The organism is Pseudomonas sp. NFX224 (assembly GCF_048565165.1).
Classification (GTDB): domain Bacteria; phylum Pseudomonadota; class Gammaproteobacteria; order Pseudomonadales; family Pseudomonadaceae; genus Aquipseudomonas.
Window position 1 is genome coordinate 5,479,122 of sequence record NZ_CP183416.1, and the last position, 115,343, is coordinate 5,594,464.

Annotated in this window: 92 protein-coding genes and 9 pseudogenes (2 of these 101 cut by a window edge); 61 read left to right on the plus strand and 40 right to left on the minus strand. The window is 55.8% G+C overall.

The features are described from left to right. From ACNYC6_RS25025 to ACNYC6_RS25070, 10 genes and pseudogenes are all read left to right on the plus strand, one after another. Positions 1-318: the end of a DUF1302 domain-containing protein gene (locus ACNYC6_RS25025; RefSeq protein ID WP_419709617.1), read on the plus strand. 1,347 nt of this gene lie to the left of the window's left edge; only the last 318 of its 1,665 coding nucleotides appear in the window; its start codon lies off the left edge, out of view; the stop codon is at positions 316-318. 31 nt (positions 319-349) lie between these two features. After that, complete coding sequence (locus tag ACNYC6_RS25030) at positions 350-1,729, plus strand: DUF1329 domain-containing protein (RefSeq protein WP_419709618.1); 1,380 nt, start codon at positions 350-352, stop codon at positions 1,727-1,729. A 56-nt stretch (positions 1,730-1,785) separates the two neighbouring features. Continuing rightward, positions 1,786-2,886 (plus strand): WD40/YVTN/BNR-like repeat-containing protein, encoded by a 1,101-nt coding sequence (locus ACNYC6_RS25035; RefSeq protein ID WP_419709619.1) that lies wholly within the window; start codon positions 1,786-1,788, stop codon positions 2,884-2,886. 45 nt (positions 2,887-2,931) lie between these two features. Next, the gene (locus tag ACNYC6_RS25040) at positions 2,932-5,379 is read left to right on the plus strand and encodes an efflux RND transporter permease subunit (protein WP_419713008.1); all 2,448 of its coding nucleotides are present in this window, start codon (positions 2,932-2,934) and stop codon (positions 5,377-5,379) included. 14 nt (positions 5,380-5,393) lie between these two features. Then, positions 5,394-6,824, plus strand: coding sequence for an MFS transporter (locus ACNYC6_RS25045; RefSeq protein WP_419709620.1), 1,431 nt, complete (start codon positions 5,394-5,396; stop codon positions 6,822-6,824). Positions 6,825-6,910: 86 nt separating this feature from the next. Next, positions 6,911-7,105 (plus strand): annotated as a pseudogene (locus ACNYC6_RS25050) (transposase domain-containing protein); the annotation flags it as partial. 147 nt (positions 7,106-7,252) lie between these two features. Next, a pseudogene (locus ACNYC6_RS25055) lies at positions 7,253-7,393 on the plus strand (IS5/IS1182 family transposase); the annotation flags it as partial. A 287-nt stretch (positions 7,394-7,680) separates the two neighbouring features. Beyond that, a pseudogene (locus ACNYC6_RS25060) lies at positions 7,681-8,156 on the plus strand (5-methyltetrahydropteroyltriglutamate--homocysteine S-methyltransferase); the annotation flags it as partial. Beyond that, complete coding sequence (locus ACNYC6_RS25065; RefSeq protein WP_419713058.1) at positions 8,051-8,287, plus strand: hypothetical protein; 237 nt, start codon at positions 8,051-8,053, stop codon at positions 8,285-8,287. The pseudogene ACNYC6_RS25060 and the gene ACNYC6_RS25065, both read left to right, overlap by 106 nt. A 164-nt stretch (positions 8,288-8,451) precedes the next feature. Then, entirely contained in the window at positions 8,452-8,889 is a 438-nt protein-coding gene (locus tag ACNYC6_RS25070; protein WP_419709621.1) for a hypothetical protein, read from the plus strand. A gap of 311 nt (positions 8,890-9,200) precedes the next feature. Here the strand turns inward: ACNYC6_RS25070 and ACNYC6_RS25075 are convergent, their stop codons facing one another. From ACNYC6_RS25075 to ACNYC6_RS25085, 3 genes are all read right to left on the minus strand, one after another. Further along, positions 9,201-10,052 (minus strand): 3-hydroxybutyryl-CoA dehydrogenase, encoded by an 852-nt coding sequence (locus ACNYC6_RS25075; RefSeq protein WP_419709622.1) that lies wholly within the window; start codon positions 10,050-10,052, stop codon positions 9,201-9,203. A gap of 838 nt (positions 10,053-10,890) precedes the next feature. Beyond that, a complete protein-coding gene (locus ACNYC6_RS25080; protein WP_419709623.1) occupies positions 10,891-11,676 on the minus strand; it encodes an enoyl-CoA hydratase/isomerase family protein in 786 nt (261 codons plus the stop codon). A 118-nt stretch (positions 11,677-11,794) separates the two neighbouring features. Beyond that, entirely contained in the window at positions 11,795-13,069 is a 1,275-nt protein-coding gene (locus ACNYC6_RS25085; RefSeq protein ID WP_419709624.1) for an FAS1-like dehydratase domain-containing protein, read from the minus strand. A 214-nt stretch (positions 13,070-13,283) separates the two neighbouring features. On the opposite strand from ACNYC6_RS25085, the gene ACNYC6_RS25090 reads away from it, so the two are divergent. The 15 genes from ACNYC6_RS25090 (at position 13,284) to ACNYC6_RS25160 (ending at position 29,951) form a co-directional block, all read left to right on the plus strand. After that, complete coding sequence (locus ACNYC6_RS25090) at positions 13,284-14,159, plus strand: SDR family oxidoreductase (RefSeq protein ID WP_419709625.1); 876 nt, start codon at positions 13,284-13,286, stop codon at positions 14,157-14,159. Continuing rightward, positions 14,156-14,956, plus strand: a complete 801-nt coding sequence (locus tag ACNYC6_RS25095) for an enoyl-CoA hydratase/isomerase family protein (protein WP_419709626.1) — start codon at positions 14,156-14,158, stop codon at positions 14,954-14,956. Before ACNYC6_RS25090 ends, ACNYC6_RS25095 begins: the two co-directional genes overlap by 4 nt. Before the next feature lie 29 nt (positions 14,957-14,985). Then, the gene (locus tag ACNYC6_RS25100; RefSeq protein WP_419709627.1) at positions 14,986-15,876 is read left to right on the plus strand and encodes an alpha/beta fold hydrolase; all 891 of its coding nucleotides are present in this window, start codon (positions 14,986-14,988) and stop codon (positions 15,874-15,876) included. 286 nt (positions 15,877-16,162) lie between these two features. Further along, positions 16,163-16,852, plus strand: coding sequence for a TetR/AcrR family transcriptional regulator (locus ACNYC6_RS25105; protein WP_419709628.1), 690 nt, complete (start codon positions 16,163-16,165; stop codon positions 16,850-16,852). 230 nt (positions 16,853-17,082) lie between these two features. Then, a complete protein-coding gene (locus ACNYC6_RS25110) occupies positions 17,083-17,976 on the plus strand; it encodes an enoyl-CoA hydratase/isomerase family protein (protein ID WP_419709629.1) in 894 nt (297 codons plus the stop codon). A gap of 47 nt (positions 17,977-18,023) precedes the next feature. Next, the gene (locus ACNYC6_RS25115) at positions 18,024-18,992 is read left to right on the plus strand and encodes an acyl-CoA dehydrogenase family protein (RefSeq protein ID WP_419709630.1); all 969 of its coding nucleotides are present in this window, start codon (positions 18,024-18,026) and stop codon (positions 18,990-18,992) included. A gap of 41 nt (positions 18,993-19,033) precedes the next feature. After that, entirely contained in the window at positions 19,034-20,215 is a 1,182-nt protein-coding gene (locus ACNYC6_RS25120; RefSeq protein ID WP_419709631.1) for an acyl-CoA dehydrogenase family protein, read from the plus strand. Positions 20,216-20,892: 677 nt separating this feature from the next. Further along, positions 20,893-22,140 carry an NAD(P)/FAD-dependent oxidoreductase gene (locus ACNYC6_RS25125; protein WP_419709632.1) on the plus strand — a complete coding sequence of 416 codons (1,248 nt, stop codon included), beginning with the start codon at positions 20,893-20,895 and terminating at the stop codon, positions 22,138-22,140. A 48-nt stretch (positions 22,141-22,188) separates the two neighbouring features. After that, positions 22,189-23,193: a thiamine pyrophosphate-dependent dehydrogenase E1 component subunit alpha gene (locus ACNYC6_RS25130; protein ID WP_419709633.1), complete on the plus strand. Its 1,005-nt coding sequence runs from the start codon at positions 22,189-22,191 to the stop codon at positions 23,191-23,193. Continuing rightward, entirely contained in the window at positions 23,180-24,181 is a 1,002-nt protein-coding gene (locus tag ACNYC6_RS25135) for an alpha-ketoacid dehydrogenase subunit beta (RefSeq protein ID WP_419709634.1), read from the plus strand. Before ACNYC6_RS25130 ends, ACNYC6_RS25135 begins: the two co-directional genes overlap by 14 nt. A 2-nt stretch (positions 24,182-24,183) precedes the next feature. Beyond that, the gene (locus ACNYC6_RS25140) at positions 24,184-24,414 is read left to right on the plus strand and encodes a biotin/lipoyl-containing protein (RefSeq protein WP_419709635.1); all 231 of its coding nucleotides are present in this window, start codon (positions 24,184-24,186) and stop codon (positions 24,412-24,414) included. A 34-nt stretch (positions 24,415-24,448) separates the two neighbouring features. Beyond that, positions 24,449-25,243 (plus strand): 2-oxo acid dehydrogenase subunit E2, encoded by a 795-nt coding sequence (locus ACNYC6_RS25145; protein ID WP_419709636.1) that lies wholly within the window; start codon positions 24,449-24,451, stop codon positions 25,241-25,243. A gap of 121 nt (positions 25,244-25,364) precedes the next feature. Next, entirely contained in the window at positions 25,365-26,678 is a 1,314-nt protein-coding gene (locus ACNYC6_RS25150; RefSeq protein ID WP_419709637.1) for an aromatic ring-hydroxylating oxygenase subunit alpha, read from the plus strand. Further along, complete coding sequence (locus ACNYC6_RS25155; protein WP_419709638.1) at positions 26,678-28,399, plus strand: AMP-binding protein; 1,722 nt, start codon at positions 26,678-26,680, stop codon at positions 28,397-28,399. The genes ACNYC6_RS25150 and ACNYC6_RS25155 overlap by 1 nt, the downstream gene beginning before the upstream one ends. A gap of 49 nt (positions 28,400-28,448) precedes the next feature. Further along, positions 28,449-29,951, plus strand: coding sequence for a class I adenylate-forming enzyme family protein (locus ACNYC6_RS25160; RefSeq protein ID WP_419709639.1), 1,503 nt, complete (start codon positions 28,449-28,451; stop codon positions 29,949-29,951). Positions 29,952-30,002: 51 nt separating this feature from the next. Here ACNYC6_RS25160 and ACNYC6_RS25165 read toward each other — a convergent pair whose 3' ends face one another. Then, on the minus strand, positions 30,003-30,749 hold the full coding sequence (locus ACNYC6_RS25165; protein WP_419709640.1) for a FadR/GntR family transcriptional regulator: 747 nt from the start codon (positions 30,747-30,749) through the stop codon (positions 30,003-30,005). Between the two features lie 316 nt (positions 30,750-31,065). On the opposite strand from ACNYC6_RS25165, the gene ACNYC6_RS25170 reads away from it, so the two are divergent. From ACNYC6_RS25170 to ACNYC6_RS25190, 5 genes and pseudogenes are all read left to right on the plus strand, one after another. Beyond that, a complete protein-coding gene (locus tag ACNYC6_RS25170) occupies positions 31,066-32,256 on the plus strand; it encodes an acyl-CoA dehydrogenase family protein (protein WP_419709641.1) in 1,191 nt (396 codons plus the stop codon). Between the two features lie 3 nt (positions 32,257-32,259). Further along, on the plus strand, positions 32,260-33,393 hold the full coding sequence (locus ACNYC6_RS25175) for an acyl-CoA dehydrogenase family protein (RefSeq protein ID WP_419709642.1): 1,134 nt from the start codon (positions 32,260-32,262) through the stop codon (positions 33,391-33,393). A 90-nt stretch (positions 33,394-33,483) separates the two neighbouring features. Beyond that, positions 33,484-33,774, plus strand: a pseudogene (locus ACNYC6_RS25180) (hydroxymethylglutaryl-CoA lyase); the annotation flags it as partial. Between the two features lie 104 nt (positions 33,775-33,878). Next, complete coding sequence (locus ACNYC6_RS25185; protein WP_419709643.1) at positions 33,879-34,475, plus strand: TetR/AcrR family transcriptional regulator; 597 nt, start codon at positions 33,879-33,881, stop codon at positions 34,473-34,475. Between the two features lie 215 nt (positions 34,476-34,690). Then, on the plus strand, positions 34,691-34,924 hold the full coding sequence (locus ACNYC6_RS25190) for a hypothetical protein (RefSeq protein ID WP_419709644.1): 234 nt from the start codon (positions 34,691-34,693) through the stop codon (positions 34,922-34,924). Positions 34,925-35,194: 270 nt separating this feature from the next. Here ACNYC6_RS25190 and ACNYC6_RS25195 read toward each other — a convergent pair whose 3' ends face one another. After that, positions 35,195-35,905 carry a CerR family C-terminal domain-containing protein gene (locus ACNYC6_RS25195; RefSeq protein ID WP_419709645.1) on the minus strand — a complete coding sequence of 237 codons (711 nt, stop codon included), beginning with the start codon at positions 35,903-35,905 and terminating at the stop codon, positions 35,195-35,197. 101 nt (positions 35,906-36,006) lie between these two features. Between ACNYC6_RS25195 and ACNYC6_RS25200 the strand changes: the two genes are divergently transcribed. The 7 genes from ACNYC6_RS25200 to ACNYC6_RS25230 all read left to right on the plus strand — a co-directional run bounded on the left by ACNYC6_RS25200 (position 36,007) and on the right by ACNYC6_RS25230 (position 49,173). Next, positions 36,007-37,131, plus strand: coding sequence for an HlyD family secretion protein (locus ACNYC6_RS25200; RefSeq protein WP_419709646.1), 1,125 nt, complete (start codon positions 36,007-36,009; stop codon positions 37,129-37,131). Then, on the plus strand, positions 37,124-38,704 hold the full coding sequence (locus ACNYC6_RS25205; RefSeq protein ID WP_419709647.1) for a DHA2 family efflux MFS transporter permease subunit: 1,581 nt from the start codon (positions 37,124-37,126) through the stop codon (positions 38,702-38,704). The genes ACNYC6_RS25200 and ACNYC6_RS25205 overlap by 8 nt, the downstream gene beginning before the upstream one ends. After that, the gene (locus ACNYC6_RS25210) at positions 38,701-40,128 is read left to right on the plus strand and encodes an efflux transporter outer membrane subunit (protein ID WP_419709648.1); all 1,428 of its coding nucleotides are present in this window, start codon (positions 38,701-38,703) and stop codon (positions 40,126-40,128) included. The genes ACNYC6_RS25205 and ACNYC6_RS25210 overlap by 4 nt, the downstream gene beginning before the upstream one ends. 711 nt (positions 40,129-40,839) lie before the next feature. After that, positions 40,840-43,200, plus strand: coding sequence for an acetyl-CoA acetyltransferase (locus ACNYC6_RS25215; RefSeq protein ID WP_419709649.1), 2,361 nt, complete (start codon positions 40,840-40,842; stop codon positions 43,198-43,200). A gap of 125 nt (positions 43,201-43,325) precedes the next feature. Further along, on the plus strand, positions 43,326-45,707 hold the full coding sequence (locus ACNYC6_RS25220; RefSeq protein ID WP_419709650.1) for a CaiB/BaiF CoA transferase family protein: 2,382 nt from the start codon (positions 43,326-43,328) through the stop codon (positions 45,705-45,707). A 362-nt stretch (positions 45,708-46,069) separates the two neighbouring features. Beyond that, positions 46,070-47,530 carry an aldehyde dehydrogenase gene (locus ACNYC6_RS25225; RefSeq protein WP_419709651.1) on the plus strand — a complete coding sequence of 487 codons (1,461 nt, stop codon included), beginning with the start codon at positions 46,070-46,072 and terminating at the stop codon, positions 47,528-47,530. Beyond that, complete coding sequence (locus ACNYC6_RS25230) at positions 47,527-49,173, plus strand: GMC family oxidoreductase (RefSeq protein ID WP_419709652.1); 1,647 nt, start codon at positions 47,527-47,529, stop codon at positions 49,171-49,173. Before ACNYC6_RS25225 ends, ACNYC6_RS25230 begins: the two co-directional genes overlap by 4 nt. A 160-nt stretch (positions 49,174-49,333) precedes the next feature. Here ACNYC6_RS25230 and ACNYC6_RS25235 read toward each other — a convergent pair whose 3' ends face one another. Further along, positions 49,334-49,570 (minus strand): hypothetical protein, encoded by a 237-nt coding sequence (locus tag ACNYC6_RS25235; RefSeq protein WP_419709653.1) that lies wholly within the window; start codon positions 49,568-49,570, stop codon positions 49,334-49,336. Positions 49,571-49,812: 242 nt separating this feature from the next. Between ACNYC6_RS25235 and ACNYC6_RS25240 the strand changes: the two genes are divergently transcribed. After that, positions 49,813-50,442, plus strand: coding sequence for a TetR/AcrR family transcriptional regulator (locus ACNYC6_RS25240; protein ID WP_419709654.1), 630 nt, complete (start codon positions 49,813-49,815; stop codon positions 50,440-50,442). Between the two features lie 154 nt (positions 50,443-50,596). Here the strand turns inward: ACNYC6_RS25240 and ACNYC6_RS25245 are convergent, their stop codons facing one another. The 8 genes from ACNYC6_RS25245 to ACNYC6_RS25280 form a co-directional block, all read right to left on the minus strand. Beyond that, complete coding sequence (locus ACNYC6_RS25245) at positions 50,597-52,276, minus strand: flavin-containing monooxygenase (RefSeq protein WP_419709655.1); 1,680 nt, start codon at positions 52,274-52,276, stop codon at positions 50,597-50,599. Positions 52,277-52,347: 71 nt separating this feature from the next. Beyond that, on the minus strand, positions 52,348-53,340 hold the full coding sequence (locus ACNYC6_RS25250; RefSeq protein ID WP_419709656.1) for an alpha/beta hydrolase: 993 nt from the start codon (positions 53,338-53,340) through the stop codon (positions 52,348-52,350). Between the two features lie 744 nt (positions 53,341-54,084). Beyond that, positions 54,085-54,192, minus strand: coding sequence for an NAD(P)-binding protein (locus tag ACNYC6_RS25255; protein WP_419709657.1), 108 nt, complete (start codon positions 54,190-54,192; stop codon positions 54,085-54,087). Between the two features lie 442 nt (positions 54,193-54,634). Beyond that, positions 54,635-55,732 carry an IS630 family transposase gene (locus tag ACNYC6_RS25260; protein ID WP_419709546.1) on the minus strand — a complete coding sequence of 366 codons (1,098 nt, stop codon included), beginning with the start codon at positions 55,730-55,732 and terminating at the stop codon, positions 54,635-54,637. An 87-nt stretch (positions 55,733-55,819) separates the two neighbouring features. Further along, complete coding sequence (locus ACNYC6_RS25265; RefSeq protein WP_419709658.1) at positions 55,820-56,623, minus strand: alpha/beta hydrolase; 804 nt, start codon at positions 56,621-56,623, stop codon at positions 55,820-55,822. A 48-nt stretch (positions 56,624-56,671) separates the two neighbouring features. Beyond that, a complete protein-coding gene (locus ACNYC6_RS25270) occupies positions 56,672-57,028 on the minus strand; it encodes a hypothetical protein (protein ID WP_419709659.1) in 357 nt (118 codons plus the stop codon). A gap of 311 nt (positions 57,029-57,339) precedes the next feature. Next, positions 57,340-58,071, minus strand: coding sequence for a hypothetical protein (locus tag ACNYC6_RS25275; protein WP_419709660.1), 732 nt, complete (start codon positions 58,069-58,071; stop codon positions 57,340-57,342). A 558-nt stretch (positions 58,072-58,629) separates the two neighbouring features. Further along, a complete protein-coding gene (locus ACNYC6_RS25280; protein ID WP_419709661.1) occupies positions 58,630-58,845 on the minus strand; it encodes a hypothetical protein in 216 nt (71 codons plus the stop codon). Positions 58,846-59,676: 831 nt separating this feature from the next. Here ACNYC6_RS25280 and ACNYC6_RS25285 point away from each other — a divergent pair. After that, positions 59,677-60,471 carry an SDR family NAD(P)-dependent oxidoreductase gene (locus ACNYC6_RS25285; RefSeq protein ID WP_419709662.1) on the plus strand — a complete coding sequence of 265 codons (795 nt, stop codon included), beginning with the start codon at positions 59,677-59,679 and terminating at the stop codon, positions 60,469-60,471. Between the two features lie 458 nt (positions 60,472-60,929). Here the strand turns inward: ACNYC6_RS25285 and ACNYC6_RS25290 are convergent, their stop codons facing one another. From ACNYC6_RS25290 to ACNYC6_RS25335, 10 genes are all read right to left on the minus strand, one after another. Beyond that, on the minus strand, positions 60,930-61,634 hold the full coding sequence (locus ACNYC6_RS25290; protein WP_419709663.1) for a GntR family transcriptional regulator: 705 nt from the start codon (positions 61,632-61,634) through the stop codon (positions 60,930-60,932). A gap of 318 nt (positions 61,635-61,952) precedes the next feature. Beyond that, positions 61,953-62,981, minus strand: a complete 1,029-nt coding sequence (locus ACNYC6_RS25295) for a proline racemase family protein (RefSeq protein ID WP_419709664.1) — start codon at positions 62,979-62,981, stop codon at positions 61,953-61,955. 10 nt (positions 62,982-62,991) lie between these two features. Next, positions 62,992-64,473 (minus strand): aldehyde dehydrogenase family protein, encoded by a 1,482-nt coding sequence (locus ACNYC6_RS25300; RefSeq protein ID WP_419709665.1) that lies wholly within the window; start codon positions 64,471-64,473, stop codon positions 62,992-62,994. Continuing rightward, the gene (locus ACNYC6_RS25305) at positions 64,470-65,750 is read right to left on the minus strand and encodes an NAD(P)/FAD-dependent oxidoreductase (protein WP_419709666.1); all 1,281 of its coding nucleotides are present in this window, start codon (positions 65,748-65,750) and stop codon (positions 64,470-64,472) included. The genes ACNYC6_RS25300 and ACNYC6_RS25305 overlap by 4 nt, the downstream gene beginning before the upstream one ends. Before the next feature lie 107 nt (positions 65,751-65,857). Beyond that, positions 65,858-66,733: a 4-hydroxy-tetrahydrodipicolinate synthase gene (gene dapA, locus ACNYC6_RS25310; RefSeq protein ID WP_419709667.1), complete on the minus strand. Its 876-nt coding sequence runs from the start codon at positions 66,731-66,733 to the stop codon at positions 65,858-65,860. A 35-nt stretch (positions 66,734-66,768) separates the two neighbouring features. After that, a complete protein-coding gene (locus ACNYC6_RS25315) occupies positions 66,769-67,434 on the minus strand; it encodes an amino acid ABC transporter permease (protein WP_419709668.1) in 666 nt (221 codons plus the stop codon). Between the two features lie 10 nt (positions 67,435-67,444). After that, the gene (locus ACNYC6_RS25320; RefSeq protein WP_419709669.1) at positions 67,445-68,116 is read right to left on the minus strand and encodes an amino acid ABC transporter permease; all 672 of its coding nucleotides are present in this window, start codon (positions 68,114-68,116) and stop codon (positions 67,445-67,447) included. Between the two features lie 10 nt (positions 68,117-68,126). After that, on the minus strand, positions 68,127-68,948 hold the full coding sequence (locus tag ACNYC6_RS25325) for an amino acid ABC transporter ATP-binding protein (protein WP_419709670.1): 822 nt from the start codon (positions 68,946-68,948) through the stop codon (positions 68,127-68,129). 55 nt (positions 68,949-69,003) lie between these two features. Continuing rightward, entirely contained in the window at positions 69,004-69,840 is an 837-nt protein-coding gene (locus tag ACNYC6_RS25330) for a transporter substrate-binding domain-containing protein (protein ID WP_419709671.1), read from the minus strand. A gap of 252 nt (positions 69,841-70,092) precedes the next feature. Beyond that, complete coding sequence (locus ACNYC6_RS25335) at positions 70,093-71,013, minus strand: LysR family transcriptional regulator (RefSeq protein WP_419709672.1); 921 nt, start codon at positions 71,011-71,013, stop codon at positions 70,093-70,095. A gap of 101 nt (positions 71,014-71,114) precedes the next feature. On the opposite strand from ACNYC6_RS25335, the gene ACNYC6_RS25340 reads away from it, so the two are divergent. From ACNYC6_RS25340 to ACNYC6_RS25360, 5 genes and pseudogenes are all read left to right on the plus strand, one after another. Next, positions 71,115-72,461, plus strand: a complete 1,347-nt coding sequence (locus ACNYC6_RS25340) for an aspartate aminotransferase family protein (RefSeq protein WP_419709673.1) — start codon at positions 71,115-71,117, stop codon at positions 72,459-72,461. 78 nt (positions 72,462-72,539) lie between these two features. After that, positions 72,540-74,036, plus strand: coding sequence for a CoA-acylating methylmalonate-semialdehyde dehydrogenase (locus ACNYC6_RS25345; protein WP_419709674.1), 1,497 nt, complete (start codon positions 72,540-72,542; stop codon positions 74,034-74,036). A 286-nt stretch (positions 74,037-74,322) separates the two neighbouring features. Next, positions 74,323-75,627 carry an aspartate aminotransferase family protein gene (locus ACNYC6_RS25350; protein WP_419709675.1) on the plus strand — a complete coding sequence of 435 codons (1,305 nt, stop codon included), beginning with the start codon at positions 74,323-74,325 and terminating at the stop codon, positions 75,625-75,627. Between the two features lie 523 nt (positions 75,628-76,150). Further along, positions 76,151-77,083, plus strand: a pseudogene (locus ACNYC6_RS25355) (cache domain-containing protein); the annotation flags it as partial. A 261-nt stretch (positions 77,084-77,344) separates the two neighbouring features. After that, a pseudogene (locus ACNYC6_RS25360) lies at positions 77,345-77,941 on the plus strand (methyl-accepting chemotaxis protein); the annotation flags it as partial. A 59-nt stretch (positions 77,942-78,000) separates the two neighbouring features. On the opposite strand, the gene ppsA reads toward ACNYC6_RS25360, so the two are convergent. The 4 genes from ppsA to ACNYC6_RS25380 form a co-directional block, all read right to left on the minus strand. Then, the gene (gene ppsA / locus ACNYC6_RS25365; RefSeq protein ID WP_419709676.1) at positions 78,001-80,400 is read right to left on the minus strand and encodes a phosphoenolpyruvate synthase; all 2,400 of its coding nucleotides are present in this window, start codon (positions 80,398-80,400) and stop codon (positions 78,001-78,003) included. A 41-nt stretch (positions 80,401-80,441) separates the two neighbouring features. Then, positions 80,442-81,854 (minus strand): GABA permease, encoded by a 1,413-nt coding sequence (gabP, locus tag ACNYC6_RS25370; RefSeq protein ID WP_419709677.1) that lies wholly within the window; start codon positions 81,852-81,854, stop codon positions 80,442-80,444. 179 nt (positions 81,855-82,033) lie between these two features. Then, positions 82,034-82,495 (minus strand): heme-degrading domain-containing protein, encoded by a 462-nt coding sequence (locus tag ACNYC6_RS25375; protein ID WP_419709678.1) that lies wholly within the window; start codon positions 82,493-82,495, stop codon positions 82,034-82,036. A gap of 23 nt (positions 82,496-82,518) precedes the next feature. Continuing rightward, a complete protein-coding gene (locus tag ACNYC6_RS25380; RefSeq protein WP_419709546.1) occupies positions 82,519-83,616 on the minus strand; it encodes an IS630 family transposase in 1,098 nt (365 codons plus the stop codon). Between the two features lie 487 nt (positions 83,617-84,103). Here ACNYC6_RS25380 and ACNYC6_RS25385 point away from each other — a divergent pair, with 487 nt between their 5' ends. Both ACNYC6_RS25385 and ACNYC6_RS25390 read left to right on the plus strand, forming a co-directional pair. Continuing rightward, positions 84,104-84,874 carry a transporter substrate-binding domain-containing protein gene (locus ACNYC6_RS25385; protein ID WP_419709679.1) on the plus strand — a complete coding sequence of 257 codons (771 nt, stop codon included), beginning with the start codon at positions 84,104-84,106 and terminating at the stop codon, positions 84,872-84,874. Between the two features lie 78 nt (positions 84,875-84,952). Continuing rightward, positions 84,953-85,723: an SDR family NAD(P)-dependent oxidoreductase gene (locus tag ACNYC6_RS25390; protein ID WP_419709680.1), complete on the plus strand. Its 771-nt coding sequence runs from the start codon at positions 84,953-84,955 to the stop codon at positions 85,721-85,723. A gap of 419 nt (positions 85,724-86,142) precedes the next feature. Here ACNYC6_RS25390 and ACNYC6_RS25395 read toward each other — a convergent pair whose 3' ends face one another. Continuing rightward, positions 86,143-86,469, minus strand: coding sequence for an AzlD domain-containing protein (locus ACNYC6_RS25395; RefSeq protein ID WP_419709681.1), 327 nt, complete (start codon positions 86,467-86,469; stop codon positions 86,143-86,145). Then, a pseudogene (locus ACNYC6_RS25400) lies at positions 86,466-87,203 on the minus strand (AzlC family ABC transporter permease). The gene ACNYC6_RS25395 and the pseudogene ACNYC6_RS25400 overlap by 4 nt, the downstream one beginning before the upstream one ends. A 366-nt stretch (positions 87,204-87,569) precedes the next feature. Here ACNYC6_RS25400 and ACNYC6_RS25405 point away from each other — a divergent pair. Continuing rightward, positions 87,570-88,229 (plus strand): LysR substrate-binding domain-containing protein, encoded by a 660-nt coding sequence (locus ACNYC6_RS25405; RefSeq protein WP_419713009.1) that lies wholly within the window; start codon positions 87,570-87,572, stop codon positions 88,227-88,229. Between the two features lie 65 nt (positions 88,230-88,294). On the opposite strand, the gene ACNYC6_RS25410 is transcribed toward ACNYC6_RS25405, so the two are convergent. The 3 genes and pseudogenes from ACNYC6_RS25410 to ACNYC6_RS25420 form a co-directional block, all read right to left on the minus strand. After that, positions 88,295-88,645, minus strand: a complete 351-nt coding sequence (locus ACNYC6_RS25410) for a hypothetical protein (protein WP_419709682.1) — start codon at positions 88,643-88,645, stop codon at positions 88,295-88,297. Between the two features lie 39 nt (positions 88,646-88,684). Beyond that, positions 88,685-88,816, minus strand: a pseudogene (locus ACNYC6_RS25415) (cation transporter); the annotation flags it as partial. Positions 88,817-88,825: 9 nt separating this feature from the next. After that, positions 88,826-89,704 carry a LysR family transcriptional regulator gene (locus ACNYC6_RS25420; RefSeq protein ID WP_419709683.1) on the minus strand — a complete coding sequence of 293 codons (879 nt, stop codon included), beginning with the start codon at positions 89,702-89,704 and terminating at the stop codon, positions 88,826-88,828. A gap of 97 nt (positions 89,705-89,801) precedes the next feature. Between ACNYC6_RS25420 and ACNYC6_RS25425 the strand changes: the two genes are divergently transcribed. Together ACNYC6_RS25425 and ACNYC6_RS25430 are read left to right on the plus strand one after the other, a co-directional pair. Then, a complete protein-coding gene (locus ACNYC6_RS25425; protein ID WP_419709684.1) occupies positions 89,802-90,479 on the plus strand; it encodes a nitroreductase in 678 nt (225 codons plus the stop codon). 46 nt (positions 90,480-90,525) lie between these two features. After that, on the plus strand, positions 90,526-91,506 hold the full coding sequence (locus ACNYC6_RS25430; protein WP_419709685.1) for an NADPH:quinone oxidoreductase family protein: 981 nt from the start codon (positions 90,526-90,528) through the stop codon (positions 91,504-91,506). 152 nt (positions 91,507-91,658) lie between these two features. Here ACNYC6_RS25430 and ACNYC6_RS25435 read toward each other — a convergent pair whose 3' ends face one another. The 6 genes from ACNYC6_RS25435 to ACNYC6_RS25460 all read right to left on the minus strand — a co-directional run bounded on the left by ACNYC6_RS25435 (position 91,659) and on the right by ACNYC6_RS25460 (position 100,142). Further along, positions 91,659-92,747 carry a CaiB/BaiF CoA transferase family protein gene (locus ACNYC6_RS25435; protein ID WP_419709686.1) on the minus strand — a complete coding sequence of 363 codons (1,089 nt, stop codon included), beginning with the start codon at positions 92,745-92,747 and terminating at the stop codon, positions 91,659-91,661. A 25-nt stretch (positions 92,748-92,772) separates the two neighbouring features. Beyond that, positions 92,773-93,912: an acyl-CoA dehydrogenase family protein gene (locus ACNYC6_RS25440; RefSeq protein WP_419709687.1), complete on the minus strand. Its 1,140-nt coding sequence runs from the start codon at positions 93,910-93,912 to the stop codon at positions 92,773-92,775. Positions 93,913-93,960: 48 nt separating this feature from the next. Next, on the minus strand, positions 93,961-95,235 hold the full coding sequence (locus ACNYC6_RS25445) for an OprD family porin (protein ID WP_419709688.1): 1,275 nt from the start codon (positions 95,233-95,235) through the stop codon (positions 93,961-93,963). A 68-nt stretch (positions 95,236-95,303) separates the two neighbouring features. After that, positions 95,304-96,629 (minus strand): MFS transporter, encoded by a 1,326-nt coding sequence (locus ACNYC6_RS25450; protein WP_419709689.1) that lies wholly within the window; start codon positions 96,627-96,629, stop codon positions 95,304-95,306. A 189-nt stretch (positions 96,630-96,818) separates the two neighbouring features. Continuing rightward, positions 96,819-99,308 (minus strand): LuxR C-terminal-related transcriptional regulator, encoded by a 2,490-nt coding sequence (locus tag ACNYC6_RS25455; RefSeq protein ID WP_419709690.1) that lies wholly within the window; start codon positions 99,306-99,308, stop codon positions 96,819-96,821. Between the two features lie 219 nt (positions 99,309-99,527). Next, positions 99,528-100,142: a TetR/AcrR family transcriptional regulator gene (locus ACNYC6_RS25460; RefSeq protein ID WP_419709691.1), complete on the minus strand. Its 615-nt coding sequence runs from the start codon at positions 100,140-100,142 to the stop codon at positions 99,528-99,530. A 250-nt stretch (positions 100,143-100,392) separates the two neighbouring features. Between ACNYC6_RS25460 and ACNYC6_RS25465 the strand changes: the two genes are divergently transcribed. The 9 genes and pseudogenes from ACNYC6_RS25465 to ACNYC6_RS25505 all read left to right on the plus strand — a co-directional run bounded on the left by ACNYC6_RS25465 (position 100,393) and on the right by ACNYC6_RS25505 (position 111,336). Beyond that, the gene (locus ACNYC6_RS25465; RefSeq protein WP_419709692.1) at positions 100,393-101,154 is read left to right on the plus strand and encodes an SDR family NAD(P)-dependent oxidoreductase; all 762 of its coding nucleotides are present in this window, start codon (positions 100,393-100,395) and stop codon (positions 101,152-101,154) included. Next, the gene (locus tag ACNYC6_RS25470) at positions 101,151-102,326 is read left to right on the plus strand and encodes an acyl-CoA dehydrogenase family protein (protein WP_419709693.1); all 1,176 of its coding nucleotides are present in this window, start codon (positions 101,151-101,153) and stop codon (positions 102,324-102,326) included. Before ACNYC6_RS25465 ends, ACNYC6_RS25470 begins: the two co-directional genes overlap by 4 nt. Beyond that, the gene (locus ACNYC6_RS25475) at positions 102,323-103,390 is read left to right on the plus strand and encodes a phosphotransferase (protein WP_419709694.1); all 1,068 of its coding nucleotides are present in this window, start codon (positions 102,323-102,325) and stop codon (positions 103,388-103,390) included. The genes ACNYC6_RS25470 and ACNYC6_RS25475 overlap by 4 nt, the downstream gene beginning before the upstream one ends. Next, positions 103,387-104,184: an enoyl-CoA hydratase/isomerase family protein gene (locus ACNYC6_RS25480; RefSeq protein WP_419709695.1), complete on the plus strand. Its 798-nt coding sequence runs from the start codon at positions 103,387-103,389 to the stop codon at positions 104,182-104,184. Before ACNYC6_RS25475 ends, ACNYC6_RS25480 begins: the two co-directional genes overlap by 4 nt. Then, complete coding sequence (locus tag ACNYC6_RS25485) at positions 104,177-105,337, plus strand: acetyl-CoA C-acetyltransferase (protein ID WP_419709696.1); 1,161 nt, start codon at positions 104,177-104,179, stop codon at positions 105,335-105,337. Before ACNYC6_RS25480 ends, ACNYC6_RS25485 begins: the two co-directional genes overlap by 8 nt. Position 105,338: 1 nt before the next feature. Then, the gene (locus tag ACNYC6_RS25490; RefSeq protein WP_419709697.1) at positions 105,339-106,334 is read left to right on the plus strand and encodes an NAD(P)H-dependent flavin oxidoreductase; all 996 of its coding nucleotides are present in this window, start codon (positions 105,339-105,341) and stop codon (positions 106,332-106,334) included. After that, positions 106,334-107,110 carry an enoyl-CoA hydratase-related protein gene (locus ACNYC6_RS25495; RefSeq protein WP_419709698.1) on the plus strand — a complete coding sequence of 259 codons (777 nt, stop codon included), beginning with the start codon at positions 106,334-106,336 and terminating at the stop codon, positions 107,108-107,110. Before ACNYC6_RS25490 ends, ACNYC6_RS25495 begins: the two co-directional genes overlap by 1 nt. 45 nt (positions 107,111-107,155) lie before the next feature. Beyond that, positions 107,156-108,691: an acyl-CoA synthetase gene (locus ACNYC6_RS25500; protein WP_419709699.1), complete on the plus strand. Its 1,536-nt coding sequence runs from the start codon at positions 107,156-107,158 to the stop codon at positions 108,689-108,691. A 512-nt stretch (positions 108,692-109,203) separates the two neighbouring features. Then, positions 109,204-111,336: pseudogene (locus ACNYC6_RS25505) on the plus strand (TonB-dependent siderophore receptor). Positions 111,337-111,537: 201 nt separating this feature from the next. Here the strand turns inward: ACNYC6_RS25505 and ACNYC6_RS25510 are convergent. Continuing rightward, positions 111,538-112,002: an Lrp/AsnC family transcriptional regulator gene (locus ACNYC6_RS25510; RefSeq protein ID WP_419709700.1), complete on the minus strand. Its 465-nt coding sequence runs from the start codon at positions 112,000-112,002 to the stop codon at positions 111,538-111,540. Between the two features lie 166 nt (positions 112,003-112,168). Between ACNYC6_RS25510 and ACNYC6_RS25515 the strand changes: the two genes are divergently transcribed. The 3 genes from ACNYC6_RS25515 to ACNYC6_RS25525 form a co-directional block, all read left to right on the plus strand. Then, a complete protein-coding gene (locus tag ACNYC6_RS25515; protein WP_419709701.1) occupies positions 112,169-113,419 on the plus strand; it encodes a Zn-dependent hydrolase in 1,251 nt (416 codons plus the stop codon). Between the two features lie 77 nt (positions 113,420-113,496). Beyond that, on the plus strand, positions 113,497-114,720 hold the full coding sequence (locus ACNYC6_RS25520) for a diaminopropionate ammonia-lyase (RefSeq protein ID WP_419709702.1): 1,224 nt from the start codon (positions 113,497-113,499) through the stop codon (positions 114,718-114,720). Positions 114,721-114,797: 77 nt separating this feature from the next. Continuing rightward, positions 114,798-115,343 carry the beginning of an APC family permease gene (locus ACNYC6_RS25525; RefSeq protein ID WP_419709703.1) on the plus strand. It continues 1,092 nt past the right edge of the window, so the window shows 546 of its 1,638 coding nt (coding positions 1-546); the start codon lies at positions 114,798-114,800; its stop codon lies beyond the right edge, outside the window.

A 115,343-nucleotide genomic window follows, 5' to 3' on the forward strand; every position in this document is an offset into this window, starting at 1 on the left:
GAGGTCTGGTTGGCATCTACCCGTTTCACACCCCAGTGGTACGGCGTCTGGGATGGGTCAGTTGATGTGTCAATTCCCATGGCAATTACTGAAGGGCTCAAAGGCAACGGTGCCACTATGAGCGGCGGCAATCAGGGGACGACCAGTTACTCAATCGGGGTGGAGGGTGTGTTCTTGAAGCAATACATCGCATCCCTTGCTTACACGGGTTCATACGCTCATTACCAAAATAACGAAAACGTCGTGACCGGTGGTAATGGAGCGTGGGCATTGAACGACCGTGACCGAATAACGTTAACCCTTAAAACTACATTCTAAGAATTCCCAGCAGATTTTGAGGAGTAGTAAGATGCTCAATAGAGACTCAGTCGCCCTCGCGTTTGTAGTGTTGCTTGGCATTGGGCCAGTCAACGCTGCGGTAAGCCCTGAAAAAGCAAAAGAACTAGGTAATACGCTGACTCCGTTCGGGGCCATCGCTGCCGGTAACAAAGAAGGCACGATTCCGGCCTACGATGCAAATGCCTTTAACGGCGTGCGTGTTACAAACGGGGAGCTTGGCAAGCCAACAACCTTGACCAGTCCGTTCAAGGATGAACGTCCGATTTTGCGTATTGACGCAAAGAATATGCAGCAGTACGAGGACAAGTTGAGCGAAGGACAGCGGCAATTGCTAACCACGCGCGCTGGCTATTTTTTAAATGTATATCCAACACATCGAACTGCCAGCTACCCTGACGAAATACTTCATAAGACCGTAGCCAATGCAACGACGTGTAAAACCTTGCAGGAGGGTGACGCGCTTGATCAAAGTTGCCGCGGTGGATTGCCGTTCCCTGTGCCCACAACGGGCAAAGAAGTCATGTGGAACAAGATTGCAACCTGGATGGGGCCTGCGCTGTCGTTCGACAGCTACAACTTTACGATGACCCCCTCAGGTAGAGCGATACTCGGTTCGATGGTCTGGCAATACCGTGACTTTGTTTATTACGCAAAGGAAACGGCGAATCCGGGCGCAATGATTACTGTGATCGGTGATGTGAAAGAGCCTAAACGAAACGCTGGAGCTCGTAACTTGCTCCAGGAGTATTTGAATTCCGAGACGAGTGGAGCGGCACGCGGAGTGTGGGTCTACACGCCTGGTCAGCGACGTGTCCGACGCGAACCCAACTCTGGCTATGACACCCCAAACTCGACTTCCGGCGGATTGTTTCTCGACGATGAGATTTACCTCTTCTCCGGAAAGATGGACCGCTGGGATATGAAGCTGGTGGGGAAAAAGGAGATGTATATCCCCTATAACGGTTTCGGTCTTCTCGGCGAACGTTGCAATACGGATGAGTTGCTGAAACCGGACACCGTTAATCCTGAGTGCGAGCGCTGGGAACTGCATCGTGTGTGGGTAGTGGAGGCAACGCTCAAGCCTGGCGCGCGACACGTTCACAGTAAACGCATCTACTACTTTGACGAAGACTCTTACTTGAGTGGTTTCTATGAGGCTTGGGATCAGGCAGGCAAGATCACTCGCGCCGCGTACGCATCATCGTTCCCCGTCCCCGAAAACAAACTGAGTGTTCAGTCGCCGCTTGCCTACTATGACTTCAACAAGCCTGGATACTCAGTCACCAGTTATATCGGTAACAAAGCTGGACTGACTCTGTACAGCAGTGATCAGAAGATGCCAGAGCGGGAATTGAGTCCAGATGCACTCCAAGGGTCCGGTATTCGCTAATCATGCAACCAGGTTGCGGGCATTCCCCGCAACCTGATGAATCTGGGATGCAGAACATGACACGTTCAGATTTTCGATCGAGAATCAGAAATGGAATTCTTTCGGTCTTTTTTTTACCCATGTTGGGCGCCCCCGATGCTTACTGCACAACGGAAGTACACGAAAACGCATATCGTGATCCGTTGAACGTTCCCGCCGTGCTTAGCGCCCGGGCGATGAAAACGCCTCTGCTGGACGTCACGATTGCAGGTAAACGGTTAGTTGCAGTAGGGCAGCAAGGTCGGATTGTTGTTTCTGATGACAAGGGTGTTACGTGGCGACAAGTTGCGGTGCCCGTCAGCACCGATCTGACAGCCGTTACTTTCGCCACTGGTCAAGACGGTTGGGCTGTTGGCCATGACGGCGTGATCCTCCATACCAAGGACGGTGGCCTGACGTGGGAAAAACAGTTGGATGGCTGGCAGGCTAGCCGTCTCATAGAGGACTTTTATCAAGCGCATGCAAGCGATGATGAGTCGGTTCAGGCGGCAATCAAAGAGTCTAAAGGTATTGCAAGTACCGCTCCCAGCATGTCGTTTCTTGATGTTTGGTTCAAGAACCGTCAAGAGGGGTTTGTGGTCGGTGCGTTTAACTTGATTCTCAAAACCAATGACGGCGGCGTTACCTGGGAGCCTTGGTACCATCGAACCGATAATCCGGACTATTACCATTTGAGCGCCATCACAGGGATAGGCGACGAAGTCTATATCGCGGGCGAACGCGGTCTCGTCATGAAACTCGATCCTGCGCAGCAAAAATTTGTGGCGATGTCAGTCCCTTATAAAGGCAGCTTCTTTGGCGTAACGATGAGTAGGGCGGTTGTTGTCGTGTATGGATTGCGGGGCACAGCTTTTGTCAGTCATGACCACGGTGCCAGCTGGCAACCGTCCGAGACAGGTGTGCAGCAAGCGCTCACAGGCGGTGTCGTCACGGACAAAGGTGAAGTGGTACTGACCAGTCTTCGCGGCGATCTACTTCGCAGTGATGATCAGGGAGCAACATTTTCATCGGTTAACACTGGCCGATATCGCACACTGTATGGAATCGTTGTGACGGGTGAGAGTCTGGTTCTTACGGGCCAGGACGGCGTTCAGGTAGACGTGGTTAAACCAAAATAATAGGTCCCAACCGTGAACAATAAATCAGATTATGCGGCCCAGGGCATGCCGGTCGTCTTCCGACTCGAGGACTTCAATCCGAGTTCTGGCAGCCTCCTCGAACGGCTGGTTTTCAACTATCGACTTTTGTTTTTGGTCGGTTGCCTCCTGATTAGCGGCCTGTTTGCTTATCACTCCACGCAACTTCATCTGAATGCAAGTTTCCAAAAAGTCATTCCTGAAGCCCACCCCTACATTAAAAATTACTTGAAATACAAGAACGATCTTCCCCAGCTCGGAAACATCGTTCGAATCGTTGTGGAGAACACGAGCGGGGATATCTTCGATCCGACCTACCTTGAGGCCCTGCGTAAGATCAACGATGCTGTCTATCTGATCCCCGGTGTGGACAGGGGCTGGATCAAGTCGCTGTGGATGGCAGGTGTTCGCTATACAGAGGTGACGGAGGAAGGCTACAACGCGGGGGCGGTCATGCCAGCGACCTATGACGGGTCGCCTGCGAGCATCACTGAGTTGCGCAACAATATCAACAAGGCCAATTTGGCCGGCAGCCTGGTGGCGAACAATTTCCAGTCCAGCATGATCGTGGTGCCGCTTCTGGAAGTTGACCCACGCACAGGTCAGCCACTTGATTATCGTCAATTTTCTAGTGAGTTGGAGCGGCAGGTTCGCGCTCAGGAAAACGATAAGATAAAAGTCCACATCATTGGCTTCGCCAAGCTGACTGGGGATTTGATCGACGGGGTTTCCGAGGTCATGAACTACTTTGCCTTTTCGGCCCTCGTCGCAGCATTGCTGATCTTCTTGTACAACCGTTGCATTCGCAGCACGCTGGCGGCAATGACGTGCTCATTGCTTGCGGTGACCTGGCAATTGGGGTTGATCAGCCTGCTGGGGTACGAGTTAGACCCTTACTCCGTTTTGGTACCGTTTTTGGTATTTGCCATTGGCGTCAGTCATGCGGCCCAGAAGATGAACGGCATCATGCAAGACATTGGCCGGGGCACTCACAAATACGTTGCCGCACGCTATACGTTTAGGCGCTTGTTTGTGGCGGGACTCACCGCGCTGCTAGCCGACGCGGTGGGTTTTGCAGTTTTGATCACTATCGATATCCCGGTGATCAAAGACTTGGCAGTCACGTCCAGTGTCGGCGTGGGTGTGTTGATCTTCACTAATTTGCTTCTACTGCCTGTATTACTGTCCTACATCGGTGTGAGCCCGGCAGCCGCTAAACGCAGCCTGGCTTCTAGCAACAACACCGGAACAGGGATGTCCCGGATCGGCGAGTTGCTGGAGCATTTCACTGGACGGCGCTGGGCCTTGCGCGCGCTCCTGGTCGCAGCGGCCCTGGGTGTCGTTGGCGTACTCGGAAGCTTACATCTCCAGATCGGTGACTTGGAAGCAGGCGCGCCTGAGCTACGCCCCAACTCTCGCTACAACCTGGATAACGCATACATTGCCAAGAACTATGGACTGTCGAGCGATCAGTTTGCAGTCATCGTCAAGACCGATGCGGATGGGTGCTCCCTTTATGAGAATCTTGTCGAGATGGATCGGCTTGAATCGGAGTTGAAGAGCGTTCCCGGCGTGCAGGCTGTAAGTTCATTATCAAGTAGTGTGCGCATGGGGATGAGCGGAGACTTCGAAGGCAACCCCAAGTGGCAGACCATTCTGCGTGACCCGGCAATTACATCACCGACGTCTTTTAAATTAACGAGTACTCAGCCGGGCCTCAGCAACCAGGACTGCTCTATCACTCCACTGATTGCCTACCTCAGTGATCACCGGGCCGATACGGTGAATCGCGTGTTGACGGTAGTGGAGCAGTTCGCTGCCTCGCATGATCGTAAAGGTCTGGAATTTCTGCCTGTCGCAGGGTCAGCGGGAATAGAGGCAGTCACCAATATTGTAGTGCGTCAATCATGGTGGGAAATGCAGCTGCTGGTGTATGCAGCGGTGATGCTGTTGGCTTACATCACCTTCCGTAGCGGTCGTGCAGTGATTGTCGCAGTAGTTCCTCTCGTGCTGACTACCTTTCTTGTTGAGGCCCTGATGGTCGCGTTGGGGATGGGCGTCAAAGTGGCCACGCTTCCTGTTATTGCACTCGGGGTGGGTATAGGCATCGATTACGCATTGTACCTGTTGAGTGTTCAGCTGACGGCTCAACGTGCGGGACACTCGCTAAAAGAGGCGTATCACATCGCCCTTCGCTTTACCGGCAAGGTCGTTGCGCTGGTGGGCGTCACCCTGGCGGCGGGCGTTGTTATCTGGGCTTGGTCACCCATCAAGTTTCAGGCTGACATGGGAATACTGCTGACCTTCATGTTTGTGTGGAACATGTTAGGCGCGTTAATCCTGATACCTGCGCTCTCTCATTTCCTGTTGAGCGATGTATCCCCCAAGCCGGACTTTCTCACCGCAGTGCAGCCAGAAAAATCACATCACGGTGAAGTAAACCGCGAAAAAAGCAGCCTGCTGGTTAAATACTGAGGGCTCGGAAGAAGATGCGCATTCCCCAAAGATCTTTGAAGTTGATTTTGCTGGCGATTGCAGTGGCCGAACTAACCAGTGCCTTCGAGTCGAGCATGATCTATTCTGCGCTCGCAACGCTCTATCGGCTCTACGGTGATCCGGCAACAGTCGGTTGGCTGGTCACTGGCTTTCTGCTTGTGTCGGCGGGCGCCGCGGCGGTATGTGGCCGGCTGGGGGACCTTTTCGGTCGCAAACGCCTGCTGATCATCGTTTTAGCTGCGGCGATAATAGGGTCGTTGATCAGCGCGTTGTCCACGGACTTGATATGGGTGATATTCGGGCGGTGCATCCAGGGATTAACGGCCGCAATCCTGCCGCTGGGTTATGGCATCATCCGCGAAGCGGCGCCCTCGGAAAAAATGCCTCTGTACGTAGGTTTGGTGTCTGGAACCTACTTGGTAGGCGCAGCAGTCGGCTATCTCTTTGGCGGCGTCATTGTTGATTATTTCCACTGGAAGGTTCTGTTCTACTGCAGCAGCGGGCTGGCAGTAGTGGCGCTCCTCCTCGTGACACTGTTTCTTCCCCCGGCTGCGGCTTCGTTGCAACAGCCCTCAGACGACCATGACATTCTTGGTGGCGTTCTGTTTGTGCCCGCCGTAGGCGGTATCATGCTCGCCATTACCAAAGGGCCAGTGTGGGGCTGGCTTGACTCTCGACTGCTTGGACTGCTGAGCTTAAGCTTGATCCTGTTCGTATTTTGGGTTTTGCGCGAAGCACGGCATCATAATCCGTTGATCGATGTGAAGTTGTTCAAGAACCGGCAGATCGCGCTCGCGAACATGGCCCTTGGCGTCATCGCATTCGGAGCGATGCCCTTGCATATGATTGTTCTACCTTTGATGCAGCAGCCCACTTCAACCGCCATTGGGCTTGGCGTAAGCGCCTCAGTGGCGGGCTCGCTGAAGTCATTAGCGAACCTGATAGGGTCTTGTGGCGGCCCCACGAGTGGTTACATTGCCAGCCGGCACGGCGCGCGGAACTCCTTGATCGTTGGTGCAATCCTTACATTGGTTCCTGTTACTGCGTTGGCGTTCTGCCACTCTTCAATTGGGTTGGTGGCAGCGCTCGTCTGTGCGGCTGTCGTGGGAATGTCGATCATTTTCTCGGCCGTGCCAAACCTAATCTTGGAGGTTGCTCCGCGTGATAGGTCCAGTGAAGCGACAGGTCTAAGCATTGTAACTCGGTCGATTATGCTTGCTATTGGGTCTCAAGCTATTGCCAGTATTTTAGCGTCGCACACTGTCATCGACCCAGTCAGTGCAAGTAAATTTCCGTCGGCAACGGCGTACTCCATGGCGTTTGGCCTGGTCGTGATTGCCACCGGCTGTTGCTTGATTACGGCACTTGCATTGCCGGCTACTAAAAACCAGCGGGACGATGCAAACAAGGTACGCGCTGTCTAGCATTGACGATCAGGCTGTAAGGCCATTGATCACAACGGGTAATGTCCTTAGTGAGTGGCTACAGAGTGATGAGCGTCCGGCCAAGCCACAGCCAAGTGGAGAACCTGATGCGGCCATGGTCGCTTGGCCGCTCACACTGGTTGTTCGTTGGGGCGCTGCACATTGGCAAGAGGGCTGCAGCGATAATGAGTTTGATCCAGTTTGCGCGGCTGAATAACCATGATCCGTACGCGTAACTGAAGGATGTTTTCGCGCGCCTGCCAACGCACCGGGCGAGTTAGGTTTCAGAGTTGCTACTGCATATATGGACGCCAAGATAGTCAACCAATCCAGTTCGCTAAGGAGCCGCTGCAAAATAGGCAACCGTCCCTACCCTTGATACAACGCCCATTCCAGCCAGCCCCCGCTCCGTAAGCCTTGTTACGCACGTGAGGAAATCCTTCTCCGAACTCGAATACACCGGCAAGATAAAGCAGCAGACTCGTCGCGATCGTTTCTTGGCTGACCTTGAACAACAGCTGCGCTGGGTGCAACTGGAGGCGCAAGTGGTTCCGTTCTATAGCCACACTGGGGATTCCACGCCATCCGGGCAACAGTTCCCCGTCAACGGCTTGTTTTCGGACACTGCACCTCCTTCAGAACAGAACTGTTTGCGCCAGTTGGGCAAAGACAATTCGCTGACCCCTTCGCACCTGGAAACCTCGCCCATTGTCAGGTTCAGCGGGAGGAAGCAGCATCTTGAGTAATGCGGCTCTACGTTCAGGTGAATAGTACGGGACCACCGTTCTCTTTCCGCCCCCAATATGCTTTTTTAGGAAAAACCGGAGAGGCGACAACTATTCTGACACCGGAGGGCCGTGGTGCCCGCGTGGCTTGCAGCGGCGAGGACTCCAGGGCGCAATACGCCCAGGAACTCACCAAGTGATTCGACACCAACTACCACTAGCTCGTACCTGAGTTCAGAGCCGAACAGCGTTCCTGCTGAGCTGGGACCAGTTGTTCAATGAAGTTGATGAAGCCATTGAGCTGGGTCAAAAGGTCAAGCCCGTGCTGATCGGCCCGCTGACGTTCCTGTGGCTGGGTAAAGCCATCGGCGATGAATTCAACAATCTGAACCTGCTTGAACGCCTGCTGCCAGTCTATGGCGAAATCCTCAGTCGCTTCTCGTGAAAGGCGTAGAGTGGTTCTATTGATCAGCCGATTCTCACCCTGGACTTCCCGCAGAAATGGAAAAGCGCCTTCGAGCGCGCTTACCACAACTTGCAGTACTCGCCACTGAAGAAGTTGGTCGCCAGCAGGTCTATGAACAGGGCATTGATGGCGAGCTTGCCGTACTGGCGCTATCGACGTGGGGCATGCCAAGTGGCGTAAGCAGTACGCTTGCCATCATCGGCCCACCCGAAACCACGCGAACGCGCTATCGTCCGACTGATGCCCTACTGAAGTTTCTGGAAAGTCTCTGAAATTATGCAAAGTCGGCAGTGGTGGGCAACCAAGCGCGCTGCCACCGCCGCCGCAAACCCGACATAATTTCCGACCAATCATCCGAAGAAAAACCTGCTTGGGCAAGAGCGCTAAAATTAATTGGGGGATATCTTCCATTCGTCCTGCATTAAGGAGTTCTACGATGAAAATCGTACCTTCGTTGGCGCTGATGGCTTCATTTGTATCGATATCAGGTTGCTCTACAGCGCCTGAGAATCAATTTCTCGATGTCCCTATGGTCGCAACCCACTACAACACAGGGAGACTTGCCAGTGCCATCTTGGCGCCGAAAGGCAATGAGACGAGCATTTGGATCTACGTCAGAGGTGTGCCGAATAACACGGCAATTCCAGCTCATCTTTACACCCACCTCTACTCAGGTACATGCGGAAATCTAAGTGAAAGCCCAGCCTATTCGATGAATAACACCGTATATGAAGACTTGCTGGAACCCACCATTAAACTCTCGAAAATTGCTCCGCTGCCCCTCGATAGCTTACGTACTGGCCGCTACGCATTAGTAGTGCGTGCGAGTCCGGCAGACGGCAATAACGACCTGTTCTGCGGTAATATTCTCTAATTCCTAGAACGACTTAATGCCCGCACGGAGGGCGGGCGTTAACCAAACACCTTGCCGTTAAATGTTTTCCACAAGCTATGATTTACAGATAAAACGGCTCAAACAAGCCCAGTCCATTGAAAGCTGTGGCATTTTCCAAACCGTTACTTCAGAGTAGCCAAGGCAACTTCGTAGTTTGGCTCGTCAGCGATTTCTTTGACCAGCGTAGCGCAACACCATCGCTCTACGATTACGTCCTCATTGGGGGTTCAAAGGGGGAATCCTCGAGCACCTTCTAGAGAGCGAATAATGTGAAGGAATGGCATGAGTGATCATTCGTAGGAGAAGAAGCCACGCCCACTTTTACGACCGAGATATCCTGCAGCAACCATTTCCTTGAGGAGCTGTGCTGGGCGATATTTAGGGTCATCGAAGCCTTCGTGCAGGCTTTTCAGCGCCGCCAGAAAAGTATCCAGACCTATCAAGTCGGCCAGCGCCAGCGGGCCAATGGGATGATTACAGCCCAATTGCATCCCAATATCAATATCTCTGGCACTGGCGAGATTTTCCTGCAACACGAATATTGCTTCGTTGATCATGGGGCAAAGAATTCGATTAACCACGAAACCAGGACGATTGCGCGCGGCCACGGCGATCTTGCCGATCTGGTCGGACAGTGCAAGCGCTGCCGTGTAGGTGGCCTCACAAGTCTGCAAGCCGCGTATGACTTCAAGCAGGCCCATCATCGGTACCGGGTTGAAGAAGTGCAAGCCGATGACGTGGCCGGGACGACTGACCACTGCCGCTAGTTCGGTGATAGACAAAGATGAGGTGTTGGTGGCGATAATGCAGTCGCGGCCTGTCAGTTTATCGATTTCCTTGAGAATGCGTTTTTTCAGCTCGAGATCTTCGGTAGCTGCTTCGATCACCAAATCGGCCTGGCCCAACACACCATAGTCGGTAGTCAACGTGATACGCCCAAGTGCGGCTTGCCTATCGGCGGGCGAGATGGCCTCTTTGCGTACCTGACGCTCTAAATTGGATGTCAGGGCGGCGAAGCCTTTTTCCAGTGCCTCGTCAGAAATGTCGATCAATACCACGTTGATGCCTACCAATGCGCAGACTTGGGCAATACCGTTGCCCATGATCCCAGCACCGATCACCGCGATGTGTTGGATACTCATGCAAGACTCCTCAGACCCGTTTGAAAAAGACAGCGATACCCTGACCACCACCGATGCACTTGGTCGCCAGTGCATAGCGTCCACCCGTGCGGTGCAACTTGCGCCAGTACAACGCTAGGTCGTTAAACCCAGTAAGTCACTATGGCCAGATTGAAGAAGCTAGTACCGATTGAAACGCTGTGAGCTAATGAGATACCTCAATAGATATATTACACCCAGGCGCTCCCGTATTGCCATGGGGTCAACGCACCGAGTGCTGGAGATAAAGTAATTGGCAACCCTTAAGGTAGAGGGTGCCGTCAGCTACAGAGTGGCCGGCATGGGGTAGTTCCGTTCGTGGCGACTATCGTTGCGCTACAAGATGATTATCTCGAAATCGTCGATATGGCGCCTCTGAAAGGGTGTTGAGGGCAACAAGGGAGGTGCGTCCGCACGTTACCAATGCACAAGCACTACGCTAATATCCATTGCAAGGTTCACAGCAAGCTGAGTGCTCTTGCGGGGATTCCGCAAACATACTCAGTCTTGCTGTGAGGCAGCACCACCGGCAATTCAGATACTTGAATACTTCTGAGTTCCTTTTAAATGAAGGAGGGCGTGTAGTGGAGATGTGTTCGGCTTCAGCGTCGCGAGATTAGGCATGTGCGGTGCGCGCGGTACAAATCGAGATCAGGAGAAGGGAAACCGGCATCGATTCCTGTCTGTGCGTGGCAGATAAGATCGATGCCGGGCAAGGAGCACTTAGCAATATCTGCTGAGCGCACTGCTTTGCAGAGGCGAGCAACTGCTCACCCCCAATGAACTCGTAGAAGAGGGAAGAGTGGGCGTGCCTTCTGTGTTAGGCGCCGGTAAAGGCCGGTGAACGTTTGTTGAAAAATGCGTCAATGCCTTCGTCGAAATCGTGCGTTTGAGCGCAGGCGCAAAAGCTGTCCAGCTCAGCGCTCAGTTGCTCTGGCAGTGATCGGTGACTCGCGTCTCGGATCAGTTTTTTCGTTTGAGCCAGTGCGAAAGAGGGCGCGTCAACAAGTCTGCCTGTCAAGGCAACGCAGGCGGCGGATAGCGTTTCGGCACTGTGAATCGCGTACACGATACCCAGTTGCATGGCCTCTTCTGCGCCCATTGCTTCACTGAGCATCAGCATGGCCAGGCTCCTGTGCAGACCTACCTGGCGCGGCAAGTGCCAGGTTGCCGACGCATCCGGGCTTGTGCCCACGCGGGTATAGGCGAAATTGAAGGTAGTGGCCTCTGCGGCAACCACGAAGTCACAGGCTAGGGCAAGGCTGACACCTGCGCCGGCCAGGGTGCCATGAACGCACGCAATGACCGGGATAGGCAGACGGCTGAGGGTGTCGATCGCTTCGTGCATGAGTGTGATGAGTGTACGAATCTCGTCAGTCGATGCGCCGCTGAAATACCGGAGGTCCCCCCCTGCACAAAATGCCCGACCCTCACCCTTTATCAGCAATACCCGAAGCCTGCTGTCGGCTTTGACGTGTTTTATAGCCTGCGATAAACCTCTCACCATCTCCAGGGAAAGGGCGTTCAAAGTCGACGGGCTGTTCAACGAAATGACGGCCACTTGACCCGATATCTCAAGTGTTATGCAGGGGTGTATCTCACTCATGGTTGGTTCCTGTGGTGTGACCATGTTCGGCACGTGAATCGCGAGTTGTCAGAAGCGCCGCCGACGAACCACCTGCACAAGGCGGGTGCTTCGTCGGGATGCGCCCAAGGTCTGCTGATTACTCATGCGTCCGGCGGTATGAGGTGACGGGTGGAGCGTTCGGAAGCACCACGGGGCCATGCACGCGGGAACTGACCAGAATGGTCGCTTGCGCCGTGATGTTCTGCTGGCCTCGTTGATTGGTACCCACAATTTCCAACTCGATTAGCGGCCCCAGCGTTTCATCGACGCGCGCAGCGGTCACCGTGGCCGTTATCCACGTGGTGTCCCCGACGTAGTTGAAGTTGCGCAACTCGTAACGGATGCGATGCACCCAACTGTCATCGCCGGCGTAGTTACTGACGTAGTTGCACACCATGACAAAGCGCATCGGACCGATATCGTAGGTGTGTTGCACGCCTACCTGCTGGGCCAACCCCAAATCCCAGTGCACGCGCTGAACGGTGTCCCACGCACCGAATTCATTCTTGGAGTAGAAACCCCGCAGGCGCTTGCGATTTTCATAAGCTAGGCGGTAGGGCGGATTCCCGTAAGTCAGCCAGCCGCCACCCATGTGCAGGTTAATCATGTCGGTAATCGTCAGCGGGCCCTTGACCATCGTGGGAAGCTGCTGGCCGACGTCAATGTCTTCCAGATACAACGTATCCGCACCGCGGATGTATTCCGAATCGTAGGCTTCTTCGATGGCCGTCAGCTGTTCCGGGGTATAGGAGGCCAGAGGATCCTTGGGTTTTTTCTTCGCCGATTCCCCGTCTTGTGGGACGGCTTTGCGTTCGGCGTGCACGAACCAGCGGGAGCTGTTGATATAAGTGACGTCGTTCTCGTCCCACCAGCTGGTTGCGTTATTGACGATCACACTGCGGGTGGCAAAGCGGCTTTGTTTCTCTTCAACGTCGCCCACGCATTCGGATTTATAAAGCCGAACGCCGACAGTGATGGGTCGATAATAAATGTACTCCGCGCCCGAATGGAAAAGCTGAACACCGCGCAGGGCATGTCGGGTTTCCTGAAACATGTCCGGGGAGACCACAGGGTTACGGTCTATCCCCATTGACCATTCAAAACCGGGAGGGGCGATAGTGCCACCCCAGCGGGTACTGGAAGCGTAGCCCTCGTCGTTATAAAGCGGATTCATGTCGCCAACCGATTCCGCCCAACGCCGTATGGCGTCCCCGTGGGCATAAGTGTTCCAGGGTTTGGTGATGACCCCTTTTCGCAACGTCGGGTTCGGATAGCCAATGCGCCGACGCATCATTTCTACGTCAGCGTCGGTGATCTTACCCATGACCAGACCGTCGTTAACGGCCTTTGGAGCTTTGGTCGCATTGTCCATTCATATGTGTCCTGTCGTCATGAAACACTCGTGTTTTCCCGGCAGGTCGGTCTAGTCGAAACCCTTAATGAGGTATCTCTATGTCCGATGATGAGCGGGATCATTTCCGAATTTTGCGATTATACGCGGTGTGTTTGCAACACCTTTCGTTTATTGAACTATATCTATTGCTCAATTATGATCGTTGCTCAAGTCACGATAAGCAGGCAGACGTATGGACCACAATCTTTCAGGCAAAACGCTCTTCATCACCGGCGGAAGCCGCGGCATCGGTCGCGCGATTGCGCTGCGGGCCGCCCGGGACGGCGCCAATATCGTTATCGCGGCGAAAACCCAAACTGCCCACCAGCACCTGCCAGGCACCATTTTCAGTGTCGCAGAGGAGGTCGAAGCTGCAGGTGGCCGCGCCCTGCCGCTGGTGGTGGATGTGCGCGATGAGGCGTCTATTGCCAACGCAGTCGAACTGGCGGTGGAGCACTTTGGCGGTATTGATGCATGCATCAACAACGCCAGCGCGATATCGCCCACCGGAACACTGGAAACGCCGGCAAAGCGTTACGACTTGATGCATCAGATCAACGTACGAGGGGCGTTTCTGGTGACCCAGCATTGCTTGCCTCACCTGCTGAAGGCGGCCAATCCTCATGTCATCAATCTTTCGCCACCGATCAACCTTGATCCTGCATGGCTTGGCCCGCATGTCGCCTACACCACCTCTAAGTACATGATGAGCCTGTGGGTGCTGGGTATGGCCAAGGAGTTTGCCGGGAAGGTTGGATTCAACGCCCTATGGCCCATCAGCACCATCGATACTTCGGCGGTGCGTTTTGTGCTGGGCGGTGAGGGGATGGCTCGCCACAGCCGTACCGCAGACATCATGGCCGACGCAGCCTATGAAATTCTCGTGCGTGATAGCCAGCGATTCAGTGGGAATCTGCTGATAGATGAACTCGTTTTGCGTGATGCCGGCGTCACCGATTTTGAGCAGTACGCGGTAGTGCCTGGCGAGCCGCTGTATCCGGACATGTTTGTCGCGCCGAATGTGCTGGCGCAGAGCTCTGCTGTTTTTCTGGAGGAGCCATCCGCATGAGCCAGTCACAGGTGGCAGACGAGCAGGATGTGCAATATGAGCGCCAGGGTGATCTCGCGATCATCCGTATCAACCGACCGCACGTTGGAAACTCTGTGGGTCCGAGCACGATGATGCGGCTTTGTCAGGCGCTTGATAGGGCCATGGGTGATGACAGTCGCGCTATCGTATTGACGCACACGGGCAGGCACTTCATCAGCGGCGCGGACTTTGCGTTTCTGGAAGATATCGCCAACGGACAGAGCACCCTGGATGTGCACAAGGATATTTACGAATACTTCCTTGGCGCATCAAAACGCCTTCATTTGTGCCCCAAGCCTACCATCGCCGCGATAAGCGGGGCAGCCATCACAGTCGGATGCGAATTGGCAATTGCCTGCGATTTCAGGATCGTGACGCCGTCCGCGCGGTTCCAGGAGAGTTGGATTCGACTGGGATTGATCGCGCCACTGGGAGGGCTCAAGGTTTTGCCGGGATTGGTCGGCATGGGTTTGGCGAAAGACATGATGCTCCGCGCTCGTGCGGTGGGCGGCGAAGAAGCGCTCCTGGTCGGGCTGGCGCATGAGTGCGTTGGCGAGGATCAGCTGCTGTCGTCTGCGCTGAAACTCGCTCAAGAGCTGGCCAGTACGCCGATTTTTGCCTATCGGGCTGCGAAGGAAGGTCTTCGCCGTGGGCAAGAGGTCGGTTTGGGCGAGGTCTGGGACCACGGCGTTCTGGCGCAAAGCGTCTTGCTGGGATCACCGGATTTTCAGCTCAGGCTTCGCGAAGCAAGCGCGGCTCTCAAGTCAAAACGCTGAACGCTCGCAGCCACCAGGAACATTGACGTATGCCATCTGACGAAACACCCGAGTCACCGCCTGTAACGGCCTGGTTTGACCAGGCCATTGCACGGCCTCCCGAGATACAGCGGGTAGATGCGGCAGGCGCTGAAGTTGAAATACTGACTTGGGGGCCCATAGGGGCCCCGGGTTTGCTATTTGTGCATGGGATGGTGGCCCATGCCTGGTGGTGGAGTTACATTGCGCCTTACTTTGCAACTGAGTATCGGTGCGCTGCGCTGTCCTTTTCCGGCATGGGCCACTCTGGTTGGCGTGAGCGCTACACGATGCGCGACTTCACTCGTGAAATCACTGCAGCCATCAAGGGCGGCGGTCTTGATCGGGCTGCTCAAAAACCAATTGTTGTGGCGCACTCCTTCGGGGCTTTTGTGGCACGCCGGTTTGCCGAATGGAACGGGGGCGATCTGGCGGGTTTGGTGATGATCGACAGCAGGGTGTGTCCAGGGAGTGACCCGGCCCCACCGTTGCGTTCGTACGTCACGAGGTCATTTGCATCGCAGCGTGAGGCCGTGGCGCGTTTCCGCCTGACGCCACCACAGACGTGTGCCATTGACTATCTGGTAGATTGGGTCGCCCGAAAAGGATTGCGCGAAAGCGAGGAAGGTTGGTGTTGGAGCTTCGATCCAGACCTTTCAGCCAAATTTTTCCAGGATGGCAGCTACCATCCGGGCTTGGGGCCTACAGCGTGCCCCGTGGCATTTGTATGGGGGGCGGACTCCCATCTGGTGTCACCTCGTATACGCAATTATTGTCGCGATGCCTTTCCACGCTCACCCCGGATAGAGATTCCACAGGCCGGGCATCACATCATGATGGAACAACCCATTGCGCTCATCTGCGCATTGCGGGGTCTTTTTGCGAGCTGGCCTGCAGGTTGAGGCCATCGTGCGCGTAACCAACACGGGTAACCTGTCCTGTAAGGGGAGACGTTGCTGACCCTGGTCGCTTCCGCGTGGCGACGGGGTGGAGGTGCTGCAGGTCAGGGTGCCTCAGGCTGGGGTCCTTTATCTACACCGATGAAGACTGGCATGATGATGCGCCGGCCTCTCGATCTTCTTCAAAATAGCCAGTTTGCACTAGAGATATCAGAGACATGAAATCATCCGTTCTCACCCGTTTACTGCTGTTTTTTACCCCGCTGGCCTTGACGGCGGGTCATTCGGTTTGACTCTTTCCGGAAGTAAACAGGAAGGGCAATCCGCTGCCGCAGCGTCTTCGGCGGCCAAAGCGCCGGCGAGGGGGCGCCCCACGGCCGAGGTCTCAAATGAGCAATTGGCGAGGCTGATCCATATCGCCTTTCGCCACTTTCTTGAGTTCGGGCCCGACCGTGCCAGCGTGCAAGCGATCGCTGCGGAGGCCGGGCTCACACGGCAGTCCATCTACGCCCGCTTCGGGTCCAAAGCAGGCTTTGTAGCGTCGGTTGTCGGCAGTCGGGGGGCAGAGTTTTTTGGGCAGTTTTCCATTGAGCTTGAGCGAGACGAGCGTGCGCCAGCCGTCGTGCTGACAGAGTATGCGATCGCAGTGGTTGATCAGCTGCTATTGGAAGAACGGATCACAATGGCCAGGGCGCTGTTCGCTGGATTGCATCGTTACCCCGAATTGCGCAAAGCTGAGCGAGCGACCTATCTGGCAACATTTGCCATGCTGGCGACCTACTTTGAACGGGTGGCAGCGAGGGAAGGATTGGCGCTTGCGGACAGTCTGTTCGTGGCGCGCAATTTCACCGCACAGTTGACCGGGTTCCAGCTTCCCCTGGTGCTGGGAACCGGTACGCTCCCCTCGCCAACCAAGCGTGCGCAACAGATACGTCGCATCGTTTCGATGACGTTGAGAGGCATCGGCCTCAAAGATTAAGCTCTTCTGGACTCCCGATGAGTCCTTCCTCCTTAACGTCAGCACGCGCCTTGTCCACTCTCGTCAACGGTGCAGTGGCGTTGTGCTCGTCGAGCACCGCCTGAGCAACGCTCTCCTGTCATCGCGTCCGCGTCTTCGGATCTCGCGAAGATTCCTCACGCTTGCCAGATCTGTCTGTATTCCCGGTTTGTCGCTTTACAGACTGATCACTCAGGCCGCTGTCATGCCAGATGACCTTCTTGATGATTGTATTAAATTTACATCTGTGTATATTTAATGCGGGCGGATGGGCAGGCTATCCGGGTTTACAAGAGGTGACCATGCAGCTTTATCCAACTGAAATGCTTGCAGACGGTCTGATCACGCTCGAACGCGATGATGCCGTGCTGGTGATAACGCTCAATCGGCCTGAAAAACTCAATGCGTTGACCTCGACAATGCTCGCCGCCCTGGGTGAGGTGTTCACAGCGGCGCAGGAAGACGCCAGCGTTCGGGTGGTGGTCCTGACTGGCGCAGGTCGCGCATTTTGTGCGGGCGCCGATGCAGGTGGACTAAAAAAATCGGCGGAGCGCTCGCTGGATGAACGTCTGGCTTACAAACCGACGTTTACACCGCGCCACTGCGGCTTGTTCAAACCGACCATTTGCGCAGTCAACGGTATTTGCGCCGGGGCGGGACTTCACTTCGTGGGTGACTGCGACATCATTATCGCCGGTGAGTCGGCAAGCTTCACCGACACACACGTCAACATTGGGCAGGTCACGGCGCTGGAACCCATCGGGCTCGCACGGCGTATTCCTCTGGGCGCAGTACTGCGCATGGTGATCCTGGGCAAGTCTGAACGGCTCGACGCCGCGGCGGCGTTGTCGGTTCATTTGGTCAGTGAAGTCTTGCCGGATAACCAGTTGCGCGAGCGGGCGATGGCCCTGGCGCAGATTGCCGCCCAGGTATCGCCTGCGGCTGTTCAGGCCTCCTTACGCGCGGTGTGGGGCTCCTTCGAGCCGGCGCTCAGCGACGCTTACACAGCAGGTCTTGAGGCGGTGATGCGGCATCGGGACCACCCCGACGCAGTTGAGGGGCCTCTGGCCTTTCTCGAGAAACGTGCGCCGCGCTGGCAGCCTTGACCGAACGTCACGTCCGACTTTCATAACGACAATAATGAGGATGTCCGATGGACCTGCTTCCTGATGATGAGGAACGAGGCGTCATAGACGCCACTTACAACTACCTATCCGGCGATCTCCCGGCGCAAAGGCTGCACGCCGCCGACGGCGGCATGTGGGATCGCGCGTTGCGTATTCGATTGGCCGAATTAGGCTGGTTTGGTATTGCACTTGCGCAAGAGCAGGGCGGCGTTGGCATGACCCTGGTTGATGAGGTCCTGGTCATGCGTGAGGCTGGGCGCTTCCTGGCGCCTGCTGAGGTCATTGCAGTGAACCTGGCCGCCAAGCTGGCGGCGGCAGCGGGCAAGTCGGATCTGGTTCAGCAACTTGTTGCAGGCGAAGTGGGGGTGGCCTTAGGCGTCGCTACTACGGAGGACGCTCTGCTGCGGGTGTTTGGATGGCATGACGCACATCTGCTGCTGGATATCACCGGCGCAAATTGGCGATTGTTGTCGATCGCTCCCGAAGACGTTGCGGGTCGACCTTGCTTGGATAAATCCATTTCGCTGGGCGTTGTATCGACTCAAGCCTTGTCCGTTGTGGTAACCGGCAGCCCGTTGATGCGCGAGGCCCGACTGCTCTGCGCGGCCATGCAGGTGGGCTGTGCCGAGGCGGTCACGCATATGATCGTCGACTACGCGAAAGATCGCACGACCTTTGGCCGCCCCATTGGTGCTTATCAGGCTGTACGTCATCCCTGCGCAGAAATGGCGGTTCGAAATCATGCGGCGAGCGCACAGCTTTTCCTCGCGGCGGTGGCTGCGCGCGATGATCGTGACGACGCCGATCTGCAAGCCAACGCTGCCAAGTTGCTGGCGGATGAGGCGGCCAGGACGAACACCGATGCCAATATCCAGCTGCACGGCGGGATAGGCACGACGGATGAGCATGACGCGCATCTCTTTATGAAACGGGCGCAAGTCCTGAGTCACTGGTTTGGCCGCCAAACGCTGCAGCGCGAGCTTGTGGGGGCGTAGCCAGCGATATAACAACAATACCGAATCGAGGAGTTTCGACAGTGAACCTGGACTACAGCGACGACGACCGTCAATTTCGGGAGCGAGCCAGGACTTGGCTCTCAGAGAACGTACCGCGCGAGGCAAGGCCGCCAGAATCACAGGGTCAAGCTGCTGCCGCGTTCGACCAGGCGTGGCAGCGATGCCTGTATGAAGGTGGATTCGCAGGGATCAACTGGCCCAAGGACTTCGGCGGCCTCGGCTTGACGGGTATTCAACAAATCATCTGGTTCGAAGAAGTGGCTCGGGCAAAGGCCCCTCATCCAGGTGCGATGAGTATCGCGCTCAACCATGCAGGGCCGACGCTCATCGTGCGCGGTAATACGCAGCAAAAATCCGAATACTTGCTCCCTATATTGCGTGGGGAGACCATCTGGTGTCAGGGTTTCTCGGAGCCTGGCGCGGGCTCAGACCTTGCTGCGCTGTCAACACGGGGCGAGATTGACGGCGACCATCTTGTTGTCAACGGTCAGAAAATGTGGACATCCAATGCCCATCACGCCCGTTACCAGGAACTGCTGATCCGGACCGACCCTACGAGCAAGCGTCATCATGGGTTGACGTGGGTCATCTGCGACATGCAAACGCCGGGAATCCAGATTCACCCCATCAAAAACATGATGGGTGAGCGCCACGTGAATACGCTGTTCTATGACGACGTTCGAATCCCCCTTGAGAACGTGGTGGGGGGGGTCGGTGAGGGTTGGTCGGTTGCCATGTCGACATTATCATTCGAGCGCGGCACCTACTTTGTGCCTGAGCAGATCTCGCTCTTGGACAAGATCGAACAGCTCACGGCGATGGCCTGCAAAGTGCGTCTTGAGCATGGCAAGTTGGCCATCGAGGATGACCATATCATCGCGCGCCTTGCCCAGCTCAAGGCGCAAGCCCTGGCCTTACAGGCAATGACGATCACAACGGTCGGCAGTCTGGCGCGTCAGGCACAGCCTGGTCCGGAAGGCTCGATTGTCAAACTCTTCGTAACCACTACATATAAGGCCATCGCACAGTTGGCGGCCGACATCATCGGTTGGGATTTTCTTGAATATGGGGATGATCGGACGTCCAACCGGTGGACCTATGAGTTCATGTGGAGTTGGGTGCTGACCATTGCTGGCGGCAGTTCAGAGATTCAGCGTGAAATCATCGCCGACCGAATTCTCGGCCTTCCCAGAGCGCGCTGAAGCCGTGATGAAAGGGCGTTTGCGTGACATAAGCGCAACATTGGTTTGATCGCGGACTCACTGCTTGAGCACGGCTAGGCGTCACCCGCTGCTCTCAGCGATGGCGTCGTGGCGGATCGACCAAGCTGATCGAGTGACGAGCACGATGGGTGGGGGATGTTTGGTGAGTGGCAGCCCACTCGCCAAACAGGCCAAGTCAGGAATCTGACCAGACTAGATGTCTTTCTGTTTAACATCGTTCGCGATACCGTTATCTCTATGCATGAGCCTGGACAGACTACCGGTAAGAATCTCAATGGGCGCCTTATTTTTCCCTTATGACATGAGAGATTCCTTGCAATAGAGTGATCTAAATGTCTTTGCCTGACCGAAAGCATGGGTTGTGTTTCGCGGCAATCGGTATGAGGCACAGTGTGCGAGGCCACATCTCTCGGGTTCCGATTGCACAGATGCTTGGCATTGAAGCTTGGAACGGCGGAGAGGCGCAGAGTTGGCGCTAAAAGCTAGGTGGATAGAGATATCTTATTTAAGGTGCATAGCCTTAATTATGCATACCGATTGCGCCATCATTTTTTATTGAGTAATCTCTATAGCTGATGCTATGAGATCTTCATGTTCCAGATGCCTGGATTTCGGCTGGATTAGGCTGGCGCGTACCGAGCTACGGGGAAAACGCAATGCAAACGAATAATAAGGGTGTGGTCATCGTAGGTGCCGGACTGGCGGGTGCGACCTGTGCGCAAACGCTTCGCCAGCAGGGTTACGCAGGGTCCGTTACGCTGCTGGGCGATGAGTCGGTGCCCCCTTACAATCGACCACCGTTGTCCAAGGCGTATCTCAAGGGCGAGATCGAGCTGGACAGGCTCATGCTCAAGGCAGATGAGTTTTACACGCAACATCAGATCACCCTGCACATGGATTGCCATGTCACTGAAATAGACACGCAACGGCAGGTCGTCGTCTCGTCTGCGGGAGACATCCCCTACAGCTCGCTCGTCATTGCAACCGGGTGCCTGCCTCGTAGCCTGCCAGTGCCAGGGGCAGAGCTGGGCAATGTCATGCATTTACGTACCGTCGCAGATGCTGACCGCCTGAAAAGTCTTTATCACGCCGGCGCCGGCCACGTCGCTATTGCGGGTGGCGGGTTCATCGGGCTGGAGGTTGCGGCCTCGTTGCGACACAGCGGGGTGGCGGTGACGGTTATTGAACGTGAGTCGCGGCTGTTGGCACGAGTGGCCAGCCCGGAATTGTCGAAGTTTTTTGGCGACTACCACCGCCTCAATGGCGTGGAGCTTCTCCTTGATTCGGCCATTACCGAGCTGCGCGGGTTGCCTGGAGGAAACGTTCAGGAGGTTGTGCTCGCCGATGGCCGAGTGCTGCCCGTCAATGCCGTGGTTGTCGGGATTGGCGCTGTTCCGAACAGCTCAATCGCGCAGGCGGCCGGCATTCTTTGCGATGGCGGAATCATTGTCGACGAAGACTGCCACACCTCAGTGCCAGACATTTTTGCAATCGGCGACGTCACGCGCCGGCCCATGGAATTTTATGAAAAATCCATGATGCGGCTTGAGAGCGTACCAAGCGCGCTTGAGCAGGCAAGGCGCGTCGCCTTCGGCTTGGTTGGCAAGCCGCTTCCAGCCGCCGGAGTGCCTTGGTTCTGGAGCGATCAATATGACGTCAAGCTCCAGATCGGGGGGTTGGCGCATTGGGGCGACCGGACAATCACGCGCCAATTTGAAGCACCCAATCAGTTTGCCGTATTCCATTTAAGGGCTGACCGCCTGGTCGCCGTCGAAGCGGTAAATGCGCCCCAGGCGTTTGTCGCCGGGCAGCGAATGATTGCGGCAGGCACGCCTATCGACGCTGCTCGTCTGGCTGATCCTGCCGTATCAATGAAGGATTTGATCTCGACCACAGTGGCGTAACTCACGCCACAGGCATGCCTTGCAATTACTGCGTTAAGGGAGCATTCAATGACTGACCAAAACAAAAGCCCGGGATGTACACCGGAGGTTCTGCTCGACATCTATCGTCGAGCCACGCTCATCAAGCAAAACGATATGCGCATGCGGGCGTCCATCCGCTCCGGGAAACTGGTGTCGACCTACTACTCGCCGCGCGGCCAGGAAATCATTCCGTCTGCCGTCTCCGCGTGTCTGGAAACGACTGACTACATCGTTACCATTTACCGCGGCATCCACGATCAGATTGCTAAAGGGATTCCTTTGGATCTGCTTTGGGCCGAATACGCGGGTCGCATCACGGGCGCATGCAAAGGTAAAGGCGGGGCGATGCATATCACGCATCCTGCCAGCGGCATCATGGTAACAACGGGCATCGTGGGTGCGAGCATGCCCATTGCCAACGGCCTGGCGTTGGCCTCGCAACTCAAGGGCGATGGACGGGTCAGTGTGGCGTATTTTGGCGACGGCGCCTCCAACATCGGCGCCTTCCACGAATCTCTGAACATGGCTTCTGTCTGGAAGCTTCCCGTGATTTTCGTCTGTCAAAACAACCTTTACGGTGAGCACACGCCTTACTCGATGGCGACCTCTGTGAAGCAGGTTGCGCACAGGGCTGCGTCTTATTCCATGCCAAGCGTAACCGTCAACGGTAACGATGCCGAGCAAACCTGGAGCGCGGCACGCGAAGCGATCGCCCGGGCCCGCGCCGGGGAGGGGCCAACACTGATTGAAGCCATGACCTTCCGTTTCGAGGGGCACAACATGGGTGATGACAACCATTACATCCCTGCCGATGTTCTCGCTGCCGCACGGGCGGATGATCCAGTCGTCAAACTTCGCAGCCAGGTGCTGGAAGTAGGTGCGGCCAGCGCTCAACAACTGGACGACCTGGAAGCGGACATCGAACGACAGATCGATGCTGCAATTGAATTCGCAATGTCGAGCCCCCTTCCGGGCATCGAGGAACTGCGTCGCGACGTATACGCCGAGGAGTTGGCACATGAGTACCTCTGAACAAATGACCATTGTCCAGGCGGTCAACGCTGCCCTCGATGACGCGATGGCATTAGACCCCACCGTGTTTCTTCTGGGTGAGGACATTGCAGACGGCCAGGGTGGCGGTGCGGTCAAGTGCACCAAAGGATTGTCGACCAAGTATGGGGTGTCGCGGGTGCGTTCGACCCCTATTGCCGAGGAGGCAATCGTGGGTGCGGCGGTCGGTGCGGCGATTGTGGGTATGCGTCCTGTAGCGGAAATCATGTTGATGAATTTCGCAACGGTGGCCATGGATCAGATCACCAACCATGCGGCCAAACTGCGCTTCATGTCCGGCGGCCAAACGCACGTGCCGTTGACCCTGCGGATGATGACCGGGGCCGGCTTCGGTACCGGTGGCCAGCATGCTGACATGCTCGAAGCCTGGTTCGCTCACACCGCAGGATTAAAAGTGGTGGCCCCCTCGACACCGGCAGATGCATACGGCCTGTTGTTGTCCAGTATTTTCGATGATGACCCTGTGATCTTTATCGAGAACCTGCCGCTGTACTTCAAGCCAGGTCCTGCGCCGGTGCGCGGTACTCGTATTCCGCTGGGTAAAGCCAATATCACCCGTACCGGCAAGGACGTGACTGTTATCGCTTACTCACGGGCGGCAGTGGATGCGTTAGCGGCCGCTCAAGCGCTGGCGCTGGAAGGCATAGACGTGGAAGTCATCGACTTGCGCACCGTCTCACCCATTGATTTCGACACCGTTCTCAATTCGGTCGCCAAGACAGGTCGCGCCGTCGTGGTTCACGAGGCCGTTCGTTACTGTGGGATCGGGGCAGAAGTGTCCGCAAGAATCAGCGAAGCATTATTCGGCAAGCTGCGCAGCCCAGTCGAGCGAGTGGGTGGTTATCACTGTCCAGTCCCGTTTGCCAAGGTCCTCGAGAATGAATTCGTCCCGAATCCCGCTCGCATCCAGGCAGCCATCAAAAAAACAGTCAAAGGTCAGGAACTATAAACATGACAACTGAAGTACGCGTGCCGAAGTTAGGGTTCTCTGTAGATGAGGTGGAGCTGACGGAGTGGTTGGTTCAGGACGGCGATGTAGTGACCACTGGCCAGACGTTGTACCTGATGGAGAGTCAGAAATCGAGCGAGGAAGTCGAATCGCCCGGCTCAGGAACAGTGAAAATCATTGAGTCAGCTGGGCAGACACTGGCGGTTGGTACGCTGATCGCAACGATTGAATGAGCGTCACACCCAACGTCATGGCAGGGAATTAAGCATGAGTTCGATTGAAAGTTTGTTCACGAACGTCGCTGCGCCTCAACGTGTCGACCACGGCACGTTCGGCGACATCCACACAGTACCGCTTTCGAAAATCCAGCGGTTCACCGGCGCCGTCATGGCGCGCAACTGGCTGACCGTCCCGCACGTCACTCACTTCTTCGAAGCCGACGTGACCGACCTGGAGAAGTGGCGCACAGAGGAAGCTGCCCAGGGCAGGCGAGCGCCGAGCGTACTTTCCTTCATCGTCCGTGCTGCAGTTTCGGCATTGCAGAGGTATCCCCACTTCAATGCTTCGCTGTCAGAAGATGGGCAGGAGCTGATACTCAAGCGCTATTACCATGTTGGGATCGCGACTAACACTCCGCAAGGGTTGCTGGTTCCGGTCATTCGAGACTGTGACAAGAAAGATTTGGCGTCCATTACTGCTGAAATTTCAGCCGTGGCGGAGCAAGCCCGCAGCAAAGGACTGCCTCTATCCAAGATGGCTGGGGGCTCTTTCACCGTCAGTTCCTTGGGCGCATTGGGAGGAACAGGCTTTACCCCGATCATCAATGCACCGGAAGTGGCCATTTTGGGCGTAAGCCAGACCCGGTGGTTAGCGCAGCCTGAAGAAAGCGGCACGGGCGTCGCCTGGCGTCGCCGTCTGCCACTGGCGCTCAGCTACGACCATCGCGTAATCAACGGTGTCGATGCTGGGCAATTCGCTGCTCATTTGTCAGAGCAGTTGTCGCAATCTATCCCTGTACTTTCCGAGCAGCCAGGCCGGCTGGGAGAGCGCGAGGCAGTCTGACGAGTTGAGTCACTCCGAGCAGTGACCCGATCAGGAGGGCCCGCGGCGCAGACCCGTCAAAGATGAGAAAGACAGGTGATAATCGTCAGAGTTCTTTTACAAAAACAATAGGATTTTCATGATGACCACATCCAGCAATGGCGACTACATCCCTATCAATGTTGAAGGGTATCACCGACGCGATATCATCGACCGGGAAAACGCGGTGCTGTGGCCCAAAGTGTGGCTGATTGCTTGCCGGGTCGAGGAGCTTGAAAAACCAGGAGACTTCGTCACCTTTGATGTAGGCAATGAGTCGTTCCTTTTGGTCAGCACTCAAGAAGGCATAAAGGTTTACTTCAACGTCTGTCAGCATCGTGGCCGGCGCCTTAAAGGTGGATGCGGAAACACCGGTAAACATATCCGCTGCCCGTTCCACGGTTGGCGCTGGGATCTGGATGGCCGCATCGCGCATGTGACCGATGAGGATGACTGGCAGGGCAGTGCCAATTGCGAGAAAGAAAATCTGGCACTTCAAGAAGTCCGTTTCCAATTGTGGGGAGGGTGGGTCTGGATCACGATGGATCCTGACATCGAGCCTCTGCTGGAGTATCTGGGTCCCATTCCCGATATTTTCAAACACCACGAGCTGGACAAGTGTCGCCGTACATGGCACCAGACAGTCGTGTTTCCTGCCAACTGGAAGCTTGCTCTGGATGCCTTCAATGAGGGCTACCACGTGGAGGCGACCCATAGCCAAATCGCGCGTTATGGTCGTCCTAAATCGTTATCCAAAGCCTTCGGCAAGCATGGCTGGTTCGGTTATCCGGGCTACATGCAAAAAGCGACTACCCAAGGTGACATCCGCATCGACTATCGCAAGTTGTTGATCCAGCGTGAGCACGAGCGTGATGAATGGCTGCACGCCTTGGTGTCCGAATACGCGCTGCGTGCAGTAGACCGTCTGCTGGATGAGGTGCCAGAGTGGGCGCCGTATTCCGAGGTAGTGGCTGCGTATGCCCGGATGCACCGAGAGGAAGCCATCAAAGCAGGTGCGCCTTGGCCGATGCAGCTGACGGGCGAAGACATGGAGCGGGCTGGGACTTGCTGGCACGTGTTCCCGAACACGATTTTCCTGCCAAGCGTTGACGGCGCATTGTGGTATCGCGCCCGACCTAACGGTGATGACCCGGACACTTGCCTCTACGATATCTGGTGGCTTCAGCGCTATGCGCCTGGGGAAGAACCCACTGTCACCAACGAGTTTTACCCCACGGTTGAATCCTTCAAGGGTAAGAACCCATTCCTGGAACAGGACTTCTCAAACCTGGCCGCGGTTCAGCAGGGCGTCAAGTCGCGTGGTTTCAAAGGCGCTCGAACCAGTCCCGTTCAAGAGGTGGCAATCAGCAACTTCCACCAAACACTCGCTACTTACCTGGATTCGGGGACCCTTTGATGGCATTTGATAGCTCGCACCTTGGCCGCTCGCCGGACATCGTGCACACGCCCGGCGGCGACATGCCGCAATGGTTTACACCTCGTTTGCCCAGTGCAGAGGAGTGCTCCCTGGGATTGTTGTTGAAGCAACGTGCCCAGGCTGCGCCTGACAGGATCTTTGTAAAGTTCGACGATTGCACTGTCTGGACGCAGGCTCAGGCCTACAGCCAGGCGTTGCTCGCCGCTGGTCGCTTAAGACATCTGGGCGTCGGTTCTGGCGATCATTTGCTCATATGGCTACCGAACGGTCCCGACATGCTTCGCTATATGTTGGGTGCCTGGCTGATCGGAGCCACCGTCGTACCTGTCAATATTTCCTTCAAGGGCTCCATTCTGGAGCACGTCGTCCAAAAATCCGAAGCTGCTGTAATGGTGGCTCATCCGGAACTGGTCGCCAAACTGACAGGGCTTGATACCGGTTCACTTCGCACAGTGCTGGTGCCCGGTCACGAAGCCATCGAACCGGGCGCGGTCACGATTGGCCCTTGGACTCGGGTGGATGAAGCGTTGATTGCCGCTGACGCAGATGGTTGCGAATGCTCGGTGATTGTCAATGAAGCGTGGCATATCGGCGCTATCATTTTCACCTCCGGAACAACGGGTAAGTCAAAAGCGGTAAAAGTGCCGTTGGGTCAACTGTGGACCCTGGGTCAAACGTTTTACGGTTACATGACGCCAAACGATCGAATGCTGCTCGTGTTGCCGCTCTTTCACATCGCTGCGTTGGGCGCGTTGTTTGGTGCAATGTGCGCTGGGAGTTCATTCGCACTCACCGAGTCGTTCAAGGCCTCAACATTCTGGAAGACTGTGTCCTCTACCGAGGCGACAACGTTGCCTGGGCTAGGCCCCACGCTGATCGAAATGTTGATGAAGGCCGACCCCGCGGCGTCTGACACCACACACACGCTTCGCACTTGCATCGTGCAGTCTGCTTCGCAAACGGCGCTCGCGTTTTCGTCACGCTTTGGGTGCGATCTTGTCTGCTGTTACAACATGAGTGAAGCGTCTTGTATCGCGATGTCGGAGCCAGGCAAGCACCGGGACGGCAGTCTGGGCAAGCCTCGCCGAGGCATCGAGGTCCGCATCGTTGACGGCCATGATGTAGAGGTCAAGCGCGGCGAGGTGGGGGAGGTCGTGCTGCGCTCCGCGTTGCCATGGACGCTCAATGCCGGTTACCACAACGATTTTGAGGAAACCGTTAAGGCGTGGAACAACGGTTGGTTCCACACCGGAGATCTGGTGCGCCAGGACGAAGAGGGATATCTGTACTTCGTTGACAGGATGAAAGACATCATCCGCCGGCGCAGCGAGAACATCTCTTCCCATGAGCTGGAGCTGGAGATGAGGAAGCATCCCGCCATCCGAGATGCGGCGGCCGTGGGCGTTCTGACTGCGCAAGGCGATGAAGTCCTTATGGCGATAACGTTGATAGATGACGCCGTCGTTGGCCCTGCAGATCTGATTGAGTTTCTCATCGAGCGGTTGCCACACTTTATGGTACCCAGGTTTCTGCGCATTCTTCCTGAGTTACCGAAGACACAAGGTACGAATCGGGTGAAAAAGGCCGTGCTTCGTGCTGAAGGGGTCAGCATTGACTGTTGGGACCGAGAGGCGGCGGGATACCGTATCAGGCGTGAACAGCTGACCTCATCGGGTCGGGCACCTGAGTCATCAACATGAGTTACGTAGATCAAGTTACGTACATTAGTTTCGTACATTGGAGCCTGATGTGAGCATCGACCTACTGCAACGTCTGGAAGCTGTTTTTTCGCTGGATCCCAATGCTGTCGCCATCGAGCAGGATGGCCGGGAATATACTTATGGGCAGGTCGCGAGCCTGGTGTCGGCACTTGACCGTACGTTGGAACAAGCCGAGATTCCTGCGGGTACGCCTGTAGGGCTTTTGTTGCGCAACCGCCCTGGATGCCTGGCCGTGGCGTTAGGGCTGATCTGGAAGAACCGTTGCCTCGTAACGGTCAATCCCATGTTGCCGCCCGAGCCTTTGCGGCGCGACCTCGAAGCCCTGAATGTACCCGTTCTGGTAGCAGAAGCGGTGGATTGGGAAGACCCGGTGTTCTCAACGAGCGCTCGGCAATCAAAGGCGCTGGGCCTCAAGATCGTCTATAACCCGGATGGCTTTGCACTGGAGATCGTACAGCATGCCGGTTTTGACGACACAAGCCGCGACAGGCTCCCGGACATCGCCATCGAAATGCTCACCAGTGGCACCACCGGCGCGCCGAAACGCATAAAACTGCGACGCGAGAGCCTTTCGAAATCACTGTGGGCCGGGGCTCGTTATGAGTCGGGGGGAGGGGAGCTCAGCCTGCACAAAACCCCCGCTTTGCTATGGATGCCGTTGGTACACATTGGCGGATTGTGGAACGCCATTTACCAGTGGTACAACGGGCGTCGAATCTTGCTTATCGAGAAGTTCAGCCTTGACGCATGGCATCACGCGGTAAGTGAGCACCGTCTGCGGTTCGCATCACTTCCTCCCAGCGCACTGGGAGATTTGCTGGAGCGCAATTGGCCTCGCGAAGATTTCAGCAGTCTGCTGGCCATTCGTTGCGGTGCCGCTCCGCTCAATCATGATCTGGCAGAGCAATTCGAGGACCGCTACGGCGTGCCGGTGCTGGAAGCCTATGGCGCCACCGAGTTTGCAGGCGGTGTCGCTGGGTGGACGATCAAGGATTATCGAGCATTTGGGCGTGCGAAACGTCGAAGCGTTGGCAGGGCTAATCCTGGTGTAAAACTCAGGGTCGTGGATGCCCAGACCTTTGAGCCTGTAGCGGCCAATCAAGAGGGGCTGCTTGAGGTATGCAGTCCTCAATCAGAAGACGCAACTGCATGGGTACGCACAACGGATCGTGCAAAACTCGACGAAGACGGTTTCCTCTACATCCTCGGTCGTGCAGATAACGCGATTAATCGGGGCGGCTTCAAAATCATGCCTGAACACGTCGAAAGTGTACTCAGAGACCACCCCGCGGTAGTGGAAGCTTGTGTGGTCGGGGTCGTCGATGAACGGTTGGGTCAGATACCTGTAGCCGCATGCCAGCAGCGCAGTGGCGTACCCGCGCCGGAGTACACGGAATTGAAGGCGTGGCTGAGCGTCAGGCTGAAATCGTATGAAATTCCGGTGCACGTCCGCTGGATGCCGGAATTACCCCGCACACCCTCCTTGAAAGTCAGTCAGCTCAGCATTCGGGAACTATTCCGGACTCCCTGATGGACTTGTCAACGCTCGCACAGCATTTGCGAGCGTTGGCTCCTCATCGGCTTATGTGGTTTCGCGTTTACCCGGGGGTTCGCTGCGGCGGTTCAAATCTTCCTTGAGCCATCCTGAGGACATCTTGGCGCACCGGTTGGCATACAGTAAGGCAAGCTCTTCATCATTAGCCAGCACGGCCGCGCCCAGATGATTCAATTCGCCGTTCAGCATCGCCATGCGTTCTGGACGGTGGCGATAAAGATCATCACTGCGACTGGTTCGCGCGGCGACATCCAGCAGGATGCTTAGGAAAAGCTGCAAGGTTTTGTTCCCGCTCATTTTACCCAATAGCTCGTAGAACCGACGCTCCCGAAGCAGGAAGTCGACAAAGTTAGGCTCAGCTGACGCACTGGTCTGGGTTTCAGCGAACAGTTTCCTGAGTTCATCGCGCAACTCCTCGTCTTGGCAGCTCGCTGCCAGACGTGCGAGCTCAACTCGGATAGGTGCGAATGTCGCGACAACTTCTGAGATGGGGGCGTTATGTGCCTTCAGGTAGAGAGCGGCGATACTGCTGACCGCCTTCGCTTCAGGTCTGCGTGCGAAATATCCTCCTCCGACCCCTCTACGTACCATCAGCAGTTGCTCTTGTGCCAGAACCCCTGCCGCCTGGCGCAACGTTGGCCGACTTACCTGATAGCGTGCTACCAGGCTGTCTTCGGAACCTAGAAGATCCCCTTCAGCGCATTGGAGCGCCTCTTTACGCATGGCTTCTGCGACTTTGGCGACTGCAGTACTGGAGGCGTCTTTTTTTTGCATTGAAGGATTCCGATATTCAAATAGTTCTATTTCCGCATCCTATCACGACTCAAGCAAGGTTTCCGTGCTGTGAATCAACCTTTCTCTACCGAGATTGTGCGTGCGTGAGGTAGCGCGGCTTAATCAGCGATTGCCTGGGCTTTTTGAGTCGACCCTTGGATGTCTGCAGCGCTCCCATCGCTTGCAAGCAGCCAATAATCATCTATTGATATTACTGTATATGAGATTTATCCAAGTAAATTCGCCTCATTCCACGTAGACCTGTCGATATAAATGAAATAGAGTAATCTCTAGATCAGATCGGCGAGGGGATAAAATGAAGCTCAGTTATGACGAACGATATGTCTCGTTCCAGGAAGAAGTGGATGCGTTTCTTAGCACCCATTGGCAAAAAGCCAAGGGTGGCAAGGCTGAAGGTGCGGGTGAATACATTAAGACGTTCCGTCGTCTGGCAACCGAAAACGGCTATCTGTATCGAGGCATTCCTAAACGTTTCGGTGGGAGCGAACAAGCGCCAGATGTGATCAAGGCGCAGATCATTACCCAGTCATTCGCAGCGGCAGGTGCACCGATGGAGGTGTCCGGGATCGGCATGATGATGCTGGTGCCGACATTGCTTGAGGTAGGGACCGATGCACAAAAAGAGCGGTTCGTCGAAAAAACCGTGCTCGGCCAGTATAAATGGGCTCAAGGGTATTCCGAGCCGCAGGCGGGCTCCGATCTGGCATCGTTGAGATCACGCGCGGAGTTGGTCGGAGACGAATGGGTCATAAATGGCCATAAAATATGGACGACGCGTGCGCACGAAGCTAACTATATGTTTGCGTTGCTGCGTACAGAGCCGGATGCGCCCAAGCACGGGGGGCTGTCTTATATTTTGCTGGACTTCAATCAGCCGGGCGTAACCGTCCGCCCTATCAAGCAGATCAATGGCGGGCGAGAGTTTTGTGAGGTGTTTCTCGATAACGTGCGCACCCCGGCCGACTGGATCGTGGGGCAGCGTGGTGAGGGATGGGCTGTATCAAAAGTCAATCTCAAGCACGAGCGGAACTCGGTGGGATCTTCGTCCCGGTCATTGCCGATCTTCCACAGCCTTATCAAACTTGCACAGACTGCAAGTATCAACGGCCGTCCGGCAATTGAAAATCCGCGCATCCGGGCGCGGCTGGTTGCCATTGAAGGATATGTGAAATCTCAGCTGTGGTCGGGGTACTACCAATTGACCAAGGCGTCCTGCGATGAACCGGTGGGTACTCTCGGGTTGGTGAACAAGATCACGACTACCAATATTCTTCAATCCATCGCTGAGACCGCAACTGAAATCATCGGTGAGGCAGGGCTCAAAGCACCGCCCCCTGAGGATGTCCGTGGAAGCGGGCCAGAGAAATGGCTTAATCAGATTCTGGGTTCACTCGCGCTGTCGCTTGCCGGCGGTGCTTCCAACATTCAGCGCAATATCATTGCCGAGCGTGGCCTGGGCCTGCCTCGGACCGGAACGGGGCAATAATCGATGCAATTCGACCTTGATGATGATCAAAAGGCTATCCAGGCCATGCTTGAGGATTTTCTGGGCAATCGCCTGAATCCGGTGCGAGCCTTAGAAATTAGCGATGCAGGTGGATTGGACTCAGCACTCTGGGAAGAGGCCATGAGCCTCGGCCTCGCAGGCACTATGGTGCCCGAGGAGCACGCCGGATTGGGTAGCGACCTGTTGACCCTAGCCGTAATCGCAGAAGCGTTCGGGCGTTTTGCAGTGTCGCTGCCTGTGTTGCCCAATGCTTTGGCAGCTTGGGTCATAGCCAGATATGGCAGCGTCGACCAACAAGCAAAATGGCTGTCGGGATTATTGGACGGCTCAAAGGTTGCCGCATTCGCACTAGGTGAGGCCGATTCAAATGGCGGCCCGGACTCATGGCGGCTCGAAACGGGCGCAAGTATCACCAAAACATCAGTCGAGTGGGGAGCGCATGCGCACGTCTTCCTGGTCGGGCTCAAAAACGGTTCGTTGGGCCTGGTCGCAGCTGACGATGTCGGAGTGAGCGTTTCGTCATTTGAGGTGCTGGACCGAACACGGCCTCTGGCGGACGTGTGCTTTGATAGTGCGCCGATCGAAATGTTGCCCGCAGCGGATGAGACCTTGGGGCGTCGCGTCCTCGACGCGCTGCTGATCTTGCTAAGCGCTGATGCCTATGGTGCCGGGTCGCAGGCGCTGGACATGGCCACCGAGTACGCGAAGGAGCGCGTCCAATTCGGTCAGGCTATTGGCGCATTCCAGGCAATCAAGCATCAGTTGGCCAACCTCGCGGTTGAGGTCCTGCCATCACGCGCCCTTTACTGGTACGCCGCCCATGCTTGGGATCAGTTGCCAGCTGAGAGCGAGCGTGCCGCCGCCTTGGCCAAAGCCCATTTGGGTGCAGTCGCCGTTCGAACTGCGCGGTTGGCGGTGGAGATACATGGGGGCATCGGATACACCTGGGAGTACCCACTGCATCTCTGGCTCAAGCGAGCCATGTATGACAGCACAGCGTTGGGCGATGCTGCCCAGCATCATGAACGCGTTGCACAGCTGTCAGACTGGGTGAGCAGAGATGAGTCCTCCGAGGCACTTGATCAGCCACAGGTGTCCGGACAGCTCCTTCCATAGCATGCTCTCGTTGCGCCCAGATACAGAGTGTAATTGGGCGCACATGTTAGTAGGGAAGGGCAGCGTTTTGATAGGAATGGAGATTGGGCCATGAACCTCCCTGGATTCGTGCGCATCGTTGAAGTAGGCCCTAGAGACGGACTGCAGAATGAAAAGCAGCCAATTTCGGACGCTGACAAAGTGCAATTGGTCAACGACTTGTCAGCAGCTGGCCTGAGTCATATCGAAGTCGGTAGTTTCGTGTCGTCCGCATGGGTGCCCCAAATGGCCGGTACCCTGAATGTATTTTCAACCATCGATTGCATCGTAGGCGTGATGTATGCGGCTTTGACGCCGAATTTGAGAGGGTTGGAGGCCGTATTTGAAGTGCAGGCATCGGAAAGTCTTCCTGGACTCATCCGTGCAGGCCAGACTATCTGTAATGTCTTGGGGCGTTCTAACGGAGCAAAGGTCGCAGCCACGATAGGTGCCGCGGGGAGGGAGCTATGGAGGTCCTAGCACGCCACGATCAGAGCATTTCGGATTACATTCGGACCGTGGCGTGCGATCTGTTTTGTCGTGATGGTTACAACGGTACCGGCATGCGTGGTCTCGCAGCAGCGGTTGGCATTCAACCCGGCTCGCTCTATAACCACATCGACAGCAAACAAACGCTTTTGTATGAGTTGGTGAGCGACTATGAATCACACTTGGTATTGCTATATACCCACAAGTCTTTGGCAAGGTGCAGAACTGCATCGGCCTGCATCACCCTGCTGTGGGAGTCGATCGAACAATATGTGATCGATAACTCGAGCCTCAGTCGGGTCGCTCGCAGTGAAAAGGGAAACTTGACTGAAGCACAAGCCTGTGCGATCGCACGCTTTGCCGAGCGGCGAGTGCTTGCGTTGCGAACCATGCTGTGCAAATTTGCGCGCGATGTTGGTTTGAGCGAGGAGGGTGCTTATGAGCTCGCCGATGAGCTGCATCGTCTACTTGAGTGTAATACAAGCCTATTGCTCGCCTCTCCACGAGCGGACACCAGCTTTGTGAGGCGGCAACTGCGTGCCATGGCGATGATGCTGCTGATCAAGCGGGACTGACTTGATACTGGCTTATAGGCGCCAATGGCAGGCCACGCGCCGTGGGGGGCTCAAGATCGGACAGTTTGGACGTTTCGGTAGTATTGGCTGAAAGTGTTCAATCGGCAGATGTACACCTATCAGTCATAAATCAGGTTGGCTGGAATGGTCTTGTGCAAGCGCTATCCTACACAGCCTTGGTACCTGCGCTGGCTTACATAAAAAAAGGAAGCGTCATGAGTTGCCTGATTTGCGCGGGGCGCGCCGAAACCATTGACTGTATGGAAGGCTGGGAAGAGCGGTTTTGCTCGCAATGTGGACGCTATCGCATGTCCCAGGCGCTCGTGCTCACACTTATGGACCAAGGACAGATATTTGATACCGGGCAGATGCGTCGTTGGCTTGAGGCGCAGCGATGTGCTGTACCAGTGCCATTTATTGATGCCCACCAGGCGCTGTTAGCGCAGTAGGGCGGTTCAACGTTCATCGCATATCGGTGATGCCTCTTCAATATGACCACGACTTCGAACGATTGCTTGTGCACTGGACTCACGCAGTTGACATAGGCACTCAAACTCCCGAGCGGAATCAATAGCGCGCTTTCGTCTACTCCGCGTACGCCATCCCTTACTGATCTGAGCCTTGCGCGCATCCCACAAGGGGCATCGTAGAGAAGAGCCAAGCTAGAAGAGGGTCGTTTCAGGGTTATGTCATGGGGGTGGAAACGGGCGGCAAATCGCTCATAGACGCCCAGCGTCTCGTTCCAAAATTAACGCACGCAGGGTCAATCTGGTTTGCCCGAGCAACACCAGACGCACCGATTCCACCCGCGTCTGATCAATATTGTCCCACCCCAGAACTCCAAGCACCTGCGTGCGGAGCACGCGAAACACTATACCCTGGCTGTTGATTGCAAAGGTGCGGATGAGGGTGCGCTCATCATCGGCCGGCAGCCCGGTAAGGTGGCCGACGATAGCGGTGGTCACGGCACCCGTGCGCTGATGGAGTCGACTCCTCATCAGTTCAGCCGTGCCCGGAGGGCCGAGTCCCGCCTGCTCTCGGGCCATGAACAGTCGCCAGGGTTGAGCAGAAGGAGTGTCGTGGATGAAACCGATGAAACCGCCGATTAATGCCAAGTATGCGTCAATCAGCTGCTCATCGCTGCAGCGCGGGTCAGCCAGTACTTGCTCTGCATACTCGACCGGACTGGCTAATTGTTCCCAGATCCGGTCCAGGATGTACTCAACACACGCCAGGTAAACCCCTTCCTTATTGTCGAAGTAATATTGCAACGCAGGCGCGTTTACGCCTGCCTCCATGGCGATCTCGCGAGTTGAGGCCCCCTCAAAACCGCGTTCGCCAAACAGTTTTAGGGCACTGTCAATGATACGGGCGCGAGTTTCTTCGCCGCGTTGATAGCCACCCTCGGCAGTGGGTTTATGTCGGGCCATAAGCGTACCTGCAAGTCGATTGAATCGAAAATATATCACTTGACATAAAATTAACCAAGTTGCATTTTATATCAACTGGAATAAAATGGAAACTTGTAGGCATGTCCTCAGACCAACCGCTTAGTCTGCACAATCATCTTCGATCCGCTTCTGTTACTGACGTTGAAAGCGAAAAACACCACAGTCCCAAAGGCGTGCTATGGGGGCTTGGTGTCATCGCAGCGGTTGTAGCACTTGCCTGGGGCGGCCATTGGTATGTGGTCGGCCGCTTCATCGAAACCACTGACGATGCCTACCTGCAGGCTGACAGCATGACCGTCGCACCTAAGGTCGGCGGCTACATTGCCGAGGTGCTGGTGGCCGACAACCAGAAGGTCGAGGCCGGCCAGGCGGTGGCGCGTCTCGACTACGGCAACTACCTGGCTGCGGCGGATAAGTCGGCTGCCACAGTGCAGGCGCGGCAGGCGGATGTCGCTCGTGCCGAGGCCGAGCTGGCCCAACAAGACGCGAGTATCGCCCAAGCCAAGGCCGAGCTCGTCGGTGCTGAGGCAGATCTGCGGCATGCCCGCGGTCAAGTTCAGCGCTACCGGCCGCTGGCCCGCTCAGGCGCCGAGACCGAAGAGCGTCTCGATACCTTGACCAACGAACAATCCCGCGCCAGCGCTACCCTGACCGCCAAGCAAGCGGGATTGCGTGTTGCCCAAGTTCGCATTGGCACGCTCAAGGCCCAGTTACAGCAGGCCCAGGCACAGTTGGAAGTGTCCAAGGCCAGTGCCCGACAGTCGGATTTTGACCTAAAGGACACCGTGTTGAGCAGCCCGATCGCCGGGCGGGTTGCCGACCGCAGCATACGGGTCGGTCAGTTCGCTCAACCCGGCACGCGCCTTATGACCATCGTCCCGGTGCAGTCGCTGTACCTCACAGCAAATTTCAAGGAAACCCAGGTCGGCACCATGCGCCCAGGGCAAACCGTTAATGTGCATGTCGATGCCTTGCCTGGGCAAGAACTGACCGGACGCATTGATAGTATCTCTCCCGGCACCGGCGCGCAGTTCGCTTTGCTGCCGCCGTCCAACGCTACCGGCAATTTCACCAAGATCGTCCAGAGGGTTCCGGTTCGCATCCTCCTGGACATCCCCGAGACAGTCCGCCCGGCGCTGGTGCCCGGCATGTCGGTGACCGTCGATGTCGATATCCGCACCGGCCCGGACGACCATCATGGCTGAAGCCACACTTACGGCACACAACGCCCCTGCGCGTGCAGCCAATGCTTCGCTTACCGACTGGATCGCCGTCACTGCTGGCTCGCTCGGTGCTTTGCTGGCGACATTAGACATTTCCATCACCAACTCGGCCCTGCCGCAGATCCAGGGCCAGATTGGAGCCACCGGCACTGAAGGTACCTGGATCAGCACGGGCTATCTTATGTCGGAAATTGTCGTGATCCCCCTCGCGGCCTGGCTGACACGTGTGTTCGGGCTGCGCCGGTTCCTGATGGTCATGGCAGTACTGTTCACCTTCTTCTCGATGTACTGCGGCATGTCCGACAGTCTCGCCGGCATGATCGCGGGGCGCATCGGCCAGGGATTTGCCGGTGGCGCGATGATTCCGACTGGGCAGACTATCATCCGCACTCGCCTGCCCCAGCACCAGTTGCCCATTGGCATGAGCGTGTTCGGCTTGACAGTACTGCTGGGGCCATTGATGGGACCGGTGCTGGGCGGATGGTTGACCGAGAATGCTAGTTGGCGCTGGTGCTTCTTCCTCAACCTACCAGTAAGCATCGCCTTGGTGGCCTTGCTGTGGACGGGGCTGAAGCCGGAAAAACTTGAACTTGATCGCTTTTTTAAAGCCGACTGGCTGGGCATCATTGGCCTGGCCGCAGGCCTCAGCTCCTTGACCGTAGTGCTGGAGGAGGGCCAGCGTGAACGCTGGTTCGAGTCGCACATGATCCTTTGGTTGACCGTGCTATCTGCGATTGGATTCATGCTGGTCATAATCGGTCAACTCAAAGCCAAGCAACCCATCATCCGCTTGAGTCTGATGCGCAACGCGAACTATGCCAGCGTGATTCTGATCGTTTCTGTAGTCGGGGCGGGGATCTATAGCATCTCCTACCTTCTGCCTCAGTTTCTTGGCAATGTCACGGGCTACAACGCCCAGCAAGCCGGGTCAATCATGTTGTTGTCGGGGTTGCCTGCCTTCTTGTTGATGCCAGTTTTGCCTAAGCTGATAGCGCGCTACCAGGCGCGCTGGCTGGTGAGCATAGGCCTAGCGATGTTTTGCATCAGCTGTCTGCTCGACGTGGGGTTGACCGCGGACAGTGTCGGTCACGACTTCTGGGGCTCGCAGATCATCCGTGGCTTTGCCCAGGTGCTTGCGATGATGCCGCTTAACCAAGCGTCGATGTCAGCGGTGAAAACCGAGGAAGCTGCCGACGCCGCAGGGCTTTACAACATGGCGCGTAACCTCGGAGGCTCAATTGGATTAGCATTGATTGGCGTGCTGGTGGACCGGCGCGAGCACTACCACGACGCCATCTTGCGCGAGTCGGTCAATGCAAACGGCACCTTGGTTCAAGACCAGATGGCCGCCCGTGCTGCAAGTTTTCTTACCCAGGCTGGCGACGACGCCCGCGCGCAGATGCAGTCACTTGAGCAGCTTGCTCAGACCATTGCCCGTGAGGCCCTCGTGATGACCTACGGTGAGGCGTTCCTGGTGCTCGGACTGGCTCTGCTGGCTTGTATTCCCTTGGCACTGCTGCTCAAGACCTCAAAGCCTCAAGGTATCGCACGATGATTCAACAGACGTTACTGGCCACCCTTGTGCTGGTCGTGATTACCGGCTGCACGGTTGGTCCTGACTATCAGGGCGCACCGCTGGTTGCCGCAAAGACCTTCGCGAGCGGCCGCTTGGCTCACGATTCAGCTGCCGAGTCGTCAGCCCCACCAGCAGCTCAGTGGTGGCACAGCCTCGGCGATGCTCGACTTGACGCGTTAGTAGGCCAAGCGCTGGCAGGCAGCCCCAGCCTGGCTGAAGCCGAAGCTCGCCTGCGCCAGTCCCGTGCAGGCCTGGCCAGCGAACAGGCCGCTGGGCGTCCGAAACTTTCTGCCAATGCGACGATGTTGCGCATGCGTTCCCCGGACGCTTCGCAATTCAGCGGCAGTCAAAGTGGTGGAGGAGGGCGCGGGCCGTTGAGCTTATACCTGGTTGACTTCGACGCCAGTTGGGAGGCCGATCTGTTCGGCGGTACGCGGCGCGCGGTTGAGGCCGCCAATGCCAGTGCTGGCGCCAGTGCCGCAGAGTTAGCGGATGCTCAGGTGCAACTGGCCGCCGAGGTGGTGCAGACTTACGTTGATCTTCGCGACCGCCAGCAGCGTCTGACCTTGGTGGATGCCTCAAGCGAACTGGAACAACAAGTTCTGGAGCTGACCCGGCAGCGCCGAAGCCTTGGTGTGGCCAGCGAGTTGCAGCTGGAGCAGGTCATTACCCAGGCCGAGACCACGCGCTCGCAGCGCTTGCCGCTGCAGGCGCAGATCATCGAGTCAATGGATCAATTGGCAACGTTGTGCGGGCTTGCACCCGGCGAACTCGATGCTCGGTTGCAAACGCCCAGCGAACTGCCCAGCGTGCCGGGCCAGGTGCCCTTGGCAAATCCTGCGGCGATGCTCAAGGCACGTCCGGATATCCGCGCCGCTGAACGTCAGCTGGCGTCGGCCAATGCGCAGATCGGCGAAAAGACCGCTGACTGGTTCCCCAAGCTCAGCTTTTATGGCGATCTTGGGTTCAGCGCCGCAGACCCTGGACACTTAGCTCGCAAGGATAACGGCACTTGGCTGGCTGTGCCGCGCCTGAGTTGGAATGCCTTGGATTTTGGACGCGTCAAAGCGTCAATCGAAGGCGCGCAGGCGGGGCGGGATGTCGCCCTGGCGCAATACCGCAGCACCGTTCTCGAAGCGCTGCGCGACGCCGACACGGCGTTGGCCCGTTACGGCCACCAGCGCGAAAACGTGGTGATGCTGCGAGGCATTCAGGCCAGCGCCGAGCGCGCCGCTGACCTGACGCGACAGCGGTACCGCGCGGGTACCGCTAACACTCTGGACTGGCTGGATGCCGAACGTACCCGCTTCGACGCGCAGCAGAACCGCGTGTCGGGAGATGCGCAGCTGTTGAAGGATTTCGCTGCGCTGCACAAATCGTTGGGTTTGGGCTGGGAGGGCTGAAAAAAGTTGTGTAAAAACTGGTTTGCGTTAGCGTCGCCCCTCACCGCATGTCTCCAGAGCCAGATCGATTGACGAAGCGGCCCGATGCCATTTTTCGGCATCGAATGATGGTTCCAACACCTGACCCAGGGGTTCGTAGAAAGGCAGCGCGCAATGCGGCTGCCTGCTAGGAAAAATGGCTCAGCCGATCCATTCCAAGCCCGAAGACGCACGCCGCAGCGAGGAGACAGAGTTCGCCCCGTCGAGACTGTCTCCTGTTTCCGATAGCCGTTTCCGGCTTCCAATAGCAGTTCAGGCATCCGGTGCCTTATTCCTGCGAAATCTCGTTTGCGTCGAATGACCTCAAGCGTTACATCGGCGCGTCCCGGATGTGCCTACTCTTCCTGCCCTATTATTCCAGACGCAATCCGTCTTGTTTAGGGTCATCCCGTCCTCGGCTGAGTGACGCTTCAGGTAATGGCACCTGCGACGCTGGCATTCAGTAAAGGTTGCTCAAGCGCAACTGCCGACTTCGTTCAGCGTTCACGCCTCCTCTCTGCGGTATTTCCTGATTTTTCCAAACTCGTACGGTGCGTTTCTGGCGTCGCCAGGCAGCGCTAAACCTTCGTGGATTCGTCTGGTCTGATAGGGGTTGGATATTTACTGACGTTAATCGTATAGTTAATATGTGCAAGCACGACTGATAACTCATTTACGTTTCAAGAGGTATTCATGGCGCCAACTATTGACCCCCGCACCCCTGTACTGATCGGGGCTGGGCAATTCTGCGAACGGATCAGTGACGCAGGCTACGTAGGTCATTCGCCGGCCGAGTTGGCCGCCGCTGCAGCCCGGCGGGCGTTGGCCGATACCGGAGCAGATCCGAGCCTCGTAGCAGCTGCCATCGACACGATTGCAACGACCCGGCAGTTTGAAAACTCGACACCGATGGCCCGAGCTCCATTGGGGCTTAGCAATAACCTTCCTCGCTCTGTTGCTGCGCGAATCGGCGCCGATCCAGCTCGTGCAGTTCTAGAGGTTTCCGGAGGGCAGAGCCCCCAGCACCTGGTCAATGAGTTCGCCCGCGCTATCGCAGAGGGTCACGCTGACGTTGTGCTTCTGGCTGGTGCCGAAGCAATCTCTACTCTTCGTCATTTCCAGCAGTCCGATTCCAAGCCAAACTTCAACGAGGTTGTCGAGGGGCAGTTGGAGGATCGAGGCTTCGGCTTGGGCGGCTTGATGTCGAGGCAGTTAGCCGTGCACGGTGCTGCCAATGCTCCCAGTATGTACGCGTTGCTCGAGAATGCGCGCAGGGCCAGGTTAGGTCTCTCGCTAGAGCAATCGCGCCACGAAATGGGGCGATTATTCGCACCATTCTCAGCCGTCGCCGCGTCCAATTCCAATTCGGCTTCTCACGCCCAGCATTCTGTTGAAGCATTAGCGACCGAGACCGCCGAAAACCGCCAAATAGCCTCTCCCTACCTGCGGTACTTAGTGGCACGTGACCAGGTCAATCAGAGCGCGGCATTGATTTTGACGAGCGTTGAGTCAGCGCGCCAACTGGGCATTCCTGAAGAGAAGTGGATATTCCTGCATGGCCATGCCGACCTTGTTGAAAAACCTCTATTAGAACGAACCGACTTGGGCGCTTACCCAGCAGGCGTTGCGTCGGTACGTGAGGCGCTTCGAGTAGCGGACGTGTCACTCGAGGACATTTCTGCCTTCGACTTCTACAGCTGCTTCCCCATTGCAGTGTCGGCGGTCTGCGACGAGATCGGCCTCGCGCCGAATGACCCGAGAGGATTGACGCTTACAGGCGGACTTCCATTCTTCGGTGGTCCAGGCAACAACTATTCGATGCATGCCATAGCTGAGGCCGTCGGCTATGCCAGATCTCATCCAGGTCGCTTTGTGCTGGTGGGTGCTAACGGTGGCGTGCTGAGCAAATACTCCACAGGCGTTTACTCTTCGCAGCCAACGCCCGTTCCGTATGCCTCAGACAGATCCTCCACGATTCAAACGATGCTAGACAATACAAAGGGCCCAAAGCTCGTCACTCGCCCTGAAGGATGGGGCGTCATTGAGTCGTATACCGTTGTTCACAATAAAGATGGCAGCACCAGAGGTGTAGTAGTGGGTCGGATGGAGCAGACGAGCGAGCGCTTCGTGGCCAATCCTGACCCTCAAGATGCCGCCATGATGAAAGTTTTGAATGTTGGCGAGCCAGTCGGAACACGTGTTTATGCAAGCCCAACTGCTCGAGGCAATCGCATCGCGCTTGCATCTGGCGATGGCACTAAAGCTCCTATATTCCGCAGTGAATACGAGTTCGTGCAGGTGCGCCGTGACGGTCATGTCCTCGAAATCACTATCAATCGGCCTGACGCGCGAAACGCTCTGCACCCGCCGGCACATGATGAACTCGATGAAGTGCTGAATGCCTATTTCTCCGACCCGGACCTTTGGGTCGCTATTTTGACCGGCGCTGGTGACAAGGCTTTTTGTGCAGGTAACGATCTGATTTACACCGCAAGTGGTAAGCCCATGTGGATGCCCGGGAATGGTTTTGGGGGAGTCACCAGTCGCCGAGCAATGACCAAGCCCGTGATAGCTGCAGTGAATGGTTTCGCCATGGGAGGCGGTTTTGAGATCGCACTGGCCTGTCACCTCGTCGTGGCCGACGCGAGCGCTCGCTTCGCGCTAAGTGAGGTCAAGGTGGGGCTCATTGCAGGTGCCGGGGGGCTGGTACGTTTGCCCCGCACTATTCCTCAGAAAAAAGCCAACGAACTCATTCTGACAGGTCGTCAACTGAGCGCGGAGGAAGCTTTTTCGCTAGGGCTGGTCAATCGAGTGGCTGAGGCTGGGCAGGCACTGGCCGTAGCGCGGGAACTTGCAGCTGAGATTGTTCAGAGCTCCCCCACGTCGATCCGGCTTTCGCTGCATTTAATGAACGATACGCAGGGTATCGCCGATACGCTCGACGCTGTCGCGTTCCCCTCTGTAGCACTGGATGACTTAATGGGTACTCAGGATTGTTGGGAAGGTTTGGCAGCGTTTGCCCAGAAGCGGCAACCACACTGGACAAACCGTTAGCGCCTGACCTCCTTTGAATTTAAATTCATCATTGCTGGGTTCGCCAAGATATTTCCGAATTGCTGTGACGATTCCGGATGGCCAGTTTGCGAGCCGGATTGCCCTGCTTCATGGAGAACGTGTACATGAACAAGAATAAAAATGTAGCCCAGAATTTTGAGGCGCCGCTGACGGGTGTGAAGGTGCTGGATCTGGTCACTGGACCGATGGGCGCGATAGGTCGTCAACTGGTCGAGCTGGGAGCGGAGGTTATTCGCGTCGAGCCCCGTGCTGGCGGGGCGGATCGACTTCAGCGGCCACTGCTCGATGGCGTCAGTCTCGCATTCGTTGCTTTCAATATGGGTAAAAAATCGGTTGCACTGGACTTCGATAGTCCTGCGGATTGCACACACTTCGAGCATCTACTCGCTGGGGCAGATATTCTCATCAGTCCGGCAAACCTGTCTTTAGCGCAACCTGAGCGATTGAGGGATCGCTATCCGCACTTGGTGACACTTGCTCTAAGCGGGTATGGTCGGACTACATCTATCGCTCATTGGCAATACACAGACCCGGTGCTTCATGCTCTGTCTGGTGAGTTGTCTCGTTCAGGCATTCCAGGGCGGACTCCGTTACTCCCCCCGGGTGAGCTCGCTTTCAGCTGTGCTTCAGCGCAGGCCGCCTATGTGCTGCTCTTGGCGTATTATCGCCGCCTGACAAATTACGAGGGTGACTATCTCGATTTTTCCATTTTGGATGGTGCCGTTCATGCGCTAGACCCAGGATATGGTATCGCGGGCAGCGCGACCGCTGGAGTCTCGGCGAGCAAGCTGCCTCGGGGGCGGCCAGAAGCTAGGTTCCAGTACCCTATCATTCCGTGCAAGGATGGCTATGTCCGTATCTGCGTTTTAGCGCCCCGCCAGTGGCAAGGGATGTTTCAATGGCTGGGCGAACCCGAAGCATTCGCAGACCCAGCGTATGCCACATTGCGCCACCGATTCACCTCATCGACCTTGATTCCGGCGATTGCCGAACTCTTTGCGGATAAAACCCGAGTTGAACTTGAAGTTCAAGGGCAGGCACACGGTGTTCCTGTCGCGGCGGTGCTTACGCTAGAAGAAGCGCTGGCCTGCGACCAGATTGCCGCGCGCGGCGCGGTGGTTCCAGTTCAGATCAGCAAGCATGCCCATACCGCATTCCCAAATGGATTGCTCGAAATCGACGGGGTGCGAGCCGGTATTCGAGGCAATGTCGCCTGTCTGGGTGAGCATCAACGCTATCAGTTTCCCCAGCAGCGGGCCGAGGCAGGGTGCAGCAAACAGCCTGCCGGTCGACCTCTGGAGGGGCTCCGGGTTTTGGATCTGGGAGTTATCGTTGTCGGGGCAGAGCAAGGACGACTGTTGGCCGACCAAGGCGCAGAAGTCATCAAGCTCGAAAATTCAGCGTTTCCGGATGGAAGCCGACAGTCGCAAGATGGCGCCGCCATCTCGGTTACCTTCGCTGCTGGCCACCGGAACAAAAAAGGTTTAGGTCTGAATCTGCGTTCTGATGAAGGTAAAGTGCTCTTCCGTGAACTGGTCAAGACCACTGACGTTATCTTATCCAACTTCAAGCCAGGCACCCTCGACTCGTTGGGGCTTGGTTACAAGGCGCTAAAGGAGATCAACCCGGCGCTCATCATGGTTGATAGCTCCGCATTCGGCCCAAGCGGCCCCTGGAGTGAGCGTCTTGGCTACGGGCCGCTCGTCCGTGCATCGTCAGGTCTGACGGCTAAGTGGCAGTACGCAGGTGAGCCAGGCAGCTTTAGCGATGCCCTGACAGTCTATCCCGATCATGTGGCGGCACGTATCGGCGTGACCGGCGTTCTAGCTCTGCTGATACGACGCCTGCGCACCGAGCAAGGCGGTACCATCAGTGTTTCGCAATTGGAGGTCATGCTTGGGCACATGAGTGTCGCGATCGCCGGCGCCTGCGGATCCGGCAAATTGGAACCGGTTCGCCTAGACGCGCCATGGGGGGTGTTCCCCTGCAAGGGCGACGATGATTGGTGCGTTGTCACGGTTCGGCACGACGATGACTGGCGGATGCTGTGTGATGTTATTGCACGGCCGGATCTTGCCGCAGATCCCCAACTAGCGTCTCCGTTGCTTCGCGCTTCCCACCGCACATTGGTCGACGAAGCGGTTAGCCAATGGCTGATGTCGCAGACCGCCGAAGAAGCTATGCGAAGGCTCCAAGAGGCAGGTGTCCCGGCGGGTGCGATGTTACGCGTATCGGAACTTCCAACCTTCCCCTATTTCCGCGAACGAGCTTTCTTCAGGCCAACAGTGCATCCACTGATTGGAGAAGATTTTTTGCTGGAAAACGCCCCCGTGTTTTCCCGACACCTTCCTGATCCACCTGATTCGCCGGCCCCGCTCATGGGGGAGCATTCTGAGGAAATCCTTACCCGCAGGCTGGGTCTCTCGACTGCTGAGATTGCACGACTGGTAGAAACAGGCGCTGTGCAGATCAGTCGCAGGCGTTAAGGCGTAGACGCCAGCTTGCCCGGCAATGTGAGTGGAGTGCGAGCCACATGTTCAAGACCGGACTTCAGTCTGGTGATGTTGGTCTGGGGTAATTGAGGGCTCTCTTTTTTGAAAGATGCGTCTTCTAGGCTTATCACTAAATTGTGCCAAAATTGGTAATTTTTGTTCTTTTTATGGGTTTAAACTACCTATTAATTGCTTGAAATCGGCTTATTTTGAAATAATGTGTGCGTCCAAATCTCCCTTGATTTTTACCTGATCGGATAATACAGTTAACTCTATCGGCTGGCGACCAAAGCTCGCTAATAGGCTTTACTCGCGGACATGTCGATCAGAATTGGTTATAACAATAGGAAAATCTGATGCTGCCGACTTATTACGACACCTTTTTCATTGATGGCGTCTGGGCCAGGCCTAAGGGAACTGACGTCATTCATGTCGTCTCGCCGGCGACGGAAGAGATCATTGGGTCCGTACCTTCCGGGACCAGTGCGGATATGGATTCAGCCGTTTTGGCGGCACGTCGTGCGTTCGATGAAGGGCCTTGGCCACGGATGTCGCTTAATGAGCGCACCGAAATCCTCCTGAAAATAGCTGCTTACCTGGAGGAGAAAGGGCCTGATCTCGCCCGGCTCATCTCGAGCGAAATGGGCTCCCCTTTGAAGCGTCTCGCGGCAGCGGCCCCGATGCCTGCATTGCTCATCAAGAAAACGCTAGACATGGCCAAGGTGTTTCCTTTCGTGGAGAGTCGCCAAGGTATGGTCGGAGACGCGTTGATCGTCCGCGAGCCCGTGGGCGTCGTAGGAGGAATTACGCCTTGGAATGGGCCACTGCACCTGCTCATGATGAAGTTCGCACCGGCCCTCGTCGCAGGATGCACGTTCGTGTCCAAACCCTCTCCGGAGGCTCCTCTGGATGCCTATGTTCTTGCCGCCGCATGCGAAGCAGCGGGGCTGCCCCGGGGCGTCTTCAACCTTGTTCCCGGCGGCAGGGAACTGGGTGAGCATCTGGTCACCCACCCCGGCGTCGACAAGATCTCTTTCACAGGTTCGACCACTGCTGGACGTCGGATAGCCGAGCTCTGCGGGCGTGACATGCGTCGGTTTACGCTTGAGTTAGGAGGGAAGTCGGCGGCCGTTGCGCTGTCGGACGCGGACCCGAAAAAGGTGGCATCCCATGCAGTGGCACGAGGGCTTGCCTTCAATAGTGGCCAGGCGTGTGCGGCGCTCACTCGGGTGATCGTCCCGCGCGCGCGTCAACAGGAGTTCGTCGACGCCATGGTCGCGGAGATCGATAAGCTGGTGACCGGCGATCCATCCGATCCACAGGTGGATGTCGGGCCAATGGTTGCTGAGCGCCAGCGTGACCGGGTAGAGAGCTACATTGCTGCTGGTCTCAGTGAAGGTGCGCGGCTGGTGCGCGGTGGCGGGCGTCCTGATGGACTGGAACGTGGCTGGTTTGTCGAGCCTACGCTGTTTTCGGACGCGACAAATGACATGAAGATTGCGCGCGAGGAAATCTTCGGTCCGGTCGGGGTCATCATTCCCTATGACGGAGGCGATGAAGAAGCCATCGCGCTGGCAAATGACACTCCCTATGGACTGGCTGGCGCTGTGTTTACCGAGGACGCCTCTCGTGGAATTGCCGCTGCACGACGCATCCGGGCGGGAACTATGGGATGCAATACATTTTTTATCGATCCGCTCCTGCCATTCGGCGGATTCAAAAGCTCAGGCGTCGGTCGCGAGAATGGCCCCGAAGGCATTGCGATTTTTACCGAGATAAAGACACTTCAGGGTGTGGCCCTACAGGAGCTGGAATGAATCAGTACGATTACATCATCGTAGGTTCTGGCCCGGGCGGATCAGTGATGGCCAACCGTCTTTCAGAAGACGGCACAAAAAGTGTCCTGGTGATCGAAGCAGGGCGTTCCGACGACAGTTGGCTCATCCATATGCCCAAAGGTATAGGCAAGCTGCTGACAGGGTCGCCGTATGTCAATTACTACAAGACCAAGCAAGATAACGTCGGTCGAGAACATATGTGGGTTCGTGGCAAGACGGTAGGCGGGTCGAGTTCGGTAAACGGCATGGTCTACTCACGCGGGCAGCCCGAAGACTACGACAATTGGGAAAGCTTGGGCGCCAGTGGCTGGAACTGGAACACAATCAAGAACGCCTTCAGGAAAATTGAGAATCATGTGCTAGGTGAAGATGAGCTCAGGGGGATTGGAGGGGGGATGCATATCACTATGCACAAGCCGGACTCTAAACTTTCTGAGGTCATCCTGGAAACCAGCGAGGCATGTGGCACACCCGCCAAGGACGACGTTAACCGCGAGGACCAGGTTGGGCTGGGTCACGCGCCTGAGATGATCAGGGGCGGACGGCGTTGGAGTGTGGCCAAAGCTTTCCTTCGACCGGCGTTGAGCAGGCGTAATGTCGCGCTTGTGACTTCGACCAGCGTGCGTCGGGTGCTGTTCGAAGGCAAACGTGCCTTTGGGGTAGAATGCGACGGTCCGTCGGGCCGAATCGTCTACCTGGCGCGAGCTGAGGTCGTGCTCTGTGCGGGTGCGTTTGAAAGCCCCAAGATACTGATGCTCAGTGGTATTGGGCCCGCTGCGCATTTGGCCGAAAAGGGGGTCGAGTTACTGCATGACAGTCCGAATGTCGGCCAGAACCTTCAGGAGCACTACGGCTTGAGTCTTGCCTTCCGTTTGAAAAATGGCGCTAGTCTCAACAAGCAATTCTCGGGCTGGAGGCTTTACCGAAACGTCCTCCAGTACATTCTGTCGCACCGCGGGCTAATGGCTTCGGGGGTGCATGAATTAATGGGTTTCGCCAAAACGGATTCGCAGTCGACGGCGGCTGATACCCAACTGTTCATTACGCCCATGTCGAGAGTGCCCGATAAAGCGCTGGTGTTCGAAAAGAAGTCTGGCATCAGCTGCCTGATCTATCCAGGTCGGCCAACGACCACGGGAACGGTACGGCTTTCATCGGCGGATCCCTCGTTGGCGCCTGAAATTGAATACAACGCCTTAACCACTCCGTACGATCAGCGCATCGCAATTTCTATGGTTCACTATGTCCGAAGGTTGTTCGCAACCAAGCCTTTGTCGGACTTCATTGATCATGAAACTGTGCCCGGGCCTTCAATCAAGACCGACGACCAGATACTGGACTGCGTAAGGCGTACTGGATCTTGGGGATACCATACGTGTGGCACCGTACGTATGGGCGACCAGGACGACGCGCCCCTTGACACCATGATGCGCGTACGAGGGGTCAAAGGTCTGCGGGTTGTTGATGCATCAAGCTTTCCGGCGATCGTGTCGGCCAATACGACCGCGCCAGTTGCGGCCATGGCTTGGTTCTTGTGCGACCGAATGAAGGCTGAAATCCCCGTGAAAGAGCACGCCAAACCCCAGGCTGAACATAGCGTTACCGCTGCGTCACTCAAATGACCCAGTTCTGAGATCAGACGTACAGCGTTTCCGGGGCCTCGCCCGAGACGATCCTCGCCAACCATGCTGATCATCTCCCCGCTGTGATTCTCACAGCGGGGAGCTGTTGCATTCATCAGGCCCGCTCCAAGGCGCACCTACGCTTCTGGGAATATGGCAGTCAACCAAGCGCCTCTGTCGCTGCGACCATGGGACGAGACTCTTTGGTCGCTTTCATCACTCTTTCAGGCGCACTCTGGTCTACGATTTCCAAGTAGTTGCCGTGCAGGCCAACGATGGTGGCAACAAATGGAAAATCGCCCATGCTGTCTACTCTATAGCTTATGGTATCCCCCACTTTGAACGTTGAGGGATCGAAGTTGAATACAAACGGGCAACTGCCATTCATTCCCATCATTTTCCTATCTCCGCTATCTGATATAGGTCTATTTAAATAAAATTTCGAAAATTTTCGAGTGAGCATTTGTATTGAGGTACCTCATTGTTACATGTCGGTCAGACGCCCTCCAGTCATTTTGATGTCTCGCGGCTGCGGCGTTAAACCAAATTTGCATCTTGTGTCACAATCGCTACATCCGTCTGCTCTGCAGCTGTTTCATACCCAGGTTGCTCCGATCTCGCTTAAGGAAATTCACCTCTGTGCCTACTATCAAGCCCCGGTCGCGAGGGCGGCCTAGGGCTGCCGATGTTGAAGAGCGCATCTTCGATGCTACGTTGCGCATTTTTGGCAGCCGCGGTTGGAGCGGCCTCAGCATCGAGGCCGTTGCGACAGAGGCGAAAGTTGGCAAGGCATCCATCTATCTCAGGTGGAGCGAAAAGTTGCAGTTGTTGATAGACGCCATCCACGACTATCACCACCGTTGCGGGTCCGTGAACAGTCCAGATGCTGAGGGCGGGAGCGTAAGGGAGAGGCTCATCCATTCGGTAGAGGGGCGCGCACGACTTCTGCTGGGAGCGCATGGCCTTGCCGTCGTTCGACTCCAGGTTGAGATAAAAGCCGATCCGGAAACATGGCGTCCTTATCGGGAGGCCGTCATGCGAGACTCGGTACTTCGCGCGCGTCATTGGCTCCAGGACGCCATTGACCGTGGTGAGGTTATTTCTCAAGGCTCGGCTATGCAAATCCTGGAAGCCATCGAGGGCAGTGTTTATGTCCATGTGATGGTGACGCCGCCAGAGCTCCGAGAGCAGGTCCTGGCAGCGCTATCTGGGTGGGCGACCCGATTGGTCGACACTCAGTTGGGATTGGCTGGCACCAAGGCAGATTAGCAGTCGCGCGCTCTATTTCACGCTTTCCCTATCGCCAGGCTGCCGCATCCGACGGAGGTGAATGGCGCATCAGGCAGCGTGCTGCCTGATGCGCCAGTTGAAGAAGCAATCGGGCGTTACCAAGTTTTGACTCATTCTCGGCGAGGCAGGCAATTCACGCTTTGTCCTTCGCCGAGGCGGCGTGGGACGTTTCGGTGAGGTGGCCAAACATTACTTCGTGAAAGCCCTCATCTACCCACTGCTGCAGCTTTTTCGAATACGATGCCACGCCTCCCGAATACGGCGCTAGCACTCTTGGTTTACCAGGTACGTTTGCGCCGAGGTACCAATTGTCTGTCTTCGAAAATACCGTGCGATTTGCACACTCAGCGTTGTGATCAACCCAGGCATCCTGGGCCTCTTCAGTGATTTCACATGACAACGCTCCGATAATTTTCATATGCGCGACGAGTTCCGCCAATGCCTCAACGATGAGTTCATTGGTGGAAGCAACATTGCTGAACACCGACGGCGCGCCAGGACCATTTACGATGAGCATGTTGGGAAATCCGGCAACGCTGACGCCCATGAATGTGCGGGGCCCTTCGGCCCAGGCTTGTTTGAGTAGAAGGCCACCGCGACCACGGATGTCTATTGCATCGAACGCGCCGCTCATGGCGTCGAAGCCCGTCGCATAAACGATGACGTCCAGTGGATATTCATTATCGCGGGTGCGAATGCCGGTCGCTGTCACGCGCTCGATTGGAGCGGTGGCGACATCGACTGCCCTCACATTCTGCCGATTGAAGGTCTCGTAGTAGTGGCTGTCGACCACCAGCCGCTTGCCACCAAATGGATAGCCGCGGGGCGTCAATATCCCTGCGATGTCCGGGTCTTGAATAATCTGGGCGATCTTGCGCCTGGCATAATCGGCGACCACCGAATTGGTCTGCTCATTGCTCGCAACATCGCTGAAACATTGTGCCAATATTGCCCCGCCGCTGTTCCAGTACAAATCCAGCAATTCCTGCTGCCGCGCTTCCGAGAAGGATGCAGCTGGCTGACGCCTGGCTTCAAGCAATTCCGACGCAATGAAGGTGTCGCCCGCCCCGGTAATGCGACCGGCCCGGACGTCACTGCGCAGCCGCACCTTTTCCTCGTTCCAGCGGGCATAGCTTACTTCGGTGAGTGGAGCGTTCTTGGCCGGGACGCTGAAGTGCGCGGTGCGGATAAAAACATCAAGGTGCTCGGCCTGCGCGGCAATCAGCGGAATCGCCTGAGTGCCGGAACTGCCATTGCCGATGACGCCGACGCGTTTACCGGCGAAGTTGACCTTCTCGGACGGCCAGCGTGCGGTGTGATAGGTTTCTCCCTTAAAATCATGAACGCCCTCGATATCGGGATAGCGGAATATGGTCAAGGGACCGGCGGCCATCACAAAAAAACGGGTCAACAAGCGCCGACCTTCACTCGTCTCGATGCTCCATAAGCAGGTGGCATCATTATAGTGCGCCGAGACTACGCGGGTATCAAACACGATATGCTGCCGGACATCGAGCTCATCCGCAGCGAAGCTGATATAGGCTTGAATCTCAGGCTGGGTGGCGTATCTCTCAGACCATTTCCATTTGGCATCGAGTTCTGCCGAGAAGCTATAGGAGTAAAGTAAGCTCTCAACGTCGCAGCGCGCGCCAGGATAACGATTCCAGTACCAGGCGCCACCCACATCAGAGGCTGCCTCCACTCCACAGACACGCAACCCGAGCTGTTTGAGTCGGTACAGCATATAGACGCCGCCAAACCCTGCACCTACCACCAGAGCATCGAAACACTCAACATCGTTTTTACTGTTCATTTTGTCACCGTTTTTATTGTCATGAACGCTGGCGCCACTGTTGGCGCTAAACAACTGTTTTTTTCGCTTGGTTATTCCATCGTGGCGGCAGCCGTCTGTTGGCCAATGGTAGCAACCGGCAAGGCTAAGTAACGGCAAATGGCTGTCGACACGTCGGTGCGCAATCGCTGGCTGACTGTGGCCGACTCGAGTAGATCAAAGCCGTGCGGCGCGCCCGCGTATAGATGCAATTCGACAGGCACTCCCGCGTGCATTAGCCGCTGGGCGTACGTCAGGTCTTCGCAAGCAAAGAGATCGAGATCACCTACTGCGATGAAGGCCGGTGCGAGTTCAGCGAAATTTTCAGCGAGCGACGGAGAAAACCATCCCCGCCGTTCATCCCCAGCAGTGTAATCACCTCGCAAGGCGCTCCAGCCGAACTGGTTACTGTGTCGCGTCCAGACAAATGTTCCCGCAGTGGGGGATGACGAAAGGTCGCCTGGCCTTCCGGTTCGGTGATCAAGCATTGGGTAGAGGAGCACCTGCCCAGCCAGGGGTGGAAGTTCTCCGCGATCTCTCACCATTTGCGCCAACGCCGTGGCGAGGCCTCCACCTGCGCTTTCTCCCATGACCACGATCCGATCACTGTCAATTTCAAGTTCGTCGGCGTGCTCTACTAGCCAGCGCAATGCTGCATAGCAGTCTTCTTGCGGCAATGGAAAGCGCGCCTGCGGCGCAAGTCGATACTCGACTGAGAAAGCGCTTATACCCAAGCGGCCGCACAGTGGGGCAAGGGTTCGGGCTGAGGAAGCTGCCGAACCGATCACCATACCGCCCCCGTGCATGTGCAGGATGGCGGGCCTGCGCCCCTTAGGGCCTTTCGCCGGGTAGTGGTACAGCGCAATGTCCTGTCCGTCAACGCTGGTAATCGTGTGGATGATCGGACCGTATCCGCTGACCAGTGACTCGTATCTCTGCGCAATAGCGGCGCGCATTTCGGTCAGGAGAGTGTCGTCCAGGTTCAATGTTGGCGCGGCATCCAGTAAGGGCAGTAGCTCAGGATCCAGCCTGTCTAGACTGTTCATTATCTTCCTCCCAGTAGGGGCGACATCCATCAAGTGCGGGATGCCGATAAATAGTTCCATTTGAGAAAGCTGCAACGCGATGGTCAGCCCAGCCCTCGCCATGGGAGCAGGAGCGACGCATAGGGCTCAGCCGCGGCCCTGCCTCTCTTATCAATTCAGCAATGGCTACCGAGTTTGCAATCACCGTTGCGGGCCTCAATATGCTCTAAGGGCGCGAGAAGGTGAGCTCGATTTACTGTACGTTTGGCGTACATAAAGAGCAACCCCATTCCTTCAACTTCGGTTTGAAAAGTGACAGATTCATGCCCTTCCGTGGGTTTCAGGAGATTTATGAGGAAAAAGGTTTAACTCTTTTTTGGCTTCAAAGTCGAGTCTTCTGACTATCTATATCAATAGTTTCAAACGTTTCTGGGGGTGGTGGCGTCACCAGATAAGAAGAATATTTGAGCGGACATACTTTACAGACGGTAACCGTTCTGTTTTTATGTGCGCGCAGTGGCTCATTACATCGACACCTACTGTGAGGTGTTCATGGCGCCAATTCTCGTACTGCTCAACCACGGTGTCGCTTGCACGAGGCCATTTCGGAAATCCGTCGAGGGGGGGCAGTCATCGGTACTGGTGGCCCAGTCATGCCATAGCGCTCGCAACGACGCAGGCGTCCTCTCTAACGTGCAACAGCAGGCGACACGTATAAAGTAAGTTCTCAACGTCGCAGAGAGCGCCAGGGTATCGGTTCCAGAATCAGGCGCCGCCTACGTCTGGAGCAGCCTCCACTCCGCAGGCACGCAAACCGAGCTGTTTGAGTCGGTACAGCGTGTAAATTCCGCCAAACCCAGCTCCTATCAACATCGTTTTTACGGTTCATTTCGCCACCGTTTCTATTGTCATGAGCGAGGGTGCCCGTTGAAGCTAACCAACTGGTAAATTTTTGAATCGGCCATAACACCGTGACCACAGCAGTTGGTTGGCCATCTGAATCAACTGGCAAGGCCAAATAACGGCAAATGCGTGCTATGACATCCGTGGCAAACGCTAGCTGCCCGCGGCTGATTCGACCAGATCGAAGCCGCATGGCGCGCCAGCATTCAGGCTTGGTTCGACGGGTACTCCCGTGTGCATTAGCCACTGGGCGTGCGTCAGGTCTTCGCAGGCAAAAAGGTCGAGATTCCCCCTCTCGCGATAAAGGCGGGTGCGAGCCCGCCAGATTTGCAGCAAGCGACAGTGAGAACCATCCTCGCCGCAGGATAGTGACCTCGTCGGCTGCGGGTCCGGCTGAGGAACACGAGCAGCACTAGTGTGCTGTTTTCGAAATAACTTGCCCTTCCATCTGCGTCTCCATCGCTTCACGTGCCCGCCGGATCTTGCTCAAAATTTCCTCGCCTTTCGCGTTCCAAACGTACCGGGTCGGTCGTGCGTTCCGTAATGCCAGGAAGGTGGTAATCGAGCTTTCCAACTCACGTACGGAGCCGAAGCTGCCGTCGCGCAAGAACACGGTAATGTCCCTGAAAAACCGCTCGACCATGTTCATCCACGAGCTGGAGGTCGGCGTGAAATGCACATGGAAGCGCGGATGTTTCGCTAGCCAAGCCTTCACCTTGGCGTGCTTGTGTGTCGCATAGTTATCCACGATCAGATGCAGCTGGAGGTGCTTGGGGGTTTCCTTGTCGATTTTCTTGAGGAAAGCCAACCACTCCTGATGGCGGTGCTGGCGCTCGATGCTACTGATCAGTTTGCCTTGGAGATAATCCAGCGCTGCGAACAGCGTGACCGTGCCGTGGCGAGTGTAATCATGGGATTTTGTTTGGATATGACCGATCCCCAGAGGCAGCCCAGGCTGTGTGCGTTCCAAGGCTTGCACCTGACTTTTCTCGTCGCAGCAGAGCACCAACGCCTTGTCTGGCGGGGCCAGGTACAGGCCGATGACATCCCAGAATTTCTCCTCGAACTGCGGGTCGTTCGACAGTTTGAAGGTACGTGTCAGATGAGGCTTTAAGTCATTGGCCGCCCACAGTTTATGCACGGTGGTCGCTGATATGCCGGCGGCACGGGCCATGCTTCGGCAGCTCCAGCGGGGCTCGCCGATACGAGGTTGAGTGACCTGTTCGAGCACGCGGCGGATCGTGTCGGCAGGCAGAGGGGATTTGCGTCCTCGGCCAGGCTTGTCGAGCAGGCCTTCCAATCTGAGCGCCTGAAAACGCTGGCACCAGTCGGTGACCGTAGGGCGAGAGAAACCTGTCAATCGTACAATTTCTTCTCGCATTGATCCTTGCGCTGCCAGCAAGATGACGCGGGCTCGACGGCCATCGCGCTGACTGATGGTGGCGGAACGTACGCGGCGGCTCAGTTCGGCAAATTCTTCAGGGCTAAGCGTAATGTCCAGAGCGCTCACCAGGAACTCTCCAAGGTAGGAATGGCACCTGAAGTGTAGTGCAAGCATGGAGAAATTTATTTCGCGAACAGCACACTAGGTTGAGCACTAAAAAGAACTGTTCAGCCAATCCAGAATGCAGTGAGCACTCTGCTCCCACATTGGATCAAGCATTAGGTCGTGACAGCCCTCTCTCAGCACGGTCGCTTGAGTTTTGTAATGTTTAGCTGTTCTTTCTATTGCACCGTTTCCAAATATCAAATCTTGCCTTGAGCCTAATACGAGCAATGGAAACGGTTGCGCGCCACCAGCGGTCTGGAACTTGGATAGCTCGCTCAAGGCTCGCCTTGATTCGGTTTGAAGATGCTCTAAATAGCCAGAGGCTTTTTCCTTGCTAATTCTATTCGAGAAAAATGGGGATTTCGCAACTCCACTTGCCGACACAGGCTTTTGATTAATCAAACGGAACAAAGCCAAAACACCTGTTGGATAGCGTAACAGGCGAAGTCTTTCCCAAGGATCTGGGGTTCCAGGCGGCATTGACGCCAGCAACACCGCTCCGGCTATTTTTTCAGGAAACTGTGTCATCAACAGCTGAGTGATTGCACCCCCCATCGAGTGACCGATGACTATTGGCGGCTCCTCCAGTTCATTGACAACGCTCAACACGTCAGACACATAATCCGACAAACCAAATTGATCCAGCTGGTCCCTTCCCTGACTCTGCCCGTGCCCCCGCAAACTTAAAGCGTATGAATTCCATCCATTGTCGGCAAAGAAGGGGGCATAGTTTTCTAACCAGCACCAAGCGCTGTGACAAACACCATGCACAAAGATAATTGTCCCCTTACTTCGCTTCTCCTCGCTGGTGGTCTTGATAACATCTAACATGAAGCGACTCTTTACAAGCATGCATTATCTCCTTTTATATCCCCAGCCAAAAGTAATCTTGATTCATGACTACACTTTGAAAAGCGCGACATAAAGATCCTTGTTTTCCGCACCCAATGGTATAGGTACTGATCTGCCTGCCGATTTCAAAATCGACAGCGGCTGAACCCATCCCAAATAGTGCTCCATCCGGAACTCATCTTTATCCCGAAGAATTGTCTCGGATACAGGAGGGCGTCGGATTGATGGCCCTTTCAGCATGTATCGATCAAATTGTGAATAAGGCCGATCGTGTGTTTCAGATGAAGCAACGCCGTCGCTATAGTCGGTTGCATCAGAAGTCTGACTGTTTTTTTTCTGCCCCCAGGCTGGAGAAGTGGCTGCCGTGATCCCGGTCATCAGCAATGCCCACGAGAGTTTGCTCACTATTAAGGTCTCTTGTTATTTTTTTTCAATAGGCTCGGACTTGGCAATTGCCTGGCCCGAAACAATCCGCTACGTTCTGCATCATCATTAGATAGTGCAGCCAGACAGGGTGCACAGAGTAAGTTATGCCCATGCACCAGTTTTAATCGCTAACTACTGCGCATCTGAGCCACCCCGGCTTTTATCAGGCGGGCGATTTCATGTACTGAAAGTTGCAGCCTGGTTGCAAGAATTTCTTCGGTGCGTTCGGCCATAAGTGGGGCTGGGAGAGCAGGTGGAGCTAGTAGCTGCTGGGAATGACGGGTGCATTTTCAAGCAGGAAGTCTTCTCCTATGAGCGGATGTTTGGTCAGCCGAGTAGGCGATTTGAGAAGCCGAGTAAGGGTTATCAGCCGCGGCTGCCCAAAATGACGCGAATAGCCGGCCCATCTCGACGCGAGATTGATCAGGTACGTAGCCTAGTTTGTTTCTTCGTGCGTTCTCGAACAGCGCGTATGAAATTGGCGCACCAATGTAGTGCTCGGACAGCTGGCGTAACATCAGCCCGGCCAATCCGAACCCTCGATCCTCAAGCGGTCCGTCGACAGCTTCGTTGAAGTTCGGCTTTGTGGGCCCTTTTGGGAAATGGCGCGTTGTGGAAATGGCTTCGGCGCCAGAAAACAGAACGAACTCACCGTGCCCCTCTGCTACAAGCCGGGCGAACTCGTTGACCAAGTGTTGTGGGCGCTGTCCCCCGGCGCCCTCCAGTATGGAGCGGGTCGGATCAGCGCCAATCCGTTTGCCGATGGAGCGGGGAAGGTAGTTGCTAGGCCCCAGAGGGGCCTGTGAAATCGGGGTTGAGTTTTCAAGCTGACGGGTGGTTGCGATGGTATTGATAGCAGCGGCCAATATGTGCGGCTTCATTCCAAAATCGATAAGAGCCTGCTGCGCAGCCTTGGCAGCCAAGGCAGGTAATCGCACTTGATAGTCAGGGTCTTCGATACGTTCGCAAAAGTGCCCGGTACCGATGAGAGCAGGAGTGCGGGGGTCGAGAACTGGCTCCATGAACACCTCGAAGATGAGAGTCTTATCGTCAGTCTTTGCTGATAAAATTACTATACGATATGCGTCCGTATATGTCTAGCAGCGATCAAATAGGTCGAGAGAAAGAGATAATTACTTTATTGAGCCGAGCGGTACCTGCAAGTGGCGCGACAGTACGCAGCGGCGCTGTGCTCAAGCCGTTGAACACTTTGAAGTGGAGTGGGGCGGGGTGTTGCTGGCCTCCAGTGAAAGCGTCGTGCGCTACCTGGCGGAGTATGGCGCCCAGTTAGCCAGCAACACCTTGCGCACGCACTGGCGGCTTTGGCGCAGTGGTACCAGCAGTACGGCTTCGATGACCCGACCAAGGCGCCGCGGATGCGTGATGTGCTGAGGGGAATTTAGGCGCTGCACCCGCAACCCATCAAGCAGGCCGATGCGCTGCAGTTAGAGAGGCTGGAAGCGTGCATTGAGGGCTTGGACCTGCAGTTGACCTCTGAACAAAGGGCGGTGCGGCTGCGCGCCGTGCGGGTTCAAGCGTTGATCCTCTCGGGTATTGGCGCGGGCTGGGGGGGTGACGAGTTATGACGACTGCGGGTCGAGCATATCCAGTTGCCTGAAGGGCAAGCGCTGGAGGTTTTCCTCGCCAGCAGCAAGACTGACCGCGACCATCGCCGTCGCACTCTGATGTTCCCGGCGCTGACGCGGCTCTGCCCGGTGGACGCTCACCAGCACTAGCTGGCGGTCAGTGGCATCAACCAGGGGCCGGTATTTCGCGCCATCGAACGCTGGGGCCATCTAGCGGAGGAGCGCATCAATCCGAACAGTCTCTCGCGTATTTTGCGTCTGGCGTTTTTGCGCAGCGGTAAAGCTGGCGAGAGTTACACCGCGCATTCGCTGTGCCGCGGTTTTGCCACCTGGGCCAATCGCAATCAATGGAGCAGCAAGGCCTTGAGGGAGTATGTCGGTTGGCGCGATGTATAGTCGGCGATGCGCTACATCGAGGCGGGTGTGCCGTTCCGCGATTGGGACCGTTGAGCGCTCAGACAATCAACGCCCATGACCTGTCGGAAAGCTGAGATGTATGCCCATCCCGGCGTCCGGGTAATATCGGTGGCAACGCTTCACCGTGTTTATCGCCAGTGCAGGATTGATCCGGTTACCGAAATTTCACTGACTCATTTGAACCTTTACCAGTGCTGGATTTTTGCCGATTGGTGTTGGGTCAGCGAAGCATTACCACTGGGCAATTTGTCTTCAGCGCCAACAATCACGTACCTATGCTGTCGCGCTGGGCACGGGTCTGTTGACACGCTGAATTGCAGTGGCTAGATTGCATGCAGTGTTGCACACATTTCGCTGCGGGGTTGGCAGCCTTATTTTGAGACGCGATGAAATGAGCGGGATGATCAAATGGTTCAGATCTTACCCACCATCAGCCGCATTGTTGGTTTCGGTCGAAACTTTTGACCATCGTATTCGGCTAATTAGCTTTGCGTAGAGCCACCAATGTTTGAATCTCTTACCGACACCTCCGCGTAGGGACAGGTAGCGGATTGGATATCGCCGAACTGATGAGATTCAAAGTTCCGTGCACTTAGCACCGCGCTTAACCGATCGCCATAAGACATGAACGACTACATCCAATACAACAAGCAGGAGTCGATGATGAACAGATTTGAAAACAAAGTTGCGATCGTGACTGGCGCCGCAGGCGGCATCGGCTCGGCAATCGCGACGCGCTTGGCGAGTGAGGGCGCAACGGTTGTAGTCAGCGACGTCAATCTGGAAGCGGCGCAGGTAGTCGTCGAGGGGATCAAAGCTGGTGGGGGTAAGGCAGTTGCAATAGCTGCGGACATTGGCTCCGGCGACGCATGCCGCGGTTTGGTAGACGCGGTAGTGGGACAATTGGGGCGTATCGATGTTTTGGTCAACAACGGGGGGATCAACCGCCGCGGAAATCTTTTGGCGTTGAGCGAGGACGACTGGCATACCAGCTTCGCAATTAACCTTGATTCCATGTTCCATCTCTGCCGAGCAGTCCTCCCGATTATGATTGAAAATGGGGCCGGCGCTATTGTTAACACTGCATCGCAGTGGGGACTGTACCCAGCACCAGGACATATTGCCTACAACGTAACTAAGGCAGCTGTAGCATCGTTCACCCAGAACTTGGCTCGGGATTACGCACCGCAGAATGTTCGGGTCAACGCCGTCTGTCCTGGTGAAATTCACACTCCAATGCTTGAAGCTGGTGTGCTCCGCTCCGGCCGTACCATCTCCGACCTAGATAAGATGGTGCCGTTCGGGCGTATCGGCAAGCCAGAGGAAGTTGCTGCGCTGGTGGCCTTCCTTGCTTCCGATGAGGCCGCGTTCATGTGCGGGTCGCTCGTTGAAATTACGGGAGCACAGGCAGTAGCGTAAGACGAAGGCCTATCGCGGAGCAGCAATAGCTCCGTGATAGGCCCTTCAATACGATTATTAATCAAATCCCTTACCCTGGCAGCCTAGTGCTAATAGTGCGCTCAATATTAATATGCGTATTTGCTAAAGATCGACGTTTTCATTCTCTTTGACTTACCCCTTGTTTGTCTGTCATAGCTCTCTTGAAATAATCAAATAGAATCTGATCGCACGGGAGGTGTAATTGGCAGGCGCAGGCTGTCCAGCGTCTAACGGTCGGCATTGAAATAAAGGATATGAGAGCACCGCTAGGAATGTGCGGTGTGTTAAACCTGGTATCTCGTACTTCTAAGGAGGGGAGAGGAGGGGGGAATATAGAGGCTATGCGTGATCAAGTCACATTGAGGTTAATCTGCGTGGCATACATTTATGCCGCAAAGCCGCGATGTTGAGCCACGCTGTAATAGTCACTCGTCTAATTAAGTCACGGAGATCTTAGCAGTCAGATTCAGCTGCATATAGTCCAAGAATCGACGCTGAAACAGAACGGTATGTTCATGAGCTGCCGCCTCAGCTGCATCGCCGTCGCGGGCTGCGATTGCTTGAATAATATCGTCGTGATCGCGACCCAGACGATTAGCGCTCGCTGAGCTTACGATATAGTCGAAGTGCAGATGCAGCAAACGTTGCCCTTCGCTAAGCAAACGCTCGTAATAGTTAATGAAGTACGGATTGCGTCCTGCCCGCGCAATGGCCATGTGGAAAGCTTTGTTAAGCTCGGACATGACCTGAAAGTCTCCACTGGTGACAGCGTTTAGATATGCAGCGTCCGCCTCGCGGATTGCTTCGAGATCTTCTGGGCGATGCTGAGTAGCTGCCAAGCGAGTGACGACTCGTTGCATCAGATCCAAGGCCGCGACGTAGTTGGGAAACTCTTCAATTTCAAAGGGCGTCACCAGCGTAGTGCGATTGGGCAGGATAACTACCAAGCCTTCAGTGATGAGCCGCGCCAGTGCGTCGCGAACAGGGGAGCGGGAAAGGCCAAACTGCGCCGCAAGGGATACTTCATCCAGTTGCACGCCAGGCTTGAGCTTAAGCGTCAAAATCTGCTTACGCAGTTCTTCGTAAATGTAGCGGCCGCCATGGCGACGAGGGCCGCCTTCAATTTCGTTATCAGTTGACATCATCAGGTCTCGGTTGGTCCGGCCAGTATCATACAGGCCAGTACTTTTTTATATCGTAATCGTTACCGACCACGTGTCCGTTAGACCGAGACTCCACGGTAGCTTCGCTGGATGTCATCTCCTGGTGTTTGAAGCCTCCAAGGCAAAGGAGGTGCATCAGCCAGTTTCCGATATCAACGATTACGCTTGCCCCATTTCCTTCCGGTGTAGCAGGTCACGGCAGTCGGCATTTTTTCTTTTGCATAGACGAACCTATAGTTAAATCTGTCTGAAGAAGGGGCCATGCTCGTTTAACTTCTGAGCACGGCCCGCCGAAGGTCACTGATTCAGACCTTCTCCCCAGGTATCGCTTAGCATGAAACCTGCGGCCAGTGGATCATCCGGATCCACTCCCAGCTGCTGTAGCCCATACAGCCATGCTCGACCGGTTACCCGCGGCAGCACGGCGGCTCGCCCGGCCACCTCGGTAGCCCCAAGTAACTCGACTTGGAATTGCCCGCCAATGGTCGAGCGCGACACCAAGCTGTCACCAGCCTGGACCAGACCACGTGCAGCCAAAGTAGCGAGATTGGCCGAACTGCCCGTACCGCAAGGCGAACGGTCCACACGCCCTGGGGGCAGGGTGGTGCATGTTTGATAGGTGTGCTCGTCTACCCGGTTGCGGAACATCACGTAGGCCACTTCGTTAACAGATGGCAGCAGCGGGTGCTGGATATTCAGCTGACGATTGATCACATCCTTGAGCGCCACACCGGCATCAGCCAGCGCCCGAGCGTTTTCTGGGGCGATGCTTAGTCCGGTCTGATCCACATCGATCAGCGCGTAGTAAACACCTCCAAAGGCCACATCGATCTTAATTGTACCGAAAACTTCAGTCTCGATAACCAGATCCAGGTGTTCGACAAATGCCGGCACCATGTCCAGCGATACGCTCAGGCAACGACCGTCAGCGCACTGGGCCCGGGCAGTGACCAGACCAGCCGGGGTGTCTAGCACCACGGTGGTTTCTGGTTCCTGCATCGGCACCATGCCAAGCTCAAGCAGAGCCGTCACGACGCAGATGCAATTACTACCTGACATGGGGTGCGCTTTGTCCGCCTGAAGCACGATGAAGCCAGCATGAGCTTCGGGGCGGGTAGGCGGCAGTAGCAAATTGACCGACATCTGCAGACAGCCGCGGGGCTCCAACGTCACCAAGCGACGAAGACTGTCGTCGACCTCGTTGATGTAGTTCATCTTGTCCAGCATGGTGGTGCCTGGAATGCCAATGACACCACCTGTGATGACTTTGCCGATCTCGCCTTCACAGTGCACTTCTGCCAGTTGCAGAGTCTGTTTCCAACGCATGGCGGCTACCTCACTTAATGTACCAGCCCCAAGGCTGATCGCTGTTATAGGTGGTGATTTGCTTGGTTTCGAGGTAGTTGTTCAGACCCCATTCACCCAGCTCACGACCGATACCGCTTTGCTTGTAACCGCCCCACGGGGCTTCGGTGAAGGTTGGTTGGGAGCAGTTGATCCAGACAATACCCGCTCGGAATTTACGGGCCACGCGCTCGCAACGCTTCAGGTCCTTGGACATGACCGCGGCACCCAGGCCGAAACGCGAATTGTTGGCTGATTTCACAGCTTCCTCTTCGGTATCGAATGGACGGATGCAGACTACGGGGCCGAAGATTTCTTCATTCCAGATCCAGCTGTCTTCTGGTACGTCAGCGAACACAGTCGGCTGCAGATAGAAACCTTTGTCCAGATGTGCCGGGCGCTCGCCACCCGATACCAGGCGCGCGCCTTCTTCCAGCCCGCGGGAAATGGCTCGCAGCGTTCCGTCGTATTGATTGCGGTTGACCAGTGGGCCGAGCAGCACACCTTCTTCCATGCCGTTGCCAATCTTGATCTTGCTTGCCTCTTCTGCCAGGCGAGCCAGTAATGGTTCGTACGCCGCACGCTCTACCAACACTCGCGATGTTGCAGAGCAGACTTCGCCTTTGTTCCAGAAAATCCCGAACATGATCCACTCGACGGCTGCTTCCAGGTCGCTGTCAGCGAAGATGACGAACGGCGACTTCCCACCCAATTCCAAGGTGACGTTCTTGATGTCCTGAGCGGCCGCTTGCATGATGCGGCTGCCTACCGGCACGCTGCCGGTGAAGGCCAGTTTGTCCACGCCAGGGTGTGCGGTTAGGGCTGCACCAACCGTGGTGCCTGGGCCAGTGACGATGTTCAACACACCAGCTGGCAAGCCGGCCTCATCGGCAATTCGTGCCAACTCAAGCGCGGTCAGCGATGTCTGCTCGGCAGGCTTAAGGATGATGCAGCAGCCTGCCGCCAAGGCCGGCGCGATTTTCCAGGAGGCCATCAGCATAGGAAAGTTCCAAGGCACGATGGCCCCGGCTACTCCGATTGGCTCCTTGCGTGCCAACGAGCTGAAGCGATCATCGGACAGCGTTACTGGTTTCTCGCGCTTTGCATCCAGCTCTTCGGCCATATTGGCGTAGAAATCGAAGCAACCAGCAGTGTCGCCGATGTCCCACATTGCTTCCGGGAATGGCTTGCCGTTATCGCGTACTTCAATGGTCGCCAGCTCTTCTTGACGTGCACGAATGCCGTCGGCGATCTTGCGCAAGTAGGCACCACGCTCGGCTCCGCTCATGCGCGGCCAAGGGCCCTCATCGAAGGCTACGCGGGCTGCTTTTACGGCGATATCGATGTCTTCGGCGGAGCCGGATGCTACGGTGGCGATCAAGCTTTCATCACTTGGATCGTACGATGGAAAACTACCGCCGTTGACTGGGGTGACCCACTGGCCATTGATATAGAACTGGTCGTAGCGGTTCATGCGTTTCCTCCAAGGACGGCAAAGCGTCGGGCACTGAATGCAGAGAGATTTTGAGTAGGGGTGCGTTGAGCAGCGAGGTCACTTACCAGGCGACCAGTGGTGGCGCCAAGGGTGAGACCAAGCTGGCCATGGCCGAATGCTAGGATGGCGTTCTTCAGTCGTGGCGAGCGGTCGATTACTGGTTTGGTGTCTGGCAGGAACGGGCGATAACCGACGCCAAATTCCATGCCCTGGGTGTTCAGTTGAGGCAGGACGCGGCGGGCCTTTTCCATGATGATTTCGGCTCGCTTGAAATTCGGTTCGGAATTGGGCGCGGCGAACTCGATGGTGCCTCCGATCTGCAGACCGCGGGTCATCGGTGAGAAGCAAAAGCCACCGTCTGCATAGATCACTGAGTGGCGGATCTCAACGCCTGGCTGCGGGAGTACCGCCTGGTAACCAGCAATGCCGGCGAGCGGAATGTTCACGCCGAGCGTGTCGAAGAAGGATCTGGCGCCGGTGCCAGCTGCGACTACCAGCAGACTGGCGGGTATCCGGCTGCCATCGTCCAGCGTCACACCAGTAGCTTGATCGTGGTTCTCGTTGATCTTCACCACCAGTTGGCGCAGACGCACACCGCCTTGGGCAATGAAGCTTTCAGTGAGGGCGGCGATGAAGCCTTCGGTGTCGTTCACCGCGCGCCAGTCAGGGAACAGTAGGCCATGCTGGAATTTTCCGGCTAGGGCCGGCTCCAGATCGCCAATTGCGGCACCATTCAACTCCTCGGAGCGGAAACCGAGTTGTTTGCGTAATTCCAGATGCGGCCGCTCGTGGACCAGGCCTGCAGAGGAGTCGAATACCTCCAGGATTGGCCGATCGCCGAGCAGGGTTTTATCCGGGCAGGCGTCGAGGAGTGGAGCATAGTCTTCATACACATGCTGGGTCAGGCGGGCCATGTCCTTGGCGATCTCATTGATCTTCGAAGGGCGTGCACAGGCGAGGAAGCGCATGAACCACGGCAGGATCCCTGGCAGCGCGCTAGGGCGCAGTGCCAAGGGGCCTTTTTGATCGAGTAACCAGCCAGGGATCTTCATTAGAATGCCGGGCTTGGAAAGAGGGATTACTTCGCTTACTGCCATCTGGCCGCAGCTCCACTTGGCGGTACTGTCACCAGGCGCGGCTGGGTCGATGAGGGTGACCCGGTGGCCGTCGCGCTGCAGGTACAGCGCGCAGCAAACGCCGACGATACCGCCGCCGATGACTACAGCCTGTTGCGATGACGCTTGCGGGTTGTTCATGGGTGCAATGCTCAATAAATAGGTAGACGGGGTGAGGAGCAGGCGTGGGAGGGCAGACTCATGCGTCCTGGCCCTCCCACTACAAGGTACTCCGAAGAGCTACCGTGTTAGGCCTGCGAAGCTTCGAATACCTTACGGAATTCGGTTTTTTCTTCCTCGGTCAGTGGCAGCAACGGTGCACGGGCATTGCCGACCTTGAAGCCGGCCAGTTCAGTGCCGTACTTGACCTTCTGCACGAACTTGCCGCTCTCCAGGTTGGCCATGGCCGGGAACAAGCTGCGCATGATTTCCTGGGCGCCGCGAATGTCGCCTTTAGTGAAGGCGTTGTGGAAGGCTACGACCTTCTCCGGGAAAATGTTTGCCGGGCCGCAGATCCAGCTGTCAGCGCCCCACAGGTAGAAGTCCAGGGCCTGGTCGTCGGAGCCGCAGGACAACTGAATGCCCTTGTATTTCTCACCGATTTCGATGGCTCGCAACAGGTTGCCGCTGCTTTCCTTGATTCCGATGACGCGTGGGTGCTGGTGCAGCGCGGCGATCACGTCCATGCCGACTTCAACGTTGGTGCGAATCGGGTAGTTGTAGAGCACTACGTTGATCTCTGGGAATGCTTCGAGAATCGTGTTGTAGTGGGCCAGCAGCTCTTCCTGAGACGGCAGTGCGTAGTAAGGTGGAGCGATCAGCAGGTTGGTGTAGCCTGCGTCGACGGTCTGCTTGATCTGCTCCAACACTTCGCGGGTGCAAGAACCATTAGCGCCTGCGATCAAGGTGCCGCGGTCGCCGACCACTTCTTTAACGGTGGCCAGGATTTGACGGCGCTCTTCGTTAGTCAGAGCGTAGTACTCACCAGTCGAGCCCAGTGGAACAAAACCTTTGACGCCGGCGGCCAGTTGATGTTCCAGGATCGAGGCCAAGGTGTCGTGATCGACTTTGCCAGCGGCGTCAAATGGGGTGACCAGGGCAGGCAGAATACCGTTCAGTTTCATGTTGAAGTCTCCGGGGTGGTTTCAGATCAGTTATGTCAGTAGGCGTAGCGGCGCAGCAGGCGCCCTTCGACCACACCGACCAATCGGGTCAGCGGGAAGGCTACGAGGAAGTAGATGACCGCTACCGCCGAGAGGAACTCGACAGGGCGGGCGGTGCTGTTGGAAATGTTTTGTCCGACGAACATCAAGTCCGCGACTCCGACCGAGGAAATCAGCGCGCTTTCTTTGAACAAACTGACTATGTTCGACAGTAGTGGTGGCACCGCGCGCAGCAGGGCTTGGGGGAAGATCACATAGAGCACCTTGACCTTAGAGGTCAGGCCCAAAGCAGTGCAGGCGTCATGCTGTTCGCTGGCGATAGATTTGAGCGCGCCGCGGAAAGTCTCGCTAGTGATCGCACCCATGAAGAGGGTCAGTGAGATCAGCACCGAGACGTACGGCGGGATGTCCAAGCCAAACACCACTGGAAAGCAGAAGAACACCCAGAACAACTGAATCAGCAGTGGCGTACCGCGAAAGAACTCCACGTACAAGGTCAGCGGCAGGCGCACCAATGGGGTTTTGATCTGGCGCAACATGCTGACCAGAAAACCCAGCAGGCTACCCAACAAAGCGCAGACGCCTGTGAATGCGAGAGTCAGGGCCAGGCCTTTAAGTAAAACTGGCCAGTAATGCAGAACAACTGAGAAATCGAGTGGCATGACTATCTCCTCACCGCTGGCCGGCCATTTCCTGGCGCCGTTCAAACCACTGCACCAACTGCGCGATCGGCAGCGACATGGCGAAGTAGATCAAGGCGATCAGGGTGTAAGTTTCCAATGGGCGGTAAGCCTCAGTGGCCAAGCTCTTGCCCACGTACATCAGGTCGGCAACGGCGACGATTGCAACCAGTGCGCTCTGTTGTAGGGTGCCGATGCCGTTGGTAATCAGTACCGGAAGGGCGCTACGTAGGGCCTGCGGTAAGATCACGTAAAAGGTCCGCTGCCATGGCTTAAGACCTAGCGCGACGCAGGCATCCAGATGCTCGCGGGGCACTGCCTGAACACCTGCGCGATACGCTTCAGCGTTGAACGCGGTGAGGTTAAGGCCCAGTGCCAAGAAACCCATGGCAACAGGGTCGATGAACACGTCGAAAAGCATCGGCACGCAGTAAAAAAACCAGACGATTTGTAAGAGCGCCGGGGTGCAGCGGAAGAACTCGATGAACAGCTGCGCTGGCCAGCGAATGAAGAACCAACGGTTCAACGTCATAAGGCACAGGAAGAAACCAAGGACCAGCCCGATCAGGTTGGACACGAGGGCCAACTGAAGTGTGACCTTGAGCCCGTCTAGCAGCGCCGGAAAGGTGCCGCTTAGAAAGTGAAAATCAAATTGATAGTTCATTGTCTCGCCCTCAATCCAGGTGCAGGACCTTTTCCAGGAACTCGCGGGTGCGTGGTTCGCGTGGGCTGGTGAAGAGCTGATCGGGATGGCCTTGTTCGACCACTTTGCCGTTGGCGCAGAACACCACGCGGGTGGCGATGTTGCGAGCGAAGTGCATGTCATGGGTGACGATGATCATCGCCATCTTCTGCTCGGCCAGTTGCATCATCACGTTCTGCACCTCAATGACCATTTCTGGGTCGAGGGCGGAGGTCACTTCATCGAACAGCATCAGTTTCGGTTCGAGCATCAAGGCGCGGGCGATTGCAACGCGTTGCTTCTGTCCGCCAGATAGTTGGCTAGGGTATGCGTGCAGTTTGCTTTCAAGGCCTAGTCGGGCCAGGTAGGCACGGGCCTTCTCGGTTGCCTCAGCCTTGCTCAGACCATGAACTTTGACCGGGGCGAGGATCAGGTTGCCCAGCACTGACAGGTGCGGGAACAAGGTGTAATGCTGGAACACCATGCCGATCTGCTTGTGCAAGGTTTCGTCCAGCGGTTTGCCCTGTTTGCGACTTCCGTCGATGTAGGGCTTGCCCTGAAAGTGGATCGTTCCACCCTGAATACTCTCAAGTCCCATCAATACCCGCAGCAGCGAGCTTTTGCCGCTGCCGGATGGACCGATGATCACCAGGCGGTCGTCGGCGCGCATGTCCAGATTCATCTGGTCCATCACCACCAGTTGCTCACCGTAGGCCTTTCGCACGTCGCGCAGTTGGATGAAATCCCCGCTGTTAGCGGAATCCGGGGTAAGCGAAGCCTGTGACTGGGCTGCTACCAAATAAGGAGTTTTCATGACAGTCGTCTCCGCGAGGGTTCTCTGAGTAGAAGCCCCCGCATGTCAGCGGGAGTTACTGGGCTTTGTTGCCCGCAATGATCTCGGCGGAAGCTTTGTCCACCAACTTGTCGATCTCACCCGCCTCACGGCGTTGAGTCAGGTACGCATCTAGTTGCGCGAGATCTTCAGATGGTGTTTCGCGTGGAAGGGCAAAGGACACACCTTGTTTGGCTAGCGCTGGAACCGGGAGTACTTCCTTAGTCCATTCGTTGGCTAGTGCGAAAAGGTGGTTGGTGTCGTTAGCGTCAGCGAGCACATCAGCGCGACGCGACATCAAGGCCATACGAGTTTCATCGGAGCCGGGCAAGCGCATGAGGGTGGCGTTCTTGATGGTGCCCGAGACAGCTTTATCGGCAGCTGTGCCGGAGATCACGGCGATGGTCACGCCTGGTTTGTCATAGTCGGCGAGGTTGTTGCCGGCGCCATTGAATTTCGGGTTCTTCTGATTGGTCAGCAAAGAAATCTGATAGTCGGTAGCCGGCACCGAAAATGCTACGGCCTTGGCTCTTTCCGGCGTCTGATTCAACGCCATGGCCATATCCCATTTCCCGCTCTGCAGGCCAGCTACTTGGTTATCCCAGCTGGTGTCGACGAACTGGGCTTTTACCTTGAGTACGTTTTCAGCGAAGTCGCGGCAGAGATCAACGAAGAAACCACTGTATTTCCCGGTTGATGGGTCGCGCATCACGTAGGGCGCGGCGACGGCCGCGCCGCAGCGTAGTACGCCGGCTTGCTGAACGCTTTGCCAGGTTTGTGTTTCCGCTTGAGCGCTGGGCTGTATGAGAAGTGCGATAGCTGCCGCGAGGCCGGCGACGCCACTACAGGCGTTGCGGGATAGTAAACGAGCCATTTTGAATCTCTCCGTAATTTGTTGTTGTAGACAGAAGAGCTAGCAAAAGAAGAGGTATGTTGTTTTTGTGAGTGCCGCCTTGTGTGCAGCAATGTATTCAGGCTATTGCCAACCTGCCGGTTCTGTCAACACGCATGCAGATTTTTTTTACGAACGGATGTCCGCCTCCCCTTCTGTGCGATGAGTGGCACAGTCGGAGAGAGGCGCTGGGTAGGAAGTCAGAGAGGAGGAGAGGGAACGAGCTGGGGAGATCTAATTTACTGAGTTATTGAGCTGTAGTTCGTTGATGAAGCGCTCAAGAATCAAATTCTGTCGACGCCCTTTGCGGGTAGCGATGGCTAGCTTGGAGTCGAAAAACAATCTGTCAGGATCGAGCGGTGCCATTAGCCCCTTCTCCACCCAGGTTGCGGCGTAGTGATCGGGTAGGAAGCCAATGTAGCTGCCAGTGAGGATCAAGAATGCGATGCCTTCTCGGTCGGTTGCGGTGGCTGCAACGTTCAACATTTGGTGTAGGCCAATCGCTTCGGCAGTCATCCTGTAGGAAGGCACTACGGCATCGGCACGCAGGAGATCTTCATCACTGAGGTGATCTGCACTGGAAAAAAGGGGGTGCTCATGACTGCAATAAAGGTTTGATCGCTCTTCGTACAGAAGGCTGTAGTCCAGACCAGACAAGGGGGTGATCAGTGGTACAGCCCCTACGTGCAGTCGACCGTCCAGTAGTCCGCGCTCGATTTCGCCAGGAGTACTCATGCTGAGGTTGATGCGTACCCCGGTGCCTTCCGCCCGCACTGCCTTGAGCGCATGGGTGATACGCATTTTCGGTTGCGTCACCAAGTTGTTGACGATGGCGACGTTGAGGTCTCCGCGTAGGTTCTGGTGCATCTGGTTGACCTCGCTGCGAAACCCCTCAATGGCCGCTAGGACGGTTTCACTCGCTCGTAAGACCTCTCTTCCTTCATCCGTCAACGCGAATCCCGCGCGCCCACGCTGGCACAAACGCATGCCAAGGCGTTTCTCCAGATCACCCATGTGCAAACTGATAGCGGATCGAGTGATGCCAAGAACACTCTCTGCCGCAGAAAAGCTCCCGCATTCGGCGACGGTCTTGAACACGCGCAACAGCCTCAGATCGAAATCACTTACTTGATGGAGGGGGGCTTTTTTTGTCATTGGTGAGTTTTCCGATAACTGAATTCAAGAAAATATAGATTTATCGTACATGACGTTCCAGCACAAGCTACGCAACATCCAACGTGCTCAGGATCAGTGTCATGAACCAGGCCTTGCAAACAAAAATCTCCTTGGCCACTGGCCTCAAATTGGACTCCCACTGGATGCCGTTCTCATCGAACCGCAATTTCCAGAAAGATCCACGGTTCATTGTCGGAGCCCACGGTAATCACCTGGTCGATGAGTACGGCCGCGAAGTTTTCGACGGCCTTTCTGGTTTGTGGACCTGCGGCGCAGGCCATTCGCGCAAGGAAATCGCCGATGCCGTGGCCAAGCAATTGGTCACTCTGGACTATGCGCCAGCCTTTCAGTATGGCCACCCGCTGTCCTTCAAACTGTCGGAAAAGATTGCCAGCCTAGCGCCAGGCAACCTCAATCACGTGTTCTTCACAGGCTCCGGCTCTGAAAGCGCTGACACCTCCATCAAGATGGCGCGTGCCTACTGGCGCCTGAAGGGTCAACCGCAGAAAACCAAGCTGATCGGTCGAGCCCGCGGTTACCACGGCGTGAACGTTGCGGGCACCGCATTGGGGGGGATCGGCGGCAATCGCAAAATGTTCGGCCAGTTGATGGACGTCGACCACCTGCCGCATACCTTGCAGCCAGAACTGGCCTTTACCAAAGGCGCTGCTGAGACCGGTGGGGTGGCACTGGCTAACGAGCTATTGAAACTCATTGAGCTGCACGACGCTTCGAACATCGCCGCGGTCATTATCGAGCCGATGTCCGGGTCGGCTGGCGTCATCGTTCCGCCGCAGGGCTATTTGCAACGCCTGCGTGAAATCTGCGATCAGCACAACATTCTGCTGATCTTTGATGAGGTCATTACCGCCTTTGGGCGAATGGGCACCATGACGGGTGCCGAGTACTTCGGCGTTACGCCGGATCTGATGAATGTAGCCAAACAGATTACAAACGGCGCCATTCCTATGGGGGCTGTGATTGCCACGAGCGAAATCTATGACACCTTCATGTATCAGGCGTCTCCTGATCACGCTGTTGAGTTCACTCATGGCTATACCTATTCCGCCCACCCGGTAGCCTGCGCCGCCGGTCTCGCAACATTGGAGCTGCTGGAAAAGGAGAATTTGATTCAGCAGTCTGCGGATCTGGCGCCGCATCTTGAGAAGGCCATTCACGGCCTCAAGGGCGCGAAGCACGTCGTCGACATCCGCAATTGCGGGCTTGCAGGTGCGTTGCAAATTGCTCCGCGCGACGGCGATGCGATTATCCGCCCCTTCGAAGCGGGTATGGCTCTGTGGAAAGCAGGTTTCTACGTGCGGTTCGGCGGCGACACCCTGCAGTTCGGGCCCACCTTCAATACCAAACCCCAGGAACTGGATCGTATGTTCGATGCAGTCGGCGAAGCCCTGCAAGGAATCAGCTGATCAGCATGCCCCCGTGCGACGAGGGCAGCTCCTTCATTTATTGGATAGACAGCTTGTAACCAAGCTAGAGGAAAGAAAATGGCAACTATCAAGCATTTGATCAATGGCGAGCACTTCGCTGACGATGGCCGCACCACTGACGTATTTAACCCAGCCACTGGCCAGGTAACCAATAAGTTGGGCCTGGCGAGCCGCGCCACTGTGCAAAAAGCCATCGACGCTGCTAAAGCCGCGTTCCCTGCATGGCGCAATACTCCGCCGGCCAAGCGTGCGCAGGTGATGTTCCGCTTCAAGCAGTTGCTGGAAGCGAATGAGCAGCGTATTGCCCAGCTGATCAGCGAAGAGCACGGCAAGACCATCGAGGACGCCGTGGGCGAACTCAAGCGTGGCATCGAGAACGTTGAGTTTGCGTCTGCTGCTCCCGAGATCCTCAAGGGTGAATACAGCCGTAATGTCGGCCCGAACATCGATGCCTGGAGTGATCTTCAGCCGATTGGCGTCGTGGCCGGCATCACCCCTTTCAACTTCCCCGCGATGGTGCCGCTGTGGATGTATCCGTTGGCCATTGCCTGCGGTAACTGCTTCATCCTCAAGCCGTCCGAGCGCGACCCAAGCTCGACGTTGCTGATCGCCGAGTTGCTGCACGAGGCCGGCCTGCCAAAGGGCGTGCTGAACGTCGTGCATGGCGACAAGGAAGCAGTGGATGCACTGATCGAGGCACCTGAGGTCAAGGCTTTGAGCTTCGTCGGTTCTACGCCGATCGCCGAATACATCTATGCCGAAGGCACTAAACGTGGCAAGCGCGTCCAGGCTCTGGGTGGCGCGAAAAACCACGCCGTGCTGATGCCGGATGCTGATCTGGACAATGCCGTCAGCGCGCTGATGGGTGCCGCCTACGGCTCGTGCGGCGAGCGTTGCATGGCGATTTCCGTTGCTGTCTGTGTAGGTGATCAGGTTGCCGATGCATTGGTCGCCAAGCTGGAACCGCAAATCAAGGCCCTGAAGATCGGTGCCGGTACCACCTGCGGCCTGGACATGGGCCCGCTAGTGACTGCCGCGGCACGCGACAAGGTGCTGGGTTACATCGATGACGGCGTGGCTGCTGGTGCCACGGTGGTGGTCGATGGCCGTGGCTTCAAAGTCGCGGGTAACGAAGATGGCTACTTTGTCGGCGGTACCTTGTTCGACCGCGTCACCCCAGAGATGCGCATCTACAAGGAAGAGATCTTTGGCCCGGTGCTGTGCGTCGTGCGCGTGAACAGCTTGGAAGAAGCGATCCAACTGATCAACGATCATGAGTATGGCAACGGCACCTGCATCTTCACCCGTGATGGTGAGTCGGCCCGTCTGTTCTGTGACGAGATCGAAGTAGGCATGGTTGGTGTCAACGTGCCGCTGCCAGTACCGGTGAGCTACCACAGCTTCGGCGGCTGGAAGCGTTCTCTGTTCGGTGACCTGCACGCCTACGGTCCTGACGGCGTGCGTTTCTACACTCGCAAGAAAGCCATCACTCAGCGCTGGCCGCAACGCAAAAGCCACGAAGCCGCGCAGTTCGCTTTCCCTAGCAACAGCTAAGGCAGGCACCTTGTTCGAATGTCTGCGTCATCAACTGTTCTGACGGACAACTGAGGTGGCGCGGACGTTCGCACTCAAAAGCGTTTGGCCCCCAATGTGGCGGGAGAGGGTGCGCGCGGTGGCGATTGCCCTGGCTGGGTGCGCACCGCCATGACTGAGTAGTTCATCGCTCAGTACGGCGAGGCTTTTTGGCCATCCAAGTGCCTCGAATGCTCCTGCAATTAATCGGGAGCCTGCAACAGTACTTTTCTTTTGAGTTTATTTTTTGAAGAGGTCGATGATTAACATGCCGATTACCAATCAATCTGTGAAGGATCTTGATCGCGAGTTTGTTTTCCACTCGTGGTCGATTCAAGGAGCACTCAACCCTTTAGTTATCGCAGGTGGGAAGGGCTCAACGGTATGGGACTATGAAGGCAATCGATACCTGGATTTCTCCAGTCAGCTCGTTAATACCAACCTTGGTCATCAGCATCCCGCAGTCATTGCGGCGATTCAGGAGCAAGCGGCCACTCTGACCACCGTTGCACCATCGACTGCAAACCTTATGCGAGGCGAGGCCGCCAAGCGCATCATCGAACAGGCACCTGAAGGCTTTAAGAAAGTCTTCTTCACGAACGGTGGTGCCGATGCCAATGAAAACGCGATCCGTATGGCGCGACTCTTCACCGGGCGGGATAAGGTGTTGTCATCCTACCGCTCCTATCACGGCAATACCGGTTCCGCGATTGTTGCCACGGGTGACCCACGTCGCGTGCCGAATGAGTACGCACGTGGTCACGTTCACTTCTTCACGCCTTATCTCTATCGCAGCGAGTTCAACGCGCAGACTGAGGTCGAAGAGACAGAACGTGCACTCCGGCATCTTCGCCGTGTGATCGAGAGCGAAGGATCGAGTTCAATCGCAGCAATCCTTCTCGAAAGTCTGCCTGGCACGGCCGGTATTCTGATGCCATCCGCTTCCTATATGCAGGGTGTTCGCGAACTAGCGAGCGAATTCGGCATATTGCTCATCCTGGACGAAGTAATGTCCGGTTTTGGCAGGACGGGCAAATGGTTCGCCCTGGAGCATTATGGGGTTGTGCCTGATCTCATCACGTTCGCCAAGGGTGTGAACTCGGGGTATGTCCCGGTTGGCGGCGTAGTGATTTCAGAGCAGTTGTGCAATTATTTTGAAACGCGCTACTTCCCTGGAGGCCTGACCTACTCTGGGCACCCGCTTGCCATGGCCTCGATTGTCGCCGCGATTGACACGATGCGTAAGGAAGGGGTTGTAGAAAACGCTTTGGACATCGGAACCAATTGCTTAGGGCCGCGTCTGCGTGACCTGCAGCAACGTCATGCATCGATCGGTGAGGTGCGCGGTGCTGGTGTGTTCTGGGCTCTGGAGTTTGTTAGCGATAAAGAAAGTCGCGCACCGCTGGCTGCACAAACGATGCAGGTGCTCAAAGCAAAGTTGATGGAGCGTGGCCTGTTGCCGTTTGTAGTCGAGAACCGCATTCATGTGGTTCCTCCATGCATCATCAGTGCTGAAGAAGTTGAAGCGGGTATTGCCATTCTGGATGAAGTAATCGGTTCGGTGCTTGGCTAATCCGTTTACCCCGCGCTGGCCGAAACGCACCGGCCATGAAGCTGCGCAATTCGCCTTCCCGAGCAATAGCTAAGGCAGGCACCTTGTTCGAGTGACAGTGTCATCACTGGTCAGACTGGGATTTGAGATGGCGCTGTTGCTTGCACCCGTAGTGTTTCTACGGTTTACCCGCTAGCCATTCTGGTCAGCGGGCTCCTCACCAGGAACCCTTCGTCTAAAGCTCTGGCTTGAGACCTGGCCGCTACCACACTGGCGGCCTTTTTTTTGCGCTGGTTTTAGCGATTCAAGCCTGCTTCTTAGAGAGCCAGGGCTTGCATCCATTGGGTAACAGCATCGTTCCGCAACAATAAAAACACTGAGAACATCGATGAATATCAAGCAAAAGTTGACTTGGGCCTTCGCCTTGATTGCTAGCTTGCCCGTTATCCTGGTGGCTATTCTGGTCATCCTCAATCTACGTGACAAAGCCAGAGAAAATTTCCTGGACAGTAGCAGTCGGGAAATCCATCAGGTCGGTAATGCGATGAGTATCTTTTTCCAGGGGATTACTCAGAACGTCGACTTTTTGGCGACGCAATCCGAGGTAACTGGTACCGGCAACAACCTGAACAAGTATCAGGAAACCCATACCCAAAGTGTGCCGTTGGGAGATCACGATCGGCGTGTGACCGAGTTGTTCGATCGTCTGGGCAAGAGCCACCCCCATTACGCCTACATCTCCTACGGCGTCAGCGATGGGGGCCATGTCACCTGGCCTGCAGGGCAGGTACTGTCCAATTACGACCCACGCGAACGGCCTTGGTATGAGCAGGCAATGGCCAATCCCGGAAAGACCCAGCGCACCGCCCCGTATTACTGGGCCGGCGACGACACGGTGCTGGTCAGCACCGTGCGAACGGTGGCCAACCAGCTCGGCAAAACGGGGGGAGTGGTCAATATTGATGTTTCGCTCCAAGGCCTCACAGAGATCGTCAAGCAGATCAAGCTCGGGGAAAGTGGTTATTTGATTCTGATGGAAAACAACGGAAACGTGATGGTCGATCCGCGCGATGCCAGCCACAACTTCAAGCAGTTGGAGAGTTTCGGCCCGGGCTATGCGGAACTGTCCAGAGCCGGTAAAGGGTTGGTTGAGGTGTCTATCAACGGCGAACGCTACATGGCCAATGTCTATCCTGACGCACAACTGGGTTGGACGTTCATCGGCCTGATCCAGCAGGGGGAAGTGATGCAGACCACTAACCGACTAACCTGGCTGATTGGCGCGTTAGCGCTCATTCTGGCCATCGTGTTTGCAGTGGTCGGCGTCAGCTCTGCCAAAGTCATCGTGCGCCCGATCAACAGTGTCACCAACGGCTTAGAAGATATCGCCCAAGGTGAAGGAGACCTGACCCGCGATCTGGAAGTACGTGGGCGTGACGAAACCGCGCATTTGGCTAGTTGGTTTAATCAGTTCCTCGATACGATTCGCAGCCTGATCCAGCAGATTGGCATGGCCGCTGGCAAAATTCTTAGTGCCTCGACCAGCTCGATTCGTGTGTCGGGCGATATGGCGCAAGCGGCGAGCCGTCAGCGCGAAGCCGTAGACATGGTATCCACCGCATTCCATGAAATGGTCACCACTGCCAACGAAGTGGCTCGTTCCTGCGGGCTGGCTGCCCAATCGGCCGACAACGGTCAGCAGCAGGCTCATGAGGGCCAGCAGCAGATCGATGGGGCTGTGCAGAGTGTCGGCCTGCTTCGTCAGGAGATCGAGCAATCGGCGCTGTCGATCCAGCAACTGGAGCGTGACAGCAACTCCATCCAATCGATTCTCGGTACCATCCGCTCGATTGCCGAGCAGACCAACCTGCTTGCTCTGAACGCTGCCATTGAAGCTGCGCGGGCTGGCGACCAAGGTCGAGGGTTTGCCGTGGTTGCCGACGAAGTCCGTGCCCTGGCCAAGCGTACCGCCGACTCCACCTCAGAAATTGACGGTTTGCTGGGAAACCTGGCCGGCCGCACGGCCCAAGTGGCCGAGCAGATGCACGCTAGCTTGGAAGTCTCGGTGCAATCGGTCAGCCGTATCGGCATGGCGCGGGAAAGCTTTGGGCAGATCCGCGAGTCGGTAGACATCATTCGCGATATGAACACCCAGATCGCAACGGCTGCCGAACAGCAACATCAAGTGGCCGAGGAAATCCAGCATCACATGAGCCAGATTCATGGGGATGCGCAGTTGGTTGCTGAATTAGCTCAGTCTGCGCGTGTGGATTCTGAAGGCCTGGCGAGTCTGTCTGGTGAGCTGGATTCGTTGGTCCGACGTTTCCGGACTTAAGGCTGAGTTGGCAGTCCCTGCTCAACGTTGTGATGAGCCGGGACTTCTGCGGATGAGTGTTAAACCAACTCTAGAAGGGTGGACGCAACCTTTCGCTGGCCAGTAGCCAAGAAAAGCCAGGTCTCGATGACCGAGTCCGGATTGAGGGAGACGCTGTCTATGCCTTGTTCCATCAGCCACTTGGCCAGGTCCGGGTGGTCCGAAGGGCCCTGGCCGCAGATGCCGATGTACTTGCCAGCCTTGTTGCAGGCGGCAATGGCGTTGGCCAGCAGCTTCTTGACCGCCGGGTTACGCTCGTCGAACAGGTGCGCAATGATCCCGGAGTCACGGTCCAGGCCCAGGGTGAGCTGGGTCAGGTCGTTGGAGCCGATGGAGAAACCGTCGAAGAATTCGAGGAACTCTTCAGCCAGGATCGCGTTGGACGGCAGTTCGCACATCATGATGATGCGCAGGCCGTTCTCACCACGTGCCAGGCCATTTTCTGCCAGCAGATCGATGACCTGGCTCGCTTCGCCAAGGGTACGGACGAACGGCACCATGATTTCGACGTTGGTCAGGCCCATCTCGTTGCGCACACGCTTGAGGGCGCGGCACTCGAGTTCGAAGCAGTCACGGAACGATTCGCTGATGTAACGCGAGGCGCCACGGAAGCCCAGCATCGGGTTTTCTTCTTCCGGCTCGTAGAGCTTGCCGCCGATGAGGTTCGCGTATTCGTTGGACTTGAAGTCCGACAAACGCACGATGACTTTTTTCGGCGTGAACGCTGCGGCCAGGGTGCTGATGCCTTCCACCAGTTTATCGACGTAGAAGTCGACCGGATCAGCGTAACCGGCAATGCGCTTGTCGACGCTGTCCTTGATGTCCTGCGGCAGACCGTCGTAATTCAACAGCGCTTTGGGGTGCACGCCGATCATGCGGTTGATGATGAATTCCAGGCGGGCCAGGCCCACACCGGCGTTCGGCAGTTGCGCGAAGTCGAAGGCGCGGTCCGGGTTGCCGACGTTCATCATGATCTTGAACGGCAGATCCGGCATGGCGTCCACGGAGTTCTTCTTGATGTCGAAGCCCAGTTCGCCTTCGAAGATGAAACCGGTGTCGCCTTCAGCGCAGGAAACGGTCACGCCCTGGCCGTCTTTGAGCAGCTGGGTGGCGTTGCCGCAACCGACCACGGCCGGAATGCCCAGCTCGCGAGCGATGATCGCCGCGTGGCAGGTGCGACCGCCACGGTTGGTGACGATGGCGCTGGCGCGCTTCATGACCGGTTCCCAGTCCGGGTCGGTCATGTCGGAGACCAGTACGTCGCCTGGCTGGACCTTGTCCATCTCGGACACGTCCTTGATGATGCGCACCTTGCCGGCGCCGATGCGCTGGCCAATGGCACGACCTTCCACCAGCACGGTGCCGGTTTCCTTCAACAGGTAACGTTCCATTACGTTGGCCTGGGTGCGGCTCTTCACGGTTTCCGGACGAGCCTGCACGATGTACAGCTTGCCGTCGTCACCGTCCTTGGCCCATTCGATGTCCATCGGGCACTGGTAGTGCTTCTCGATGATCATCGCCTGCTTGGCCAGCTCGCTGACTTCGGCGTCGGTCAGGCAGAAACGCGCACGTTCGGCCTTGTCGACGTCGACGGTCTTGACCGAACGACCGGCCTTGGCCTCGTCGCCGTAGATCATCTTGATGGCCTTGCAGCCCAGGTTGCGGCGCAGAATCGCCGGGCGACCGGCGGCCAGCGTGCCTTTGTGGACGTAGAATTCATCCGGGTTCACCGCGCCCTGTACGACGGTTTCACCCAGGCCGTAGGCGCCGGTGATGAACACCACGTCACGGAAGCCCGACTCGGTGTCGAGGGTGAACATCACGCCGGCGGTGCCGGTTTCGGAGCGGACCATGCGCTGTACGCCGGCCGACAGGGCTACCAACTTGTGGTCGAAGCCCTGGTGCACGCGGTAGGAAATCGCGCGATCGTTGAAAAGGGAGGCGAACACCTCTTTGGCGGCGCGAATGACGTTTTCGACACCACGGATGTTCAGGAAGGTTTCCTGCTGACCGGCAAAGGACGCATCGGGTAAGTCTTCGGCGGTAGCGGAAGAACGCACGGCCACGGCTACGTCAGGGTTACCGGCAGACAGCGCGGCGAACGCAGTGCGGATTTCGGCATTCAGTTTTTCCGGGAACTCGGCTTCCATGATCCATTGACGGATCTGGGCACCGGTCTTGGCCAAAGCATTCACGTCGTCGACGTCCAGGGCATCCAGGGCGTCATGAATCTGCTGGTTCAGGCCGCTCAGTTCCAGGAAATCACGATACGCCTGAGCGGTCGTGGCGAAGCCACCGGGTACCGATACACCGGCACCCGCAAGATTGCTGATCATCTCGCCCAGGGATGCGTTCTTGCCCCCCACAAACTCCACGTCATGAGCGCCAAGGCTTTCAAAAGGAACTACATACTCAACCACTTTAAACTCTCCGATAAACGTTGCAGGGCACTTGCGAAGCATCAGGTGTTCGACACTGTCTCAGGCAGTGCTGCCCCTTGCTCTGGATGTCTTACGGCAAGATGAGAGGCTCTTCTTGAATTCATCAAACCAAGGCAAATAATCATCACTGCTAGCAGCCCGGTTGCTGTGATTTCGGAGCGATAAGCGGGGATAAAGAACATGCCGATCAACGCGCCGCTGATGAACAGGATCACTGCCCACGTCAGCCACGGAAACAGCCACATCCGAAAATGTAATGGTTCACCGGCAGCCAACAGTTTCTTGCGCAAGCACAGCTGAGAAACGGCGATGACCAGGTAAACGAGGAGTGCGACAGCGCCTGATGTTGCGAGGAGAAAAGCAAACACACTCTGTGGGGCAAAGTAATTGACGAAAGTTGCCAAGACGCCCAGCACAGTGGTCGATGCCACCGCGGCCAGCGGGACCTTCGCCACGCTGGTGCGCTTGAGGAATCTTGGTGCATCTCCCCGCTGGGCCAGTGAATAGAGCATGCGCGATCCGGTGTAGACCTGAGAGTTCATACAGCTGGCAACCGCCACCAGAACAACGATATCCATTAAGAGTTTGGCATTGGGGATTTGCATGATCTCCAAGGCGCGCTGGAACGAACCCACTTGGGGCAAGCGAGGGTCGTCCCATGGAACAATGGAAAGAATCATCAGAATGGACAGTAGGTAGAAGATGCAGATGCGCCACACCACGGAGTTCGTGGCGCGGGTGATTTGCTGAGCAGGATTTTTCGATTCTGCTGCTGCGATGGTGACTACCTCCGCGCCGATGAAACTAAACATCGTCGTTAGCATCGCGCCAATGATGGCCTCCAGACCGTTGGGCGCAAAACCACCATGTTGGGAGATTAGCTGTTCAAGCCCACTCACTTCTCTGTCGGGAAGTAGACCAAAGAGTGCTGCGGCGCAAAGTGCGATGAACGCGATGATGGCAATAATTTTCAGCAGTCCGAACCAGAACTCGAACTCGCCATAACGGGCGACACCGAAAAAATTGGAGCAGGTCAGCAGCAAAATAACTGTCGGGGCAATGATCCATGTGTCTACTTGAGGTATCCAGGCATTTAGTATGTTCGCGGCGGCTATCGCTTCCAGCGGAATTGCCAGTACCCAGAACCACCAATAGAGCCAGCCAATACTGAAGCCCGCCCAGCGGCCGATCGCCCGATCCGCATAAGTTGAAAATGATCCAGTATCAGGTGAAGCGACGGCCATCTCTCCCAGCATTCGCATGACAAGGACTACCAACGCGCCTGTAAAGATGTATGCGAGAAGCACTGCAGGACCTGCTTTGGCAATTGCATGGGCCGAAAAAACGAACAGGCCGGCGCCGATCACACCGGCTATGGACAACATGGTGACGTGACGTTGCTTCAAGCCAGACGCCAGTGATGTATTAGACATGGATAGACTCATTAATTGTTTTTGGAGCGTTCTAATCCGTCGATGAGAAGAATTCGCGCGAATTCTCTTACGGATTACACAGAAGGGAGGGCCGGTGCAATCCAAAGGGCGGCCTCTCTCGGCATTTGGGTGGTGTACGTTGAAAAGCGGAGTGAAGGTGTGTGTTGCTTGTGCCGATCTTAAAAGGGGCTCTCGAGGGCGAGCTTCAGTGCATCAAAGTCTTGATCCAGAAACTTGCAGAGCGCCTCGACAATGATCTGATGATCCTCCCGATCAGGTAAGCCTGAGACCGTGACAGAGCCAATCACACCAGCACCCTGAACAATGATGGGGAATCCTCCCCCCACGCTTGCGTATTCCGCAGGTGACAGATGATAGCGCTCAGAAATACCAAGGTTTTCCAAGGCCAGTTGGTATCTCAGCCGATAAGAGCTGCGTAAGAAACGCTGAACCGTATTCGCTTTTCTCGCAACCCAGCCAAGGTTGTCGGAGGTCACTCCAGGGCGGGCAGCGAAAAACAGCGGACGATCAAACCGTCTCACGTCAATCACAAGAGGCCACGATTCGGTCTCAGCTCGCCCATGGATATGTACGCCCAACTGCCATGCGGTCTCCTCGTCAAAATGTTCGAACTGAAGCATCTCCTCTTGGCGAATCAGTAGCGCTAGTGTGCTGTTTTCGAAATAACTTGCCCTTCCATCTGCGTCTCCATCGCTTCACGTGCCCGCCGGATCTTGCTCAAAATTTCCTCGCCTTTCGCGTTCCAAACGTACCGGGTCGGTCGTGCGTTCCGTAATGCCAGGAAGGTGGTAATCGAGCTTTCCAACTCACGTACGGAGCCGAAGCTGCCGTCGCGCAAGAACACGGTAATGTCCCTGAAAAACCGCTCGACCATGTTCATCCACGAGCTGGAGGTCGGCGTGAAATGCACATGGAAGCGCGGATGTTTCGCTAGCCAAGCCTTCACCTTGGCGTGCTTGTGTGTCGCATAGTTATCCACGATCAGATGCAGCTGGAGGTGCTTGGGGGTTTCCTTGTCGATTTTCTTGAGGAAAGCCAACCACTCCTGATGGCGGTGCTGGCGCTCGATGCTACTGATCAGTTTGCCTTGGAGATAATCCAGCGCTGCGAACAGCGTGACCGTGCCGTGGCGAGTGTAATCATGGGATTTTGTTTGGATATGACCGATCCCCAGAGGCAGCCCAGGCTGTGTGCGTTCCAAGGCTTGCACCTGACTTTTCTCGTCGCAGCAGAGCACCAACGCCTTGTCTGGCGGGGCCAGGTACAGGCCGATGACATCCCAGAATTTCTCCTCGAACTGCGGGTCGTTCGACAGTTTGAAGGTACGTGTCAGATGAGGCTTTAAGTCATTGGCCGCCCACAGTTTATGCACGGTGGTCGCTGATATGCCGGCGGCACGGGCCATGCTTCGGCAGCTCCAGCGGGGCTCGCCGATACGAGGTTGAGTGACCTGTTCGAGCACGCGGCGGATCGTGTCGGCAGGCAGAGGGGATTTGCGTCCTCGGCCAGGCTTGTCGAGCAGGCCTTCCAATCTGAGCGCCTGAAAACGCTGGCACCAGTCGGTGACCGTAGGGCGAGAGAAACCTGTCAATCGTACAATTTCTTCTCGCATTGATCCTTGCGCTGCCAGCAAGATGACGCGGGCTCGACGGCCATCGCGCTGACTGATGGTGGCGGAACGTACGCGGCGGCTCAGTTCGGCAAATTCTTCAGGGCTAAGCGTAATGTCCAGAGCGCTCACCAGGAACTCTCCAAGGTAGGAATGGCACCTGAAGTGTAGTGCAAGCATGGAGAAATTTATTTCGCGAACAGCACACTAGATCGTCTTTCAGGCTCATCTCGATCTCCCTGCCAAGCTCATCGTCGACGTGGATGAGCTACTAAAGTCAAACAGCATGAGCTGAAACGTATGGTGAGTTAAATGCATTTTTTCTTGATTTATGTTTTTAATTTGCTCACGTAATAGTGGTTGCCCGCCATGATCCATAGCCTCTCTGCGTCGAATCCATTAACGATTATCTTGCCGGTTACAAAAGATCATTGGAGGCTGTTGACAGGTCTTCACTTAATTTTTATTGTGAATACAGACATGCACACATAACCGCATGCAACTCAGCGTTCTACCTTTACTGCCAAAAACAACGATTATCAGTGAGGTTAAAATGGTTCGGCTAATCCCTAGTTCCCTCAAAGCTCTATTTGTTGGCGCCAGTCTGTGCGGTGCCTTGATGGCTCAGTCAGCTGCTCAGGCGGCCGAAGGCTCCATCTGGCAAGATGTGCAAAAGGCAGGAGTGCTTCGCTGTGGTGCCGCCGTGGCGGCCCCATATGTCATGCGGAATGCCAGTTCTGGAGAGTACAGCGGCTATTTCGTCGATCTTTGTCGCGACTTTGGTGAGAAGGTCCTGAAGGTCAAGGTGACCTTTGTTGATACCAACTGGGACAACCTGGTAGCTGGGTTGCAGAGCAACAAATGGGATCTGGCCATGGCTCTCAACCAGACTCCGGAGCGGGCATTGGCAGTCGCTTTCACAGTACCCGCTACCGACTATCAAGTGTCGCTGCTGGTGAACAAGGACAACGCCAAGTTTGCTGACGTCAAGGACGATGTGAGTGCCCTCGACAAGCCTGAAGTAACATTTGCTGTGATGTCTGGCACTGCGCAAGACAAGGCTATTTCTTCAGTTGTTCATAACGGCAAAATCATGCGTCTACCGGGCATGGATGAAGCCCGTTTGGCTGTGATGTCAAAACGTGCTGACGTATTGGTAGACGCCAGCGATACCAATCACCTTTTCGCCCTGGCCAACCCGGATTGGACACGCGAAATTTTGCCTAAACCAGCATTGGCCAAGCAGGGCGTTTCATTCGGCGTGCGTAGAGACATCTCACCGGCAGATCTACAAGTGCTGAATATTTATCTGACGCAGCGGCGTGAGACTGGCGACATCCAGAAGCTGGTGGACAAAGCTTCGATCGAAGCAAACGCTGAGAAGAAATAAAGCCCACATCCAGACATGCCTTCTGTCCCTGAGGTCAGACGGCATGTCCCGATTCACATTGAGCGAAGGTAAGCACAGATGAGTGACGCTACACGCCCCCTCGCCGGGCAAACCATCCTAGTCACAGGTGGCTCTGGTGGTATTGGCGCAGCAATCGTTGAGCAACTTGCCTCGGAAGGTGCTCGTGCACTGATCCATTACAGCCGCGATGAGCAGGGCGCACAGCGTCTGTTAGACCGTATCGGCGGTAAAGGCTGGATCGTTCAGGGAGATCTGAGTAAGGAAACCGGGCCAGAGGATCTGTGGAAAGCCGCCTTGGCGTTGGCCGGAGGTCGAATCCATGGACTTATCAACAACGCAGGCATTCGCACTGAGATTCCACTAGAGGCTCCGTCCTCGGAATGGCGAGCCGCGTGGCGCCGAGAGTTTCAGGTGAACTTCTTCGCTGCTGCTGACTTGTCTCGTGAAGCGGTCATGCATTTTCGAGCCAACGGTGGTGGACGCATTATTAACATGGCGAGTCGCGCAGCTCAGCGTGGCTATGCTGCTGATGCGTTGCCATACGGAACGAGTAAAGCAGCATTGATCAACCTCACCAAGTCGCTGGCACGTAGCGTGGCGGGCGAGGGCATCGTCGCTGTGGCGATTGCACCAGGCTGGGTACGTACAGATATGGCAGAGCAATTCGTAGCTCAGCATGGCGAAGCAGCGGCGGTATCTGACATACCGGTCGGGCGCATGGCCAACCCATCTGAAATAGCTGAGTTGGTGGCGTTCACATTACGTCCGTCTCAAGCGTCACTGAATGGTGCGACATTGGACGTGAATGGCGGTAGCTACATCAGATAAAGCATCTAGGGTGCGTCCCTGATTCGAATCTGCCTGTCGGCCACTGCTTTAGAGGGCGGCCGTCAGGCATTTTTCAATATCCCCATGTCCCTCTAGTCGCAACAACTCCCCCTACGTGCTTCTGAGCACCGTAGCCTCGTAAAGCCCCCATTGATTGTTCAACGCTAGATCAATTCGAAGCTTCAACTACTGCGGCTACAGATTGACCGCTTTAAGACCTCGCACTCATCAGGCACCGACTCTTGCTGCAATACCTGCCCTCATGCGCCTCACGACTCCATCACGTTAAATCTCGCCATCGGCATGCTTGGCCGGCTATCGACATGAGATTGCACCGCTCATTTACGGTGTCCATTACCCGTGTGCATCGTTGCCCTTGATCTGGCTGTTGATGGATGCGACGGCAAAGTGAAAGGCATCTAGCTGCCCCAACTTTTCAGTGCCAACAATGCTCCCATCCCAACAACTAGCGTCAACAAAGTGCTTTTGGTTCTCCAGGCAATCAATCCTGCCAGGATTGCAGCGGGAATTTGCGGGTTGCTCCAGTCGAACGCAGACTGTCGATCCGGGTAAACCACCGCCGGTAAAACCAGCGCAGCCAATACGCTCGCGGGTACGTACAGCAAGGCACGGCGCAGTAGCGGTGGAATGCGCAAGCTTCCATAAAACTCGATAAACGACAGACGAATAGCGAAGGTGACGGCACCGATCAACAGGAACAGCCCCAACTGCGATAACTCACTCATGATGCCTCCTGTTCGGGATCATTGCTTTTTGCGCTGTCCTGGTCTTTCCTCAGGTGCTCGACGGTAAGCCCGGCGAGGACCCCGCCAAGGGAAGCCGTCAGCATGCCCAAGTTGTAGGGTAAATCGACTGCCAGCACCGCCAGCGAACCTCCCACCACGGCGCCACAGAGCGTTGCAGCACTGCGGATGCTGGGGATCAGAAGCGCCAGAAATGACATTGGAATTGCAAACCCTAATGACCACGCTTCGGGGATGCGCGCCCCTAAAATGAATCCTGCGAGCACCGCAAGATTCCAACCGAGTCACATCGTGATCGCCGTCCCGGCGTAGTAATGAAAGCCGTATCGCCCCAACTCCCCAGAGGCCGATCTCAGGCTGAACAGCGCGAATATCTGATCGGCGAGTAGATAGGACAGAGGCCAGGTCTTGCGCCGGGGCAAGTGGTACAGGTGGGGTGCCAGTGATGCGCTGTACATCAGAAAGCGAAGATTGATCACGAGCGCTGTAAGAATCATGGTCACTGGCAGGGCGCCATTTTGTAGTAATTGCAGTACGGCTATCTGCGCCGACCCGGAATAGAAAAGCAGCGTCATGCCCATTGTGGTGCTGAGTGACATCCCCATTCCGGCGGCGCTGACTCGAGCGATAAACCCGAAAGGGATGAGCCCGGTGGTGAGTGGGGAAGCGGTGTGAGCACCGTGCATGAACGCATGTGTCCCACTTCGATATTTCATTTCAGTTCCTTGGGAATGATCGGGCTTACGTTCCGCGTTTTGACTCGCTAGTACCAGCACGTGATATCTGATCAAAATAATGCGCGTGCTATCTGGGAACAACGGTATTTCTGAAATATTAGGCCTAGGAAAAATGAGGCTTACGATATGTTCCTCGACTCACCCGTCAGACATACATTGCAACTGAATGATCTACGCGCTTTCGAGGCGTCCGCCCGCTTAGGCGGCTTCGCCCGGGCGGCAAGCGAGTAGAATGTAACGCCAGGCGCAATCGCGGCGCAGGTCAAAGCCCTTGAGAATGAATACGGCTCTGCCTCATTCGAGCGCCATGCTAAAGGTGTCAGGCTCACGCCATTGGGCGAGAGTGTGAAGGAGCAATTCATCGCGGCATTCGATGCCGTAGAGGAAGCGGCTCGAACTCTTCGGCGGCTATCTGCACCACAGCGGGTACATATCGTTACGTCGCCTGCGCTGGCGGAGTTATGGATCGGGCCGCGCCTCCCGCTTCTCACGGAAATGCTCACCCCGATCGAAATCTCGGTGACAGCCGTGGATGAGCCCCCCAACCTTAAACGCAGCCCGTTCGACCTATGCCTGTTCTATATCGAGCGCCTCGGCCGCGGGCAGCGCATTCTGGCCAACGAGCAGGTAATACCGGTATGTGTGCCTGCGCTTGCAGCGAAGATCACGCATCCTGGCGATCTCGCCAATGTTCGGTGCATCGCAGATGTGGGGTGGAATGACTGGGAAGTTTGGACTCGCTCGGTTATGCCCAGCCAGAAGTTCGTAGCACGCGGGCCGGGGTTTTCGCTTTACTCCATTGCCGTGCAGCAAGCATTGCTGTCTGCGGGTGTGCTGATTGGCCGTCGGAGCCTCGTCCAGCGGTTCTTGGATACTGGGGAGCTTGTGGCGCCTATTAATCAATCGGTTTCACTTGGTATGGCAATCGCATCTTGGAGGCTTCCAAGTGCTAGAGGCAGCCGGGTAGTGGTTGCGGTGGAAGATGCATTGAGACAATTAGCATAGAGACGAACTGCGCCGATGGGTCTCTCCTGTTTTCGATTTCTCTAGCCATCGCTAATCACCCCTGGTCATTGCGCAAGGCGCCTTTGCCAATCGCCACCGTGAGTGCGCAGACACTCCTCCTCAGAGTCGAGCCGGACCGAGTGATCTGAAGGCGTCACATCGATGTTTGCCTCGAACAGCGCGATAGCCGTCAGCTCGTAAATCCGTGCTTTCGCGCTGGCCTGGGCGAGCTTTTTGTCGGCCAGTGTTTCGAACACCCAAGTCACTTTAAGGGTTTCAGTCAACGCGTTTAGGTCAGCGGTGTGGGTGAGCCAGACAAAGCCTTTGATTTCAGATTTTGCTATTTCGCACGCTTCGGTGAGCGTGGTAATCAACCGGCGTTCGATCCGCGCCAATTCACGGTTACCTGGTGGCATTGAGGGTTCCTTTGTAGACGTTAGAGGGGAGGCGCTGAATCAGACCGGTCGAAACTTGACGGTCAGATGGCCGACTTCGTGGATGGGTTTGAGGCTTTCCTGAGTGCTTTCCGAGTTAGCGGTGGCTTCACCAATGACACTGACAATTGTGACATGTGCTTGTGGCCCAACTCAGTGAAATCATCCAGCCATGGCATCGAGAAATACTTTCACTTTTTCGGACGACTTTCTGTGGCGTAGAAACGCTGCAAAAACCTCGTACTCAGCAAACTTTAGCCCAGGCAATGCATTGGCGAGTGTGCCTCGCTGGAGGTCGTCTTTGACTAAATAGAGGGGCAGGACAGCCAAACCAGCACCTTCCAACGCAAGACTGCGTAGTGAGGTTGAATCGTTGACGCTGATTCTCGGATTGATCTCAAGCGTGTTTTTTTTGTTTTGCCAGGTGACTGGAAAACTAATGACAGGGGCATAAACACGTTGCGCTAGGCAAACATGGTGAGCAAGGTCGGCCGGCTCGTTCAGGGGGCCATATTGCTCGTAGTAAGAAGGGGATGCACACAGCGCCAGCCCGAACGAAGCAATTTTTTCATAGTTGACTCCAGACTGCGCAGGCGAAGCAAGCCGGATGGCAACGTCAAATTCACCATCCAGCAAGTCTACGTATCGATCCGACAGGTCGACTTCAAAACGGAGTGCGGGATATTGCGATGTCAGCTGAGCGATACGAGGCAAAACAAAGGCTCGGCCGAAAGATGTAGGCATCGTAACCCTTAGCACTCCCTCCACCTTAAGTAGGCCGCTTTGCAAGCGTGAATCAGCAGAGGCGAGCTTTGCCATCACCTCTCGCAGATCCGCAGCGTAGCCAATACCGGCATCAGTCAGGGCCACCTTGCGCGTTGTTCTGAGGACCAATTGATGCCCAAGGCGAGCCTCCAGGTTGGAGATCCTCCGGCTTACTGTTGATTGAGCAATGCCGAGTTCGCGAGCAGCCATTACGAAGCTATTACATGCGGCTAAAGCCAGAAAGGCCTCAACATCGGCTAAGGATGATGGATTCATCGAATTTACGCATTAGTGAAATCGGTTGTTTACTATTTTAATCCGAAAATTGCAAGTATAGGATTGATCATCTCCAGCGATAACATGGCGAGGACTTATGTCAGCGGTAATGCATGCAGTTAAGAATCGGCATTCCACCCGCGCTTTCTTGCCGCGGGCGGTAGACGAAGCCCTGGTACGAGAAATTATCGATGCAGCTAGATACTCGCCTTCAAGCGGTAACTTGCAGCCTTGGAAGTTGATCGTGCTTTCAGGCGGCAGCCTCCAACAGCTCAAAAAGGAGGTTGCTCACACCCTGGCGCAAAGCCCGCGTGGTGAGGGTATGGGTTATCCGATTTATCCCGAAAATCTTGGCGCGGCTTATCAGGCTCGTAGGGCTCAGTGCGGCGAGGATCTCTATGCGACTCTGAATGTCGCGAGAGATGACCGGTCCGGTCGTGCTAAGCAATTTGCCAAGAACTTCACTTTTTTTGGTGCGCCAGTAGGGATGCTTTTGGCCGTTGATCGAGGCATGGGTGCAGGGCAGTGGGCTGACTTGGGGATGTTTCTCCAGACCATCATGTTGCTTGCTCATGAACGAGGGTTGGCCACATGCGCACAAGCATGTTGGACGCTGGTTCACAAGACGGTTGAGCGGCACCTCGAATTGCCGGATGAGTTGATGGTGTTCTGCGGGATTGCCTTGGGGTATTCCGATCCGGAACACCCCATCAACAGCTTGCGTACCGCGCGTGCTCCTCTGGATGAGCTCGCCGAATTTAGAGGTTTTGAATAAGCGTGCAGGAAAACCTAGTCAGTCTTGTTGCTAATCGGAGAAACATATGAAGCGTGTTGAAACCAGCGATCTAGATGCAATTTCCAATTATAAGATGATTTCGGTTCCTGATCCGGTGCCCAAGGCTGGTGAAGTATTGATCCGGATTGCTAGCTGTGGAATTGGCTACGTCGATGCGTTGGAATCACTTGGTCGGTACCAGGTCAGGCCTCCAGTACCCCACGTCCCGGGTCAGGAGATCAGTGGAAAGGTCGCTGCGATTGGCGTCGGAGTCGTTGGTCTAGAGGTGGGGGATCGAGTGATAACACAGATTCACGGTGGTTTTACTGAACTCGCTATAGCACCTGCAATTGCAGTTACCAAAATCCCAGACAGCATGGATTACGTTCAGGCTGCGGGTTTCAAAATCAACTATGTGACAGTGCTGCATGCGCTCCGTGATCGTGGAAACTTACAGCCTGGCGAAACCTTGTTGGTGATCGGCGCTGCGGGAGGTGTTGGGTCCGCGGCGATACAGGTGGGCAAGTGCCTAGGTGCCAGGATCATCGCAGTGGCGTCGACACCAGAAAAGTGGGCATTCGCGCAAAGGATGGGAGCTGATCATGTGATTGACTCCACGGCAAAGAACTTCCGTGATCAAGTGAAAGAACTCTGTGGCCAGAAAGGACCAAACGTGGTGTTTGATCCGGTTTGTGGTCCGCTGTTCGAACCGGCATTTCGCTCTTTGACATGGGGCGGCAGGCATCTGGTGGTAGGGTTCGCAGGTGGGCCAATCCCAGCTTTGCGTGCCAATCTGCCACTCCTGAAAGGGGCTTCGCTCGTCGGTGTCGATGTGCGTCAGTTTTTACTATACGAAGCGGAGAAAGGCGGCGAGCACCTTCGAGAACTTCTCGGCTGGGTCTCTCTCGGTCACTTAGCGCCACCGATTGGGAAGGTATTCGGTTTTGGAGATTATGCTGATGCGCTGGAGTACGCGTTGAGTGGTAAGGGGCTGGGCAAGACGGTTATCAACATCGCTGATCTGTAAGGCTGAGCGTCACCACAGGGGATGCCTGGAGAAGGTGTTCCCCTTTGATGTGAGTTCCGGATTTATTGCTCTATGGCCTCGCATATCTATGCGAATGTTCCGCAGGTAGAAGAGGGCGCCTATGAGAGATAGGCGCACCGTATTTCCTTTAATTAGTGGGACTTTGAAGCAGCACTCCAGCGATGCATCACTTGATCCAATGACATTGCGTAAGGTGCTTGGGGTACTTGAGGTGCCGTACGAGAGAATCTGGGTGCTGGGGCCGGGTGCAGCACATCCTGCACTGTCACAAACGTTTCCCGGGCCAGATTATGTGCATGCATTGGCGCTTCATCCCAGTCCAGCACAGGGGCAAAACATGCGTCTGTGCCTTCCAGCAACGTGCACCATTCGTCCCGCGTTCGAGACGCGATTATTCCACTGAGCGCCTGTTTCTGTGATGCCCAGGAATTTGGGTTCATTTGCTCATCGAACAAGCTACCCTCAAGCCCGCATCGGTCTCGGAGTTCCTGGTAGAACTTGGGTTCAATCGCGCCTATAGCCACAAAGCGGCCGTCGGCGCAGCGGTAGGTGTCATAAAAAGGCGCTGCACCGTCCAGAAGATTGCTGGCTCGCTCGTTGCTCCAATGTCCTTGTGCCTTGAGGCCATGAATGAAAGCAGACAGGAGTGATGTGCCGTCACTCATTGCAGCATCGATCACTTGCCCGAGACCGGATGCTTTTACCTCATGCAGAGCAGCGAGAAGACCTACCAGTAACAACATGCCGCCCCCACCGAAATCGCCTACGAAGTTGATTGGGGGAGGAGGTGTTTCATCACGCCGGCCAATGCTATTCAATGCGCCTGTGATGGCGATGTAATTGATGTCGTGACCAGCGGCATGAGCCAATGGCCCAAACTGTCCCCACCCTGTCATGCGCCCGTAAATGAGACGAGGGTTTCGCCTGTGGCACTCTAGCGGCCCCAACCCATTTTTCTCCATGACACCAGGGCGGTAGCCTTCAATCAAAATATCGGCCTGCTCAATCAGGTCGAGCACTGATGCTTGGCCTTCCGTGCCGGAGATGTCTACTTCGACGGTCGGACGGCTTCTGCTCAGGACATCACGAGGGTCAACCGCAGTACCTGGTCTGACGATACGGATGACCTCTGCTCCTAAGTCGGCGAGAACCATTGCGCAGAATGGCGCTGGTCCTATCCCTGACATTTCTACTACCTTGATTCCGTGAAGTGGGCCCATGGCTCCTCCGAAGCGCTAAACACGACTATCCCAGTACTACCCGAGCGATGATTTCCTTCATGATTTCCGAGCTGCCAGCAAATATCCGCGACACCCGGGCGTCTAGGAACCGCTGGCATATCTCGTACTCCTGCATGTAGCCCGCACCGCCATGCAACTGCACGCCTGCGTCCATAACCCGCGACTCCAGTTCGCTGGTGAAGAGCTTGGCCTTCGCAGCCGACTGCACAGAAAGCTCGCCTGCATTGTGTTGGGCCACGCAGTGGTCTACGTAGACTTGAGCGATTTCAAGATCTGCGGCCATGTCAGCCATCGTGAAACGCGTATTTTGGAACTCAGCTATTTTCTTGCCGAAGGCTTTGCGTTCAGTCACGTAGTCTCGGGTTAAATCGAAGCCGCACTGCGCATTGGCTAGTGATCCAACTGCGGAGATCAGCCTCTCCTCTACCAATGATGTCTTCAGGTACTGCAAGCCTTGCGCACTATCGCCCAAGACATTTTCTTTGGGTACCCGCACATCATTGAAGAAGAGTTCGGCAGTGTCCTGTGCATGCAGGCCCATTTTTTCGAGCCGCCGACCACGTTCAAAACCCTGCATTCCCCGCTCAAGCAAAAACAGTCCGATTTGCCGGGGATTCTCGGGGTTTGTTTTGGCCGCAACGAGCACCACGTCTGCATTGAGTCCGTTGGAGATGTAGGTTTTCGCGCCATTGAGCACCCAATGGTCTTGATGCTCGTGCGCGCGAGTCTTCATTCCAGCCAGATCGCTTCCGGCATCGGGTTCAGTCATGGCGATCGCGAGAATGATGTCCCCAGTCGCACAAGCCGGCAGAAAGCGAGCCTGCTGCGCGTCGCTGCCGAAGTGTTTAATGTACGGAGCTACAAGCCTGCTATGAAGGGTGTGATAGAACCCGACTTCGCCAAAGCGATTGTCTTCCTCAATCATGATCTGCTGATAACGAAAGTCCCAGAGGCCAAGGCCACCGTGCTCTTCGTCTGCCCATACCAGCAGGTAACCCAAGGCCCCCATTTTCGTGAACATTTCTCGCGGGACTATGCCCGCCTCTCGCCAGGCCTGTTTGTGTGGCAGGACCTCTTTTTGTAGGAAAGACCGGTAGCTCTCGCGGAAAATGTCGTGTTCGATACTAAAGCCAGGACGTTGCATAGAGTCTCCTAGCGAACTGGATACATTTGCCATGCATCCAATCCGCTCTCACCAGAGTTTCCAGGAATAAATGATGTTTACCCGCAGGTCGTTGTTATCTCGGAAGGTGGCCGCTTGCGTGAAATCGTTGCGATACCAGGAGTGACGGACTTTGAAACCTAATCCTTGTAACGCGCCCGACTGAATTACATAGGCCACCTGCGCCTGACTCTCGCGCTCGTACAATCCGCTGCCGCCCATACGCTCTGGCAATTCGATATTGTCTCCGCGCATATGCCACAGCATGGCGGTGAGCCCAGGGATTCCTGAAGCGGCAAAGTCGTAATCCCAGCGGACTTGCCAGGTACGTTCTTTGGCATTCAAGAAGTCGGTGGAGATGGCTCCTTCGACCGTCGGGGATGGCTCGCTACGCCCCATATAGGGTTGTGCAGTGTCACCGAACAGCGCCATGTAACCGGTGCTGAATGTATGGCCACCGAGAGCGTATCGAAAGACCACGCCGTAATTGTCATTGTCGACCTTGCCAGCGTTCGCTGCGCCATCCTCGCCAGATCTAACCCAGCGAAAATCTGTCTTTAGCTTGCCTGGGCCTAGGGGCAAGTCATGCACTAGCCACACGTAGTCTTGGCGGTAAATATCATTCAGAGTGGCGTGATAGTAACTCGCTGTTAGGTTCGGTAAAGCGTCGTATTTGGCACCGACGTAGGTAAAGCCGCTGGAGTCAACATCGAGGAAGCGACCATTCTGTGCCGTGACGCGAATGTTTTCGTAATTGCTTGAGTCTCTGAACTTGATACGGTCCAGAAATCCGCCCATCAATGCGAGCTTGTCGATGTCTTCAGATTGGAACGTCGTGCCCTGGAATGTTTGGGGTAACAGTCGTCCAGGGCTTGAATAGGCTATCGGTGTGTTAAGCACCATCCGCCCATAGTTCAATTTCGACTTGGCAAAGCGGACTTTGGCGATGCCGCCAAAGGTGCTGTAGTCGTCTACTGCCCGACCGTTCGAGTCAACCGGCAGGAGCTGTGTACCAGCTCGATCAGGGGCGGAGTCGAGTTTAATACCCGTCATGCTGCTGAGGTCCAGACCGAACCCTACTGGTCCTTCGGTGTACCCCGACTTGAAATTAAGCGTGACGCCTTGAGCCCATTCACGCAGCTCGCTCTTGAGTGCTGGATTTTCAGGGTCTTTGTAGTCCCGGTCGAAGTAGTAGTTGTGCAGAAAAATATTGGCAGTGCTTTCTGTAAAGAACGGACTTTGTGCCTGAGCTGCAACAGACAAAGGCAACGTAGACATCAGCAATGCTGCTGTGCGGAACGTCATGCAAATACTCCAGTATTTATTTTTGTGTGGAGTCATGGCCAGTGGCATGGCCGTGGTAATGGGCGTGCTTAGTCTTTTTGCATGCTCATCATCTGGCCAAAGTTTCGGCGCGCGAGCAGGAAGCCCAGGATTGCAATTGGGCCGATGATTGCCGCCATCGTCGCGAGCGCTGAGGCGATGGCGGTAGGACCGGTGAAAACTCTGTCTGCCAAAAAGCCGCTCAGGAGTGGCCCAACGGTGTAGCCGAACAAATTGATGATCAGAAGATTTACTGCAACGGTCCGGGCTCTAAGGCGGGATGGACTGATCATCTGCATGCCCAGGCAGGTCAAGACTGAGATGCTGGGCAGGAACATCATGCAGATCGCAAATGCCGTAACCAGAAGCCAATATTGGTTGGAAAGCAGACCAATAATGATGGCGGGTATCGGGATGGCGACAGAGATCAACAGGATCAGAATGATCCCATCGGCTCGCCCTTTCCTTTGAAGCCTGCTGGCCAGCCATGGAAGGCACAGGGTGCCCAGAACTGAGGTTGGCAGCCCTACTGAGCCGAACACGAAGCTCGCGTGAGAGGCAGTAAGCTCATGCAGGCGAATGAGTAGAGTAGGGGCCCAGGAAATCACGCCTAAAGTAAGGGAAGAGATCATTCCTGTAGCAACCCAGAAAGGAATGAACATTGCCTTGTCGCTGTTCAGAAATGGCAGCAACGAATTTTTGCTCACACGATCATTGTCATCGACCGGTTGCGAGTCCACACGTGCTGGCTCCCGTATCGTCAAGGCGAACAGCAGAACCATCACTAAACCGGGCAAACTTACGGTAAGCAGTGTGAAGCGCCAAGGCTCCATTGACGGTAATAGTTGCTGTGTGCCCGCGTATTGGTAAACAGCGCCACCGATCAGGAACGCACCGGTTGCCATTACGTTGCCGGTTGCCATGTATAAGCTGGTCGGCAATGCTCTGTCCTTACGCAGGAACATGTCACCGATCAGGGACATGGCTGCGGGAGTGAGTACGGCCTCGCCGATAGCGACGCCGGCACGGCAAATGATCAAGGTTGTGAAGTCGGCGGTGAATGCGGAAGCAGCTGTCATCAATGACCACAGCAGCACGCCAACTAGGATCACTTTCGTGCGGTTGCCCTTGTCGATTAAGTAGGCAACGGGTATCCCGGCAATGGAGTACAGGACTGCAAAACCAGCCCCCAGCAATAACCCCATTTGCGTATTCGACAGCCCCAGGCTCTGTGTCACCGGCTGAGCCACGGCGGAAAGAATAAAGCGGTCAACCATCGAAATGGCGTAGAAGATTATGAGGCAGCCGAGGGCGTACCAGCGCCCTAGGTTGGTCTTGCTCTCTGCGTAGATGAGGGATGTACTCTGCTCGTTCATTGCTTAAACCCTGTAATTATTTTTGTTGGATCTGTTAAGTGGCCAAGCCTGATACTTGGCGGGCGAAGACACAGCAATTACCGAATGCGCCCCAGGTACACGTATGTGCAATAGAGGCGTCGTCAGGGTTCAGTCTATGAGGATGAGAGGGGAGGAAAATCGTCGCAAAAGACGATTTTCCTCATTGCTTCATGACACCAAGCCGAGCCTTCTCGCTACGGCTAGTGCTTGAGCGCGGCTATTGGTCTCAAGCTTGGCGTTGATGTTTCGCAGATGGGTGCGCACGGTGCTGTTCGAGACGTGAAGTCTGTCGGCCAGATCAACGTTCGAGCATCCCTCGGTGAGAAGAGTCAGCACCTCTATTTCCTTACGCGTGAGCTGCTCTGCCATTACTGGAGGCAATGAATTCTTTGCGCTTTCATCCGGATCGACTGGCACAAAATCAGCCAATAGCCCGCGTAAGTAATCCGAGAGGAGGGGATTTCTAGATTTGCGAGTCTCGTACACTTGCCTGAACTCGATCAGAACCTGGGCGAGTAAGGGGCCTTCATCCAGCACCGTTCGAACGTATCCTTCGCTCGCGGCGAACTCAAGGGCGTCTTCCAGCTCTTTGTGGGCAGCCAGAGTTTGGTCACAACGATGCAAGGCCAACACTTTCAGAAGTTGCAGCACCAGCGCGCGCTGGCGTCGACCAGAGGCGTGAGCTTCATCGAGATCCAATTTGATTTGCTTCAGCACGGCAACCGGGTCGCCAAAGTGGATTTCCCATCTGAGCCTTGCCAGATGCAGGTAGTGGCTATCGTGCGCCAGCAATCGCTGGCGGCATTCGCGGGCCCAGATCACTGGGTCGTCTGCTCTAGCCAGCTCATCCTTGGATGCGGGCCCCTTGCCTTGTAGGAGTAGAATTTTTGCCCGTTCCAACTGGGCTGCCGCGACTGCTCGGGGAAGCTTCCGGCTATGCCCAAGGTATTCAAGTTCAGTGAGTGCTTGAAGGGCGGTATTCAGATCACTTTCGATGAGTGCAAGTCTGCACCTAAGTAAGTAAATAAGGATTAAGTGGTCAGGAATGCCAACCTCGCGAGCGAGCGGAAGATAGACATTGATCAGGTGTCGAGCTTTCACAAGGTCATTGGCTTCGTACACAGTCGCCGAGTAGAGAACGCCTGCCCAGGCATTGCCATGGGCATGTAGGTTGCGAGTAGCGTGCGTGGCGTCAACAGCGAGTCGAAAGCGCGCTGAGGCATGGCGAAGTCGGCCATGCAAAAGATCGATCAGGCCCTCGGTGGTTTCAGAGTACATGCGATTGAACAGGCTTTCTCCGCCATGCAGGCGCCGGGCCGCATCGAGCATGAGTTGTGCATCTCGTGCATCACCGATGATCAAAGTCTGGTGCGCAATGGCATTTAGCAGGGTTGCGCTAGCGAAGTTGTATCCAGGCTCAATGCTTTCCAGAGAGCGCTTACCTGCACTGACTGCCTCTTCGCAGTGGTCTTGCATGCCCAGCAGTGTTGGATAAAGAGCAGCACCATGATTGCGGACTCTCGGGTCCAGGCTGCCGCGCCAATCTATTCGATCAAGTTGCTCGCTTGCGAGATGCGCGCCTTCAGTCAAGGCTGTTGCCCAAATAGACATCATGAGCAAAACCGGGTGAGCTGAGATCAGCTCCTGAGGGATCGACGTGAACCAACGCCGAAGCAGTCGCATCCGTCCCTGTTCCAATAGTGATTCGGTATGCCGCTCAAGTAACAGAATCGCTTGGTGGTAAGCCTTCCCTAGTACCGCATGATCAATTGCCAAAACAGCTTGGCCTTCAATTTCGAACCAGTGCGATGCGGATAGATGGAGGCTCGGGAATTCATTGGGTTGCTCGTTGATAAGTTGATCGCGCAGAAATTCGGAAAACAAGCCATGGAAGCGCCAGAAGCCACATTTCGATTCAATGGGAATTACCAATCCCTGGGCGTGAAGCAGTTCAATCATTTCTCGACAGTTGGCGTCCCGATTCAGTGCTTCGCACAGCGATAGGTTGAATGTTCTAAGCACACTGATGCGAAGGAGAAAGCGCCGCACGGCAGGTGCTTGCTCAGCCAACACCACTTCGCTCAGGTATTGGGCAACGGTACCGGTCGAACCAGAAAACTGGGAGATAAAATCGATCCGCGACTCTGTGCGTTTTAGCGCGATCGAGGCCAACCATAGGGCTGCCGCCCAGCCTTCAGTCTTGTTGTGCAAATGTTCGAGTTCAGCATGCGAGAGATTGCCCCCAGCAAGGTGAGCCGCAAATAGCGCTTTGCTTTCTTCAATATCGAATCGAAGTTCGTTTGCGCCTATTTCGGTAAGGCGGCCACTGACACGTAGACGTGACAATCCGAGTGAGGGGGTCAAGCGTGTCGCCGCAATCAGGTACGCTCGATGGGGGAGATGTTGGGCAATTTCTTGAAGCAGTGCCAGGACCGAAGGTTCCTGGATATTCTCTAGCTCATCCACGAACAATGCGAATTGAGTGTTGTGCCTGGCCATGCTCGTCATCGCATCACTGCTTGGATGTGCAATGCACAGATGCTTGACGATTTTATCCAGGCAACTCAGGAACCTCGAAAGATCATTGTCAGTTGGTCTTGCAGTCAGCCATGCAGTTGGTATGCCTGCTTGAGTGAACTGGTCGAATGCTTGCGCCATAGCCGTGGACTTTCCGAATCCAGCTGGAGCACACAGCATCGTCAATGTACCGCCTGAGCGGGCAATAAGTTGCAGTATGTTTGATCGTCTGACTTGTGCTGACGAAAGGGCGGGCCCTGTAAAACTTGGATGTGGATCTCTCAGCATGTTAAGCATGTTAAGCATGATGCATGATCTCCTTCCTTCGCCTGGACACGCTTTCCCTATCGCCATAAATTTTCAGCGTGGTGCGAAGCCCGTCGTGAGCAAGTCCACCATCTGCGCGGCCACTTCTTCTCTCGACTGCTTGCCCTCGGGGGAGAACCACCGCGCAGGCCAATTGAGTGCGCCGGCCAACGTGAATGCCAGAAGCTTCGAGTCACAGGGAGCAATCGACTTATCTGCAATGGCTTCTTCGATCAGGGCGCGCATGGCCAGATCGATTTCACCCTTCAGGGCCTTGAATTTTTTCCGGCCATCCTCCGACAGTGCCTCATCTCCTGTGCGGATAACACAGCGGCCAAAATCATCCATGTTGATCTCCGCGTAGCGCCTCAGATATATGCGCAGCCTGTCTATCCCCCTCCCTGGCTCCTGTCGGGCGGACTCTGCCGCTTCGATCAATTGTTCCAAGCCATGAACGACGCAGTGGAGTAACACCTGCTCCTTGTTCCCCAAGTAGTGATAGATCGTGGGTTTGGAGATGCCCAAGCTGGTTGCAACGTCCTCCAACAATGTGGCGTGGAATCCGCGCTCATTGAAAATGCGAACCGCAGCGCGCAGTACCGCCTGACGCTTTGCCTCGCGCTCGTTTTGCTTCTGCGCTGCCGTTTGAAAGGGAGAGATATCAGTCACGTTTTTCGTCCAATTCGGTGTGTTGAAGGCTAAGCGGGCGCATCGGCAGCAAGGAGCAACAACGTGTCTTCTTGCACATCAGCCGCGTTAGGGCCTGTTGATTTTTCATGGTGCATAACCTTGACAGCGGGATGGTGTAAATTCTAGCCTACTGACGAGTAGGTGGTCTACCAAATGGTTTTTAAGTGGGTTCCACCTGCAAAGATTCAGTGATCTCTATCCAGACAAGAACAAGCACGAGGATATGTTGATGAAGATTCAAGGAGTGGCGGCAGTAGTTACGGGCGGTGCTTCAGGCCTGGGAGGAGCCGTTGCAGCACGACTGGCTGCGGCGGGGGCAAAAGTTGCAATCATCGACCTGAACCAGGAATTGGGTGAAGCCCATGCCGATGCGATTGAAGGGTTGTTCATCAGGGCGGATGTCACTGACGAGGCCGCGGTAGAGCATGCACTCGAAACAGCTGAGGGCGTGCATGGGAAGGGCCGCATCTTGGTCAACTGCGCAGGTATTGGCCCACCTGCCAAAGCAATCGACCGCGATGGTAAGGCTCTGCCGCTCGGCGACTTTATGCGCATCGTCAACATCAACCTCAACGGTACCTTCAACGTGCTGTCCAAATTTGCTGCTCGTCTGCATGCGGCCGAGCAAGAAGGCGAAGAACGCGGCGTCATCATCAACACGGCAAGTGTTGCCGCATTCGACGGGCAGGTCGGCCAACCTGCCTATGCCGCGTCGAAGGCAGGGATCGTAGGCATGACGTTGCCGCTGGCCCGAGAGTTCGCGCGTTACGGCATCCGCGTGATGACAATTGCGCCTGGAATCTTCCTCACACCACTGCTCGCTTCGCTGCCGCAAGAGGTTCAGCAGTCACTAGGTCAGCAGGTTCCGTTCCCGAGCCGTCTTGGGCAACCTGACGAGTTTGCGCAACTCGTCCAATCGATTGTTGAGAACCCAATGCTCAACGGTGAAGTCATTCGCCTGGATGGCGCGATCAGGATGGCTGCCCGATGAATGTCGACGATCTGGAGTTAGCTTCGGCAATTGCCGATCGCGTTGAAAAATTTGTCCGTGAGGTCGTGGTGCCATATGAGCGAGACCCTCGCCGAGACCATCACGATTGCCCGACCGACGAACTTGTAATCGAGTTACGCGAAAGGGCTCGTCAAGCCGGTGTTCTCACGCCACATATTCTGTCCGATGGTAGCCATTTGAGCCAACGAGGTACCGCGCTTGTTCTGACTAGCACTGGCTTGTCTCCCCTAGGGCCACTGGCTTGCAATACTTGTGCGCCGGATGAAGGGAACATGTTCCTTTTGGGCAAGGTGGGTAGCAACTACATCAAGGACAAGTTCCTGGCGCCGTTGGTATCAGGAAAGGCCCGGTCGGCATTTTTCATGACTGAGCCTGCTGAAGAGGGCGGCGCCGGTTCAGATCCGTCGATGATGCGTACCACGTGTCACCGTGAGGGTGATAGTTGGGTGATCAATGGCCGCAAAGCCTTTATCACCGGCGCCCAAGGTGCACAGATCGGTATCGTCATGGCGAAGGCCGACGAAGGCGCTTGCATGTTCTTGGTGTCACTTCCCGATCCGGCGATCCGCATCGAGCGCATCCCTCGCACGATCGACAGCTCCATGCCCGGCGGACACGCCGTTGTGAAATTGGACAACCTTCGCGTACCTGCCGAACAAATGCTCGGCAGTGCAGGAGAAGGGTTTCGCTATGCCCAAATCAGGCTCGCGCCTGCTCGATTGTCCCACTGTATGCGCTGGTACGGGGCCTGTTTGCGGGCCAACGAAATCGCTACTGACTATGCCAATCGCCGGATGGCGTTCGGCAAACTGTTGATTGATCACGAGGGAACCGGCTTCAGCCTGGCGGAAAACCTGATCGACCTCAAACAGGTCGAGTTGATGATTCAGTGGTGTGCGGGAGTCTTGGACAGTGGTGCCGCGGGCGGTAACGAAAGTTCGATGACCAAGGTCGCGGTGAGTGAAGCGCTGATGAGAGTTGCAGATCGCTGTGTCCAGGTCATGGGGGGCAGCGGCCTTACCGAAGACTCGATTGTCGAACAGGTGTTCCGGGAGATTCGAGCTTTCCGCATCTATGACGGGCCAACGGAAGTTCACAAATGGTCGCTGGCAAAGATGATCAAACGTGAGTGGGCGAGGGCCAGAGTATGAATGCTTTGGAGCATCAGGCGAATGCGGGAGCGGGCAATGTCCGACCGGACATGGAGATCGATGAGAAAGCCTTGGTGCGCTGGATGCGTGCCAATGTAGATGGGTTCACTGAACCTATGACCGTCCTGCAGTTTAAAGGCGGGCAGTCGATCCCTACTTATCAACTCACGACACGGGGCGGTAGCTATGTACTTCGGCGTAAACCTTCCGGCCTTTTGTTAAAAGGCGCTCACTCAATTGAGCGAGAGGCGCAAGTACAGCAGGCATTGGGGCAAGTAGGGTTCAGTGTCCCGAGAATTTTTGGGCTGTGCACCGACGAGTCGGTACTTGGAACACCTTTTTATGTGATGGAAAAGGTCGAGGGAAGAATTTTTTGGGATGCGACATTCCCCGATGTAAGCCATGACGAACGGTCGCAATACTTCGAGGCAATGAACCAGACTCTTGCAGCATTGCACGGCATTGACCCCGCATCGGTTGGGCTTCAGGCATACGGCAAGACGGGGAATTACTTCACACGGCAGATCAGTCGGTGGACACGCCAATACTTGGAAGATGATGCCGCGGGGCGTGATCCGAACATGGACCTGTTGGTGCAGTGGTTGCCTGAGCATATCCCTGCGGGAGATGAAACCTGCATCGTCCACGGTGACTTCCGTTGCGACAACATGATTTTCCATCCGGTCGAACCAAGGGTCATAGCCGTCCTCGATTGGGAGTTGTCCACCTTGGGGCATCCCCTAGCTGACTTCGCTAACCACGCGATGATGTACCAGATGCCGCCCGACATCGTTGCAGGTCTCGCGGGAGCGGATTTGCAGCGTTTGAACATACCCTCCCAGTCGCACTACGTGCAGTCGTATTGCGAGAGCACAGGGCGTGAATCGATCCCGGAATGGGAGTTCTACATCGCCTTCAATCTGTTCCGCATGGCAGCCATTTTCCACGGTATCAAAGGTCGGGTTATCCGCGGTACCGCGGCGTCCGCTCATGCCCATGAGCGGGCGAAGAGCTTTCCTGTATTGGCTGGCTTGGCTCGCCGGGCTTTGGAGGGGTGTCGATGAACGATTCAGTACTGCTTGAGGTTCAAGAAGGTGTAGCAACCATCACTTTGAACAGACCTCAAAATGGCAATGCTATCGACTTGCCCATGGCGCAGGCATTGCTCAAGGCTGCCATCGAGTGTGATCAGGATCCCGGCATCAGAAGTGTGGTGTTGACAGGGAGCGGTAAACTCTTCAGTGCCGGCGGCGACCTGGATGCGTTCGTGGCCGCAGGCGACGGTATTGCGGGCTTTCTAAGCGAACTAGCGGGTACGTTGCACTTGGCCATTTCTCGACTGATGAGGATGGACAAGGCACTTGTGGTTCTGGTCAATGGTCCCGCAGCTGGGGCAGGCATGAGCCTGTCACTGGTGGGCGATATCGTGCTCGCTGAAGCGGCCTCTTCTTTCACTCCTGCCTACGGCGCTATCGGATTGAGCCCTGATGGTGGTCTCAGCTGGTTGTTGCCTCGCCTGGTTGGGCTACGCCGCGCGCAAGAACTTATCTTGCTCAACCAACGGATAACCGCGGGACAGGCTCACGCGCTCGGCCTGATCACCCGTGTGGTTGAGGAAGGGCAGTTGCAAGCAGAAGGCGCTGCCTTAGCAAGGAGTCTTGCCACGATGAATGTACCAGCACTTGGGCAGGTCAGAAAGCTCTTGCTGGAGGCTCATGGCACCTCGTTGGAGGCTCAGCTTGAGCAAGAGGCTCGAAGCATTTCGGGCCTGTCCACCCAACCTTATGTCCGTGAAAAAGTCGCTGCGTTCGTTGCGCAACGCAACCACAAGAACAAGAAGGAGTTGACTCATGGCTGATGCCTACATTGTTGCTGCCGTGCGAACTGCCGGCGGTCGTCGTAATGGAAAGATGGCAGGTTGGCACCCGGCAGATCTGGGCGCCGAGGTGTTGAATGCGCTTGTAGACCGAGCGGGTATTGATCCCGCTGCGGTTGATGACGTGATCTTCGGTTGTGTGACCCAGGCTGGCGAACAGGCATTTGCTTTTGCACGCAATGTGGTCCTGGCTTCCAAACTACCCCAGAGCGTGCCTGCGGTAACCATCGACCGTCAGTGCGGCAGCTCTCAGCAGGCCGTGCAATTTGCTGCGCAAGCGGTAATGTCGGGTATTCAGGATGTAGTGATCGCTGGTGGTGCGGAAAGCATGAGCCGCGTGCCGATGTTCTCCAACATGTCATTCCATGAAAAGGAAGGCATCGGCATTGGCCCATTCAGTGATCGCATCAAAGATCGATTCCAGGTCAACACCTTCAGCCAGTTCGCAGGTGCGCAAATGCTGGCCGAGAAGTATGGCTATGACCGAATGACACTGGATCAGTTTGCCCTGAAAAGCCATCAGCGAGCTGCCTACGCGGCTACTGCGGGGGCGTTCAATGACGAGATTATTGGGCTGGCTGTGGCCGATGGGCTTCACCTTATCGATGAAGGCATTCGCTTCGATGCGTCCCTGGAGGGGATCGGTTCGGTCAAACCGCTCCAAGAAGGCGGCGTTGTGACAGCCGCTAACGCGAGTCAAGTGTGTGATGGTGCCTCTGGTGTACTGGTGGTCAGCGAGCGTGCTCTGAAAGAGCATGGTTTGACGCCAATCGCACGGATCGTTGACATGACCGTTACTGCTGGCGATCCGATAATCATGCTTGAAGAACCCATTTTCACCACGCGTAAAGCCTTGAAAAAGGCTGGCATGAACATCTCGGACATCGACCTTTACGAAGTCAATGAAGCATTCGCCCCCGTCCCCTTGGCTTGGCTTGATGCGGTTGAGGCAGATCCTGAACGTCTCAACGTGAATGGAGGCGCAATTGCCCTTGGGCATCCCCTGGGTTCCTCCGGAACCAAGTTGATGACAACGCTGATCTATGCCCTGAAAGCCCGTGGCAAACGTTACGGTCTTCAAACCATGTGCGAGGGTGGTGGGGTCAGCAATGTAACAATTCTGGAGGTGCTCTGAGATGACCTTTCGCAATCGTGTAACCGAGATGCTGGGGATACGCCATCCCATCGTACAAGGCGGCATGATGTGGGTGGGGCGCGCAGAGTTGGCCAGCGCCGTGTCGAACGCCGGTGGTTTGGGAACGATCACCGCACTGACACAGCCGACACCCGATGATCTGCGACGGGAGATCGAGCGGTGTCGCACCATGACCGACAAACCGTTCGCGGTGAATTTGACGATCCTGCCTTCTGTCAATCCGCCGCCTTATGCCGAGTACCGCCAGGCAATCATCGAGTCGGGTGTGCGCATCGTGGAAACTGCGGGTAACAAGCCGCAAGAGCACGTCGAGGCTTTCAAGGCACATGGGCTTACGGTCATTCATAAATGCACAGCCGTTCGCCATGCGGTATCAGCGCAGCGCATGGGTGTAGACATCATCTCCATCGACGGCTTCGAGTGTGCGGGACATCCCGGGGAGGACGACATTCCGGGCTTGGTCCTGATTCCAGCGACAGCGGACCAGGTCACTATACCCATTATTGCCAGTGGCGGGATCGGTGATGGGCGAGGCCTGGCAGCGGCGATGGCCCTGGGGGCGGAAGGCGTGAACATGGGCACGCGCTTTTGTGCAACCCGCGAGGCACCTATCCATGATGCCATCAAGGCCTTCCTCGTGGAAAACGATGAGCGAGCGACCAACCTCATTTTCCGGCGGTTCCACAACACGGGACGTGTTGCCCGCAACAGTGTGTCCAACACCGTAGTGAGCCTTTCGCAGGAGCCCGCTGCAACATTCGAGGATATCCGAGGATATGTCTCAGGCGCTCGTGGCCGAGAGGCGCTCGAAACGGGAAACCTTGATGCCGGATTGATCTGGGCTGGGCAAATTCAGGGACTAATTCGCGATGTGCCCAGTTGCCAAGAACTGCTGGACCGGATGGTGAGTGACGCCGAGGAAATCATTCGCAAGCGTCTGACCGGAATGCTCACTCAAATGCAGGGGATCGCGTGATGAATTACCAGTTTATCGATGTAAAACTTGAGGGCCGACTCACCATCATCACACTTCAGCGCCCCGAGTCTCACAATGCGCTGAACTTCGGGGCCCATGAAGAGCTTCAGCATGCATTTGATAACTTTGCGAGCGACAGTGAGCAGTGGGTGGCAATCATTACCGGCAGTGGCGCGAAGGCTTTCTGTGCCGGCCATGATCTAAAGCAACAAGCTTCCGATGCCAATCTGGGCACACCGGCCAACGGATTCGGTGGCCTAACATCGCGTTTCGACATGAACAAGCCGGTGATCGCGGCTGTAAACGGTGTCGCTATGGGCGGCGGCTTCGAACTGGCGTTGGCATGCGACATCATCATTGCCTCACACAACGCTGTTTTTGCACTACCTGAGGCAAAGGTTGGCCTGGCTGCGTTAGCGGGTGGCATGCAACGTTTGCCTAGTCTGATCGGCTTAAAGCGAAGTATGGGAATGCTGCTGACGGGCCGTCAGGTGAATGCCAGTGAAGGGTTGCAGCTTGGCTTTGTGAATGAGGTCGTAGAGGGTGACGTCATGGAGGCCGCACGCCGGTGGGCTTCCGACATTTTGGCGTGCAGTCCGTTGTCTGTTCGTGCAACCAAAGCGGCGGTGATGCGCAGTCTCGATGTGTCGGTATCCCAAGCTTTGACTGAGCAGTGGGGTTATCCGCAAGTGCAGGAGATGCTCAATTCCCAGGACGCTATTGAAGGGCCAAAGGCATTCTCCGAAAAACGCCTGCCCATGTGGGTGGGACACTGATTGATAGTGTCGTGCTAGTCAACAATGACAAGAAGAGGATAAGCCATGCACCCGTTCATTCACGCCAGTAGTTATCCTGATAAACCTGCCTGTATTCTGGCGTCGAGTAATGAAGTTCTGACCTATGGCGAGCTTGAGGCTCGCGCCAATCAAGCTGCACATTTACTCCGTAGCCTCGGTCTCAAACGTGGGGACACCGTAGCGGTGGTTCTCGGTAATGACTTCGAAATTTTCATAGCTGCCTGGGCTACGCAGCGCATCGGCCTATACATCACGGCAGTCTCGACCAAGACCTCAGTGGGCGATCTTGCCTACGTATTGGAGAACTCCGAAGCCAAGGTGCTTATCGCCGGCAAGGCATACTCTGACGTCGCTGTTCAGGCGGCCAGTCAGATTGCGTCGAGTTCCATGCGCATCTTTGGCCATGCCCCCGGCCAAGTGCCATTCATACAAGCTTGCGAAGGTTTCCCCACAGAATTGATCAGTGACCCTACTGCGGGCTCGGACATGCTTTATTCATCGGGTATGACCGGCCGCCCCAAGGGCGTAAAGCCCCAGTTGCCAGAGGGGCCGATCGAGGCTGCAATTCCGCTCATGCTACTAGGTGAAGCCTTGTATGGTATGGGGAGTGCTAGCCGCTATCTATCAACATCCCCGCTCTACCACGCAGCACCGCTTCGGTGGGCGATGGTCATTCACCGTTTCGGCGGAACAGTGGTTGTCATGGATCGGTTCGATGCCGAACAATCGCTAGAGTTAATCGAACGGCATCGCATCACTCACGCGACCTTCGTGCCGACACACTTTGTTCGTATGCTCAAACTCGACCCAGAAATACGATGCAAATATGACTTCAGTTCATTACAAGCTGTGATTCATGCTGCTGCTCCATGTCCGGTCCCCGTGAAACACGCCATGATCGACTGGTGGGGGCCGATCATTCACGAGTACTACTCAGGTACCGAGACTTGCGGCATCACTGCTTTGAATTCGGCTCAATGGTTGAACAAGCCAGGTTCGGTTGGGCGGGCAGTATTAGGTGTAGTGAAGATCGTTGGTACCGACGGTGAGGAGGTGCCTGCGGGTATTCAAGGGGATGTCTATTTTGCCGATGGGCCACGTTTTGAGTATCACAATGATCCGGAGAAAACCCGTCAAGCCTACAATCAAAAAGGGTGGGCAACCCTTAATGATATTGGCTGGGTCGATGAGGAGGGCTATCTCTTTCTGACGGATCGCAAGAGCTTCATGATTATTTCTGGCGGGGTGAACATCTATCCTCAGGAGATAGAGAATCACTTGATCACCCACCCGGATGTTGAGGACGCCGCGGTCATCGGTGCACCGGATGATGAAATGGGTGAGCGAGTCGTTGCTGTCTTGCAGCTCAAGGCTGGCGTCATTGGCGGCGACGAGTTCAGAGAGCAATTGAGGAAGTTCGTGCGTGATGCTTTGGGTGGCGTCAAATGCCCACAGCAGTTTGATTTTCGTAGCGAACTGCCGCGTGAGCCGACTGGGAAATTGATGAAGCGGCTTCTGAAGGCTGAATATGAAGCTGCGCATCACACTCTCAAAGGTTAGCGCCGGTCTGTGTGGCGAATGATGTTCGTTTAGGTGTCGAGGCGTGTCCCGGAGACTTGAAGGCGTGGAAACTCGTCTCAAGTCTCCATCCCCTTTTATCGCACGCGGTCGCGATTGTGGGCTCACCAGCCCTATGACAAATAACAGCCAGGCCGCTGCTTGAGATCTCTGGATGAGGATCTTGCTTGAACCTCGGTCTTTAAAAGCCCCATTGCAGATTGTCGCGATATACCCGCAATGTCTGAAGTGATTCCCCCTCGTGTCTAAAGTTTCCTCCCAACATTTCAAACCCTTGTGCGCAGAGCATGATTGCCACGGTTAGTAATCGGAAATATCTGCAATGGGCCCCGATTAGCTAACCCCAACCTGGGCTCAGTCCCAGCAGATGTCAATGCGATCATCATGAGTGCAGTGCTGCACACAAGTATATTGCTAATGCGAATTTCTATCAGATACTATCGCCGCGCATTTTTATCCCCTTTGTTCTTCCTTTGTTTTTGGAATCGAAATCGATGCGTCGCACGATCGTCTCGCTGTGCCTGCTCCACGCTGCGCCCTCACTTGTATGGGCTTCAGAACCGCCTCTCGCGGGAAGCATCCAGCTGGAAGCAATGAATATCAACGCTGACGCAGTTGACTACGAGCGCGCTGATGGCCCTGTTCAGGGGTATAAGGCTGAGCATTCTGCCAGCGCGACACGCACCGATACCGCTCTGCACGAAACACCGCAATAAGTCACTGTCGTGCCGAAGGATGTATTGGAAGACACCAGCGCCACCCGCTTACAAGACGCTCTCGATTACGCCGGTGGTGTCGGTCGAGCCAACAACTTCGGCGGGCAGAGCCTGACTACCTTTACCGTACGCGGCTTCACCACGGGGGAATTCTCTCGCAATGGATTCCCCATCAACCGCGGCTATCCGAATGCACCAGACGCCAACACCATTGAGCACCTCGAAGTGCTCCGTGGTCCGGCCTCTACCCTGTATGGCCGTGGAGATCCGGGAGGCACCTTCAACATTGTCAGCAAGCGGCCGCTGCCTGAGTCGATGGTGACCCTAGGCAGCCAGTTCGATGATCAAGGGATGCGCCGTGCCACTTTGGACGCTACAGGTCCACTGAATCAGGACGGCAGTCTGGCTTATCGTCTGAACGTACTTGGCGAGGGTGGGGACAGCTTTAGAGATGATGTAGAAAGCGAGCGCTATGATGTGGCGCCGGTCATCAGTTGGCAGGTCAACGACAGCACGAAGATCGTCTTCGAAGGCGACTTCATGCGCAACAACCATCCTCTGGATCGTGGCCTGACCCGCTACCCCACGCAGAAAGGGAGCGCTTCGCGCGACACGTACATTTGGGAGAAAGGCAGCGACAACCTGCTGCACAACGACAACAACATGGCCGAGCTACGTTTCGAGCACATGCTCAACGACGACTGGACTCTGGGTGGTGGGTTCCAGTTCCTCGACGGCTCGCTCAAGGGTAATGCCGTGGAAGCCAACGGCGCACCCGCCGACGGTCGTACTCTGCAACGCAACTTCAACTACCGCAAGCTGGAGTGGACCGACCGCGATTGGCAGCTCAACCTCACCGGCCACTTCGATACTGGAGCTTTCAGCCACACTCTGATAACCGGTGTCGAGTACGAGAATTACGACTACAACTCGATCATCCAGCGTTCATCCGCGGCGTTTGGCACTTACCCGATCGACATCTACGATCCGGTACTGGGTCAGCCACGTCCTGCATTGACCCGTACCACGACCTGGGACAAAGAAAACCTGCAGACCTGGGCATTCTTTATTCAAGATCAAGTTGCCCTGACGGACCGGCTCAAGGCACTTGCCGGTGTACGCTTCGAACGCTTCGAGCATGACTATGACAACAAGCTCAATAACGCTGGCGACTTCACCAAAGGCGAGAACGGCGTAACTCCACGCTTTGGCTTGATCTACGATCTGACCGACACAGTGGCGATCTACGCCAACACGGCGCGCTCGTTCAAGCCCAACACTGTCACTCCGGCCAGCGGTGGTGGTTTCGATCCTGAAAAAGGAAAATCATACGAATTGGGCGTTAAGTGGGAAGCCCTTGATCGACAGTTAAGTGTCGATGCCGCGATCTACCAGATCGACAAGGAAAACGTTTTGACTCGCGATCCAAACGACCCTACCGGCACCTTCAGCGTTGCTGCTGGCCAAGTACGAAGTCGCGGACTGGACCTCAACATCGCTGGCAACCTCACGCCAGAATGGCGGGTAATCGGCGGTTACGCCTATGTGGATGCCGAAGTCACCAAGGATAACAGTTTGCCCACGGGTACCCGGTTGGCCAACATCCCACGCAACAGCTTCAGTCTGCTGAACACTTATGAGTTTCAGGACGGATTCGCAAAAGGGCTGGGCTTGGGCATGGGGGTCAAATACGTTGATGATCGTGCTGGCCAGACTGCTGCAACTACCTACGATATGGACCAGTACACAGTTGTCGACATGCTGAGCTTCTACCAGGTAAACGAACACGTGCGTTTGAACCTGGACGTGAAAAACATCTTCAACGAAGGTTACGACGAAGGTGCCTTCAACACTTATGTCTACCCAGGAGCGCCGCGTACGGTGCAGGCAGGAGTGGCTTATACGTTCTGAAGCATGCATGCCGAACCCCTCGCGGGAAGAGCACCACGCCTATCATGCGCAGTATCTGTGCTCTATGTCGCTTCGGTGCCATTTTCCGCAAAGCGATGTTCAAGGTTCGCTCAATACTCAGTGGGCGGACCTATTCGCTTGATGGGCAATGCCTTTGACACGGAGAACTTCGGCTTCGAGCAAAGGGATGGCTAGCCATCGTCAATCGGCGGTAGGCACAAGCATCCCCGTCTTTACGTTGCTCATCGAAACCAAGGTTTTAAAACGCTTAACGTTATTGCTTTCAAAGAACAACTCCCGGGTGAGCTGGGTATATTGGTCCATATTCTTCACAAGCATGATCAACACGAAGTCGCATTCTCCGGCGACATAGAAGCACTGTTGGACCTGGGGGCAGGCGAGAAACGTTTTCTTCATGTCGTCCAGTAAGTCCAGCCTCTCGTTCTCCACCTCCACCTCCGTGATGACGGTAAGCGCGTAGCCCAACATTTCCGCACTCACCTGAGCAACGGTGCCTCGAATGACTCCATCACCGGCCATCTTCTTCAGCCGTCTGTTTACCGCGGCGGAGGACAGGTTGACCATCGCTCCAAGATCCAGTTGTGAGGTACCTGCGTTGCGTTGTACCGCATCGAGTAACGCCATATCGAAGTGATCAAGTGCCATTGAGCGCTGTCCGTAATCAAGAGGCGTGAAATGCCAGAAAAACGTAATAGAAATTCATATAAGCATTGAAAATCAAGATTCTCGTACGCTCGAAGCGAATAAAATTCTCCCATCCACAAAAATGAGTCGTGAGAGCCAAGGTTCCGCTTCACTGGAGGAGAGTCAAATGTTCGCGAATAAAAAGTTGCAGCTGAACGGCTCACTGTTAATTCAGCAAATTCACGAGCTTGGCCAAATTGGTGCGGACGCCGAACATGGCGGAAGAACCAGGATCGCGCTGACGGATGCGGAAAAGAGTGGCCGCGACCTTGTGGCTGGCTGGATGCGTGACCTTGATCTCGACATTCAGGTCGATCGTATTGGCAACATTTTCGGCACGTTGCGTTCGCGTAACGACGATGGTGATCAACGTCCGATCATGATGGGTTCGCATATCGACACTGTGACAAACGCAGGTGCACTTGATGGCTGCTATGGAGTATTGGCCGGGCTAGCGGTGATTCGCGCCTACCGTGATGCGGGCGTACTGCCTGAACGCTCAATTACCGTTGGAGCGTTCACAAATGAAGAAGGTGTTCGATATCAACCCGATATGATGGGCTCGCTTGTGTATGCAGGCGGTCTATCAGTGGAAGCGGCTCTGGGCACGATCGGTACTGACGGTACGCGACTTGGAGACGAATTGAAGCGTATAGGCTATGCCGGCTCGCTTGAACCAGGAGCCATAGTTCCGCATGAGTACATTGAGCTTCACATTGAGCAGGGACCTATCCTTGAAGCCGAAAGTACGCTGATTGGTGTTGTCGAGAACCTGCAAGGGATTTCCTGGCAGCAGGTTGAAGTGAAGGGTAATGCCAACCATGCGGGTACCACCCCGACGCGTCTGCGGCATGACGCGGGCTTTGTCGCCAGCTCGATCGTTGCAGAACTTCGGGCCATTGCTGTGGAGGCAGGCACTACGCTCGCGACGGTGGGTTGCATGAAGTTCGAACCCAATGTGATTAACGTCATCCCTCGCAGAGCGACCTTTACGGTTGACCTGCGTGATCCCGATGAGGAGATGCTGGTCAGTGCAGAAAACCGGCTGAGTACGTACCTCGCGGAGCTGGCTGAACAGGAAGGTGTGTCCATAACCACTGAACGCCTTGTGCGTTTCGAGCCTGTGATTTTTAACTCAGAGCTTGCTGATGAAATTGAAGCTTCTGCTAAACGCTTTGGCTTCAGCAGTCGCCGGATGACATCGGGCGCGGGTCACGATGCGCAGATGATCGCTCGCATGGCGCCGGCTGCGATGATCTTCGTTCCCAGCCGCGGTGGTATCAGCCACAACCCTCGTGAGCATACCGACGATGAACAGTTGATCCAGGGTGCACAGGTGCTGCTCGATGTCGTGAGTCGTCGCCTCACCGCTTCCTAATTCCCCCTATTTAATCCAGTCCGCTGAGGTTTGCTTCAGCGGTATGGGTTTCCTATTACCTGTAGAAAGGAGCGCATATGTTTATCGCCAACCCCAAAGCCAGTCGCCTGCCGTATCCAGAATCTCTGAAGTCGGTCATGAGCATTGCCCAAGCCAACGAGAGCCGTCAGTGGTTGTCCCACTGGTATCGACTGAATGTTGGAGCAACACCGCTTTATTCTCTACCTGATCTAGCTGAGGAACTCGGCGTCTCTGAAGTCCTGATCAAGGATGAGTCCGTGCGTTCGGTGCTGGGGAGTTTCAAAGCGCTGGGAGCCCCAATAGCATTGGTTCGTCTGATCCTTCGGACCTTCCCAGAACAGCGTTTCGACCCCAGTGGGTTATTAGAAGGTAAGTACTCCGATGCATTGGCCGACTTCACCGTGATCAGTGCCACCGATGGGAACCACGGAAAAGGGCTGGCAGCTGCCGCTCAAAGCATTGGTTGCCGTTGCGTCATCGTGCTGCATGCAAATGTCAGTATCGAGCGTGAGGATGCCATCGCGGCCTATGGTGCGAAGATCGTCCGTATCAAAGGCAACTATGACGAGTCGGTCGAAGAGGCAGCATCGCTGGCCGCAACCAACGATTGGGTTGTCGTCTCCGATACCTCCTACGAAGGATATGAAGTGATCCCGCGCGATGTCATGCAGGGTTACGGAACCATTGCGGCTGAGATCATTGAAGCTACGGCAGGTCATGCGCAGAAACCCGCATTCACCCATGTCTTCCTTCAGGGTGGTGTCGGCGGTCTGGCAGCTGGAATTGTGAGCTACTTGTGGGAGCAGTATGGCGAAGCTCGTCCGACTGTCGTCATGGTTGAGCCCGTGCAGGCTGACTGCTTGTATCAGAGCGCGCTTCAAGGCAAACCGGCCAAGGCTACGGGTTCGGTGGACTCGGTGATGGCCGGTCTGGCCTGTGGCGAAACCTCTCCTTTGGCCTGGCGCTTCCTTGAGTCCAGTGTCGATTTCTTCATGACCATCCAAGACGACGAAGCTGTAGCGGCACTGCGCCGCCTCGCTGCTGGCAGCGCTCGGGATATCCCGCTGGTTGCGGGTGAATCCAGTGTCGCGGGTCTGGCCGGTCTCATCCGGTTGGTCAAAGGAGAAAGTGCGGCGGCGGACATGGGTATCAACTCCAACTCCCGAGTCCTGTTCATCAGCACAGAGGGTGCAACTGCCCCCGGCGTCTACGCCGATCTGCTGGGCGAGACCGATGCATCCGTCCTTGGACGCCAGAAGGCCTGGGCGTCCGGAGTCTGATCATATTTGTACATTCACCCAAGGGCTGAGCTTTCAGCCCCTGGCGGCTCCACACAAAAAAAATAATCGGAGATTCCATGAACAAAATAAAACGTGACATCAGCCCTTGGTCGCTGATGTTGACCGGTCTCGGCTCCATCATCGGCTCAGGCTGGCTCTTTGGGGCCTGGCATGCGTCGGCCATTGCTGGGCCGGCTGCGATCCTGGCATGGATCATTGGTGCAGTGGTCGTGCTTGCGATCGCCCTGACGTACGCAGAAATGGGTGCCATGTTCCCGGAGTCCGGTGGCATGGTGCGATACGCACGGTATTCCCATGGTTCGCTGGTCGGCTTCCTGGCTGCGTGGGCAAACTGGATTTCCATCGTTGCCGTCATTCCCATCGAGGCAATTGCCTCGATCCAGTACATGGCCTCCTGGTCATTTCCCTGGGCACGTGCATTGGTCCACCAAGGCGAACTGACCACCAATGGGCTGGTCGGCAGTGCAGCATTAGTGATGGTGTACTTCGGCCTCAATTATTGGGGAGTGAAGCTCTTCGTGAAGACCAACACGGCTATCACGGTATTCAAACTAGTGGTGCCTGCATTGACCGCTGTGGCGCTGATGGCGACGAGTTTCAAT

Bases quoted from the DNA above. Each gene is read 5' to 3' on its own strand.
- ACNYC6_RS25030 (WP_419709618.1), top strand. From the start codon at position 350: ATGCTCAATAGAGACTCAGTCGCCCTCGCGTTTGTAGTGTTGCTTGGC.
- ACNYC6_RS25035 (WP_419709619.1), top strand. From the start codon at position 1,786: ATGACACGTTCAGATTTTCGATCGAGAATCAGAAATGGAATTCTTTCG.
- ACNYC6_RS25040 (WP_419713008.1), top strand. From the start codon at position 2,932: ATGCCGGTCGTCTTCCGACTCGAGGACTTCAATCCGAGTTCTGGCAGC.
- ACNYC6_RS25045 (WP_419709620.1), top strand. From the start codon at position 5,394: ATGCGCATTCCCCAAAGATCTTTGAAGTTGATTTTGCTGGCGATTGCA.
- ACNYC6_RS25065 (WP_419713058.1), top strand. From the start codon at position 8,051: ATGGAAAAGCGCCTTCGAGCGCGCTTACCACAACTTGCAGTACTCGCC.
- ACNYC6_RS25070 (WP_419709621.1), top strand. From the start codon at position 8,452: ATGAAAATCGTACCTTCGTTGGCGCTGATGGCTTCATTTGTATCGATA.
- ACNYC6_RS25075 (WP_419709622.1), bottom strand. From the start codon at position 10,052: ATGAGTATCCAACACATCGCGGTGATCGGTGCTGGGATCATGGGCAAC.
- ACNYC6_RS25080 (WP_419709623.1), bottom strand. From the start codon at position 11,676: ATGAGTGAGATACACCCCTGCATAACACTTGAGATATCGGGTCAAGTG.
- ACNYC6_RS25085 (WP_419709624.1), bottom strand. From the start codon at position 13,069: ATGGACAATGCGACCAAAGCTCCAAAGGCCGTTAACGACGGTCTGGTC.
- ACNYC6_RS25090 (WP_419709625.1), top strand. From the start codon at position 13,284: ATGGACCACAATCTTTCAGGCAAAACGCTCTTCATCACCGGCGGAAGC.
- ACNYC6_RS25095 (WP_419709626.1), top strand. From the start codon at position 14,156: ATGAGCCAGTCACAGGTGGCAGACGAGCAGGATGTGCAATATGAGCGC.
- ACNYC6_RS25100 (WP_419709627.1), top strand. From the start codon at position 14,986: ATGCCATCTGACGAAACACCCGAGTCACCGCCTGTAACGGCCTGGTTT.
- ACNYC6_RS25110 (WP_419709629.1), top strand. From the start codon at position 17,083: ATGACCTTCTTGATGATTGTATTAAATTTACATCTGTGTATATTTAAT.
- ACNYC6_RS25115 (WP_419709630.1), top strand. From the start codon at position 18,024: ATGGACCTGCTTCCTGATGATGAGGAACGAGGCGTCATAGACGCCACT.
- ACNYC6_RS25125 (WP_419709632.1), top strand. From the start codon at position 20,893: ATGCAAACGAATAATAAGGGTGTGGTCATCGTAGGTGCCGGACTGGCG.
- ACNYC6_RS25130 (WP_419709633.1), top strand. From the start codon at position 22,189: ATGACTGACCAAAACAAAAGCCCGGGATGTACACCGGAGGTTCTGCTC.
- ACNYC6_RS25135 (WP_419709634.1), top strand. From the start codon at position 23,180: ATGAGTACCTCTGAACAAATGACCATTGTCCAGGCGGTCAACGCTGCC.
- ACNYC6_RS25140 (WP_419709635.1), top strand. From the start codon at position 24,184: ATGACAACTGAAGTACGCGTGCCGAAGTTAGGGTTCTCTGTAGATGAG.
- ACNYC6_RS25145 (WP_419709636.1), top strand. From the start codon at position 24,449: ATGAGTTCGATTGAAAGTTTGTTCACGAACGTCGCTGCGCCTCAACGT.
- ACNYC6_RS25150 (WP_419709637.1), top strand. From the start codon at position 25,365: ATGACCACATCCAGCAATGGCGACTACATCCCTATCAATGTTGAAGGG.
- ACNYC6_RS25155 (WP_419709638.1), top strand. From the start codon at position 26,678: ATGGCATTTGATAGCTCGCACCTTGGCCGCTCGCCGGACATCGTGCAC.
- ACNYC6_RS25165 (WP_419709640.1), bottom strand. From the start codon at position 30,749: ATGCAAAAAAAAGACGCCTCCAGTACTGCAGTCGCCAAAGTCGCAGAA.
- ACNYC6_RS25170 (WP_419709641.1), top strand. From the start codon at position 31,066: ATGAAGCTCAGTTATGACGAACGATATGTCTCGTTCCAGGAAGAAGTG.
- ACNYC6_RS25175 (WP_419709642.1), top strand. From the start codon at position 32,260: ATGCAATTCGACCTTGATGATGATCAAAAGGCTATCCAGGCCATGCTT.
- ACNYC6_RS25185 (WP_419709643.1), top strand. From the start codon at position 33,879: ATGGAGGTCCTAGCACGCCACGATCAGAGCATTTCGGATTACATTCGG.
- ACNYC6_RS25190 (WP_419709644.1), top strand. From the start codon at position 34,691: ATGAGTTGCCTGATTTGCGCGGGGCGCGCCGAAACCATTGACTGTATG.
- ACNYC6_RS25195 (WP_419709645.1), bottom strand. From the start codon at position 35,905: ATGGCCCGACATAAACCCACTGCCGAGGGTGGCTATCAACGCGGCGAA.
- ACNYC6_RS25200 (WP_419709646.1), top strand. From the start codon at position 36,007: ATGTCCTCAGACCAACCGCTTAGTCTGCACAATCATCTTCGATCCGCT.
- ACNYC6_RS25205 (WP_419709647.1), top strand. From the start codon at position 37,124: ATGGCTGAAGCCACACTTACGGCACACAACGCCCCTGCGCGTGCAGCC.
- ACNYC6_RS25210 (WP_419709648.1), top strand. From the start codon at position 38,701: ATGATTCAACAGACGTTACTGGCCACCCTTGTGCTGGTCGTGATTACC.
- ACNYC6_RS25215 (WP_419709649.1), top strand. From the start codon at position 40,840: ATGGCGCCAACTATTGACCCCCGCACCCCTGTACTGATCGGGGCTGGG.
- ACNYC6_RS25220 (WP_419709650.1), top strand. From the start codon at position 43,326: ATGAACAAGAATAAAAATGTAGCCCAGAATTTTGAGGCGCCGCTGACG.
- ACNYC6_RS25225 (WP_419709651.1), top strand. From the start codon at position 46,070: ATGCTGCCGACTTATTACGACACCTTTTTCATTGATGGCGTCTGGGCC.
- ACNYC6_RS25230 (WP_419709652.1), top strand. From the start codon at position 47,527: ATGAATCAGTACGATTACATCATCGTAGGTTCTGGCCCGGGCGGATCA.
- ACNYC6_RS25235 (WP_419709653.1), bottom strand. From the start codon at position 49,570: ATGATGGGAATGAATGGCAGTTGCCCGTTTGTATTCAACTTCGATCCC.
- ACNYC6_RS25245 (WP_419709655.1), bottom strand. From the start codon at position 52,276: ATGAACAGTAAAAACGATGTTGAGTGTTTCGATGCTCTGGTGGTAGGT.
- ACNYC6_RS25250 (WP_419709656.1), bottom strand. From the start codon at position 53,340: ATGAACAGTCTAGACAGGCTGGATCCTGAGCTACTGCCCTTACTGGAT.
- ACNYC6_RS25255 (WP_419709657.1), bottom strand. From the start codon at position 54,192: ATGTTGATAGGAGCTGGGTTTGGCGGAATTTACACGCTGTACCGACTC.
- ACNYC6_RS25265 (WP_419709658.1), bottom strand. From the start codon at position 56,623: ATGCTTGTAAAGAGTCGCTTCATGTTAGATGTTATCAAGACCACCAGC.
- ACNYC6_RS25275 (WP_419709660.1), bottom strand. From the start codon at position 58,071: ATGGAGCCAGTTCTCGACCCCCGCACTCCTGCTCTCATCGGTACCGGG.
- ACNYC6_RS25280 (WP_419709661.1), bottom strand. From the start codon at position 58,845: ATGGCCCCAGCGTTCGATGGCGCGAAATACCGGCCCCTGGTTGATGCC.
- ACNYC6_RS25285 (WP_419709662.1), top strand. From the start codon at position 59,677: ATGAACGACTACATCCAATACAACAAGCAGGAGTCGATGATGAACAGA.
- ACNYC6_RS25290 (WP_419709663.1), bottom strand. From the start codon at position 61,634: ATGTCAACTGATAACGAAATTGAAGGCGGCCCTCGTCGCCATGGCGGC.
- ACNYC6_RS25295 (WP_419709664.1), bottom strand. From the start codon at position 62,981: ATGCGTTGGAAACAGACTCTGCAACTGGCAGAAGTGCACTGTGAAGGC.
- ACNYC6_RS25300 (WP_419709665.1), bottom strand. From the start codon at position 64,473: ATGAACCGCTACGACCAGTTCTATATCAATGGCCAGTGGGTCACCCCA.
- ACNYC6_RS25305 (WP_419709666.1), bottom strand. From the start codon at position 65,750: ATGAACAACCCGCAAGCGTCATCGCAACAGGCTGTAGTCATCGGCGGC.
- dapA (WP_419709667.1), bottom strand. From the start codon at position 66,733: ATGAAACTGAACGGTATTCTGCCTGCCCTGGTCACCCCATTTGACGCC.
- ACNYC6_RS25315 (WP_419709668.1), bottom strand. From the start codon at position 67,434: ATGCCACTCGATTTCTCAGTTGTTCTGCATTACTGGCCAGTTTTACTT.
- ACNYC6_RS25320 (WP_419709669.1), bottom strand. From the start codon at position 68,116: ATGAACTATCAATTTGATTTTCACTTTCTAAGCGGCACCTTTCCGGCG.
- ACNYC6_RS25325 (WP_419709670.1), bottom strand. From the start codon at position 68,948: ATGAAAACTCCTTATTTGGTAGCAGCCCAGTCACAGGCTTCGCTTACC.
- ACNYC6_RS25330 (WP_419709671.1), bottom strand. From the start codon at position 69,840: ATGGCTCGTTTACTATCCCGCAACGCCTGTAGTGGCGTCGCCGGCCTC.
- ACNYC6_RS25335 (WP_419709672.1), bottom strand. From the start codon at position 71,013: ATGACAAAAAAAGCCCCCCTCCATCAAGTAAGTGATTTCGATCTGAGG.
- ACNYC6_RS25340 (WP_419709673.1), top strand. From the start codon at position 71,115: ATGAACCAGGCCTTGCAAACAAAAATCTCCTTGGCCACTGGCCTCAAA.
- ACNYC6_RS25345 (WP_419709674.1), top strand. From the start codon at position 72,540: ATGGCAACTATCAAGCATTTGATCAATGGCGAGCACTTCGCTGACGAT.
- ACNYC6_RS25350 (WP_419709675.1), top strand. From the start codon at position 74,323: ATGCCGATTACCAATCAATCTGTGAAGGATCTTGATCGCGAGTTTGTT.
- gabP (WP_419709677.1), bottom strand. From the start codon at position 81,854: ATGTCTAATACATCACTGGCGTCTGGCTTGAAGCAACGTCACGTCACC.
- ACNYC6_RS25375 (WP_419709678.1), bottom strand. From the start codon at position 82,495: ATGCTTCAGTTCGAACATTTTGACGAGGAGACCGCATGGCAGTTGGGC.
- ACNYC6_RS25385 (WP_419709679.1), top strand. From the start codon at position 84,104: ATGGCTCAGTCAGCTGCTCAGGCGGCCGAAGGCTCCATCTGGCAAGAT.
- ACNYC6_RS25390 (WP_419709680.1), top strand. From the start codon at position 84,953: ATGAGTGACGCTACACGCCCCCTCGCCGGGCAAACCATCCTAGTCACA.
- ACNYC6_RS25395 (WP_419709681.1), bottom strand. From the start codon at position 86,469: ATGAGTGAGTTATCGCAGTTGGGGCTGTTCCTGTTGATCGGTGCCGTC.
- ACNYC6_RS25410 (WP_419709682.1), bottom strand. From the start codon at position 88,645: ATGCCACCAGGTAACCGTGAATTGGCGCGGATCGAACGCCGGTTGATT.
- ACNYC6_RS25420 (WP_419709683.1), bottom strand. From the start codon at position 89,704: ATGAATCCATCATCCTTAGCCGATGTTGAGGCCTTTCTGGCTTTAGCC.
- ACNYC6_RS25425 (WP_419709684.1), top strand. From the start codon at position 89,802: ATGTCAGCGGTAATGCATGCAGTTAAGAATCGGCATTCCACCCGCGCT.
- ACNYC6_RS25430 (WP_419709685.1), top strand. From the start codon at position 90,526: ATGAAGCGTGTTGAAACCAGCGATCTAGATGCAATTTCCAATTATAAG.
- ACNYC6_RS25435 (WP_419709686.1), bottom strand. From the start codon at position 92,747: ATGGGCCCACTTCACGGAATCAAGGTAGTAGAAATGTCAGGGATAGGA.
- ACNYC6_RS25440 (WP_419709687.1), bottom strand. From the start codon at position 93,912: ATGCAACGTCCTGGCTTTAGTATCGAACACGACATTTTCCGCGAGAGC.
- ACNYC6_RS25445 (WP_419709688.1), bottom strand. From the start codon at position 95,235: ATGACGTTCCGCACAGCAGCATTGCTGATGTCTACGTTGCCTTTGTCT.
- ACNYC6_RS25450 (WP_419709689.1), bottom strand. From the start codon at position 96,629: ATGAACGAGCAGAGTACATCCCTCATCTACGCAGAGAGCAAGACCAAC.
- ACNYC6_RS25455 (WP_419709690.1), bottom strand. From the start codon at position 99,308: ATGGCGCAAGCATTCGACCAGTTCACTCAAGCAGGCATACCAACTGCA.
- ACNYC6_RS25465 (WP_419709692.1), top strand. From the start codon at position 100,393: ATGAAGATTCAAGGAGTGGCGGCAGTAGTTACGGGCGGTGCTTCAGGC.
- ACNYC6_RS25470 (WP_419709693.1), top strand. From the start codon at position 101,151: ATGAATGTCGACGATCTGGAGTTAGCTTCGGCAATTGCCGATCGCGTT.
- ACNYC6_RS25475 (WP_419709694.1), top strand. From the start codon at position 102,323: ATGAATGCTTTGGAGCATCAGGCGAATGCGGGAGCGGGCAATGTCCGA.
- ACNYC6_RS25480 (WP_419709695.1), top strand. From the start codon at position 103,387: ATGAACGATTCAGTACTGCTTGAGGTTCAAGAAGGTGTAGCAACCATC.
- ACNYC6_RS25485 (WP_419709696.1), top strand. From the start codon at position 104,177: ATGGCTGATGCCTACATTGTTGCTGCCGTGCGAACTGCCGGCGGTCGT.
- ACNYC6_RS25490 (WP_419709697.1), top strand. From the start codon at position 105,339: ATGACCTTTCGCAATCGTGTAACCGAGATGCTGGGGATACGCCATCCC.
- ACNYC6_RS25495 (WP_419709698.1), top strand. From the start codon at position 106,334: ATGAATTACCAGTTTATCGATGTAAAACTTGAGGGCCGACTCACCATC.
- ACNYC6_RS25500 (WP_419709699.1), top strand. From the start codon at position 107,156: ATGCACCCGTTCATTCACGCCAGTAGTTATCCTGATAAACCTGCCTGT.
- ACNYC6_RS25510 (WP_419709700.1), bottom strand. From the start codon at position 112,002: ATGGCACTTGATCACTTCGATATGGCGTTACTCGATGCGGTACAACGC.
- ACNYC6_RS25515 (WP_419709701.1), top strand. From the start codon at position 112,169: ATGTTCGCGAATAAAAAGTTGCAGCTGAACGGCTCACTGTTAATTCAG.
- ACNYC6_RS25520 (WP_419709702.1), top strand. From the start codon at position 113,497: ATGTTTATCGCCAACCCCAAAGCCAGTCGCCTGCCGTATCCAGAATCT.